The 115343-nt window shown below is 43.5% G+C and carries 110 protein-coding genes, 3 tRNA genes, 1 other RNA gene and 1 other annotated feature (2 of these 115 running past the window's edge); of the genes, 92 read left to right on the top strand and 22 right to left on the bottom strand.

The genetic code is table 11. From position 1 onward, the window contains the following. Nucleotides 1-379 carry the end of a Nif3-like dinuclear metal center hexameric protein gene (locus MKY99_RS23265; RefSeq protein ID WP_076284780.1) on the top strand. It extends 737 nt beyond the left edge of the window, so 379 of the gene's 1116 nt are visible here — the last part of the coding sequence; its start codon lies beyond the left edge, outside the window; the stop codon is at nt 377-379. Nucleotides 380-443: 64 nt separating this feature from the next. Further along, an RNA gene (rnpB, locus tag MKY99_RS23260) (RNase P RNA component class A) lies at nt 444-859 on the top strand. Nucleotides 860-1394: 535 nt separating this feature from the next. Here rnpB and MKY99_RS23255 read toward each other — a convergent pair. Then, nucleotides 1395-2615: a PLP-dependent aminotransferase family protein gene (locus MKY99_RS23255; RefSeq protein ID WP_339266580.1), complete on the bottom strand. Its 1221-nt coding sequence runs from the start codon at nt 2613-2615 to the stop codon at nt 1395-1397. A 93-nt stretch (nt 2616-2708) separates the two neighbouring features. Between MKY99_RS23255 and MKY99_RS23250 the strand changes: the two genes are divergently transcribed. Then, entirely contained in the window at nt 2709-4148 is a 1440-nt protein-coding gene (locus MKY99_RS23250) for a PLP-dependent aminotransferase family protein (protein ID WP_339266578.1), read from the top strand. A 5-nt stretch (nt 4149-4153) separates the two neighbouring features. On the opposite strand, the gene MKY99_RS23245 is transcribed toward MKY99_RS23250, so the two are convergent. Next, nucleotides 4154-6094, bottom strand: a complete 1941-nt coding sequence (locus MKY99_RS23245) for a S8 family peptidase (protein WP_076299660.1) — start codon at nt 6092-6094, stop codon at nt 4154-4156. A 309-nt stretch (nt 6095-6403) separates the two neighbouring features. Between MKY99_RS23245 and MKY99_RS23240 the strand changes: the two genes are divergently transcribed. From MKY99_RS23240 to thiI, 6 genes are all read left to right on the top strand, one after another. Further along, entirely contained in the window at nt 6404-6901 is a 498-nt protein-coding gene (locus tag MKY99_RS23240) for a YpuI family protein (RefSeq protein ID WP_042190914.1), read from the top strand. Nucleotides 6902-7135: 234 nt separating this feature from the next. After that, on the top strand, nt 7136-7357 hold the full coding sequence (locus tag MKY99_RS23235) for a DUF1540 domain-containing protein (RefSeq protein ID WP_042190912.1): 222 nt from the start codon (nt 7136-7138) through the stop codon (nt 7355-7357). A 12-nt stretch (nt 7358-7369) separates the two neighbouring features. After that, the gene (locus tag MKY99_RS23230; protein WP_339266576.1) at nt 7370-7783 is read left to right on the top strand and encodes a hypothetical protein; all 414 of its coding nucleotides are present in this window, start codon (nt 7370-7372) and stop codon (nt 7781-7783) included. Between the two features lie 182 nt (nt 7784-7965). Beyond that, a complete protein-coding gene (locus tag MKY99_RS23225; protein ID WP_076284776.1) occupies nt 7966-8673 on the top strand; it encodes a lytic transglycosylase domain-containing protein in 708 nt (235 codons plus the stop codon). Between the two features lie 127 nt (nt 8674-8800). After that, nucleotides 8801-9952 (top strand): cysteine desulfurase family protein, encoded by a 1152-nt coding sequence (locus MKY99_RS23220; protein WP_339266573.1) that lies wholly within the window; start codon nt 8801-8803, stop codon nt 9950-9952. A gap of 3 nt (nt 9953-9955) precedes the next feature. After that, complete coding sequence (gene thiI / locus MKY99_RS23215) at nt 9956-11242, top strand: tRNA uracil 4-sulfurtransferase ThiI (RefSeq protein ID WP_339266570.1); 1287 nt, start codon at nt 9956-9958, stop codon at nt 11240-11242. A 37-nt stretch (nt 11243-11279) separates the two neighbouring features. Here the strand turns inward: thiI and MKY99_RS23210 are convergent, their stop codons facing one another. Continuing rightward, the gene (locus tag MKY99_RS23210) at nt 11280-11972 is read right to left on the bottom strand and encodes a TerC family protein (RefSeq protein WP_042190906.1); all 693 of its coding nucleotides are present in this window, start codon (nt 11970-11972) and stop codon (nt 11280-11282) included. A 173-nt stretch (nt 11973-12145) separates the two neighbouring features. Between MKY99_RS23210 and MKY99_RS23205 the strand changes: the two genes are divergently transcribed. The 6 genes from MKY99_RS23205 (at nt 12146) to MKY99_RS23180 (ending at nt 17787) form a co-directional block, all read left to right on the top strand. After that, nucleotides 12146-12805, top strand: coding sequence for a TerC family protein (locus MKY99_RS23205; RefSeq protein ID WP_339266569.1), 660 nt, complete (start codon nt 12146-12148; stop codon nt 12803-12805). A gap of 269 nt (nt 12806-13074) precedes the next feature. Continuing rightward, the gene (locus MKY99_RS23200; RefSeq protein WP_042190902.1) at nt 13075-13584 is read left to right on the top strand and encodes a hypothetical protein; all 510 of its coding nucleotides are present in this window, start codon (nt 13075-13077) and stop codon (nt 13582-13584) included. Between the two features lie 205 nt (nt 13585-13789). After that, nucleotides 13790-15631 (top strand): translational GTPase TypA, encoded by a 1842-nt coding sequence (gene typA, locus MKY99_RS23195; RefSeq protein WP_042190900.1) that lies wholly within the window; start codon nt 13790-13792, stop codon nt 15629-15631. Nucleotides 15632-15756: 125 nt separating this feature from the next. After that, nucleotides 15757-16053, top strand: coding sequence for a YlaH-like family protein (locus tag MKY99_RS23190; RefSeq protein WP_042190898.1), 297 nt, complete (start codon nt 15757-15759; stop codon nt 16051-16053). A gap of 83 nt (nt 16054-16136) precedes the next feature. Beyond that, nucleotides 16137-17258: an LCP family protein gene (locus MKY99_RS23185; RefSeq protein ID WP_339266566.1), complete on the top strand. Its 1122-nt coding sequence runs from the start codon at nt 16137-16139 to the stop codon at nt 17256-17258. Between the two features lie 76 nt (nt 17259-17334). Then, nucleotides 17335-17787 carry a pyridoxamine 5'-phosphate oxidase family protein gene (locus MKY99_RS23180; protein WP_076299659.1) on the top strand — a complete coding sequence of 151 codons (453 nt, stop codon included), beginning with the start codon at nt 17335-17337 and terminating at the stop codon, nt 17785-17787. Nucleotides 17788-17816: 29 nt separating this feature from the next. Here the strand turns inward: MKY99_RS23180 and MKY99_RS23175 are convergent, their stop codons facing one another. Next, on the bottom strand, nt 17817-18392 hold the full coding sequence (locus tag MKY99_RS23175) for a YhcN/YlaJ family sporulation lipoprotein (RefSeq protein ID WP_042190892.1): 576 nt from the start codon (nt 18390-18392) through the stop codon (nt 17817-17819). 105 nt (nt 18393-18497) lie between these two features. On the opposite strand from MKY99_RS23175, the gene MKY99_RS23170 reads away from it, so the two are divergent. Continuing rightward, nucleotides 18498-19829, top strand: a complete 1332-nt coding sequence (locus tag MKY99_RS23170) for a PhoH family protein (RefSeq protein WP_042190890.1) — start codon at nt 18498-18500, stop codon at nt 19827-19829. Between the two features lie 492 nt (nt 19830-20321). Then, on the top strand, nt 20322-21443 hold the full coding sequence (locus MKY99_RS23165; RefSeq protein WP_339266564.1) for an extracellular solute-binding protein: 1122 nt from the start codon (nt 20322-20324) through the stop codon (nt 21441-21443). On the opposite strand, the gene MKY99_RS23160 is transcribed toward MKY99_RS23165, so the two are convergent. Further along, complete coding sequence (locus MKY99_RS23160) at nt 21435-22562, bottom strand: hypothetical protein (RefSeq protein WP_339266562.1); 1128 nt, start codon at nt 22560-22562, stop codon at nt 21435-21437. The genes MKY99_RS23165 and MKY99_RS23160 overlap by 9 nt on opposite strands. A 327-nt stretch (nt 22563-22889) precedes the next feature. After that, nucleotides 22890-23126 carry a DUF2626 family protein gene (locus MKY99_RS23155; RefSeq protein ID WP_042130273.1) on the bottom strand — a complete coding sequence of 79 codons (237 nt, stop codon included), beginning with the start codon at nt 23124-23126 and terminating at the stop codon, nt 22890-22892. 345 nt (nt 23127-23471) lie between these two features. On the opposite strand from MKY99_RS23155, the gene MKY99_RS23150 reads away from it, so the two are divergent. The 37 genes from MKY99_RS23150 to MKY99_RS22970 all read left to right on the top strand — a co-directional run bounded on the left by MKY99_RS23150 (nt 23472) and on the right by MKY99_RS22970 (nt 66503). Next, nucleotides 23472-24122: an RsfA family transcriptional regulator gene (locus tag MKY99_RS23150; protein ID WP_042130271.1), complete on the top strand. Its 651-nt coding sequence runs from the start codon at nt 23472-23474 to the stop codon at nt 24120-24122. 164 nt (nt 24123-24286) lie between these two features. Continuing rightward, complete coding sequence (locus MKY99_RS23145) at nt 24287-25243, top strand: 2-dehydropantoate 2-reductase (RefSeq protein ID WP_339266560.1); 957 nt, start codon at nt 24287-24289, stop codon at nt 25241-25243. Nucleotides 25244-25270: 27 nt separating this feature from the next. Continuing rightward, the gene (locus tag MKY99_RS23140) at nt 25271-25657 is read left to right on the top strand and encodes a DUF3397 domain-containing protein (protein ID WP_076284770.1); all 387 of its coding nucleotides are present in this window, start codon (nt 25271-25273) and stop codon (nt 25655-25657) included. Nucleotides 25658-25808: 151 nt separating this feature from the next. Then, nucleotides 25809-27518, top strand: a complete 1710-nt coding sequence (locus MKY99_RS23135) for a peptide ABC transporter substrate-binding protein (RefSeq protein ID WP_076284769.1) — start codon at nt 25809-25811, stop codon at nt 27516-27518. Nucleotides 27519-27740: 222 nt separating this feature from the next. Continuing rightward, entirely contained in the window at nt 27741-28673 is a 933-nt protein-coding gene (locus MKY99_RS23130) for an ABC transporter permease (RefSeq protein ID WP_042190878.1), read from the top strand. A 33-nt stretch (nt 28674-28706) separates the two neighbouring features. Then, nucleotides 28707-29621, top strand: a complete 915-nt coding sequence (locus MKY99_RS23125; RefSeq protein ID WP_042194363.1) for an ABC transporter permease — start codon at nt 28707-28709, stop codon at nt 29619-29621. A gap of 11 nt (nt 29622-29632) precedes the next feature. Beyond that, a complete protein-coding gene (locus tag MKY99_RS23120) occupies nt 29633-30628 on the top strand; it encodes an ABC transporter ATP-binding protein (RefSeq protein ID WP_042190876.1) in 996 nt (331 codons plus the stop codon). After that, complete coding sequence (locus MKY99_RS23115; RefSeq protein WP_042190873.1) at nt 30625-31545, top strand: ATP-binding cassette domain-containing protein; 921 nt, start codon at nt 30625-30627, stop codon at nt 31543-31545. The genes MKY99_RS23120 and MKY99_RS23115 overlap by 4 nt, the downstream gene beginning before the upstream one ends. A gap of 231 nt (nt 31546-31776) precedes the next feature. Next, entirely contained in the window at nt 31777-33408 is a 1632-nt protein-coding gene (gene bshC, locus MKY99_RS23110; RefSeq protein ID WP_339266557.1) for a bacillithiol biosynthesis cysteine-adding enzyme BshC, read from the top strand. Nucleotides 33409-33530: 122 nt separating this feature from the next. Next, nucleotides 33531-34802: an adenosylhomocysteinase gene (locus tag MKY99_RS23105; RefSeq protein WP_188114736.1), complete on the top strand. Its 1272-nt coding sequence runs from the start codon at nt 33531-33533 to the stop codon at nt 34800-34802. Between the two features lie 364 nt (nt 34803-35166). Continuing rightward, nucleotides 35167-35604: a division/cell wall cluster transcriptional repressor MraZ gene (gene mraZ / locus MKY99_RS23100; protein WP_036683674.1), complete on the top strand. Its 438-nt coding sequence runs from the start codon at nt 35167-35169 to the stop codon at nt 35602-35604. Between the two features lie 36 nt (nt 35605-35640). Continuing rightward, the gene (gene rsmH, locus MKY99_RS23095; RefSeq protein ID WP_042190866.1) at nt 35641-36594 is read left to right on the top strand and encodes a 16S rRNA (cytosine(1402)-N(4))-methyltransferase RsmH; all 954 of its coding nucleotides are present in this window, start codon (nt 35641-35643) and stop codon (nt 36592-36594) included. Between the two features lie 23 nt (nt 36595-36617). Beyond that, a complete protein-coding gene (locus MKY99_RS23090) occupies nt 36618-37010 on the top strand; it encodes a septum formation initiator family protein (RefSeq protein ID WP_076284765.1) in 393 nt (130 codons plus the stop codon). A 111-nt stretch (nt 37011-37121) separates the two neighbouring features. After that, nucleotides 37122-39287: a penicillin-binding transpeptidase domain-containing protein gene (locus MKY99_RS23085; protein ID WP_339266555.1), complete on the top strand. Its 2166-nt coding sequence runs from the start codon at nt 37122-37124 to the stop codon at nt 39285-39287. An 80-nt stretch (nt 39288-39367) separates the two neighbouring features. After that, nucleotides 39368-41293, top strand: coding sequence for a stage V sporulation protein D (locus MKY99_RS23080; RefSeq protein ID WP_076299654.1), 1926 nt, complete (start codon nt 39368-39370; stop codon nt 41291-41293). Nucleotides 41294-41348: 55 nt separating this feature from the next. Continuing rightward, complete coding sequence (locus MKY99_RS23075) at nt 41349-42836, top strand: UDP-N-acetylmuramoyl-L-alanyl-D-glutamate--2,6-diaminopimelate ligase (RefSeq protein ID WP_339266553.1); 1488 nt, start codon at nt 41349-41351, stop codon at nt 42834-42836. Beyond that, complete coding sequence (murF, locus tag MKY99_RS23070) at nt 42833-44239, top strand: UDP-N-acetylmuramoyl-tripeptide--D-alanyl-D-alanine ligase (protein ID WP_339266551.1); 1407 nt, start codon at nt 42833-42835, stop codon at nt 44237-44239. The genes MKY99_RS23075 and murF overlap by 4 nt, the downstream gene beginning before the upstream one ends. Nucleotides 44240-44260: 21 nt before the next feature. Further along, nucleotides 44261-45226, top strand: coding sequence for a phospho-N-acetylmuramoyl-pentapeptide-transferase (gene mraY / locus MKY99_RS23065; RefSeq protein WP_042190854.1), 966 nt, complete (start codon nt 44261-44263; stop codon nt 45224-45226). 3 nt (nt 45227-45229) lie between these two features. Beyond that, the gene (gene murD / locus MKY99_RS23060) at nt 45230-46651 is read left to right on the top strand and encodes a UDP-N-acetylmuramoyl-L-alanine--D-glutamate ligase (protein WP_339266549.1); all 1422 of its coding nucleotides are present in this window, start codon (nt 45230-45232) and stop codon (nt 46649-46651) included. Nucleotides 46652-46705: 54 nt separating this feature from the next. Continuing rightward, nucleotides 46706-47803 carry a stage V sporulation protein E gene (spoVE, locus tag MKY99_RS23055; RefSeq protein WP_339266547.1) on the top strand — a complete coding sequence of 366 codons (1098 nt, stop codon included), beginning with the start codon at nt 46706-46708 and terminating at the stop codon, nt 47801-47803. Between the two features lie 5 nt (nt 47804-47808). Beyond that, a complete protein-coding gene (gene murG / locus MKY99_RS23050; RefSeq protein ID WP_042190850.1) occupies nt 47809-48921 on the top strand; it encodes an undecaprenyldiphospho-muramoylpentapeptide beta-N-acetylglucosaminyltransferase in 1113 nt (370 codons plus the stop codon). Nucleotides 48922-49229: 308 nt separating this feature from the next. Beyond that, nucleotides 49230-50513 (top strand): UDP-N-acetylglucosamine 1-carboxyvinyltransferase, encoded by a 1284-nt coding sequence (murA, locus tag MKY99_RS23045; protein WP_042190848.1) that lies wholly within the window; start codon nt 49230-49232, stop codon nt 50511-50513. A 63-nt stretch (nt 50514-50576) separates the two neighbouring features. Beyond that, entirely contained in the window at nt 50577-51347 is a 771-nt protein-coding gene (locus MKY99_RS23040) for an FtsQ-type POTRA domain-containing protein (RefSeq protein ID WP_042190846.1), read from the top strand. A 344-nt stretch (nt 51348-51691) separates the two neighbouring features. Continuing rightward, the gene (gene ftsA, locus MKY99_RS23035) at nt 51692-52954 is read left to right on the top strand and encodes a cell division protein FtsA (RefSeq protein ID WP_042190844.1); all 1263 of its coding nucleotides are present in this window, start codon (nt 51692-51694) and stop codon (nt 52952-52954) included. Nucleotides 52955-53015: 61 nt separating this feature from the next. Continuing rightward, nucleotides 53016-54137, top strand: a complete 1122-nt coding sequence (gene ftsZ, locus MKY99_RS23030) for a cell division protein FtsZ (RefSeq protein WP_076284759.1) — start codon at nt 53016-53018, stop codon at nt 54135-54137. Nucleotides 54138-54779: 642 nt separating this feature from the next. Next, entirely contained in the window at nt 54780-55727 is a 948-nt protein-coding gene (spoIIGA, locus tag MKY99_RS23025; RefSeq protein WP_042194361.1) for a sigma-E processing peptidase SpoIIGA, read from the top strand. Between the two features lie 91 nt (nt 55728-55818). Further along, on the top strand, nt 55819-56541 hold the full coding sequence (sigE, locus tag MKY99_RS23020) for an RNA polymerase sporulation sigma factor SigE (RefSeq protein WP_028530613.1): 723 nt from the start codon (nt 55819-55821) through the stop codon (nt 56539-56541). A gap of 78 nt (nt 56542-56619) precedes the next feature. Continuing rightward, nucleotides 56620-57402 (top strand): RNA polymerase sporulation sigma factor SigG, encoded by a 783-nt coding sequence (gene sigG, locus MKY99_RS23015; RefSeq protein ID WP_036683631.1) that lies wholly within the window; start codon nt 56620-56622, stop codon nt 57400-57402. A gap of 209 nt (nt 57403-57611) precedes the next feature. After that, nucleotides 57612-57956, top strand: coding sequence for a YlmC/YmxH family sporulation protein (locus MKY99_RS23010; protein WP_076284758.1), 345 nt, complete (start codon nt 57612-57614; stop codon nt 57954-57956). 133 nt (nt 57957-58089) lie between these two features. After that, nucleotides 58090-58947 carry a peptidoglycan editing factor PgeF gene (gene pgeF / locus MKY99_RS23005; protein WP_339266544.1) on the top strand — a complete coding sequence of 286 codons (858 nt, stop codon included), beginning with the start codon at nt 58090-58092 and terminating at the stop codon, nt 58945-58947. 3 nt (nt 58948-58950) lie between these two features. Further along, complete coding sequence (locus tag MKY99_RS23000) at nt 58951-59637, top strand: YggS family pyridoxal phosphate-dependent enzyme (protein ID WP_042190837.1); 687 nt, start codon at nt 58951-58953, stop codon at nt 59635-59637. Nucleotides 59638-59648: 11 nt separating this feature from the next. Continuing rightward, on the top strand, nt 59649-60089 hold the full coding sequence (sepF, locus tag MKY99_RS22995; RefSeq protein ID WP_042190833.1) for a cell division protein SepF: 441 nt from the start codon (nt 59649-59651) through the stop codon (nt 60087-60089). 34 nt (nt 60090-60123) lie between these two features. Continuing rightward, nucleotides 60124-60363: a YggT family protein gene (locus tag MKY99_RS22990; protein ID WP_042194359.1), complete on the top strand. Its 240-nt coding sequence runs from the start codon at nt 60124-60126 to the stop codon at nt 60361-60363. A 9-nt stretch (nt 60364-60372) separates the two neighbouring features. Next, on the top strand, nt 60373-61155 hold the full coding sequence (locus MKY99_RS22985; protein ID WP_042190831.1) for a YlmH/Sll1252 family protein: 783 nt from the start codon (nt 60373-60375) through the stop codon (nt 61153-61155). A 227-nt stretch (nt 61156-61382) separates the two neighbouring features. Beyond that, nucleotides 61383-61895, top strand: coding sequence for a DivIVA domain-containing protein (locus MKY99_RS22980; RefSeq protein ID WP_042130215.1), 513 nt, complete (start codon nt 61383-61385; stop codon nt 61893-61895). A gap of 240 nt (nt 61896-62135) precedes the next feature. Then, nucleotides 62136-62410, top strand: a binding site (T-box leader). Between the two features lie 374 nt (nt 62411-62784). Beyond that, the gene (ileS, locus tag MKY99_RS22975; RefSeq protein WP_339243110.1) at nt 62785-65877 is read left to right on the top strand and encodes an isoleucine--tRNA ligase; all 3093 of its coding nucleotides are present in this window, start codon (nt 62785-62787) and stop codon (nt 65875-65877) included. A 329-nt stretch (nt 65878-66206) separates the two neighbouring features. After that, nucleotides 66207-66503 (top strand): DUF5665 domain-containing protein, encoded by a 297-nt coding sequence (locus MKY99_RS22970; protein WP_042194357.1) that lies wholly within the window; start codon nt 66207-66209, stop codon nt 66501-66503. A 429-nt stretch (nt 66504-66932) separates the two neighbouring features. Here MKY99_RS22970 and MKY99_RS22965 read toward each other — a convergent pair whose 3' ends face one another. After that, a complete protein-coding gene (locus tag MKY99_RS22965) occupies nt 66933-67658 on the bottom strand; it encodes a TraR/DksA C4-type zinc finger protein (RefSeq protein ID WP_042190825.1) in 726 nt (241 codons plus the stop codon). Nucleotides 67659-67904: 246 nt separating this feature from the next. Here MKY99_RS22965 and lspA point away from each other — a divergent pair, with 246 nt between their 5' ends. The 14 genes from lspA to MKY99_RS22895 all read left to right on the top strand — a co-directional run bounded on the left by lspA (nt 67905) and on the right by MKY99_RS22895 (nt 82743). Then, nucleotides 67905-68417: a signal peptidase II gene (lspA, locus tag MKY99_RS22960; protein WP_042190823.1), complete on the top strand. Its 513-nt coding sequence runs from the start codon at nt 67905-67907 to the stop codon at nt 68415-68417. Beyond that, on the top strand, nt 68410-69381 hold the full coding sequence (locus MKY99_RS22955) for an RluA family pseudouridine synthase (protein WP_042190820.1): 972 nt from the start codon (nt 68410-68412) through the stop codon (nt 69379-69381). Before lspA ends, MKY99_RS22955 begins: the two co-directional genes overlap by 8 nt. Nucleotides 69382-69589: 208 nt before the next feature. Continuing rightward, complete coding sequence (locus MKY99_RS22950) at nt 69590-70843, top strand: LL-diaminopimelate aminotransferase (protein WP_042190817.1); 1254 nt, start codon at nt 69590-69592, stop codon at nt 70841-70843. A gap of 576 nt (nt 70844-71419) precedes the next feature. Beyond that, on the top strand, nt 71420-71983 hold the full coding sequence (gene pyrR, locus MKY99_RS22945) for a bifunctional pyr operon transcriptional regulator/uracil phosphoribosyltransferase PyrR (protein WP_042130202.1): 564 nt from the start codon (nt 71420-71422) through the stop codon (nt 71981-71983). A 4-nt stretch (nt 71984-71987) separates the two neighbouring features. Further along, nucleotides 71988-72893, top strand: a complete 906-nt coding sequence (locus tag MKY99_RS22940; protein ID WP_042190812.1) for an aspartate carbamoyltransferase catalytic subunit — start codon at nt 71988-71990, stop codon at nt 72891-72893. A gap of 110 nt (nt 72894-73003) precedes the next feature. Continuing rightward, nucleotides 73004-74287, top strand: a complete 1284-nt coding sequence (locus MKY99_RS22935; RefSeq protein ID WP_042190810.1) for a dihydroorotase — start codon at nt 73004-73006, stop codon at nt 74285-74287. A 118-nt stretch (nt 74288-74405) separates the two neighbouring features. Further along, nucleotides 74406-75584 (top strand): glutamine-hydrolyzing carbamoyl-phosphate synthase small subunit, encoded by a 1179-nt coding sequence (gene carA, locus MKY99_RS22930; RefSeq protein ID WP_042190808.1) that lies wholly within the window; start codon nt 74406-74408, stop codon nt 75582-75584. A gap of 1 nt (nt 75585) precedes the next feature. Next, nucleotides 75586-78813, top strand: a complete 3228-nt coding sequence (gene carB / locus MKY99_RS22925; RefSeq protein ID WP_339266539.1) for a carbamoyl-phosphate synthase large subunit — start codon at nt 75586-75588, stop codon at nt 78811-78813. Between the two features lie 110 nt (nt 78814-78923). Beyond that, on the top strand, nt 78924-79670 hold the full coding sequence (pyrF, locus tag MKY99_RS22920; protein WP_339266537.1) for an orotidine-5'-phosphate decarboxylase: 747 nt from the start codon (nt 78924-78926) through the stop codon (nt 79668-79670). Further along, complete coding sequence (pyrE, locus tag MKY99_RS22915; RefSeq protein ID WP_042190802.1) at nt 79667-80305, top strand: orotate phosphoribosyltransferase; 639 nt, start codon at nt 79667-79669, stop codon at nt 80303-80305. The genes pyrF and pyrE overlap by 4 nt, the downstream gene beginning before the upstream one ends. A 396-nt stretch (nt 80306-80701) precedes the next feature. After that, nucleotides 80702-82189 carry an extracellular solute-binding protein gene (locus MKY99_RS22910; RefSeq protein WP_339266535.1) on the top strand — a complete coding sequence of 496 codons (1488 nt, stop codon included), beginning with the start codon at nt 80702-80704 and terminating at the stop codon, nt 82187-82189. 112 nt (nt 82190-82301) lie between these two features. After that, the gene (locus tag MKY99_RS22905; RefSeq protein WP_019909365.1) at nt 82302-82466 is read left to right on the top strand and encodes a hypothetical protein; all 165 of its coding nucleotides are present in this window, start codon (nt 82302-82304) and stop codon (nt 82464-82466) included. Nucleotides 82467-82548: 82 nt separating this feature from the next. Further along, nucleotides 82549-82625, top strand: a tRNA-Met gene (locus tag MKY99_RS22900). A 44-nt stretch (nt 82626-82669) separates the two neighbouring features. After that, nucleotides 82670-82743 (top strand) — tRNA-Ile (locus tag MKY99_RS22895). A gap of 347 nt (nt 82744-83090) precedes the next feature. On the opposite strand, the gene MKY99_RS22890 is transcribed toward MKY99_RS22895, so the two are convergent. Then, nucleotides 83091-83321 (bottom strand): tyrosine-type recombinase/integrase, encoded by a 231-nt coding sequence (locus MKY99_RS22890; RefSeq protein WP_339266532.1) that lies wholly within the window; start codon nt 83319-83321, stop codon nt 83091-83093. A gap of 230 nt (nt 83322-83551) precedes the next feature. Here MKY99_RS22890 and MKY99_RS22885 point away from each other — a divergent pair, with 230 nt between their 5' ends. The 3 genes from MKY99_RS22885 (at nt 83552) to MKY99_RS22875 (ending at nt 86145) form a co-directional block, all read left to right on the top strand. Then, the gene (locus MKY99_RS22885) at nt 83552-84028 is read left to right on the top strand and encodes a GNAT family N-acetyltransferase (protein WP_339266530.1); all 477 of its coding nucleotides are present in this window, start codon (nt 83552-83554) and stop codon (nt 84026-84028) included. 216 nt (nt 84029-84244) lie between these two features. Next, on the top strand, nt 84245-84847 hold the full coding sequence (locus MKY99_RS22880) for a restriction endonuclease (protein WP_339271758.1): 603 nt from the start codon (nt 84245-84247) through the stop codon (nt 84845-84847). Between the two features lie 794 nt (nt 84848-85641). After that, nucleotides 85642-86145 carry a hypothetical protein gene (locus MKY99_RS22875; RefSeq protein ID WP_339243098.1) on the top strand — a complete coding sequence of 168 codons (504 nt, stop codon included), beginning with the start codon at nt 85642-85644 and terminating at the stop codon, nt 86143-86145. Between the two features lie 322 nt (nt 86146-86467). On the opposite strand, the gene MKY99_RS22870 is transcribed toward MKY99_RS22875, so the two are convergent. The 3 genes from MKY99_RS22870 to MKY99_RS22860 form a co-directional block, all read right to left on the bottom strand. After that, a complete protein-coding gene (locus MKY99_RS22870; RefSeq protein ID WP_339266528.1) occupies nt 86468-87457 on the bottom strand; it encodes a hypothetical protein in 990 nt (329 codons plus the stop codon). Next, nucleotides 87454-87948: a sigma-70 family RNA polymerase sigma factor gene (locus MKY99_RS22865; RefSeq protein WP_042190786.1), complete on the bottom strand. Its 495-nt coding sequence runs from the start codon at nt 87946-87948 to the stop codon at nt 87454-87456. Before MKY99_RS22865 ends, MKY99_RS22870 begins: the two co-directional genes overlap by 4 nt. 177 nt (nt 87949-88125) lie before the next feature. Then, on the bottom strand, nt 88126-88458 hold the full coding sequence (locus MKY99_RS22860) for a hypothetical protein (RefSeq protein ID WP_042190784.1): 333 nt from the start codon (nt 88456-88458) through the stop codon (nt 88126-88128). 108 nt (nt 88459-88566) lie between these two features. Between MKY99_RS22860 and MKY99_RS22855 the strand changes: the two genes are divergently transcribed. Continuing rightward, nucleotides 88567-88740, top strand: a complete 174-nt coding sequence (locus MKY99_RS22855; RefSeq protein ID WP_156113172.1) for a hypothetical protein — start codon at nt 88567-88569, stop codon at nt 88738-88740. A gap of 124 nt (nt 88741-88864) precedes the next feature. On the opposite strand, the gene MKY99_RS22850 is transcribed toward MKY99_RS22855, so the two are convergent. From MKY99_RS22850 to MKY99_RS22840, 3 genes are all read right to left on the bottom strand, one after another. Then, complete coding sequence (locus tag MKY99_RS22850) at nt 88865-89026, bottom strand: hypothetical protein (protein WP_179085777.1); 162 nt, start codon at nt 89024-89026, stop codon at nt 88865-88867. A 76-nt stretch (nt 89027-89102) separates the two neighbouring features. Then, on the bottom strand, nt 89103-89645 hold the full coding sequence (locus tag MKY99_RS22845; RefSeq protein ID WP_231573332.1) for an ImmA/IrrE family metallo-endopeptidase: 543 nt from the start codon (nt 89643-89645) through the stop codon (nt 89103-89105). 140 nt (nt 89646-89785) lie between these two features. Then, entirely contained in the window at nt 89786-89962 is a 177-nt protein-coding gene (locus tag MKY99_RS22840) for a YjfB family protein (RefSeq protein WP_076098563.1), read from the bottom strand. Between the two features lie 149 nt (nt 89963-90111). Between MKY99_RS22840 and MKY99_RS22835 the strand changes: the two genes are divergently transcribed. After that, nucleotides 90112-90258, top strand: a complete 147-nt coding sequence (locus tag MKY99_RS22835; protein ID WP_156113170.1) for a hypothetical protein — start codon at nt 90112-90114, stop codon at nt 90256-90258. 78 nt (nt 90259-90336) lie between these two features. Here MKY99_RS22835 and MKY99_RS22830 read toward each other — a convergent pair whose 3' ends face one another. Next, on the bottom strand, nt 90337-90768 hold the full coding sequence (locus MKY99_RS22830) for a NucA/NucB deoxyribonuclease domain-containing protein (protein WP_339271756.1): 432 nt from the start codon (nt 90766-90768) through the stop codon (nt 90337-90339). Nucleotides 90769-90875: 107 nt separating this feature from the next. Between MKY99_RS22830 and MKY99_RS22825 the strand changes: the two genes are divergently transcribed. Together MKY99_RS22825 and MKY99_RS22820 are read left to right on the top strand one after the other, a co-directional pair. Continuing rightward, nucleotides 90876-91292: a cytidine deaminase gene (locus MKY99_RS22825; RefSeq protein ID WP_042194350.1), complete on the top strand. Its 417-nt coding sequence runs from the start codon at nt 90876-90878 to the stop codon at nt 91290-91292. A 174-nt stretch (nt 91293-91466) separates the two neighbouring features. Next, on the top strand, nt 91467-92942 hold the full coding sequence (locus tag MKY99_RS22820; RefSeq protein ID WP_339266525.1) for a glycosyl hydrolase: 1476 nt from the start codon (nt 91467-91469) through the stop codon (nt 92940-92942). 82 nt (nt 92943-93024) lie between these two features. Here the strand turns inward: MKY99_RS22820 and MKY99_RS22815 are convergent, their stop codons facing one another. Then, the gene (locus MKY99_RS22815; protein WP_339266523.1) at nt 93025-93513 is read right to left on the bottom strand and encodes a PH domain-containing protein; all 489 of its coding nucleotides are present in this window, start codon (nt 93511-93513) and stop codon (nt 93025-93027) included. Nucleotides 93514-93630: 117 nt separating this feature from the next. Here MKY99_RS22815 and MKY99_RS22810 point away from each other — a divergent pair, with 117 nt between their 5' ends. Beyond that, the gene (locus MKY99_RS22810; RefSeq protein WP_339266521.1) at nt 93631-94191 is read left to right on the top strand and encodes a hypothetical protein; all 561 of its coding nucleotides are present in this window, start codon (nt 93631-93633) and stop codon (nt 94189-94191) included. 382 nt (nt 94192-94573) lie between these two features. Then, on the top strand, nt 94574-94909 hold the full coding sequence (locus MKY99_RS22805) for a YolD-like family protein (RefSeq protein ID WP_042130171.1): 336 nt from the start codon (nt 94574-94576) through the stop codon (nt 94907-94909). Here the strand turns inward: MKY99_RS22805 and MKY99_RS22800 are convergent. After that, nucleotides 94906-95070: a hypothetical protein gene (locus tag MKY99_RS22800; RefSeq protein WP_179085776.1), complete on the bottom strand. Its 165-nt coding sequence runs from the start codon at nt 95068-95070 to the stop codon at nt 94906-94908. The two genes, MKY99_RS22805 and MKY99_RS22800, sit on opposite strands and share 4 nt — an antisense overlap. A 189-nt stretch (nt 95071-95259) precedes the next feature. Here MKY99_RS22800 and MKY99_RS22795 point away from each other — a divergent pair, with 189 nt between their 5' ends. From MKY99_RS22795 to MKY99_RS22785, 3 genes are all read left to right on the top strand, one after another. After that, the gene (locus MKY99_RS22795; RefSeq protein WP_339266519.1) at nt 95260-95946 is read left to right on the top strand and encodes a M15 family metallopeptidase; all 687 of its coding nucleotides are present in this window, start codon (nt 95260-95262) and stop codon (nt 95944-95946) included. Between the two features lie 76 nt (nt 95947-96022). Next, nucleotides 96023-96493, top strand: coding sequence for a hypothetical protein (locus MKY99_RS22790; protein ID WP_042190773.1), 471 nt, complete (start codon nt 96023-96025; stop codon nt 96491-96493). Nucleotides 96494-96654: 161 nt separating this feature from the next. Further along, nucleotides 96655-96740 (top strand) — tRNA-Leu (locus MKY99_RS22785). Between the two features lie 108 nt (nt 96741-96848). On the opposite strand, the gene MKY99_RS22780 is transcribed toward MKY99_RS22785, so the two are convergent. Next, nucleotides 96849-97202: a DUF6809 family protein gene (locus MKY99_RS22780; protein ID WP_339266516.1), complete on the bottom strand. Its 354-nt coding sequence runs from the start codon at nt 97200-97202 to the stop codon at nt 96849-96851. A gap of 53 nt (nt 97203-97255) precedes the next feature. Here MKY99_RS22780 and MKY99_RS22775 point away from each other — a divergent pair, with 53 nt between their 5' ends. Both MKY99_RS22775 and MKY99_RS22770 read left to right on the top strand, forming a co-directional pair. After that, entirely contained in the window at nt 97256-97585 is a 330-nt protein-coding gene (locus tag MKY99_RS22775; protein ID WP_339266514.1) for a helix-turn-helix transcriptional regulator, read from the top strand. 327 nt (nt 97586-97912) lie between these two features. Further along, a complete protein-coding gene (locus MKY99_RS22770; RefSeq protein WP_339266512.1) occupies nt 97913-98587 on the top strand; it encodes a GIY-YIG nuclease family protein in 675 nt (224 codons plus the stop codon). A 117-nt stretch (nt 98588-98704) separates the two neighbouring features. On the opposite strand, the gene MKY99_RS22765 is transcribed toward MKY99_RS22770, so the two are convergent. Then, on the bottom strand, nt 98705-98869 hold the full coding sequence (locus MKY99_RS22765; protein ID WP_339266510.1) for a hypothetical protein: 165 nt from the start codon (nt 98867-98869) through the stop codon (nt 98705-98707). 278 nt (nt 98870-99147) lie between these two features. Here MKY99_RS22765 and MKY99_RS22760 point away from each other — a divergent pair, with 278 nt between their 5' ends. The 7 genes from MKY99_RS22760 (at nt 99148) to MKY99_RS22730 (ending at nt 106784) form a co-directional block, all read left to right on the top strand. Beyond that, on the top strand, nt 99148-99396 hold the full coding sequence (locus tag MKY99_RS22760; protein ID WP_339266508.1) for a hypothetical protein: 249 nt from the start codon (nt 99148-99150) through the stop codon (nt 99394-99396). Then, nucleotides 99386-100012 carry a hypothetical protein gene (locus MKY99_RS22755; protein WP_339266506.1) on the top strand — a complete coding sequence of 209 codons (627 nt, stop codon included), beginning with the start codon at nt 99386-99388 and terminating at the stop codon, nt 100010-100012. Before MKY99_RS22760 ends, MKY99_RS22755 begins: the two co-directional genes overlap by 11 nt. 221 nt (nt 100013-100233) lie before the next feature. After that, a complete protein-coding gene (locus tag MKY99_RS22750) occupies nt 100234-101952 on the top strand; it encodes a DUF2326 domain-containing protein (protein ID WP_339266504.1) in 1719 nt (572 codons plus the stop codon). Between the two features lie 1142 nt (nt 101953-103094). Further along, nucleotides 103095-103274, top strand: coding sequence for a hypothetical protein (locus MKY99_RS22745; protein WP_339266502.1), 180 nt, complete (start codon nt 103095-103097; stop codon nt 103272-103274). A 414-nt stretch (nt 103275-103688) separates the two neighbouring features. After that, complete coding sequence (locus MKY99_RS22740; protein WP_339266500.1) at nt 103689-104642, top strand: hypothetical protein; 954 nt, start codon at nt 103689-103691, stop codon at nt 104640-104642. Nucleotides 104643-104881: 239 nt separating this feature from the next. Further along, entirely contained in the window at nt 104882-106030 is a 1149-nt protein-coding gene (locus MKY99_RS22735) for a hypothetical protein (protein WP_339266498.1), read from the top strand. Further along, nucleotides 106020-106784: a hypothetical protein gene (locus MKY99_RS22730; protein ID WP_339266496.1), complete on the top strand. Its 765-nt coding sequence runs from the start codon at nt 106020-106022 to the stop codon at nt 106782-106784. Before MKY99_RS22735 ends, MKY99_RS22730 begins: the two co-directional genes overlap by 11 nt. A gap of 698 nt (nt 106785-107482) precedes the next feature. Here the strand turns inward: MKY99_RS22730 and MKY99_RS22725 are convergent. Continuing rightward, nucleotides 107483-107605 carry a hypothetical protein gene (locus MKY99_RS22725; protein ID WP_339266494.1) on the bottom strand — a complete coding sequence of 41 codons (123 nt, stop codon included), beginning with the start codon at nt 107603-107605 and terminating at the stop codon, nt 107483-107485. Nucleotides 107606-107661: 56 nt separating this feature from the next. Here MKY99_RS22725 and MKY99_RS22720 point away from each other — a divergent pair, with 56 nt between their 5' ends. Beyond that, the gene (locus MKY99_RS22720) at nt 107662-108084 is read left to right on the top strand and encodes a hypothetical protein (RefSeq protein WP_339266492.1); all 423 of its coding nucleotides are present in this window, start codon (nt 107662-107664) and stop codon (nt 108082-108084) included. 143 nt (nt 108085-108227) lie between these two features. Here MKY99_RS22720 and MKY99_RS22715 read toward each other — a convergent pair whose 3' ends face one another. Then, complete coding sequence (locus MKY99_RS22715; protein WP_339266490.1) at nt 108228-109301, bottom strand: Gfo/Idh/MocA family oxidoreductase; 1074 nt, start codon at nt 109299-109301, stop codon at nt 108228-108230. 327 nt (nt 109302-109628) lie between these two features. Next, nucleotides 109629-110471, bottom strand: a complete 843-nt coding sequence (locus MKY99_RS22710) for a DNA-binding protein (RefSeq protein ID WP_339266488.1) — start codon at nt 110469-110471, stop codon at nt 109629-109631. Between the two features lie 381 nt (nt 110472-110852). On the opposite strand from MKY99_RS22710, the gene MKY99_RS22705 reads away from it, so the two are divergent. Together MKY99_RS22705 and MKY99_RS22700 are read left to right on the top strand one after the other, a co-directional pair. Then, nucleotides 110853-114737: a X2-like carbohydrate binding domain-containing protein gene (locus MKY99_RS22705; protein ID WP_339266486.1), complete on the top strand. Its 3885-nt coding sequence runs from the start codon at nt 110853-110855 to the stop codon at nt 114735-114737. Nucleotides 114738-114821: 84 nt separating this feature from the next. Next, a protein-coding gene (locus MKY99_RS22700) for an NAD(P)-dependent oxidoreductase (RefSeq protein WP_339266484.1) crosses the window boundary here: on the top strand, nt 114822-115343 show its 5' portion. 324 nt of this gene lie beyond the right edge of the window; 522 of the gene's 846 nt are visible here — the first part of the coding sequence; the start codon lies at nt 114822-114824; its stop codon lies beyond the right edge, outside the window.

Raw genomic sequence — 115343 nt, 5'->3', positions numbered from 1 at the left:
TGGAAAGCTCAAAGAGCCTACCACACTTGGGCAATTCGTTGAGACGGTAAAAAAAGGTCTGAAAGTTGACCATGTACGTGTTGTGGGTGATTTGGATCGTCCAATTCGTAAAGCGGCTGTTCTCGGCGGTTCGGGTGGAAAGTATTATAACAGTGCTATTTTCCGCGGTGCGGATGTGTTGGTTACGGGAGATCTTGATTACCATACAGCACAGGATGCCGTGCTCGCTGGGATCACTCTGATTGATCCAGGACATAATGCAGAGAAGATCATGAAAGAGAAAGTAGCAGAGTGGATGACTGGGAAACTGGTGGAGCATAAGTACGATACAGCTGTACATGCTTCGCAGGTGAATACGGAGCCATTTAAGTTCCTATAAAATTGCCATTTAATAATGCTTGTGCCAGACAGGTGATGTCTGTATAATATATAATGTTGTTCGGAAAGTTTGACAGACAATCGCCGGTGACGTGAAGACGTCACGGGAGGAAAGTCCGGGCTCCATAAGGCAGGATGCTGGATAACGTCCAGTCGGCGCGAGTCGAAGGATAGTGCCACAGAAATGGACCGCCGATGGCCGCCTTAGGGCGGCACAGGCAAGGATGGAACCGAGGTGTAAGAGACCCCGAGGAACGCTGGTGACTTCGTTCCTGGTAAACCCCATCTGGAGCAAGACCTAATGAGACGCAGCAGATTCCTTTATTGGAATAGGCAGCCTTAGCCTGAGGCGCGTCTAGGTTGGTCGCTGGAGCTGTGCAGTAATGTACGGCCTAGATAGATGATTGTCGCTTATGGTGGGAGGGTAGTTCCCGATTGAACCACGACGAGCACAGAACCCGGCTTACGGCAAACTTTCCTAACTGCAACGTTATGATAACAACAACAACCATACAAGCGGCGGCGTATCTCGGGAAACCGGATCACGTCGCTTTTTTATAAATATAAGAAAGTATAAGCTTCACGTTATACATTATCCTTATATTTCTCTCATAAATGCTTACCGTCCTTATAACGCTAAAGGTGTTTATGCTCGTGGCAAGAAGATATGTAGAAAGTGGGAAACGTGTAGCATGGGTAATTATCAGATTTGCGGGTTCTGCGGACATTTATATGAACGAAACAATAAGAGGATGTGCAATAGTTGTGATGAGATGTATCAGAGAATCAGGCGTATCGTAGAGACTTCACCCGACACGATGGTATTAAATATATCCCTTCAAACAGGGGTAAGTGTCAGTCGAATCATGTCTTTCGTTGAAAATGGATATTTTAGGCTCAATAAAGATAGCATAGAAGTATCTAAGAAATAAATTACTCTAAGCATGGCTGAGAAATAAAAAAAACCCGGCTTACTCATCCCATAAAGGATGAAGAAGCCGGGTTTTTTAGCATGATTACGATTGAACGGAGGGTTGACTCTCCCGCCATTGTACCAATGCCTTCTCCAGACGCTGAACAGCAACGGGTACAAGCTCAGGTGGCGTATGTGTGAAATTCAGACGCATCTTATTCTTAAGGGGCTGTGATGAATAGAACACTTCACCTGGAACAAAAGCAACACCGTTCTCTACTGCTAGAGGAAGTAATTCCTTCGTGTTGATCTCTTGGGAAAGCGTTAGCCATAGGAACATACCGCCTCGTGGCTCCAGTAAATGTGCTCCTTCCCAGTTCTGTGATCGGATTTCCGCGGATAAGAGCTTCATTCGAGAATAATATTCTCGTGAGATGACACGGATATGCTGCTCAATATCGAAATGCAGCAGCAGTTCATCTAAAGCGCGCTGGTCAATGGTGCTAGAATGCAGATCAGCTGCTTGTTTTGCCTTCGCGATGGTCTTGATTAGATTAGAATCGCCGATAATCCAGCCGGTACGCAGGGCAGGGGCTACGATTTTGGAAAAAGTTCCAGTGTAAGCGACACAATAATCGCCACCATAACTTCTGTCGATGGACGCTAGTGAGGGTGGATAAAGATCTTTATTCTCCTCAAAGGTTATTTCACCGTAGGGATTATCCTCCAAGATAAGAACATTGTAGTGGCGGCAAATTTCCACCACTTTCTCACGGCGTTCCTTACTCCAGGTTGCTCCTGAAGGATTGTTGAAGGTCGGAACTGCATATAGGAGTTTGGGCCGTAGTTTCTGAATTTGATCTTCCAGGTGATCAGGCAAAATGCCTTGCTCGTCGTTATTTATCGTATGAATATCAGCTCGGTAAGAGCCAAGTACCTGTAAGGCTGCCAGATAAGTAGGAGCTTCAACAAGGACAGCATCACCGGGATCAAGCAGTATTTTACATAGTAGATCTATGGCTTGCTGGGAACCTGTAGTCAGAATCATCTCAGACGCTGTTACAGGGATTCCTTGCCGAGTAAGTCTTTCAGCGATTTTGTCACGTAGTGGAGTAAAGCCCTCGGTTAGTCCGTATTGAAGCGCTGAGGTATCGCTGGAGAGTACACGGTTATAAGCGTCTCGTACTGCCTCCAAGGGAAACAAATCCTCCCCAGGCAGCCCGCCTGCAAGTGAAATAATGTCATTGCCCTGTGTAACCTTTAGAATCTCACGAACGGCTGACGATCCTAGATGATTGGCTGCGGCCGAGTATTTGATATCCATAAATGAGTTCTCCACCTTTCGATTTGGTGCTATCATAATAGGAGTACTGTATAACAGTAAAGCGTTGAATATAACAGTGGAGGTGAGGGGTTCATGCATATCGATTTGATTCGAACCAGCAGTAAATCTCTGCCTCATCAAATCAGTGAAACCCTAAGTCAGCGGATCTCATCAGGATTGCTCCAGCAAGGTGTCCGGCTGCCCTCCGTAAGAAGTTTGGCTACAGCTTTGAGAGTAAGCCAGGTTACAGTAAGCAAGGCATACGATGTGCTTGAGAAGCGGGGACTTATTTATTGCAGACAAGGAAAAGGCTGCTTTGTAGCCGACCCTGAACACACCAGGCATCAGGAAGATGGTCGCTGGCAGGATGTATATGATGATTATTTGCCGCGAGCTCAGCTTTGGCGCAATTTTGATTACTCTGAAGTTAAGTATCCCTTTCATATAGCTGCAATTCATAGTGAGTTACTTCCTCTAAAAAATATTGGTGACTCCTTCGCATCATTAGTTACGCAGCAGCCGGAGCTTATGGCAACCTATGGGAACTTCCAAGGTGATCTGGAGCTGCGAGGAATTATGAGAGATCATTTAAAAACACGTGGAATTGCACTTACTTCCTCTGATGTAATGATCACAAGCGGAACTCAGCAAGGCATTGATCTGGTTGCTCGTACGTTTGTCGGACCTGGGGACACAGTGTATCTTGAGGCTCCTAGTTATACAGGAGCTATAGATGTTTTTGCAGGACGAGGTGCAGAGATGATTTTTGTACCTACGGACGGTGAAGGGATGCGGGTGGATATTCTCACAAGAATGTGTGATCAAAGACCGCCTAAGCTAATTTATACAATCCCTACTTTTCAGAATCCAAGTGGAGTAACCATGAGCATAGCAAGAAGACAACGTCTGCTGGAATTAGCCCGCAGTTACCGTTGCCTTATTGTTGAGGATGATCCATTTAGTGATTTATATTTCCATGCGCCTCCGCCGCCTACGATCAAATCGATGGATTCCGAAGGGCATGTAGTATATATGAAGAGTTTCAGTAAAGTTATTGCACCCGGCTGCAGAATTGCTTGTGTAGCCGCTAGTGGGAATATTCTGTCACGACTTATCGCTGCCAAGTCCGCAAGTGATTTAGGGAGTCCGCTGCTTACACAAAGGGCGGTACTGCCATTCATAGCGGGCAAGTATGAAACCTATGCTGCTCAGTTACGAGTTACACTCCGTGGTCGCATGGAAAAGGCGGCGAAGCTTCTGAAGCTTTACGCGCCGCCTGGAGTAAAATATATTCTCCCAGAGGGTGGTCTTAATCTCTGGCTGGAGTTGCCGGCTTCACCTGATATCGGAAGGCTACATGAGCTGGCCGAACAGGAGAGCATTTCTTTTTTACCGGGTGATGTTTGTTACTCTGCGGAGACCCCTTCCCGGCATATCCGTTTGTGTTATTCACAAATGAATGAAACGGATATGGAGGAAGGCTTACGATTATTTCTCCGTTTACTTGGTAGATTTTTGAAGATGGGTGGTTAAGGTTGTTACTTAGAGTTACTTAATCTTTGTTTCAATTGATTCATTTGTTTTTGTACATGCTGTGGCCATAGCTGTAGTGGAACCTGATTGCCGCTAGCGGCTTGCAATGTTTTATAGATATCGACCTGACCCCAGCCAAAATATTTGTCATGCCCGGGAGTACCTAAATCAACAGCATTTTTGGTCATAAGATCCATAACTTCCGTATTCGTTAGATTCGGATTTAGTGAACGCACCAGACCCGCCAGCGCAGCGACATGAGGACTGGCCATCGATGTACCGGATAACGCGGCATACTGGCTATCTGGGTAAGTGCTTGCTATGCTTTCTCCGGGTGCTGCGACATCAATATAATCGCCGTAGTTGGAGAAGGAAGCTTTTTCCCCTGAAGCATTTGTTGCAGCTACTGCAATCACTTCGGGATACGCAGCAGGAAAACCTGGTCGTTCTGTATTATCGTTGCCTGCAGCAGATACGAGGACGATATCTCGGTCGTAGGCATATTTGATCGCGTCATGAAGAAACTGGGAATCCGCATAGTTACCTAAACTCAAGTTAATGACTTTCGCACCGTTGTCCGCTGCCCAAATGATTCCTTCTGCAACAGAATAAGTGGTACCTGCTCCTGAATTATCGAGTGCTTTTACCGGAAGGATCTTGTTGTACCAGCTGATTCCAGCTACTCCCTCTCCATTATTGACCAGGGCGCCTATAATTCCAGATACATGTGTGCCATGTCCAACATCATCTTCTGGAGTGGAGCCATTGGTGATCGCGTTATACCCTGTCAAAAGCTTGCCCTTCAAATCCGGATGATTGATCTGGACTCCCGTATCCACTACGGCTACGATCACTTCTTTACTTCCCTTAGAAAGATTCCAGCCCAGCTCCGTTTCGATCGCTGGCAGATTCCATTGATAGGTGGAGAATAACATGTCATTTGGAGTAACTGTTCCCTCTGCGTTTTTAGATATCGTATCATTGGTTAAATACATATAGTGAGGCTCCGTATATTCGGGGTGCCATTTATTGGTGAAATAGTCTTTGAGCTCATAATAAGTCATCTTCTCCGAACGGAAAATATAGGCATACCCAAGCTTACGTGGCTTCTTGCCGTTGATATCAGCGGTTATCGTTTGAAGCTGCCCCGGAGTAGGTGAGTTGTTGCGGAAACGTACGACAATTTCATTCTCATAAAAATGGCTGGCGTTTTCGTTATCATGACCGGTCTTAACGGTGATATCTTTTAAATTATCGGTATGAACGGATTCTACACGGTACTTACCTTCCTTCGGATAAGGAATGAGACGCAGGTTCTTCAGCTGATGGTCTGCCACACGACCAAGCACCTTTTGGTTAATAAGTGCAATGATGCCTACATTTTTTTCTTTGTTCCGCTGAGCGATAAAGTAATATTTCTCTTTACCGATTGTAAACGTTGGAGATTCATAGGATTGATGACCATGGATCGCTGATTTCGCCGTCTTAAGATATTTTTGCAGCTGCTGATTCTCCTGTTCGGTTCCTTGAGGAAATGAAGAGGACTTAAAGGTTTCCGTTTTATGCTTGCGAAAATCAATCCACATAAGCATAGTGATAAATCCGTGGTTCTGCTGCAAACGTTTTGCATACACTGATTTATCATGAAGCGAAGTCATTCCATCCGTTTCAGAGAGGAGCTTAGTCAAATGTCTGCTGACATCCACTCTATTCAGATGATCCGTCGCATCAACATCTTGAGATAAGGAGCTTTTCTTCAATGATTTTTCCTGTGAAGGGTTTGGTGCTGAATGTAGGGCTGAAGTTGGAGCAGGATTTGGTACAGCAACATTAGCGACTTCTCTGGTCGTCGTCCCATTAGTGGCAGGACGTAGCGCAAAGGTAAGTAATACAACTGTGAACGCAGCTGTTACCAAACCTGCAACCGTTAGATTTTTACGTGACATGATTTCCGCTCCTCTACGCATTGTAATGCCTATAGGTTTAGAAGAGAGCGTATGTTTTATGCATCTTAGAAAAGGATACCTTCCTAACGTTTTTTATGATAATATCAGAGAGAATAAGCATCTTGAGTTCGCATCCTGATATTGCAGGAGATACGTCGATAGATGTTCTTTTAATTTTCAGAAGGTTAGACTTCTCTGTGTTTGCATCCTGATATTGCAAGAATAAAGAGATATGTCTAAAGACTATTTCTTCATAAGATTAACTTTATTGACTACAAGAGCAGGGAATAATAAGGGGGAGCAACCGCCATGTCAGCAGCCAATGTGCAGAAATTATGTGAATCGACGAGAGACAAACTTAAAGATGTGATTGATAAGATGGAAATTTTTCTGAACGAGCATGCATTGCCTCAGCTTGTAACAGAAGATGATGAAGAAACTGTACAATTTTATCAAGGATTTCTGTCCGATGTCCGTCATCTGTTAGTGTTCTCGGAAATGTCTTATGAGAAGCTGGGAGTTGCGCTGCGTCGTGCTACATTCGATGAATCTTTTGCGCAGAAAGCGCTTTATAATGTATATCACTATGGCGTGAATAACTTCTTCTATCCAAAGAATGAAAGCTATTCTGAAGATGGACGTTATGCTTATACTGGACAGGATGCTATCCGTTTCCGTAAAAAGCCAGTTCGTCCGGCGCGTGATATCATTCTAGAAATTACCAAGACCTATGAAGAGCTACGCGATGACCTTACTTATTATGAGAACGACTATTTGACTGAGAAACGTATGCAAAATCAGGTTTAACAGTTCACTAGTTCGTGTAAAGGATCAGCACTTCGTCATAATGACGAGGGCTGATCCTTTTTTGACGTATTAGAATTTATATATTTAGGGCCCGCACAAAGTACCTGAGTACGTATCGAAGCACCCCCCCCACTTTGTGGGGATATTTTGCGTGGGCATCGTTACATCAACTGGAAACCATCCTGTCGAATAGGGGGTAAATCGTGCGGACATAATGAAGCCGAGGTGATAAATATGTCGAGTGTAAAGCCATTAGTCAAATGCAGTGTAAGCAATTGTCATTATTGGGGCGAGCATAATTTATGCCGGGCAGAAGAAATTATTATTGAGATCGACAAGCACGCTGGCAGTGGATTTAAAGAAGAATATGCTGAAGAAATGACGAATGAAGGTCACCACGATCAAGTCGCAACATCGTCTGCAACATGCTGTTTAACATTTAAGCCGAACTCCTAGGAGGCCGCCCTAATGGACAGAGAAAAGGAACATGAATCAGGTTCATCAAATGAACAATCCGGTCCGAGAAAAGTTATTTTGCGTCCACGCAGAGTAGACTATCCACGCCGGGACAGAGAACATCAAGAGGAATATGCCGCAGAGGTGAATCCGGTTTCGATGCCGATCCGGGATACAACACCACGCGTGGCGAGTGAAGCTAAGGAGCATGAAGAGGAATATAGTGGAAGCAAAGCGATAGGTTATACTGGGCTAGCTATGGGTATTGCCTCCTTGTTTCTCTGGTCCATCATACTTGGGCCCATTTCAATTGTGATTGGTTATTATGCATATGCCAAGGAGCAAAAAACGCTTGGGGCATGGGCAATGGGGTTAGGGATTGTATCCACACTTAGTTACTTTGTGATGATACCCTTTGCTCGCTAAAAATGAACTGGTAAGTTTGAATTATAACAGGCTTTAGACCTAAATATCAGGGTCTGAAGTCTGTTTTTCATTCCAGCATATAGCAATAATCTCGGATAAAATGTAATATTAAGCCGTAATTCATCGAAATCTAAGGTTAGACCAATAGATATGATTCAACAGGATCAAAGGAGTGCGCCGGTATGGAGATTAATCCCGCTGTAACCAATGGGTTAGGGCAGCTTAAATGGGTAAGCTTAAAGAGTGCAACCGACAAGAGTAGCTCAGCAAATGAAACTAAAAGATCGGGCGCGTCAGCCTCTCAATTTGCAGCAATGCTTCAAGCTTTATCTTCTAACTCGTCTAATGGCGGGGATACAAACTTCTTGACGTCACTTCCGGATGCTTCATCAGTTAGTAGCTTGTTATGGCAACAGATCGGAACAGCTGAAAGCATCGATAGTGTAATTTCCGGGGAAATAACGGATACTAAACCAACAAGCTATGATGATCTGATTCAAACGGCGAGTGCTAAGTACGGGGTGCCAGTCGATTTGATAAAAGCTGTAATTGATACAGAATCTTCCTTTAATCCAAACGTTGTCTCTTCGGCTGGTGCTAAAGGATTAATGCAATTAATGGATGGAACAGCGCGTGGTTTAGGGGTTTCTGATTCATTCAATCCTGCTCAAAATATTGATGGTGGTGTACGCTATCTGTCTTATCAATTGAAACGCTTTGACGGACAGGAAAAGATGGCATTAGCGGCTTACAATGCAGGGCCTGCAAGGGTAATTAACCTTGGAGTAAGCAATGATCAAGAATTATTGGAGAAACTTACACTGCTCCCTAAAGAGACGCAGTCTTATCTCACTAAAATAGAACGCGCTCGCGCGGAATACGCTGTATAATAAAAAGGATCAAACGGGTATTTCCCTTAAACCACATGTTGGTATTTGGGATCACCGTTTGATCCTTTTTCGAAATTTAAAAAAGAATGATTCTGTACTTTAAAGAAGTAAAGGAGACAATCGATATATGCTTTACTGGGATTATGCCGCCGCCACACCACCCTATGAAGACGTGGTGAAGACGATGGAACAAATTATGAAGCTGCATTATGCTAACCCGTCCTCCTTACACCGTGCCGGTAGTGAAGCGGCAAAGCTGATCAGGCGTTCACGAGAAGTATGCGCGGCTGCGTTATCTGTACAACCAAAGGAGATCCTATTTACATCTGGGGCTACGGAGAGTAACAATTTAGCCATTAAAGGTGCTGCTTTGCAATATCAGTCAAGAGGACGTCATCTGATAACTACGGAAATAGAACATCCCTCTGTGTATGAAAGTTGTCTGCAGCTGCAGCAAAATGGCTGGGAGATTACTTTTGTAGCGCCTGACAGCACTGGAATGATTGATCCAGAGCGAGTGGCTGCTGCAGTACGGCGTGATACCGTACTCGTAAGTGTGATGCATGTAAATAATGAAATTGGAACAATACAGCCGCTGATGGAGATTGGCAGGCTGATTAAATCCGTAAATTCACGAACCTTATTTCATGTGGATGGCGTTCAGGGATATGGTAAGCTTGCTGTTGACCTTAAAGGATGGGAAGCGGATCTTTACAGCTTGTCTCCTCACAAAATTCGAGGTCCTCGCGGAGCGGGGCTTCTCTATATTAAAGAAGGAATCCAACTGTTCCCCTTACTTTCAGGTGGTTCTCATGAAGAGGGACTACGTGCTGGAACTGAGAATGTACCTGCAATTGTTGCTTCTTCCAAGGCCGTGCGGATGGGTGTTGAGCAGCGCGAAACCTTCTATGCCCGATTGCTCCCACTTCGGGATCGGCTGTTACGCTTCTTGCACAGCGTTCCTGAATTTGTTATAAACAGCAGAGAGGATGGAGCCCCTCATATTGTGCATTTCTCATACCCTGGCATGAAAGGGGAAGTGTTCGCCCGTAAGCTGGAGGAACTAGGGATGGCTGTTTCTACTCGATCGGCTTGCTCCTCCCGGCTGGCAGAACCTAGTCGTGTTCTATTATCTATGGGGAAAGATGTCTCTGTAGCTTCAGGAGGCATCCGCATCAGTTTCGGTGATAGTCACACTGAAGAAGATGTCGCAGCGCTTGAGAAAGCACTAATTACTGCGGTACGAGCTTTAAAGATTGCTGAAGGAGGTATGAAGTAACTAATGAGTGTGATGAATCAAGAATCTGCTAAAGGCAGTGCCAATAGTATTGATTATGCCGATATGCTGCTTTTGCGTTTCGGGGAGTTTACATTAAAGGGCAAAAACCGTGCCAGATTTGAGAAAACGGTACTACGTCATGTGAAAGAAATGATTAAGCCATATCCAAAGGTGGTTCTAACCAAAGAATTTGGAAGAATTTACGTGGAACTGAATGGAGAAACTGCTGCGCCATTGGTAGAAGCATTGAAGAATGTATTCGGAATCGCTTCTGTCAGTCCGGTAAAGGTGGCCAAGTCAGATCTCGAGGATATTGTGGCTGTCAGCCGTCATTTTTTGGAGATCATCGCTCCTGCACCGGGAACTACATTTAAAGTTAATGCACGCCGGGTGTGGAAAGAGTTCCCATATGGCTCCATGGAGATGAATAAGCTAGTCTCGACACCACTGCTGCAAGGCTATTCCGGACTTACTGTGGATGTAAAGTCACCTCAATTGGAGCTGAAAGTCGAAATTCGTCAAGGTCATACTTTTATATTTTGTGAAAATATTGCTGGTGTTGGTGGATTTCCGCTTGGTACGAATGGAAAAGCGATGTTATTGCTGTCCGGAGGCATTGATAGTCCTGTAGCCGGTTGGTCATCCATGCGTCGTGGACTCGAAGTGGAGTGCGTACATTTCTATAGTTATCCTTATACGAGTGAGCTTGCCCGGCAAAAGGTGGTTGATCTTACGCGGGTATTGTCACGATATGCGGGAGTCATCAAGCTACACTTAGTACCTTTTACAGAGGTGCAGACATCTTTTACCGGAATAGGTCAGGATAATCTGATTATTACGTTGATGCGTCGAGCTATGCTGAGAATTACTACACAGCTTGCTGAACGTGAGGGTGCCCTCGCGATCGTAACCGGTGAAAGTCTTGGACAGGTTGCTAGCCAGACGTTACCAAGTATGAATGTGATCGGTCGTGCGACAGAACTTCCTCTTTTACGTCCGCTGGTAATGATGGACAAAAGTGATATTGTGGAGCTGTCTAAGAATATCGGCACCTATGACCTGTCAATTCTTCCTTATGAGGATTGCTGTACATTATTTGTACCTAAATCACCTACAACGAATCCGAATTTACGGATTGTAGATAAGATTGAAGCTACGCTCCCAGGTTACTCTGCATTACTGGAAGCAGCGATTAAAGCCACGGAGACCGTGCTGATCACTCCGTATGGAGATGAGAAGCCTAAAGATGTAGTAAGTGCTCAGGCTGGATTACAGGAAGAATGGTTCTAATATTATAAACAAAAGGCTGTCTCATTCGTAGCAACATCTACGGTTGAGGCAGCTTTTTTGAATTATTATGGCTTGATTGGCGTCTCCAGTGTCCTCCAATTAAGATGCCAACAATGATCACAAATATAAACAGAGCTCTCAATAGTGGATGCTGCTCAAAAAATGGGGATAGCTGCTGCTCATCTGTAATCATGCTTGAGGCTGTAAACCCTAGGACTGCTGAGCCAATATAAATAATCCATGGATATTTGTTGATTAATTTAATAAAGAGAGTGCTTCCCCAGACCACAATTGGAACGCTGATTAACAGTCCTATGACAACTAGAGAGATATTGTGCTTAGCGACTCCCGCAATGGCGATGACATTATCCAGTCCCATCGCAGCATCGGCTAGAATGATTGTACCCACAGCGGCCCCTAAGCTTTGACCAGCCTTGATATTCGTTGAATTGTTCTCATCTGTTAATAGCTTATAGGCAATTAGAATAAGTAAAATCCCGCCTGCCAGCAGTAACCAAGGGATTTTTAATAACCATACGACCAGAACCGTTGCGAAAATCCGTAATACGACGGCACCTGCTGTTCCAAGCACAATTGCTTTTTTTTGAGTGCTGTTCGGCAAATTACGCGCAGCAAGTCCGATGACTATGGCATTGTCTCCCGCCAGAATGAGATCTAGAAAAATAATATTGAGCAGTGATAATACAAACTCCCATATGGATGTATTCAAGGCATAGTCACCCCTAAAGTTAGTTAAGATGAGCACGAAGATATGCTTAGTTTTGTATACGCAAAAAAAGGGGCATACATGCTTTCATCCTCAAAAAAAAGTTGGACAGGAAGCATAGCTTGTCACTTCCGAACATACATGTAGTTACATGTGATTCGGGGAGGTAAAAGCGAATGGAATCATTATTGCTCCTTGGTGAAATATTGATGATCAATCTTGTGCTGAGTGGAGATAATGCTATGGTCATCGCGATGGCCAGTAAGGACCTTCCGGAGAAGCACCGGAAGATTGCGGTATGGTGGGGAGCTGCGGGAGCTGTTATCCTGCGCTGCTTGCTAACTTTTGTTGCGGTATTACTGTTGAAAATCCCTTATATCCAGGCTGGAGGAGGAATTCTGCTGCTATGGATTGCGTTCAAGCTGCTGCTGGAAGAAGAAGAGGACCTTAGAGTCGCGGAAACATCCTCCGTATGGAAATCCATCCGAACGATTCTCGTGGCTGATTTTATTATGAGTCTTGATAATGTCCTGGCAATTGCCGGTCTAGCCAAAGGGGATTTGGCTTTAATTGTCATCGGGATTGCGTTCAGCATTCCGATTGTAGTATGGGGAAGTGGCCTCATTGTGGGGTGGCTGCATAGATTTCCGATACTCGTATTTATCGGCGCTTATATTTTAGCCTTTACAGCAGGTGATATGATGCTTCAGGATGCAAAATTAGGGACAATGCTCTCCTTTTTGCTCCCATCCACGCATTCCATACTGCCGATCGCTTTAGGAATATTAGTAGTTGTTACAGGAGCAATTAAACGAAGAACAACATCAGTAGGTTAATAAATTGTAATAAAAGGCAATACTACAAGGACATCTCCATAAATTGGAATCGTCCTTTTTTGACGTATCAGAAAGTATATATTTGGGGCCCCCGCAAAGTACCTGAGTACGCATCGAAGCAAAGCGCCACTTTGTGGGGATATTTTGCATGGTCAGTGATGGCATTTTGTGTATGTTTCAGATAATATATGAATAAGAATCCTGTCGTTTTCTGGGTATGAGACGGCAAGGTAATGAGGTAGACGTGAATTTGAAGGGATGGGTGAAGGATGTCTTCCAAGAATGACATGAGACTAGGTATATTCATTGTAGCTGCGGGCGTCTTGATTTTATTCGGTAAGCTGGGGGTATTCGGATTTTTGGGACGAGCCCTTTGGCCGCTAGTGATTTTACTTCCAGGATTGGTTCTACATATGTTATTTTTTAGCCGCCGCGCTTCGGCAACAGTATTGATTCCCGCGGGAATATTAACGGTATATGGTTTATTGTTTGGTCTTTGCAATATATGGGGATGGGGGCTTATGAAATATTTATGGCCTGTGCTTCTGCTCGGCATTGCCGTAGGTCTGTATGAATATTCCATAAATTCTCCAAGACGGTCAGGGGGACTATCTGCAATTGCTGTAATATTAGGCGTTCTAAGCATAGCGCTTTGTATTTTCAGTCTTATGGGTACGGGTGTAATCTATCTAATTGGTATTGTATTCATCGTGGCAGGAATTTGGCTGATTACAGGTCGGGGTAGAACTCGTGGCCGAAATAGATGGTATCGAAGTTAATTAATGTTGGATCTTGTGAAAAAAACGGAATTTGCCAACTGTTTTTTTCATAAAAAGACTTGCTTTTCATAGTGCTTTCACTATAATATTAATGTTATGTTGAAGCGTCGGCTTTCTGCCTGGCGCTTCTTTTGTGAGACTGCCGTGACATGCTAAGAATTTTAACAGTTTTAATTTGATAAATGAGAGGATTTGGATACAAATCATGCATTCAAGAAAAGATATTCGCAACATTGCGATCATTGCCCACGTTGACCATGGCAAAACAACACTCGTCGATCAGCTTCTTCAGCAATCGGGGATCTTCAGCGCACACGAACACGTACAAGAACGCGCTATGGACTCTAACGATATCGAGCGGGAACGCGGAATTACAATCCTAGCTAAAAATACAGCAATTACTTATAAAGAGTTTTTGATCAATATTGTGGATACACCTGGACACGCTGACTTCGGTGGCGAAGTAGAACGGATTATGAAAATGGTTGACGGTGTATTGCTGGTTGTTGATGCTTATGAAGGCTGCATGCCGCAAACGAAATTCGTTCTGCGTAAAGCATTGGAACAAAAACTTACACCGATCGTTGTCGTGAACAAGATTGACCGTCCAGCTGCTCGTCCTAAGGAAGTTATTGATGAAGTGCTCGATTTGTTCATCGAACTTGAAGCAAATGACGAACAATTGGAATTCCCGGTTGTCTATGCATCTGCTCTTAATGGTACATCAAGCATGGTTCCTGAGAAGCAAGATGAAACAATGCTTTCACTTTACGAAACAATCGTTGAGCATATCCCAGCTCCAACTGAAAGTGTAGAAGACCCGCTTCAATTCCTCGTAACGTTGATGGATTATAACGAATACTTGGGTCGTATTGCTATTGGCCGTGTAAACCGCGGTGTGATCAAACAAGGTCAATCTGTAACTGTAATTATGCGTGACGGTAAGAGTAAAACCGCACGTATTGAGAAATTGTTCGGGTTCCAAGGTTTAAAACGTATTGAAACAGAAGAAGCGGGCGCAGGGGATATCGTTGCTATCGCAGGGATCAAGGACATTAACATTGGTGAGACCATTGCTGATCCAGCGAATCCAGAAGCACTGCCTGTTCTTAAGATCGACGAGCCTACGATGCAAATGACTTTCCTTGTGAATAACAGTCCTTTTGCTGGTAAAGAAGGTAAATGGGTAACTTCCCGTAAACTGCGTGAGCGTCTCTTTAAAGAACTTGAGACAGATGTGAGTTTGCGTGTGGATGAAACGGATAGTCCTGATGCATTTATCGTTTCTGGACGCGGTGAGCTTCACCTTGGTATTCTGATCGAGAATATGCGTCGTGAAGGTTATGAAATGCAAGTTTCTAAACCACAAGTAATCATTAAAGAAATCGATGGTGTTAAATCGGAGCCACTTGAGCGTCTTATGATTGACATTCCTGAAGAAAGCATGGGCTCTGTTATGGAAAGTCTGGGCACTCGCAAAGCCGAAATGGTCAACATGATTAACAACGGTACGGGTCAAGTACGTCTGGAGTTCCTGATTCCTGCACGTGGTTTGATTGGTTACAACACTTACTTCTTGACTTTGACACGTGGTTACGGCGTTATGAACCATGCTTTTGATAGCTACGCTCCACTGGTTGCTGGTCAAGTTGGCGGACGTCATCAAGGTGTGCTTGTAGCCAGTGAGACTGGATCAACAACACAATATGGAATAGTGGGCGTTGAGGATCGTGGTATTCTCTTCTTGGATGCAGGTACAGAAATTTATGAAGGTATGATCGTAGGCGAGCATACCCGTGATAACGATATTATCGTTAACATCTGTAGAGAAAAAGCACTTACCAACATGCGTACCTCAGGTAAGGACGATACTGTAAAAATGAAGACACCACGTACCTTCTCTTTGGAAGGCGCACTTGAATATTTGAATGATGATGAATATTGTGAAATCACACCTAAATCCATTCGCTTGCGCAAAAAGATTCTGAACAAAGGCGAACGCGAACGTGTAGAGAAGCAACGTAAAATGGCACAAGCAAACGCGTAAGATCAGCTTATTATAGTAAAGAGCCGTCGGAGGTGTAACTTTCGGCGGTTTTTTTTATAACAAAAACTTCCCTTACTGATGATATAATGTAAACGTATCTTAAATTTGGGAGGAGTGCGGTATCTATGCAAGTCTGGTTTGCTGAGCATCCAATCGTCGCTTATATTGTTATTTTTATATTGCTTACATTTGTGTATAATCAGGTATTTCGTGTGAATCAAAAGTTATCGATTGGCAAAGAGATTATGCTGTACATAATGATGGCAATCGGCTCCGGCATGCTCCTCATTTTTCAACATGATAAGCTACCGATCATTCAGTGTCTGCTGGTCGCCGTCGGATTAATGCTGATGGTACGGATACGTTATATCGTAGAAGCTCGACAGAAGAGAAAGGCTGCAGCTGCAGCAAAAAGACAGTAATCGAAACTTTTACTGCTTATGCAACGTCTATTTAAGTGTAGCAATTTTAATTCCAAATGAAATGAAGAGGACTTTATTCTACTATGAGTACACGAAACAGCAGTTTACCTCCACGAGCAAGTGGTCAACAACCGAATAATAGAAAACAGCCTGTGAAGGGTGCTCCTAAGAAAAAAAAGAAGAAACCGCAAAAGAGAGGCTTTTTTGGCAGATTAGTTAGAATCCTGTTAACCTTACTCATTATTACGATTCTTGGCGTATTGGGCTACGGGGGCTATCTGTATTGGAAGCTTGAAAATGGGGTCTTTAATGCAGGTAGTAAAGGAACGGTTGCCCCAGGACATTCGGCTACAGAAAAACCACTGACGATGCTTATCCTGGGTACGGATAATAGACCAAAACATCAATCTAGATTGACAGATGTTATTATGGTTGCAGCGCTTAATCCTAAGACGAAATCAGCAACCATTGTCTCTCTTCCACGCGATACCTTAGTTGAGCTCAATGGATACAAGCAGACGAAGATTAACGAATTCTATGCTCGCTTTAAGGGGAAAGAAGATTCTTCTGGTATTTTGGCAGAAGATGAAATGAAGACAATGATGGGGAAATATCTAGATATTGACGTAGATTATACAACGATTCTGGATTTTCAAGGCTTCCGCGATGTGGTGGACGAGCTTGGTGGAGTCAAAGTCAACATTAGCGATAATATGTGTTATACAGACAGCGTTGACGGTACGAATATCAATTTGAAAAAAGGTCCGGCGGAGCTTGATGGAGATAAAGCGCTAGATTATGTGCGATACCGTAAATCTAATTGCAAGCCTAAGACTAAGGGTTCAGACGATTTTGATCGAAACAAACGTCAGAATGAGGTCCTTCATTCACTGGTGGATCAGATGCAATCGCTTGGTGGAGTATTAAATATAGGTAAGGTGCTTGACGCAGTGGATAGTAATATGAAGACTGATATCGAAAATTCGCAGATTAAAGATATGATTGCGACTTATTGGAAGATTTCCAAAGATGATATCGAATTCAAGCCCGTGACTGGAACGTGGCGAAGTCCGTATGTATATATTAATGATGAGGAGCTTGAGGCTGCCAAGAAAAGCTTGCAGGATCGATTAGCAGGAGTTTCTGCTAATTCCACTTCAGAATCCACTGAGGGCCTTAAAGTCCTTAATAACACTTCGCCCTAAAATTGAATGCAAGTTTCAGCCTGTGCTATAATATAATAAATTGAATGAATTTACGCCGCATAGGGGGCCAGTACTTATGTCCGAAGCCGTTGCTCAGCTGAACGAAACCTTGTTATCGATGCTGCAATCGGAAACTTTTGTTCTTCTCAACACAGTTGATGCGGAATCAGGAGGTCCAACGTCCACGGCCATTTCGTGGATTTATGCAGTTAGTCCTAGTACTGTGCGTCTGGCTGTAGATCATCGTTCCAGACTCGTGAACAACATGAAGGTCAACCCGTTAGTAACCGTCACTGTGTTCGGTGAGGGTACTGTCTATGCTATTAACGGCAGTGCCGTTGTAAAGCAGGATCCACTTCAGGATGTACCTTTCAAGATGTGCTGCTTTGATGTTGAAATTATGGCGGTGCGTAACGCGCTTTTTTATGGAGCGCAGCTTGAATCCGCCCCAAGATATGCAAAGGTTTATGATGGACGTGCCGCTGAGAAGCTGGACGGACAAGTATTTGCTGCCATGAAAAAAGCCTAGTGAGAATATCACTGGGCTTTTTTTGTCCTCTACTGTGCATTTTTAATCGGCTTAGTATCCTCTGGCAGCTGCGGCATGATTCGACCGATGATATCAGCCAGTTCGGATGAGAATCCGGAAATTGGATGTCCCTGAGAGATATGACGGCTCATGTCCGCTAAGCGGCTGGAGAGATCCATATCGGCAGTGACAAGTGCACGTACGCTTCTAGGGTCTTTGCGGATAGCTTCCGCTACAGAATATTTAATGCTTCCAACACGTGATCGGTCTAGAGAACCTTCTACGTCAAGACCTACAATGGCTACCTTGTTCATGACTACACAGTGTGCACCATTCACACCAGGAACTCTTTTGGCCAACTGTTCAAAATGGTCCTTAAGTGCAATTTCACTTTCGCCCTTAACACTGACGGTGTGACCAGCTTTTGAGGTGGCCTTAGGATTAGTTGCACCATCGTTGGCCAATTGCCGAACCTCATGGTTTCCCGTACCCTTTACAGCATTCGCAGATTGTTTATTCTGAGGAGAGGGTGATGTCTTTTTATTAGCGATACCGCAGCTTGTCAATAGCAGCAGTACCAGCAACAGACACATTGATTTTCTCATATGTGATTACTCCTTTCAGCCAAGATCGTTTCTGTACCTTATCTTTTCCCTTGGCGGAAAGAGTTATGTATGATCAATCAAACCAGGCGCTGTGGAGGGGATAATATGAACAAGATATTTGTGCTAGATACCAACGTGCTTTTGCACGACCCCAATTCGATTTTCTCTTTCAAGGAGCATGAGGTGGTTATTCCGGCGGTTGTGCTGGAAGAAATCGACTCCAAAAAGCGCAACGCTGACGAAATCGGTCGAAATGCCCGCACGGTTTCCCGATTGCTCGATGGACTTCGTGAGCTAGGTCATTTGCATAGTGGTGTGGAGCTGGAGCATGGAGGCAAGCTGAAGGTAGAACTTAACCATCGCAGTTTTGTGAAGGTACAGGAAATGTTTGGTGAGGTATCTAACGACAATCGGATTTTGGCTGTAGCTCTCAACTATTTAATCGAAGAGAAAGAGAAGCCTGATCCGCGTCCCGTAGTGCTTGTGAGTAAGGATGTGCTGGTTCGTATTAAAGCGGATGTGCTAGGAATTACGCCAGAGGATTACTTGTCAGATCGCACTGGAGATTTAAATGAACTTTACACTGGTTACCAATCTCTGCAGGTACATCCGGCATTGATTGATGAATATTACAGTCACCGCTCTTTAACGGTTAAACAGCTCGGGTTGTCATATCCCTTGTACCCACATGAATTTGTGATCCTCAAGGATGAGATAGGCACGGGCAAATCAGCTCTTCTCAAAGTGAATAGTGATGCGACCCGTCTGGAGCCGCTTTATCTGGGCAATGATTCAGTTTGGGGGATCAGCGCCCGAAATGCTCAGCAACGAATGGCATTGGAGCTGCTTCTCAATGATGAAATCCCGCTTGTAACCATTACGGGTAAGGCTGGTACAGGGAAGACATTATTGGCGCTTGCTGCCGGACTATTCAAAGTTGAGGATGAGCATAAATACAAAAAACTGCTTATTGCTCGTCCAGTAGTTCCTATGGGTAAAGACATTGGTTATTTACCCGGAGAGAAGGATGAGAAGCTCAGACCCTGGATGCAGCCTATTTATGATAATCTGGAGTTTCTGTTCGACACCAAAAAAGCTGGCGATATCGATAAAATCTTAATGGGCTTAGGCAGCATACAGGTAGAAGCCTTAACTTATATCCGTGGCCGTTCAATCCCTGCGCAGTTCATTATTATTGATGAAGCTCAGAACCTTTCCCGTCATGAGGTGAAGACAATCGTCTCCAGAGCGGGTGAAGGAAGTAAAGTGATTCTTATGGGTGATCCGGAGCAAATCGATCATCCGTATCTGGATGCTGCGAGTAACGGACTTAGTTATATTGTTGAGAAGTTTAAGCAGCAAGGGATTAGCGGACATATTACTTTGGAAAAAGGCGAGCGTTCCCGCCTAGCCCAATTGGCAGCGGATCTTCTCTAACCTTCAATCCTCTTTTCAGCCGGGAGAAGCATAAACTCCCGGCTTTTTCCTGCCCGCCCAGAAACGGCGGAGGAATTTAGTAGGTTATGATACATAAATGGAGAGCGGTTAGCGGAGGGGGAGGAATTGTTCTGGAGAAGCGACAGCGCTCGCCTTTGTCTTCAGATTTATACCGATAAGATATATAATCAATAAATCTGGGGACAACAGCGATCGGAAGAATAATCCGCACACGGAGCGCCCTTCGCTCACCAAAGAATTATGCACGAATAAACTCCTTCGTCGTTTCCCCTATATAATAGAAAGAGAACGTTTTCACATTCTAAAGACAAGCAGCGGCTGGTTTGGTAAAATAGGGGTGACGAATCATGGGGAAGGTGGGGAATTGTGCTGAAACGCAAAAATTATTGGCTGCTTTTTGCAATTTTACTACTATCGCTGACAAGCTTGTCACCCAGTATGGAATTGAGTACCAATAACGACCCACATCCTATGAAAAAACCACAAAGTCAGTCGATGAACCCCTCTTCAGGGGAAGAGGGAACTATAGATAGCCTGCGCATAACAGTATCGTTAAATAGTGAGGAATTCAATGAACTGGAGCTTTTAAGCAATCGTTATACTTTAGAAAGTGGAGTAAAGGTAATATTAAGAAATATTGATAGCGAGGATGCAGACGAAGTTTTGAAGCATGATCTAACCATCGGGGATAGCCCGGATATCGTTATGGCGGATGGACGAAGTATTCTCGACTGGGCAACACGTGGATATTTATTGCCGGTGGATGTGTATCAGAGCATTCCGGGAACTGCACCGTTAACTCAGTTAATCCCATGGATGCAATGGAACGGATATAATTGGGGAGTGCCGCTGGATATTGACCCTTATGTACTTGTTTATTCACCACAGCGTCTTGCGGAACTGGGATTCACTACCTTACCAAGAAGTCTGGAACAGTGGAACACGTTGCTTCAGAATGTGCTTAAAGAGCAAGGGAAATATTTGCTCGCAATGGATACACGTAATCCATATGGATTGTCCGCTGTTATGGAGAGTATGAACAGCAGCTTGCTATCGGATAATCAAGAAGTGATAAATTGGACTCAGAATGCTCGCAGTTATTTTTACCTTACCAGTCGATATAACAAAGATGTTTGGGATATGATTCAGAGCGGAAGCGTTGCTGTTGCTGCTCTACCGCTATCTGAGTGGAAAAAACACGGGAATTCGTCTTTAGTTGCTGAAGCACCACTGACCGCAAGTAACGGGAGAGGACTTGAATCTTATTACAGCCGTTCCTTTGCACTTCCAGCTCAATCCCCAAATCCAAAGGAAGCCGTGAATTGGCTGACGTTTATCACTTCTGAGGATTCTCAAATGGATTGGCTGGAGAACACGGGAAGTTTGCCTGCGCTGGATGTCCTATATCGTTCAGAACATGATTTCAAATATAGGCTTCCTTTTGGAGTCGAATTATTACTGACAGAAGAAACCGCCCCGGAGGTCGAATTCCAAGGCGGCTGGAGTAAGATTGATGAAGCAGTATCCTTACTGCTTACAGGAAAAATTGATGCGGCTGGGTACAAAGATTTCATCAAGGAAGGCTTAGAATGAGATAGAAAGTTTAACTTGAAGGACGCCTTCTTTACTATCTACTTCTGTGGCGCGGAGGAAAGAAACGATTTTTCCAGGGTAAAAGCCTAAATCAAATTCCTCCTCAAGTGTTCTTCTAGTGGTGTCAGGTAATTCGAGACCATTAAATACAACATGATCTACTTGGAATATAAGTCCATTGATGGGTTCTTCCTGTATGATGTAGTGACCGGTTAATGAAAGGGCTAAAGCACCACTTTTTCCTGTGGCAGTAATCGTTCCGTCATTAAAATGAAATGCGAAATCGTTAAATAGCTTATTCTGGGACTGAAGGAATTCGTTTAAATCCTCTTCCTTCAGATTCAGAACATAAGTCATCCCCTTACGTGTAAGAACTCCCTCTCGATTCTGGACAAACTGCGGTAATTTATTCATTGCGGAAGACAATGCTTTGAAGTAAGTCTTTACCTCGCGCAAACCAATATTCTCCCAATATAATGTGAATTCTTGAAGTAGAGCGCTCATATTATCAGGATCACTACTGTCTTTAATCCCACCTTCAATTTCTTTATTGAGCGCGGCTACCCGAATTTTCTGTTCCTCCAGAGCGGTTCGCAGCTGTGCAAGATCCTTCGAGCTGCGCTGTGCAGTCTGGAGGGTCTTCTTTAAATCCTTATATTGGTCCTCGTATTGTGTGAGAATGTTGCGGTCATTTCCGATAATAATTTCATAATAATCGAATAGTGCCAGAAATCTGCTAATGCTCTTCGCGGATAGAAATGCGGCCAAGAGACCGTCTCTATCCCCCATATAATAAGAACGAAGGACCGCGCCTGCACGCTCTTGTTGGTTTGCGATAGCAGATTTTTTCTGGATAGCTTGCTCTTCTAGGTAATCTACCTTTTCTTCAAGCGCTTTTTGTTCGGCTGTAATCTTGATGATTTCCCGTTCGATTTCTGCGGAAGATAAAGTCTGCTCCAGAAGTTTACGCGTTTCTTCATTATCTGGTATAGAGGAATTGAAAAAAGAACCGCTAGGATCGGCAGACAGGTACATCGGAGATTGTAACGGAAACAATGTACAGCAGAAGAGAATTAGTATGGTTGCCATCATGCGGCTTTGGGCATTGCGGGAGCGCACCACACCACCACCTTTTTTTTGAATTTAAGATAAGAATTTATCTGTTTCACTCCATAAATCATCCTTCTATTTCTCGTAGAAACGGAAACGGTCCGTAAAAGACGGCAAAACCGGTCCTTTTTGAATGGATATATGTATGTACTAATAATATGTTTAACCCTTCTAAAATAGCATACATACAAAAAATCCCCACAAAGTGAGGCTATCCTTCAATGCGTACACAGGTATTTGGGGGACCTCATATATAATATATTAACTGATAAACAAAAAAACGGAAGTGATCCTTATTAGATAAGGACCTCATCCGCTTCAAGAGAGCACTGCAATTTATAGTGGAAGACCCATTTGAAAGATCGTCCAATAGCTGAAACCGGTGAAAGTCAAAATCATGTATGCCCAGAAAAGTAGGACATAAGTTTTTTCAGTAAACTTCAAATAACCGAGAATTACGAAAAAAGCGGTTTGCAAAAAGAAAAGCAAGGCCATTTCTGTCAGACCTCCGGCGAAAGCCATCAATCCAATAGCCAATGTAAAAAAACCTAATACCCGAAACATGCGGTCCAAGAGAGAGTCCCCCTTCCAGTATGTATCTCACGAATATTCCTTCGACTTATTATACCCGTTCAGTAAAAATGTGTAAACGAATTCATTGAAAAAAATACACTAATCTTGAAAAAAAGTGATTTTTATAATTGACTGAAGTGATTAGTGCTTGAAAAAAGAGAATTTATTACTTAAAGCGTATGATGTGGGCAGATAATGGAAATACAATTTAGTATCAAATAGATTCTATGAACTCTATGAGAAGCATAGAAATGGAGTAAGCAGCTTTTATCCCTATTCACTACCCGGCAGAGCTGTCGGTTATGGAGATGGTTATTTCAAGATGTTGTTAGGAGGTTTGGTTGGATGACAGCCGTTAGACAGGATGCTTGGAGTGCAGAAGATGATCTAATACTGGCAGAAGTAACCTTGCGCCACATTCGGGAGGGCAGTACACAACTTGCTGCTTTTGAAGAAGTGGGTGAGAAAATCGGCAGAACGTCGGCTGCTTGCGGATTCCGCTGGAACAGCTGTGTTCGAAAAAGCTATGAAGGTGCAATTGGAATCGCTAAAGGCCAACGTCAAAAGAGAAGTTACCTGAAAAAGCAGCCGTCGGTAAGAGGAGCGCAGGTAGCGGGTCTGATTCTCGGGGATACCGATGAGGAATTCGGACGAGGCGAAGGATTAAGTGAAAACACATTATCCATTGATGCGGTTATACGTTTCCTGAGACAATGGAAAGGTACGATCCAGGAGGCAGGACGCCAGCTGAAAATGCTGGAGAGAGATTTGCGCGAGAAGGAAGATGAATTAACAGAATTAAGATCTGAGAATGAGCGGTTGTCAAAAGAGGTTAATCTTGCTCAAAGTGACTACCGGGTAGTCAATGATGATTACAAAGCTTTAATTCAGATTATGGATCGTGCGCGTAGGCTAGCTTTCTTAAACGAAGAAGAAGAAGAAATGAAGACTCGTTTCAAAATGGATGGGAACGGAAATTTAGAACGTATTGAATAAAAGATAGGCAAACTAAAACACCCGTAAGTGGTTCGCTTTATTAGCGCCATTTGCGGGCGTTTTGGTTTTGTATTGTCATTTATGGAGGACGACAACGGCGGTTCTTCTTGGTATATTAAGGCTATACTTAGAAAAATTGCGTTTGAGATCAACAGGAGGATCAGATGAAAATCGATATAATCGGTGCGGGTTCACTTGGGCTGCTTTTGGCAGGGAGGCTGACCCAGTCCGGGAATGAAGTGAGATTGTGGTGTCGAGGGGTAGAGCAGTACCGGAAATTAAAAGATGAGGGCTTAACTGTGAGCTATGAGGATGGGCACGATCCAATTTCGATTTCGGGGGATCGATTTGTGTCCGCACCAATAGAGGGATTTGCAGATGCCTATCTCCGTGAGCCCAGTGATTGGATCATAGTAACGGTTAAACAGGACATACTACATAATGTTTTACCTGAATTTCTATCCCCTCTTAGGGAACAACAGGTACACATCATTTGTTTTCAAAATGGCATTGGACATATGGAGATGCTCAGTAACTTGCTGCCGAAAGCTAATTTATATGCTGCCGTAACAACAGAAGCTGCGAAGCGAAAGTCTTTAACTGAGGTCATTCATGCAGGTGCGGGGGAGGTATGGATAGGGAAATGGAGCTTAAAGAATGGACAAGCCCATAGTATACATACTGATTTACAAGTGAATTATTTAATAGAAGTTCTCATTATGGCAGGATTCTCAGCCTTTTTGTCGAATGAAGTGGATACCATGATTTACCGGAAGCTCCTAATCAATGCCGTTATTAATCCGCTCACAGCGATTTGGCGTATTCCAAATGGTGAACTGCTTGCTTCAGAAGAGCGCCTGCAGTTAATGAGAGAACTTTTTAGAGAAGCTACTATGGTATATGATGCCTGCGGAATTATTTATGATCATGATGCGTGGGATAACATCCTTAAAGTGTGCAGGACAACGGCTGGCAATACTTCGTCCATGCTGGCAGATGTTCTAGCTTCAAGAAGCACAGAAATTCATTGGATCAATGGAAGTCTTGTAGAAATGGCAGAACGCACTGGAACATTGGTTCCTTTACATCGCTTGATCTGCCAATTAGTAGAGGGAATATAGGTATGATCTCGGAGGAGAGGTGAAGCTATGGGATTGCTGATGAATTCGGTCGTTACTTTAAGCTTGATTCCAATAATACCGTTTTTAATTGTTTATTTCATTGGAAGAGGCTTAAAAAAAGATAAAAAGAAAACTTTTATGCTCGCTATGGACGTGACTACATTTTTTTTATTATTATCGGTCTCCGCATTATTTAACAACTTGTTTAATAACGGTTTTGGGTTTTATCTTATACTACTTATTGTATTAATATCCACTGGATTGATTGGCGGCGCTCAGAATCGACTGAAAGGAAAAGTAGATGGGAAGCGGTTATTTCGGGCAGTTTGGAGACTTTCCTTCTTTTTTATGAGCGTCGGATATTTATTATTTATGTTTGTAGGGCTAATTAAGTACATATCACAAGCGATGTAATGTTCCACTGCTCCGGTGAAGCGGCAACGTCACAAAAGTTTAAAGTTTTAATAAAAAAAGAGTTTTCTGAAAACATACCACTAGATTTTTTTGACCACTGGTTGTATAATCATAAACCATATACCACATTCTATTTAGGGGGAACTGCTAGATGAAGAAGAGTAAAAGTCTATTGCTAATGCTTGCATTAGTACTTGTTATCGGCACAGTGCTTGCTGGCTGCGGCGGAAACAACGCGAACAGCGGCAATAAAGGTAACGCTGGTAACACTGGTAACACGGCAACTGGTAATGCGGCTACAGAAGAGAAATTGGCTGCGGACCAAACATTGAGAATCAACCTAAGCTCTGAGCCTCCAACATTTGATCCAGGATTGGCACAAGATAGCCAAGCTAACACAGTCCTGAAGACTATGTATGAAGGTTTGACTCGCATGAATGATGAATCTGGTCAAGCTGAACCAGGTGTTGCTGAAAGCTGGGACATTTCTGCTGACGGTCTGGTATATACTTTCAAACTCCGTGATTCACAATGGAGCAACGGCGATCCTGTAACAACAGAAGACTTCGTTCGCGCTTGGAAACGCGTGCTCGATCCTGCTGCTGCATCTGCAGCGCCTTACGCTTATCAATTGTACTACATCAAAAACGCTCAAAAGTATTACAACAAAGAAATTACAGATTTCAGTCAAGTTGGTGTCAAAGCGGTTGATGAGAAAACTCTAGAAGTTACTCTTGAAGCCCCAACTCCATACTTCCTTGGATTGCTTTCCTTCTATACTTATTACCCAATTCACAAATCCACTGAGGGTAATGCTAAATGGGCAACAAGTAAAGACAGTATGATCGTTAACGGTGCTTTCACTCTTACTGAGTGGACTACTGGACAAACGCTTGTTGTATCTAAAAATGATAAATATTGGGATAAAGATGCCATTAAACTTAGCAAAATCGACTTCTCCCTTGTAAACAGCGGTGCAACTGAACTACTCAGCTACAAGAATGGTGAATACGATCGTGCCGGTGGACCAACTGGTGAAATTCCATCAGAACAAATTCCAATCGTGCAAAAAGAACTTCCAAAAGAATTCAGCCGTAAAGGTATTGCTTCCGTATACTACTACGAATTCAATATCACTGAAAAACCTTTCACAAACGCTAAAATCCGTAAAGCTCTTGCAATGTCCATTAACCGTCAAGCTTTGATTGACAATGTAGTACAAGGTGGACAATTCCCAGCATTCGGTTATGTACCTCCGGGTATCGCTGGTGCTGATGGTGAATACCGTACAGCAGTTAAAGATAACTACTTCACTGAAGATCTAGAACAAGCTAAAACTTTGCTTGCTGAAGGTCTGAAAGAAGAAGGTATGGATAAACTGCCTACATTCTCATTGACTTACAACACAAGTGAAGGTCACAAGAAAATCGCTTTGGCGATTGCTGATATGTGGAAAAACAACCTTGGTATCGACGTACAAACCGTTAACCAAGAGTGGGCTGTATTTATTGAAAACCGTCAAAACCTGAACTACCAAGTTGCACGTGCTGGTTGGACTGCGGATTACAATGATCCAATGACTTTCCTTGATATGTGGGTAACAGGTGGCGGTAACAATGATACTGGTTACGCTAACCCTGAGTATGACAAGTTGATCAGCGAAGCTAAAGCAAGTACTGACTTGAAAGTACGTCAAGACAAGTTTGCAGCAGCTGAGAAATTGCTCATCGAGCAAGATCAAGTTTTGATTCCTTTGTACTACTACACTAACAACTCCCTGACTAAAGAGTACCTCAAAGGTGTTACTCTTGACTTCAGTGGTGCAATTGACTTGACTCGTGGATACTTGCTTGAGCACTAAGATTTAGCTCATGTAATTTAAACAGAATAGTTAGTTGACTGAAGTAACACAATACTTCGGGATATATATGTGGAACTCCATATATATCCCTTTTTTTTGTATTTCCGTCTATTTGTTATTTATTGTTATTTATAACATATTTAGAAAATGGACAAAAATCCGTTTTTTTCATAAAATCAATATAATGCTCTCAAAAAATTTGTCGGAGGAGGTGTGATGGGGATGGTTCGTTATGTCGCAAATAAATTCTTCTATATGTTGGTTTCATTATTTGTACTGATTTCAGCAACTTTTTTCTTGATGAAAGCTATTCCAGGGGATCCGTTTACTTCTGAGAAGAAAGTACCGCCAGAAATTAAAGCGCGTTTGATGGAGCAATATGGTCTGGACAAGCCGCTCTCTCATCAGTATTTTAAGTATTTAGGTGATATTATCCAAGGTGATCTGGGTGTATCCATGAAACGCCTGAATCAAGATGTATCACATTTGATCGGTCAAACCTTTTCAGCGTCGCTGAAGCTGGGACTCGTCGCAATTGTTGTGGCGGTTATTGTTGGGGTTCTTCTCGGCATGTTAGCGGCACTCTATCACAGAAAGTTTCTTGACAGCGCCGCGATGGTGTTGGCAGTTCTGGGGATTGCGGTTCCGAGCTTTGTAGTCGCGTCATTATTACAGTATGTGTTCGCTTTCAAATTGGGTTGGGTACCGGTTTCAGGTTTTAAAGGACCAATCTATTATTTCCTTCCTGTAGCAGCGCTCTCGGCTCAGCCAATAGCATTTATAGCGCGCTTGACACGTTCAAGTATGCTTGAAGTTCTGAATGCGGATTATATCAAAACGGCTAAGGCTAAGGGATTAAGCTGGATGGCTATTCTAAGTCGTCACGTACTTCGAAATGGTATCCTGCCGGTTGTTACTTACATGGGACCTATGACAGCTAACATCGTAACTGGTTCGGTTGTTATCGAGCAGATCTTTGGTGTTGGGGGTATTGGTAAACAGTTCGTGGAAGCGATTGGTGTCCGTGACTATACCGTTATTATGGGGATAACCATTTTCTATGGTGTACTACTCATGGTGGCCCGTTTCATTACTGATATTGCTTATGTATTGATTGACCCACGTATGAAATTAAGTGGAGGAAAGGAGGGCTAAAGAGTGGCATCTGATAATAACTTGTTAAAGAACATGAATCTAAAACCGGAAGATTTTCAAAAAGTCGGTGTAGATGAAAAAGAAGCCGAGGTAATTCAGCGGGAGAGTCTCTCTGCCTGGAAAGATTCTTGGCAACGGTTGCGTCAAAACAAAATGGCGATGACCGCGCTTGGGATTCTAGGCTTGATCGTGCTTGCAGCGATTATCGCTCCCTTATTCTCGAAATATAACTATTACTCCAATGACTTGATGAATACCAATAAGCCCCCTTCCTCCGATCACTGGTTTGGAACGGATGATCTTGGACGTGATATTTTCGTTCGTACTTGGTACGGCGCACGGATCTCCTTGATCGTTGGTCTAGCTGCGGCAGCCATCGACTTGTTTATCGGTGTTATCTATGGAGGTATTATGGGCTTCTTCGGCGGCCGTGTAGATAATATCATGAACAAATTCTCTGAAATTTTGTACTCCATTCCTTATCTGCTTGTTGTAATTTTGCTTTTGGTTGTGCTTGAACCAAGTCTTGGTACCATCATCCTGGCCTTAACCATCACGGGTTGGATTACGATGTCGTGGATTGTACGCGGTGAAATTATGCAGCTCAAGAATCGCGAGTTCGTATTGGCTTCCCGTTCCATGGGTGCAGGTTCTGCGAGACTGTTGTTCAAACACCTTCTGCCGAACGCAGTGGGTCCGATTATTGTAACGATTACACTTTCTGTACCAAATGCAATTTTTGCAGAGGCTTTCCTAAGCTTCTTGGGTCTTGGTGTACAAGCTCCTATCGCTTCACTTGGATCTATGATTAACGATTCACTCACCGGTTGGTTGTACTATCCATGGCGCTTCCTGTTCCCTGCCATTCTGATCAGTTTAACCATGCTTTCTTTCAACATTTTCGGTGATGGTCTTCGTGACGCGCTTGATCCTAAGCTGAAAAAATAGGAGGGTTATGGATGGAACCTATTTTACAAGTCAAAGATTTGCATGTTTCGTTTTTTGTTAAAGGCGGAGAAGTGCAAGCTGTCCGTGGTATGAATTTTGAAATTGGCAAAGGTGAAACGGTTGCCATCGTCGGCGAGTCCGGCAGCGGTAAGAGTGTAACTGCACAATCGATTATGCGGTTGATCCCTTCCCCACCCTCTAAAGTGAAAAAGGGAGAAATTATTTTCCAAGGACAAAATCTGCTAGACAAAAGCATGAAAGAAATGGAATCCATTCGCGGTAAAGATATTGGCATGATTTTTCAAGACCCGATGACTTCTTTGAACCCAACCATCAAAGTGGGCAAACAGATCACTGAAGTTTTGATTAAACATCAGAAAATGTCAGCGGCCGAAGCGAAAAAGCAAGGTATTGAGATGCTCAAATTAGTTGGCATCACAAATGCTGAGGCTCGCTTTAACCAATATCCCCACGAGTTTTCAGGCGGTATGCGCCAGCGTGTAATGATTGCAATCGCGCTAGCCTGCCGTCCGGCTTTACTCATAGCGGACGAGCCTACAACGGCTCTTGACGTAACCATTCAGGCGCAGATCATGGAAGTTATGAGAGAGATGCAGCAAAAACTAGGTACCTCCATCATTTTGATTACCCATGATCTTGGCGTCGTTGCCGGTATGTGTGATCGGGTAATTGTAATGTATGCAGGTGAAGTTGTGGAGACCGGAACAAGATGGGAAATCTTTAAGAATCCACAGCATCCATATACCAAAGGTCTACTGCGCTCGATGCCGCGTCTGGACCAAAAGAAGGGCGAGCCGCTCATTCCGATCATCGGCACACCGCCAGATCTGATCAAGCCGCCGATCGGCTGTCCGTTCACCGCGCGTTGCAATGAAGCAATGCATGTTTGCGAACAAATCGATCCCGGCGCCACAGAATTCAGCGAAACGCATATGGCGCGTTGCTGGAATCTGCATTCGATGGCCAAGGAGGTGCAGTACTCTTGAGTAAGAACCTAATAGAAGTAGAAGGTCTTAAGAAATATTTTAATGTAGGTCAAGGCAAGGTTCTTAAGGCTGTTGATAATATTAACTTCTCCATCCGTGAGGGTGAGACGCTTGGAATGGTAGGAGAATCCGGTTGTGGTAAGACTACTGCTGGACGTACAATTCTTCGCTTGTATGAGCCAACTGCCGGAAGTGTGAAATATAATGGTACAGACATTTATAAATTGCCTTCTAACAAAATGAAAGCAATGCGCCGTGACATGCAGATGATTTTCCAAGATCCGTACGCATCACTTAACCCGCGTTTTACGGTTTCTGATATCATCGGCGAGGCACTGGACATTCACGGAATGGCTGGCAGTCGTGCAGAACGTAAAAAACGGATCGAAGAGCTGCTCGATATGGTTGGTCTTAACCATGATCACGCTACTCGTTATCCGCATGAATTCTCTGGTGGACAACGCCAACGTATTGGGATTGCCCGTTCGTTAGCGGTAAATCCTAAGTTCATCGTTTGTGATGAGCCGATTTCCGCGCTTGACGTATCCATTCAGGCTCAGGTCGTAAACTTGCTTAAAGAATTGCAAGATCGTCTGGGATTGACTTATCTTTTCATCGCGCATGATCTGTCCATGGTTAAACATATCAGTGATCGCGTAGCAGTTATGTATTTGGGTAAAATGGTAGAATTGGCGGAAAGTGAAGAGCTTTATGCAAATCCTATCCACCCTTATACCAAATCTCTCTTGTCAGCTATTCCAATTCCGGATCCGGAAATTGAAGTGAACAAGAAACGTATTCACTTGCATGATGAGCTTGGTAGTCCTATTTATTCTGCTAACGAAAAGAGCAATGATAGTGACTTTGAATTAGTAGAAGTATCCAAAGGACACTGGGTAAGCAAAAAATTTGCTTAAATCTATAGCGAGTATTAGACAGGCGGGAGCGTTATGCTCTCGCCTCTTGTATGTAGTGGGGATATTTAATAATCATTTTAATGGATACGAAAATAAAACGGCTGCTCTTGCATTGCTTTTTTGCAGGTATGTAATTCTTTTGACGCGGCCCCTGACTTTGGATACAATCATATAGAGTTTACGAACTTGGATTTACATATAACTGCTCAGTAGAACTGGAGGCACTAGCAAATGAATATTGTTAAGGAACCGCTCCCGGGTGGATCTGCACTCGCGCGCGACTATATAGAAAATTTTGAAAAAGTTAGTCATTTGTATGGTGGGGATTTCCGAAGCAAAGAGAGTAGAAGCATTCGGGCAGAATGGCTGGATCGTAGTGAGGGTCTCCGTGCAGACAGGACACAAGTTGCTGCATGTCTACGGCAATATAATGAAAAGCATAATTCACATGATGCGGTGATGTCTTCCCTGGCACTTTTAGAACAGCCGGGAACGTTAGTGGTTACTGGCGGACAGCAAAGCGGATTATTTACAGGACCACTACTTGTAGTATATAAAGCAATGACAACCATTATGGCGGCAAAAGAAGCAGCAGAACAGCTCGGTCGGCCTGTAGTCCCATTATTCTGGATTGCAGGAGAGGATCATGACTGGGATGAAGTGAATCATACGTATGTATTGAATCGTACGCAAGAGATTACAAAGATTAAGATAGAGAAATCAGAGGAGAAACGTTCCTCGGTGAGTAATATTCGTGTAGAAGATGAAAGCTGGCAGCAAGTAGTGGAACAGCTGGATGCGCTACTTCAAGATAGTGACTTTAAACCGCAAATTATGGAATTTATTCGATCTTCTTCGTTTAGAGCAGATAGTATGACGGATGCTTTTGCCAAGCTGATGGGTTCTTTATTTGGTAAATTTGGTCTGATCCTGCTCGATTCTGCTGATCCTAACCTTCGTAAGTTAGAAGAGCCTTTCTTTACTTCGCTAATTATGCAGAATGATGCACTGGAAACAGCGTACATGAATTCTGCTTCTGATATCGTGAACGCTGGGTATGAGCTTCAAGCTGACGTTACGGCAGGCAATGCCAACCTCTTTTATATACATGAAGGTGTACGATTATTGCTTCATAAGAAAGATGGCGTTTTTGCCGATCGCAAGGGCCAGGTATCGTTCACCCGGGATGAACTACTGGAGGAAGTGAAGGTTCATCCGGAACTATTCAGTAACAACGTGCTGACACGTCCGCTTATGCAGGATTATGTGTTGCCGGTTCTAGCAACGGTGCTAGGTCAAGGTGAGATTGCTTATTGGGCCATTCCGCATCGTGCGTTTGAGATCATTGGGGGACAAATGCCCCTGATCATCCCGCGAATGTCTTTCACAGTGGTGGAAGGTACGCTTCATAAGCATATGGATAAATATCAACTAAGCTTTGAGGACGTAAGACAGGGACTAGATCGTAAAAGACATGAGTGGTTGGCTGCACAGGATGAGCTGGGGATTGAACAACGTTTCGAAGAAACCAAAGCTACTTTCTCCGCCATGTACGAACCACTGATTGAGCAGCTTGGAACCATTCAGGCAGGTCTGCTAAAACTAGGGAATAACAATAAAGATAAGATTTTAGATCAGATCACTTTTTTACAAGCGAAAGCCCAAGATGCAATGGCAAAACAGAATGAAGCTGCAATCCGTCAATGGGAGCGAATCGAGCTGTCGTTAATGCCACTGGGTAAACTGCAAGAAAGAGTGTACAATATCATGTATTACTTGAACCGCTACGGACTTCCATGGTTAGATGAGCTGATGGCTATTGAACCGGATTATAGTGGGACGCATCGTATCATTTATATGTAGAGAAGTAACGCTCCATAAAACAAAAAAGTAACGCTCACAAAACTTGGATTATGCTTACGAAGCGAGTTTTACTGCGAAGTAAAACATAGAAGTATCGCTCCATAAAACTTTTAGGAGGTTTCATTATGAGTTCATCAAAACAAAATAGTATCGTGGCTGATATGTCACTCGCACCCGAAGGTCATTTGAAAATCGACTGGGTTCGTCAACATATGCCGGTATTGAACCGTATCCGTGAGCAGTTCGAAGCTGAGCAGCCATTCAAAGGACTAAAAGTATCTATTACGCTTCATTTGGAAGCTAAAACCGCTTATCTGGCGAAGGTAGTCAAAGCAGGCGGTGCAGAAGTAACTATTACTGGATCGAATCCACTGTCTACACAGGATGATGTATGTGCGGCGCTTGTAGAGGACGGAATTACCGTATTTGCTAAATACAACCCGTCACCTGAAGAGTTCAAAGCCCTTAATATCAAGGCGCTGGAAAGCAAACCGGATTTGATTATTGATGATGGTGGGGATTTTGCTACATTGCTGCATTCGGAGCGTCCTGATCTAATGGAGAATATTCGTGGGGGTGCTGAAGAAACAACAACCGGCATCATTCGTCTAAAAGCTCTTCAAAAGCAAGGTGTGTTGAAGTTCCCAATGGTCGCAGTAAATGATGCTTATTGCAAATATTTGTTTGATAACCGCTATGGCACAGGCCAATCCGCATGGGATGGAATTATTCGAACAACCAACCTGATCGTTGCGGGCAAAACCGTAGTTGTTGTAGGATACGGCTGGTGCGGTAAGGGTGTTGCTATGCGTGCCAAAGGTTTGGGCGCAAAAGTGGTTGTCACAGAAGTGGATGCTATTAAAGCCGTTGAAGCACATATGGACGGTTTCGAAGTTATGCCTATGCTGGAAGCTGCTAAGGTTGGTGATTTCTTCGTTACAGTAACTGGTAATCGTTATGTCATTCGCGGTGAACATTATGATGTGATGAAGGATGGAGCAATCATGTGCAATGCAGGCCATTTCGACGTTGAAGTGAATAAGCCTGAATTGTCTGAAAGATCCGTATCTCAGCGTACGGTTCGCAAAAATATCGAAGAGTACCAGCTTCGCGACGGACGTAAACTATATCTGCTTGCAGAAGGCAGACTTGTAAATCTGGGTGCTGCGGATGGACACCCTGCCGAAATTATGGATACGACCTTTGCGCTACAAGCGCTGTCGTTGAAATATGTAAATGATAATTATAAGAGCATTGGCGTAAAAGTTGAGAATGTTCCTTATGAGCTGGATGAGCAGGTAGCACGCTACAAGCTGCAAAGTCTGGGCATTAACATTGATAGTCTGACTCCAGCACAAGTGGATTATTTGGACAGCTGGAATCTGAACGATTAATTACGGAACGCACAACAATAAAGTATATTAACCAAGTGTACCTTGAACTGAAGCAACTTTTGTAAAATATAAGAGAGTATAAGTTTTACGCTATACATTATCCTTATATTTCTCGCTTAAACGCTTCGGCGTCCTTATAAGGACACCGAAGACGTTTATGCTTGAAAAGCCATGCAGCGGACAAGATTCCGATTGTATGGCTTTTTTCTGTGGCGAAATGTTTTTTGGGTAACGATCCATCTGATTTAGCAAAAAATTCCTTTCACCAGAAAAAGGTTTTTGATTTTTAATGGCGAATCTATTATGCTTAAGTGGTGAAAAGTGGGGTAAAGTGGGGATTCGGGGATTAGGGGTGGGAAAAAGGATGTTCATGGGAGAGTATCAACACAGCATTGACGACAAAGGCCGAATTATTATTCCGGCTAAACTCCGTGAATTGCTTGGAACCTCCTTTGTGACGACCCGTGGTCTAGACTCGTGTCTATTTGTTTATCCCATGGAAGAATGGGCAATCATGGAACAAAAGCTAAAAAGCCTTTCACTGATGAAATCAGATGCCCGTGCATTCAGTCGCTTTTTTTTCTCAGGCGCGACAGAATGTGTATGGGATAAGCAGGGAAGGGTAAATCTGCCGGCCAATTTAAGGCAGTATGCCAAACTGGACAAAGACTGTGTTATTCTGGGCGTTTCGAACCGGGTGGAAATCTGGAACAAAGAGCTATGGGAGCAGTACTTCGAACAGTCCGAGGAATCGTTCAACGAAATTGCCGAAAAATTGGTGGATTTCAATTTTGATCTATAAAACACAATATCGAATACTGTCCTGGAGGGATGCAGCTTGTTTCACCACATCACGGTGCTTAAAGAAGAAGCGACAGAAGGGCTGCACATCAAAAAAGACGGAATCTATGTAGATTGCACTCTCGGTGGAGCAGGCCACAGCGCACTAATTGCTTCCAAACTTAGCGGCGAAGGCCGATTAATCTGTTTGGATCAAGATGATTGGGCTCTGGAGAACGCAAAAGAAAGACTAGCTGAATACGGAGACAAGGTTGTACTCATTAAGACCAATTTCCGTGATCTGGAGAGTGTACTTAAGGATGTGCCCTTTGTACCACAAAAAGATGGCATTCCCCAAGTGGATGGAGTCCTCTTTGATCTTGGCGTATCCTCTCCCCAGTTTGATGAGGGAGAACGCGGATTTAGTTACAATCATGATGCTCCGCTGGACATGCGGATGGATCAGACAGCGCTATTAACGGCTGCTGATATTGTGAATACGTGGTCTGAGCAGGAGATTGCCCGTGTGCTTTTCCAATATGGAGAAGAGAAGTTCTCGCGGAGAATCGCTAAGAAAATTGTAGACAGAAGAGAAGAAAGTCCTGTGGAGACCACAGGAGAATTAGCTGAGCTTATCAAGGAAGGTATTCCGGCGGCTGCACGAAGAACGGGAGGACATCCCGCTAAACGTAGCTTTCAAGGTTTACGGATTGCTGTAAACGACGAGTTGGGTGCTTTTGAAGAAGGATTACATAGCGCAGTACGTTGCCTTGCACCAGAAGGTAGAGTATCCGTTATCACTTTTCATTCACTCGAGGACCGAATTTGCAAGCAAATACTAAGCAGCTATTTAAGCAGATGTACATGCCCGCCTGACTTTCCGTTTTGTGTATGTGGCGCGAAAGGCACGCTTAAGTTAATCAACCGCAAACCGCTTGTGCCTTCTGAAGAAGAGCTTGAGCTTAATACTCGAGCCCGTTCAGCTAAGCTGCGCATTGCAGAAAAATTGTAATTGACGATAAAGGAGAGTCAGAGATGGCCTATACCCGCGGCAATTTAGCAGTTCAGCCCAAAAGAAAAGAAGAGGTAAACCCCCTTTACCGCGAGAAGACAAAAGTAGTTACCAAACGAAGAGTACTTCCGCTGCAAGAGAAACTTTTGTATATGCTGACGCTAGGAGTATGCGTTTTGGTGGCTATCACCCTGATTTCACGTTACGTTCATATTTATGATTTGAACTTGCAGGCCCAGAAATTAGATAAGGATATAGCGACTGCTAAGAAGCAAATTTCCACGTTTGAGATGGAGAAGCAGAACTTGGAGCAGAAGGTTGCCCAAAAGGCAAAGGATCTTGGATACGTAGCACCGGATGAAAATGCTACAATCTTTATTCCGGCGAATCCGATATCGACAGAAGGCGATAATTAGTGAGCGATTGGCAAGATCGCAATAAAAAAATTGTGAGGTTCGCTTATGGTAAAGAGAATAAAACTTCGCACGCTGTTTATAGGAGGGTGTATTACCCTCTTTTTTCTTGTTTTGATAGCTAGAGTGTTCTGGATTCAAGTTATGGAGGGTTCAGAATGGCAAGAAAAGGCTGCTACACTTTGGGCGCACACTTCGACTATCAAAGCAGAGCGAGGAACGATTTCTGACCGTAATGGGAGTGTGCTCGCAAGTGATGTTCCTGCTTATACTGTGGTTGTAAACCCGGCAGTCATTGCTGAAAAGGGAATTGGTGATGAGGTCGTCAAGGGATTGCATGAGCTACTCGGCAAGCCAGAAGATGAGCTGCGGAAGCTGGTTGAAGCGAAAGACGAGAATGGTAAATATCTCAAGAATCGTGAGGTTCGTAACGAAGGCTGGAAGATCGATCAGGAACTTGCTGATAAGGTGAAAGAATTTTATGTAGCCCTAGGTAAAGAGCATAAAATTCAAGAGACTGGGATTGGTCTTGTTAGAGAGCAGAAACGATATTACCCTAAGGGTTCGCTTGCTGCGCATATATTAGGCTATACAGATCGAGATGGCAAGGCGATTATGGGTCTGGAAAAATCCCTGGATGAACAGCTTAAGGGAGCCGATGGCAAGCTGCTTTATCAAAGTGACGGTCAAGGGGTTAAGCTGCCGGATTCAAAAGATACCTATAAACCTGTAGTAAATGGAAGTAATTTCAAGCTTACAATCGACAGTACAATCCAGCAATATATACAAGCGGCCATGGAAAAGGCATATGCGCAATATAAGCCGAAAAGTATGAGTGTCATTGCTGCTGATCCGAATACGATGGAGATTTTGGGGATGGCGAATATGCCTACCTTTGATCCTAATAAATATATGGATACGGGTGCTGATGCAGCGGGTTTCTACAATCATGCTATCAAATCAACTTATGAGCCCGGTTCGACCTTCAAAATTGTAACACTTGCTGCAGCTGTAGAAGAGAAGCTTTTTGATCCCGTAGCTACATTTCTGTCAGGATCTATCAGAATTAAGGGATACAGTAAGGCATTACATGATATTAATCGTGCCGGCTGGGGGCAAATCAGTTTCCTGGAAGGTGTGAAGCGGTCTAGTAACGTTCTTTTTGTAAAACTTTATGAAATGCTCGGACAAGATAGACTTTTACAGTATATTGATGATTTTGGCTTTAATGGGAAGACAGGGATCGATTTGCCAGGGGAAGCCAGTGGGGTCGTTAACCCTAACCTTGGACGTCCTATCGAAATTGCTACACTTGCATATGGGCATGGTAAAGTGCTAGTTACCCCGCTTCAACAATTGGTTGCTGTATCTGCTATCGCCAATGGTGGGAAACTGATGACTCCATATGTGGTAAAAGAGGTTACGGACCCAAACACCGGAGACACTAAGGTTACTCAGCCTAGTGTAGTGCGTCAGGTGATTGATGAGGCAAGCGCCAAGAAAACCGGTGAATACTTGGAGCAGGTAGTTGCCGACCAAGTCAAAGGTACAGGACGCAACGCTCACATAGAAGGTTACCGTGTCGCAGGTAAGACAGGAACGGCTATCAAGGTTGAAGGTAAGGACTACGTGAAGTCCAAAGTACTGGTCTCCTTTATTGGTTATGCGCCTGTGAATGATCCAAAGATCGCTGTTATTGTTATTATTGATGAACCGAACGTTGAGGTTGGCGGAGGTAAAGCTGCAGCTCCTGTATTTAAAGAAATCGTATCTCAGTCTCTGCAATACATGGGAGTTCCAAAGTTAGCGACTGAAACTAGCGATAAGGATAGTAAAAAAACAGTTGAATCTGAAGCGCCTGTGCTCCGGACCACACCTGATCTGATGGGCAAAACGATGAAGGAAGCAAGAGAGACACTTCTGGATCAAGGATTTGATTTTGAAGTTGTCGGTGAAGAAGCTTCTGTGGAAACCCAATATCCAGAGGCTGGAACGAAGCTTGCTCAAGGTCAGCGTATATACCTATTAAGCAAGCAAGGGGACAAGCCTACCATTCCAAATTTACAAAAAGAGTCGCTGCGTGATGCGCTTGAGATTCTAACACTTCTAAAAGTGGAGATTGCGGTAGAAGGCGAAGGATATGTCTCGGAACAGATTGAAGGAACAAAGAACGGCAAAACATTGGTTACTTTGAAGCTGAAACCATTAAATGATAAGAGTGAAGAGGATCCTGCAACTTCGACTGCTGATGAGGGTACGGAATCGGAGAGTGGGCCATAGGCTTGTTCTAACCCCTGTTTGTCCCGAATAGTCATGAAGATAAGAGCTCATGTCTATAGGTGAAAGCGGGGGAGAACGGAATGAAGGTTTCGAAGGTCGTAACACGGCGGAGAATGTTGTGGACGCTGCTGGGACTGGCAGTGTTATTCGGTTCGCTGGTCGTGCGTCTTGGCTTTGTGCAATTATCTCAAGGCGAGAAATTAAGTGACAAGGTAGAAGATTCCTTGCGCCGCAATATTCCTTTTACAGCCAAGCGTGGTGAAATTTTGGATCGTGAAGGTATTCCACTGGCCTATAATATCAGTACGCCTACGGTTTATGCGGTGCCTGTGCAGGTGAAGGAGAAGCAAAAGACAGCGCAGCAGTTGGCGCCTCTGCTTGGGATGACCGAGGAGAAGCTGATGAGCTTGCTGACTAAAAAATCAATGTCGGTGAAACTACAGCCCGGCGGCCGCAAAATTACGATGGAACTTGCCGCGAGCATCCGTGATTTGCAGTTGCCGGGCATCGTTGTCGCTGAGGATAGCAAAAGATATTATCCGTACGGCGATCTTGCCGCGCATATACTAGGCTTTACAGGTATTGATAACCAAGGGATTACCGGGGTCGAGAACATATACGATAATTTACTTAAAGGAATAGCAGGCAATATTTCGTATTTGTCTGACGCAGGTGGAAGACTCATGCCTGGATCATCGGAGAAGTATTCTGCCCCTCAGGATGGACTTAATCTGCAATTGACGATTGATAAACAGATTCAATCCATTATGGAACGTGAGCTGGATCAAGCTATGGTAAAATATCAGGCGCAGGGTGCTTGGGCTATAGCGATGAATCCGAAGAATGGTGAAATTCTGGCCATGGCTAGTAGACCGGGTTATGAACCGGGTTTATATAAGGAATATGATCCGCAGATCTATAATCGGAATTTGCCCATTTGGATGACTTACGAGCCTGGTTCGACGTTCAAAATCATCACACTTGCTGCAGCACTGCAAGAAGGTAAGGTAGACCTGCAAAATGATCATTTCTATGATCCTGGGTTTATCGAAGTGGCGGGTGCGAAGCTGCGCTGTTGGAAAAAAGGCGGCCATGGCAGCCAAACCTTTCTTCAGGTGGTTGAGAACTCCTGTAACCCTGGTTTTGTTGCTCTTGGGCAACGGCTGGGCAAAGAAACCCTCTTCAAATATATTCGTGATTTTGGTTTCGGCAGCAAAACGGGAATTGATCTAAACGGAGAATCTAATGGGATTCTGTTCAAACTTAGTCAAGTAGGTCCGGTGGAGCTTTCGACTACGGCCTTCGGCCAAGGGGTCTCGGTTACACCTATCCAGCAGATTGCTGCGGTATCCGCGGCTATCAATGGTGGCAATCTCTATAAACCACATGTAACAAAATCATGGGTTAATCCGGAAACGGGAGAGACTGTATCAGAGGTGAAGCCTGAGCTTGTGCGGCAGGTCATTTCGGAGGAGACATCCAAGAAGGTGCGGGCAGCACTTGAGAGCGTGGTTGCCAAAGGCACGGGACGGCCGGCTTTTATAGACGGCTATCGTGTAGGTGGCAAGACGGGTACTGCACAGAAGGTTGTAAATGGACGTTATTCTCCGACAGAGCACATTGTTTCTTTTATTGGCTTTGCGCCGGCGGATGATCCGCAGATCGTTGTCTACACTGCAGTGGATAATCCGAAAGGGATTCAGTTTGGGGGTGTAGTTGCAGCTCCAATCGTGCAAAATATTTTGGAAGACTCGCTGCACTATATGAAGGTTCCTGAGCGTAGTGATCAGCTTCCAAAAACTTATAAGTATGGTGAAACTCCGATTGTGACCGTGCCTGACCTTACAGGTGCAACCGTACAAGATATCTATGAGGATTTAAATATGAATTTTAATCTGGCGCGTTCAGGCTCTGGCAATACGGTCATCAATCAAGCTCCGAAAGCTGGGGCAAGAGTAGAACAGGGCTCAACCATCAGGATTTATATGGGAGCTTCTAGTGAATAATGATAAAGGTATAAGGGTTCAGTTTGTATCCGAAAATGTAGAGTGAGGGATTACTATGAAAGTTAATGAAATATCTGCTTGTCTTGCTACTTCGCGTCTATATGGGGACGGGGAGGTGGAGATTACTGATCTTCAGACGGATTCCCGCCGTGTAAGTCCGGGTGATCTGTTTATCTGTTTACCGGGTCACACCGTAGACGGACATAAATTTGCGCCGCAAGCCGTAGCCTCTGGAGCATCTGCTATCGTATGTGAGCATAAGCTAGAGCTTGATATCCCACAGATCGTTGTGGATGACTGCCGTTTTGCGATGTCTGTCATGTCGAATGCATTCTTTGGCTCACCTAGCAGCCGAATGAGAATGATCGGGGTTACGGGTACAAACGGGAAGACAACTACGACTTATCTTATTGAGCGAATTATGCAAGACCAGAATATGAAGACGGGTCTGATTGGGACCATTCAAATGCGCTATGACGGCAAAAGCTACCCTATGTCAGGCACCACTCCAGAATCGCTAGATCTGCAGCGCTCGCTTCATGATATGGCCTCCAAAGGTGTGGAATGTTGCGTCATGGAAGTCTCCTCCCATGCGCTTCAGCAAGGACGTGTGAAGGGTGCGGACTTCCGTACAGCAATATTTACGAACTTAACCCAGGATCATCTGGATTATCATCATACAATGGAGGAGTATCGGGCGGTTAAAGGTCTATTCTTCTCTAGACTAGGAAATGTGATCTCTCCTTGGAAAGAAGAACGCAAATATGCGGTGCTTAATGCTGATGATGAGGCGAGCCACTATTTTGCAACCCAAACTGCAGCGGAAGTGATTACATATGGCATTGATAACAACGCTAATGTCCGAGCTTCGCAAATCTCGATCACTGCAAAAGGAACTTTTTTCCATGTAGATACGTTTAAGGGTGAGACGGACATTTCGCTTCGTATGGTTGGTAAGTTCAATGTCTATAATGCACTTGCGGCGATTACGGCAGCGTTGTTGGAAGATGTGTCACTGTCAGATATCAAGACTAGTCTTGAGGCGATTGATGGGGTAGCTGGACGGGTAGAGTCAGTAGATGAGGGGCAAGAATATGCCGTTATCGTTGACTATGCACATACACCAGACGGGCTGGAAAATGTATTAAGAACGGTCTGCGAATTTGCTACAGGTAAAGTGCTTACTGTGTTTGGCTGCGGAGGAGACAGAGACCGCACGAAACGTCCTTTAATGGGTAAGATAGCTGCAAAATATAGCGACATGATATTCGTAACCTCTGACAACCCTCGGACGGAGGACCCTGGGCTAATTCTGAAGGATATAGAAGCAGGACTAGTAGAGGATGGAGTCACCTCTGACCGGTATCATATGATTGTTGATCGCCGAGAAGCAATTGGGAAGGCTATTGAAATGGCAAGCTCTGGCGATGTAGTATTGATTGCGGGGAAAGGTCATGAGACCTATCAACTGATTGGCGGAGTGGTTCACGATTTCGATGACCGCATCGTCGCTAAAGAAGTTATAAGGGGTCGAAGCTATTGATTACAAGAACACTGGGACAAATTGCTGTGATGTGCGCAGGGGAACTTCCTGCTGCCGAAGCTATGAATATACCACTTACGGGCGTCGTTACTGACTCCCGTAAGATAACTACAGGTTGCCTGTTTGTTCCTCTAACGGGAGACAAATTTGACGGTCATCATTATGCAGCTACAGCTATGGCTGCTGGTGCTGCAGGGACCATATGGCAGCGTGATAAAGGTCCTGCGCCTGAGGGTGGCGGAGTCATAATTGTTGAAGATACGCTAGAGGCGCTTCAGAAGCTGTCCGCTGCGTATTTAAATGAGGTCGCTCCGAAGGTTGTCGCAGTTACGGGCAGTAATGGCAAAACAACGACAAAAGATATCATTATGGCCTTGCTCGAAACGCAGTACAAGGTGCACAAGACAGAAGGAAACTTCAATAATCATATTGGTCTTCCGCTCACGATTCTATCCATGGCTGAGGATACAGAGATTGCAGTGCTTGAAATGGGTATGAGCTCGCGGGGAGAAATTGCTCTGCTGGCTTCTTTGGCTGCACCAGATGTTGCAGTCATTACTAATGTAGGTGAGTCACATCTGCTGCAACTGGGATCCCGCAAAGAAATCGCCCGTGCCAAGCTGGAAATAGTCGAAGGGCTAAAGCCAGGTGGACTGCTAATTTATAACGGTGATGAACCGCTGCTGACTGAGGTAATGCAAGAGTCCACTTTTGAGGCTCCGGAGGGGATGGTGTCCTTCCGTTTCGGCCTGAACGGAGATAATGATGATTATCCGACTGGGATGATGTCCCATAGTGGTGGTATGACGTTTACGTCAAGCCTTCATAAGGAACATGCTTTTACATTACCGCTGCCAGGCCAGCATAACGTTGTTAACGCGTTGGCTGCACTAGCGGTTGCTCGCCATTTTGGAATTACAGAACAAAATGTAGAGAATGGGTTAAGTAAGCTTAAGTTGACGGGCATGCGGATTGAAGTGATTCGGACTTCTTCCGGGCTTACACTTTTGAATGATGCTTATAATGCGAGTCCGACTTCTATGAAGGCGGCCATTGATGTGCTTCAAACTATGAAATGCAGTGGCAAAAAAATCGCAGTACTGGGGGACATGCTGGAACTTGGGCCGGATGAAATACAGTTTCATAAAGAAATTGGCTACTACCTAGACCCCGCAGTGACTGATTTTGTATATACCTATGGTCCATTGTCAGTCCATATTGCAGAAGCTGCAAAGGAAAGATTCGGAAACGAGCGTGTGCTGGCTTTTACGGATAAGTCAGAATTAACAGCCGTCCTTATCGAGAAAAGCAGTTCCAAGGATATTGTACTATTCAAAGGATCTAGAGGGATGAGGCTTGAGGAAGTGCTTCAGAGCCTTAATAAAGAGATTAAAGAGACCTAAAAAAATGGAGGGGGTGCACCCATGGATTATCAACTATTGTTATTGACTATTGCTGTTTCCTTTATCCTTGCGGTCATTGCCGCTCCGCTCTTCATTCCGCTACTGCGCAGGATGAAATTCGGACAGCAGGTGCGAGATGACGGACCGCAATCCCATTTAAAGAAAGCGGGAACGCCGACGATGGGCGGTATCGTAATCATCGTGGCTTTTACATTGGCTTATCTGAAATTTTCCGTGGTGAATAACGATTTCTACGTACTACTAGTGGCTACGCTTGGTTTTGGACTGATCGGATTTTTGGATGATTATATCAAAATCGTATTCAAGCGTTCTTTGGGCCTTACGGCGCGTCAAAAATTGTTCGGGCAGCTGTTGGTAGGTGCTGTGATGTGCGGTCTGCTGATTTCTGCAGGACATAGCACAAGTATCAGCGTTCCGGGTACTGATTTCAGCTTTGACTGGGGCGGCTTTTTCTACTATCCATTCATTATTATTATGATGATGGCAGTAACGAATGCTGTTAACTTTACCGATGGAGTAGATGGTTTGCTGTCTGGAGTAAGTGCTATTGCTTTGGCAGCTTATGCTGTTGTAGCGATGCAGGCTACGTCAATTGCAGCTGGCGTGTGTGCAGCGGCAATGATCGGGGCCGTTCTTGGATTTCTGGTCTTTAATGCCCATCCGGCTAAGGTGTTCATGGGAGATACCGGTTCATTTGGTATTGGCGGCGCGATAGGTGCGATTGCTATTGTCACAAAGAGCGAACTGCTGTTTTTAATTATTGGCGGTGTGTTTGTGGTGGAAATGTTATCTGTCGTGATACAGGTGGTTTCTTTCAAAACCCGTGGCAAGCGTGTATTCAGAATGAGCCCGATTCACCATCATTTTGAACTTGGTGGCTGGTCGGAATGGCGTGTGGTAATTTCGTTCTGGGCGGTAAGCTTGATATTAGCCGCTGTTGGACTATTTATTAGCAAGGGGTTGTAGCGAATGAAACATCCAGATATGTATCGTGGTGAAGAAGTTGTGGTTCTTGGGCTCGCAAAAAGCGGTGTCCAGGTTGCTAAAGTGCTGCATGATCGAGGCGCTGTAGTTACGGTGAACGATAAAAAGGAAAGAGATCAAAGTCCCGAAGCTTCCGAATTGGAATCTTTGGGAATTTGTGTTATAAGCGGTGGGCATCCGGATGGACTGATTCATGAAGGTGTAAGTCTGGTCATTAAGAATCCAGGCATTCCTTATTCTGCGCCTCCTGTGCAAAAGGCTCTTGAGCTTGGCATTGAAGTAGTTACAGAGGTAGAGGTTGCTTACCGTCTTTGTGCAGCGCCGATGATTGGCATCACGGGATCCAATGGCAAGACGACAACGACGACCTGGGTAGGTCAAATGCTGGACGCTGCAGGTATGAATCCGATTGTTGCAGGTAACATTGGCACGCCTCTCTGTGAGGCTGCGCAAGAAGCTACAGAGGATAACTGGATGGTGGTCGAACTCAGCAGCTTCCAGCTCAAAGGTACGGAGACTTTCCGCCCCAAAATAGGTTGTTTGTTGAATATTGCGGAGACCCACCTGGATTATCATGGGAGCATGAAGGATTATGTCGATTCCAAAGCAAAGCTGTTCGCCAATCAAGTAGATACGGATACGGCTGTGCTGAACTGGGACGATCCTTTTTGCCGGGAACTTGTGCCGTATATGAAAGCAACTATTCTTCCATTCTCTATGTCCGAGGAGCTCACTCATGGTGTGTTTGTTAGCCCATCCTATATTACGGGTCAAGATGACGATCTGATGCGCCGCATCATCTATCGCGAATCTGCAGACCAAGAAACAATCATTGCTGATGTAGATTCCATTAGTATTCCGGGACGTTTCAACGTGGGAAATGCACTGGCTGCATGTGGAATTGCCATTGCTGCTGGAGCTGACCCCTCTTTATTGGGTGAAGTGCTTGCTTCATTTCGCGGTGTGGAGCACCGGCTGGAGTATGTGGCTGATAAGGCTGGAGCCACTTATTATAATAACTCCAAAGCAACAAACTCCAAAGCGACGATTATGGCATTAACGTCCTTTGAGCGCCCTGTAGTGCTGATCGCTGGTGGATTAGACCGTGGTTCCGATTATTTGGAGCTGCTGCCTGTCCTGAGCGGACGTGTTAAAGCGCTAGTGGCGTTAGGGGAAACTAAGGACAAGCTAACGAATGTAGCGCAGCTGGCAGGATTAAAGCAGATTATCTCCGTCGATAATGGGGAGAGTGCCGCTGCCGTGCTTGAGCAAGCTGTGCAGGAAGCTTCCGCTCTGGCGGAAGAAGGAGATATCGTTCTTTTGTCTCCTGCCTGTGCAAGTTGGGATATGTTTACATCCTATGAAGAGCGCGGGCGTATTTTTAAAGAGGCGGTGCATAACCTTTAAGTAGGGGGGTGGATAAGCCCCATCCCTACTACGGATGCAAGAGGTGTGCTCCTGATGAACAAAACTCGTCATGCTCCCGATATTTGGTTGCTGATTCCTATTCTATCTTTGCTGGTGATCGGCATGGTGATGGTATACAGCGCCGGGTCCGTTCTGGGCTTCCGCAATTATGGAGATTCGTTTTACTTTGTAAAAAGACAGCTTTTGTTTGCAGGACTAGGACTAATCGCAATGTTCGTTACGGCGAATACCGATTACAGGGTGCTGAAAAAGCTGGCTAAGCCGGCACTTCTGATCTGCTTTTTCTTACTTGTTATTGTGCTTATCCCTGGTATTGGTGTAGTACGCGGGGGAGCGCGCAGCTGGCTAGGAATTAGCTCCTTCGGGATCCAGCCTTCCGAATTCATGAAGATGGGGATGATTCTATTCTTAGCCAATTGGCTAGGAAAAGAGGAATACGACATCACTTCCTTCACACGCGGCTTGCTCCCACCACTTGCGCTTATTGGGTCAGCCTTCGCGCTGATCATGCTCCAGCCGGATTTGGGTACAGGTACCGTCATGTTTGGTGCAGCCTTGATGATGGTCTTCACAGCAGGGGCTAGAATGAAGCATTTACTTTCACTTGGAGTAGCTGGTGCGGCAGGGTTTGTTGCTTTGATTGCAGCAGCGCCTTACCGGTTGCAGCGGATTACCGCTTTTCTTGATCCTTGGTCCGACCCCCTTGGTGCAGGCTACCAGATCATTCAGTCGTTATATGCGATTGGTCCTGGTGGACTCGGTGGCCTTGGATTAGGAATGAGTCGGCAGAAGTACAGCTATGTACCTGAGCCACAAACAGATTTTATTTTTTCTATATTGGCCGAGGAGCTGGGGTTTATCGGTGGTTTGGCTGTGTTGATCCTATTTCTTATTCTAATCTGGCGCGGGATGAAGGTGGCGATGAGTCTACCTGACCGTTTTGGAAGCTATCTGGCCGTTGGCATCGTCTGTATGGTGGCTGTGCAAGTCATTATTAATATTGGTGTTGTTATTGGTCTAATGCCTGTAACGGGCATCACGCTTCCTCTGATTAGCTATGGCGGATCTTCACTTACACTGATGCTAACATCCCTTGGCATTCTATTGAACTTATCCCGTTTTGCGAGGTGAAAGAGATGCGTATCGTATTAAGCGGCGGAGGCACGGGTGGACATATCTACCCTGCGGTCGCTGTTGCTAGGCAAATGGAGTTGGAAGATAGCAAATCTACCTTCCTGTATATTGGTGGAACGCGTGGCTTAGAGAGCAAGCTTGTCCCTCAAGAGAATATCCCTTTCAAATCTATTGACATCACTGGCTTTCGGCGCAAGCTATCCATAGACAATGTCAAGACCGTGATGCGTTTCTTGAAGGGTGTTAAGGCTTCCAAAGAGATGTTAAGAGAATTCAAACCAGATGTTGTGATTGGAACAGGCGGTTATGTGTGTGGTCCAGTCGTTTATGCTGCATCCCGGTTGGGCATCCCTACATTGATCCATGAACAAAATGCCATACCAGGTCTAACCAATCGCTTTCTGAGTCGGTATGCGAGTACAGTTGCCGTAAGCTTTGAAGGAACAGAGTCCTCTTTTCCAGGCAGCAAAAATGTGATCTATACTGGCAATCCACGTGCCACAACAGTTACTACAGCAAGTCCGCAACGTGGATTCGCATCGCTGGGGATTTCGGATGGCAGTACTGTTGTTTTGGTGGTTGGTGGCAGTCAGGGAGCTAAGGCTATTAATAGAGCCATGATTGAAATGGCCCCAAAAGTGGGTAAGGGTAATGGTGTTCATTATGTGTATGTTACAGGTGAACCTTATTTCGAAGAGACTCGGGCGGAATTGCGTCAAAAGCTGGGTAGCATACCAAACTGGTTGCATGTCCTTCCTTACGTTCATAATATGCCAGAGGTGTTGGCTTGTACCTCCTTGATCGTTAATCGGGCGGGAGCCTCTTTTCTCGCTGAGATTACAGCGCTGGGTATTCCCTCTGTACTCATTCCATCTCCTAATGTGACGAATAACCATCAGGAGGCGAATGCAAGACAGTTGGAACGTGAAGGTGCTGCTGTGGTGCTGCTTGAGAAAGATTTAAACGGCACGGCACTATATGAGGCGGTTCAAAAAATCATCGGAACTGAAGCCGTGCGTGAGCAGATGTCCGTGGCCTCCAAACGACTCGGCAAAAGAGATTCTGCGGCAGTAATCACAAGCGAGCTCCGAAGACTTGCGGGTAAGAAGTCTTAAGATATCATCGTTTTCCATACGGGTTTTCCTTATTGGCAGCTCTCTGTCACACACTTGGAGGAACGAACATAGGATAATCCTATAATCGTGACAATCACCCAGGACACTTCCAAACCTGAGATGTAGTGCAGGATATTCTTGAAATATAAGAAAGTATAAGTTTCACGTTATACATTATCCTTATATTTCTCGCTTAAACGTCTATCGTCCTTATAAAGGACGCCGAAGACGTTTATACTTGTACATTTCATATGAGCTTGTAACGGAAGTGTTTGTGGTGGGTGAGCGGTAATCTCGGAGGTGATACATTGGACAAATTGGTGATTGAGGGTGGAAGTCCCCTGTCAGGCACCATTCGTATCCATGGAGCAAAAAATGCGGCGCTGCCGATTCTAGCGGCAAGCCTGCTGGCCGAAGGAGTTCACTCACTGCATAATGTGCCGAAGCTGCTGGACATCGAGACTATGCTAGACATCCTAGATCGGCTGGGCTGCAGGTGCGTGCATCAAGAGGATACGGTGACGATAGATACGTCTGCCGTCGGGACATCTCATATCCCTGAGGATTTAATGCGGCAGATGAGATCTTCCATTTTTCTAATGGGACCGCTGTTATCCAGATTTGGAGAGGTAACGATCTATCAGCCTGGGGGCTGTGCGATCGGAGAGCGTAAAATCGATCTTCATCTACAGGGACTTAAGGCGTTAGGGGCGGAGATCGAGGAGAGCAACGGAAGAATATTCTGTCGGGGTTCTAAGCTTATAGGGAGTGATATTCATCTCGACTATCCAAGTGTAGGAGCAACGGAGAATATTATGATGGCTGCCGCAAAGGCAGAGGGAACAACAACAATATCGGGGGCAGCGAGAGAGCCGGAGATACAGGACCTACAGCAATTTCTAAATAGCATGGGTGCTCAGATTATCGGTGCAGGTACGGACACCATCACAATTCAAGGGGTGAAAAACCTATATCCCTGTACGTACGAGGTGATACCTGATCGGATTGTGGCTGGAACCGTGATGATTGCTGCGGCAGCTACACGAGGGAATGTGACTTTGACACATGCCAATGCGGGGCATCTGACTTCGCTTATTCATGTGCTCAAGCGGGCTGGTGTTCAAATCACAGTGTGCAATGATATAATTAATATCAGTTGTATGGGGCGTCCACGTGCTGTTGAGAGAATTGTGACTTCTCCTTATCCTTCTTTCCCAACCGATCTGCAATCTCAGGTCATGGTGCTGTTGTCTCTCGCTGATGGCTTCAGTGTAATCAAGGAGACGGTGTTTGAGGGACGATTCAAGCATGTTGAAGAAATGGCGCGGATGGGCGCTGATATTTCTATTGATTTGAATCGTGCGTTTATTCGCGGCGTTCAGAGATTGTATGGTGCTACTGTGGAAGCTACTGACTTGCGTGCGGGTGCGGCTCTGGTCATTGCTGGGCTTGCTGCACAAGGGACTACAGTCGTTGAGCAAGCACACCATATTGACCGCGGGTATGATGGAATAGAGAAGCTGTTTCAGAAGCTTGGCGCGCGCATAAGCCGCAAGGTACCCGTACCGGATCCACTTGATTTGGCCAATTAAAGCTCCCTGTCTCCTTCAGTTCTACCAAGGAAGGAGACAGGGCCTTATTACGGAGATATGAGAATGACAACAACCCGATTACCTCTTCTTAAAGAGGACAAGCCTAAGAAAAAAATGAGCCGTAAGATTACGGCGATCCTGCTGCTACTGTTCACTGCGCTTCTTGCTGTGATTTTTTTCAGATCGTCTATTAGTCACATTACAGTGATAGATTTTCAGGGAAGCAAGTATTCTACTAGTGAGGAATTACTCTCGCAAAGTGGAATTCATATAGGTGGACAATTCTTTGCCGTTTCTACGAAGTCTGTGGAACAATCTTTGCTGGAGCTTAAGACGGTTAAGGCTGTAGCCGTAAAGAAGGATTTCCCCGGGGTAATCACAGTGAAGATTGAAGAGTTCCCTGCGGTGGCCTATGAACTGGAACAGGGCGGCATCTTGAAGGCGATTCTGTCGAGTGGAGCAGCGGTGACTGTTAATGAGACTGGTATTGCTGTAGAGAAACCTATATTAACCAACTGGGATCCAGCTGATCCTAATAAGGCTATCCTATGTCAAACGCTTGGAAGCATTTCTAATGAATTGACAAGTGATATCTCTGAGATTGTTCCCTCGCCAACCTTGTCATTTCCGGATCGTATCAAGCTCTATACTAGATCTCGTTTCGAGGTGATCACTTCCATCTCTTTATTGAAGAGCAAAGTGTCATACTTGAATCAGGTAATAGAGACAAAGGAGCCTGGACTTATCACGATGCTTGAAGCCGACTCGTATGTTCCTTTTCAGGTCGAAAGTGAGGAGCAAAAGGGCGATGAGCAAAAAGATGTGCAAGAGTAGAGTAGAGGTAAATAGTCCCTACTAATAGAGTTCAAAAAATGCTACAATCGGAGTTACGGGCAAGAAGCTATATCCCTCTTTTTTCTTCGATTTTTTTGAAATATAATCTTTTATATGGTTAGTAATAACCAAATAGGTATATATTTCTTGTGATAATTATCATTCTTATAAAAAATTATGAGTAACCAATCACATTTAGGGATGTTGGAATATTATTCCGTTCAAAAAATTTGTAGAAAAAAGAGGGAAAGGGTTAGGTATGTTGAATATGTACAGAGAAGTTTCCCGGGACCGGGATAAGATTATGCAAATTATTTCGATTATAACAGGAGGTGCCATAGGACTTGAGCAACAATGACATCATTGTTAGTTTGGACATCGGTACATCCAAAGTTCGGGCAATAATTGGGGAAGTTACCAATGGAACCTTTAATATTATTGGCGTTGGATCTGCTGATTCGGAAGGAATACGTAAAGGCGCGATTGTAGATATCGACCAAACTGTGCAATCGATCAAAAGTGCTATAGATCATGCAGAGCAAATGGTGGGTATTCAAATATCAGAAGTTTATGTAGGCATTTCCGGTAATCATATTGGCCTGCAATCCAGCCACGGTGTCGTGGCCGTTCAGAATGAGGATCGTGAAATCGGTGAGGATGATATCGATCGCGTTATTAAAGCTGCGGAAGTCATCGCTATGCCTCCGGAGCGAGAAGTGATTGATGTTGTTCCTAAACAATTTATCGTCGATGGTCTCGAAGGTATTCAGGACCCGCGCGGGATGATTGGTGTTCGTCTAGAAGTGGACGCAACCATCATTACGGGTGCTAAGACGCCAATACATAATCTACTACGATGTGTTGAGAAATCAGGGCTGAAAGTGAAGGATCTTGTGCTGATGTCTCTTGGTGCTGGTGGATTGGCGCTGTCCAAAGACGAGAAATCGATGGGATCTGTTCTGGTTGATATCGGGGCCGGGTCGACAACGATAGCCATATACGAAGAAAGTTCCCTTTGTGCAACCTCTACGATTCCGATCGGCGGAGAATTTGTAACTAATGACATTGCATACGGACTACGTACACTTACTGATCAAGCGGAGAAAGTAAAGCTAAAGTATGGTTGCGCATGGATTGACGATGCAGCCTCTGACGTTGTCTTCAAGGTGCTGCGCATTGGCAGTAATGTAGAAAAGGAATTTAACCAAGAGGATTTAGCGGCAATTATCGAACCACGGGTGCAAGAAATCTTCCATTTGATTAAACAGGAAGTGAAACGGCTTGGTTACAGTGAACTACCTGGAGGTTATATATTAACGGGTGGAACTGTTTCGATGCCTGGCGTATTAAAGGCGGCTCAGACTGAACTGGCTGCATCTGTACGCATCGCTGTACCGGATTATATCGGTGTACGGGACCCTGGGTTTACCGGAGGTGTTGGTATCCTGCATAATGTTGTCCGTAGCTTCCGTGGAAGAAGCAGTGGTGGAAGCAGCAACAAAAAGACGGTCAACCGGAGTAAGCAGAACGCCACTCCAAATCAGGAAACGGTTCAGAAGACCGGGTTTGTCGAGCGTCTAAAGAACATGTTCAGCGAGTTTATATAAGTGTAAGTCCAGATATACTTGGACCGGCCATCCAAGCACATTGAGGGGGAGATGGAACAATATGTTAGAATTTGATTTTGAAATGGAGAGCTTGGCGCAAATAAAAGTCATCGGCGTAGGCGGCGGAGGTAGTAATGCTGTCAACCGGATGATTGAAAATGGCGTTCAGGGTGTAGAATTTATTACGGTTAATACAGACGCCCAAGCGTTGCATATGGCCAAATCGGAGCACAAGCTGCAAATCGGGGACAAGCTGACCCGCGGGTTGGGTGCAGGAGCTAATCCTGAAGTCGGTAAGAAAGCAGCGGAAGAATCCCGTGACTTGATCTCTAATACCCTTAAGGGCGCAGATATGGTGTTTGTTACTGCAGGGATGGGTGGCGGTACAGGAACAGGTGCAGCACCAGTTATAGCTGAGATTGCTAGAGAGTGTGGAGCCTTGACTGTGGGGGTAGTTACTCGCCCGTTCACTTTTGAAGGAAGAAAACGTTATAACCAGGCAATGCTTGGAATCGAAGCTTTGAAAGAAAAAGTCGACACGCTAATCGTCATTCCAAATGACCGTTTGCTTGAGATCGTTGATAAGAAAACACCGATGTTGGAAGCTTTCCGTGAAGCAGATAATGTTCTCCGGCAGGCTGTTCAAGGTATCTCTGACCTAATTAAGGTTCCTGGTCTGATTAACCTTGACTTTGCGGATGTAAAGACGATCATGACAGAGCGCGGTTCAGCGCTTATGGGTATTGGTATTGCAAATGGTGAGAACCGTGCGTCTGAAGCAGCACGTAAAGCCATCATGAGCCCACTCTTGGAAACGTCTATTGAAGGCGCCCGCGGCGTAATCATGAACATTACGGGAGGATCCAACCTCTCTCTATATGAAGTTAATGAAGCGGCTGAGATCGTTACATCCGCCTCTGATCCTGAAGTGAATATGATCTTTGGTGCGATTATTGATGAAGGCCTGAAGGATGATATCAAAGTAACAGTAATTGCTACTGGCTTTGAACATAAACCATTGCCTGAAACTCCAGGACGTCGTCCGGTCTCGACGAATAACGAGCCTGCGGCAGCACCGGATAAGAGTTCAGCTAATTTACGTCCTTTCGGCAATCAGAGTTCTTCTGACCAGCTCGATATTCCGACGTTCCTGCGTAATCGTACTCGGGGCAACAATGACTAATTAAATAGAATCAAGATTATACGAGAACACCGTATCGCTTAGCTGATTAGCTATAGCGGTACGGTGTTTTTTTTGCGTAAATGTAATAAGGATCAAGCAAGACTATGAACGGCACTGTGTAGCTCCAAAGGGGTGATGGTTGACTAAGTAGTTACAGTAGGTGGTAACTGGTAGTCGGAGAGCTGAAAGCGGCAACTGTTAACCATCAGATAATCCTGCAAAAATACAGTATTTAATAATAAGTAGATGGTTGAAGCGTTGATTCCTGTGAATCTGCAGTAATTCCTGCGCCAAATAAAGATTTCTAGCCAAAAGTGAGGATAATCCTGTATATTTGCAGTTTTTGGACTTCATGAAGCGGAGTTTTGCACAAAAAGTTGTATATTTGCAGGATTCCTCTATTCCATTAAATGATCCAGCGAATGATGGAGCGAATGACGCAGTGAATAAAAGATATAAAAAATTCCATAAAGAAGGAATAAATCCCCACGCGCTATAACTCGACAAAAAAACCGTAAGAATGCCCCCCAAGTTTAGACAGACTTTGAATGCGAGACTTTCTATACTAATCATATCGTCCAAAAACAGAGCCTGATCCAATTTGGCTAGAGGATAGATTCCGCCATTAAGCAGGTGAATGAACTGGTTGTTTATATTGACTTGATATTCGCCGCCAATCTAGTGATCGACGGAATTCTTTTGTGGCTGACAGGCTGGATGGTTAAGCTGAGAATCTCATGGTGGCGTTTAATCCTCTCAGCTCTCGTTGGCGCACTGTATGTAGTGATGATGTTTGTACCGGAGCTGTCTTTCATGTATACCTTCCTTATCAAGTTTGGATTGTCGGTGGTTATGTTATGGATTGCCTTTGGTTTTGGGAGTCTGCAAAGCTACCTTCGCACTATGGGAGCTTTCTATATTATCAATTTTGCAGCCGCAGGTGGAATTGTTGGTATTCACTATTTGCTGCAGAGCTCCAGCGACATTTGGAATGGTATTATGTTCACTGCTTCAGGAGGGCATGCCTACGGCTTAAAGATCGGCTTTTGGTTTGTCATTGCAGTATTCCCCCTGGTGTTAATCTGCTTCAAGGCAGTGCATTCTTCACGAATCAGAAGGGAGCAGCTTGAAACCTATATCGGTGAGGTGGTTGTTGAAATTGATGGTGTAAGTGTTTCCTGTCCTGGCCTGCTAGACACAGGCAATCGTCTCTGTGATCCTTTGACCCGCATACCGGTGATGGTGATGGAATCGACGCTCTGGGAGGGGCATCTGCCTGCTGCATGGAAAGGGAGACTCACTCAGGATGGTGCGGACAGACTTTTGCTAGAAACGGACGGGCAGTCGTTTGCTTGGCAGGATAGGATGCGACTAGTACCTTACAGGGGGATTAACCGAGGGGCATCATTTATGCTCGCACTGAAGCCAGACCTTGTGACGATAAAGCTCGGTGAAGATATCTTTTATAGTAAAAGAGTCTTAATTGGGCTGGATGGCGGGACGCTCTCAGGAGATGGAGCCTATCGGGCGGTCATACATCCGGATTTAACTCAAAAAGAGAGCGCCACTGATGCAGCACTACCTTCCTAATCTTTAAAGCTAGCTGAACCAAACTTCTGATGGCTGAAAGCGGTAATTAAAAGCTTCATACGCTAACCGTGTACTTCTTGGAGGAGGAACAATAATGGTCAAATGGAAAATTGCTCTGCAGCTGCAATATTACCGCATGCTGTTTCTACTGGGGCTGAAGAGTCAGGAAATCTATTATATCGGCGGGAGCGAGGCTCTACCTCCACCGCTGACACGGGAAGAAGAAGAGTATCTGCTTCAGCGGCTATCTAGCGGCGATGCTGCTGTTCGTGCGATGCTGATTGAGCGTAACCTGCGCCTCGTAGTGTATATCGCTCGTAAATTTGAGAATACCGGAATCAATATTGAAGACCTGGTTTCGATAGGGGCTATCGGATTAATTAAGGCGGTTAACACTTTTGATCCCGAGAAAAAAATAAAACTAGCAACATATGCATCACGTTGCATAGAGAATGAAATTTTGATGTATTTGCGGCGTAATAGCAAGACACGGAGTGAGGTTTCTTTTGATGAGCCTCTTAATATCGACTGGGATGGTAATGAGTTGCTGCTCTCAGATGTTTTAGGGACGGAAAATGATACCATCTATCGGAACATTGAAGAACAGGTCGATCGCAAGCTGCTGCAAAAGGCGCTGGAAAAGCTGAGCGAACGGGAAAGACTCATTATGGAGCTGCGTTTCGGACTGCGTGGGGGCGAAGAAAAGACGCAAAAAGATGTGGCGGATCTGCTCGGCATTTCCCAATCTTACATCTCTCGTCTGGAGAAACGAATTATTAAGCGGCTGCGTAAGGAGTTTAACAAGATGGTGTAAGGTGAAATTAGCAAGGAATAAAATGGCCAACCCGGGAGATAATGTACAGTAATGTTTCTCCTTGGGAGGTAAATCATCATGACCCGAAATAAAGTCGAGATTTGCGGTGTGGATACTGCTAAGCTGCCTGTTCTAACGAATGTGGAAATGCGGCAACTGTTCACTTCGCTGCAGCAGCAGGGCGAGCGATCCGCCAGAGAGAAATTGGTAAATGGTAATCTTAGGCTCGTTCTAAGTGTTATCCAGAGGTTCAATAATAGGGGAGAATTTGTTGACGATTTGTTCCAGGTGGGCTGCATCGGTCTGATGAAAGCCATCGATAATTTCGATTTATCACAAAACGTTAAGTTCTCCACATATGCGGTTCCGATGATTATTGGTGAGATCCGCCGTTACTTGCGTGATAACAATCCGATTCGAGTATCGCGTTCACTCAGAGACATTGCTTATAAGGCGCTGCAGGTACGCGATAGTCTGACCAATCAGAATTCGCGGGAACCGACGATATTCGAAATCTCTGAAGCACTCGGCGTACCGAAGGAAGATGTAGTCTTTGCCCTTGATGCTATTCAGGATCCAGTGTCCTTATTCGAACCGATCTATCATGACGGTGGCGATCCTATTTATGTAATGGACCAGATTAGCGATGATAAGAATAAGGATGTGTCGTGGATCGAAGAAATCGCCTTACGTGAAGCGATGCGTAAGTTAGGTCAAAGGGAGAAACGAATTTTATCCATGCGGTTTTTCGAAGGGAAAACACAGATGGAGGTCGCAGATGAGATTGGTATCTCACAGGCACAAGTCTCACGTCTAGAGAAATCTGCGATTCAGCAAATGCAAAAGCATGTGAAGTCTTAAATCGTCTGAAATGAGGAGATATCCAGAATCCGTGATAAGGATTTTGGGTGATCTCCTCTTTTTACTGTTTCAGGAATTATATTGAGCCCCCGCAAAGTACCTTGGTAAGCATCTAAGCATAGCCTCACTTTGTGGGGATATTTCATGCATGTGGCCAAGCTTTCATAACATATATTGGACTATAGGTCTGATTGTACAGGGGTGGTGAGATGAACGAGGATTATTTAGGATCAGCCAAAAAAATGAAAATCTCTGATTTTCAGACTAAGGACGTTATTAACATTGTGGACGGCAAGCGGCTGGGCCAAATCAGTGACTTAGAGCTTGATTTACGCCGAGGTGTCATTGATGCAATCGTAATTCCCGGATACACTCGGTTTATGGGGTTGTTCGGAGGCGGAACCGATCTGATTATTCCATGGCGAAATATTGTCAAAATCGGGTCTGATGTAGTGCTTGTGAAGATTGAAGAATCAAGAATGCCTCAAGGGCAGGACGAACGAGAAACGATGTATTTGGAACGAGGGGACCGAGGCGAACGGCGCACTTATTAATTAGGTGCGTTTTTTGTTTTTTATAAAATGATTCGAAATGGCATGGCTTAAAAGTTAGTAAATTTGATGTTCTAGCTTAAGCGGCATTTTGTAGGGGTATTTACATGTGGTACACTAAGGCGGAGGTGAGGATATGGAACCGTTTGTGCAGGGGAAGGAAACACTTATGCTGCTCCATCTGGAGCCTTGGCGTGTGAAGCATAAAGAAATTACAGCAGGTTTTACGGGTAGACAGGGAGGGGCTAGCAAAAAGCCTTATGACAGCCTGAATTGTGCATTTCATGTTGGGGATGCTCCGGAAGATGTCTTAACGAATCGTAGGGCGCTTGCGAAAGCTCTTGATTTCAAACCTGAAGCTTGGACCTGTGGAGAACAAACCCATGGAGCAGAAATAGCAGTGGTAAGGGAAGCCGATCGTGGGCGGGGTCAAAAGGATAGAACCTCGGCATTTCAGGCAACCGATGGTTTGCTTACGGATGTACCGGGAGTTTTTCTGACTTCTTTTTATGCGGATTGTGTACCCCTTTATTTTTATGATCCTGTGCACCAAGTCGTCGGTCTTGCCCATGCTGGCTGGAAGGGAACTGTGGCCCAGATTGCAGCCGCTATGGTGAGTAAAATGGAGACCATTTACGGAAGCCATGCGCAGGACATTATTGCTGCGATCGGACCATCCATTGGTGACTGCTGTTATGAGGTGGACGATTATGTGATGGAGCATGTTCATCGACTGGAAGGTGATCTGACTAAGCCAACAGAAACAGCCAGTACTGTGGAGCTGTACAGAACATCTGACACAGATGAGAACAAATACATGCTAAACTTGAAAGAAATGAATCGACGCATTATGATTAAAGCAGGAATATTGCCGACTCATATCGAATGTACATCTTGGTGTACAAGCTGTAATCAAGATTTGTTCTTTTCTTATCGTAAAGAAGATGGGGTTACAGGCAGGATGACGAGCTGGATCGGAATAAAGGAGAGTTGAAAGTTGGCTTTAACACTGCAAGAGAGAATTGCTGAGGTAGAGGAACGTGTAGCACGTGCCTGCGCGGCAAGCGGCCGGGATCGAAATGACGTCAAGGTAATTGCAGTGACGAAATATGTTTCTCTGGAAATGGTGTCCTCCGTATTGGAGGCAGGCCTGGAGCATATTGCCGAGAGTCGCTGGCAGGATGCTGAGCACAAATGGAAGGTTTTAGGGGACCAAGGGACATGGCATTTTATCGGGCATTTGCAGACCAATAAGGTTAAAGACGTTATTGGCAAGTTTCAATATATACACTCTTTGGACCGGATATCTCTGGCGCAAGAATTACACAAAAAGGCGATTGCCGCAGATCAAGAAGTGAATGTCTTTCTTCAAGTAAACATCTCTGGAGAAGATACGAAATTTGGTCTGTCGCCTGAGGCGGTACCTGGATTTTTGCGTGAAATTGCTAGTCTAGATCGTGTAAAAGTAATTGGACTAATGACGATGGCACCTTTAGAAGGTGATCCGGAGCTTACCCGCCCTGTATTTCGCGGACTTCGTGAGCTGCGCGATGAGCTCAATCAACTTGCTTTGACACCTGAACCGATTACGGAGCTATCAATGGGAATGTCGAATGATTTTGAAGTGGCGATACAGGAAGGAGCCACCTGGGTACGCCTAGGTACGGTGTTAGTAGGCCATTAGGAGGGATCGTGATGAGCGTTATGAACCGATTTATGAGTTTTTTGGGCTTGCAGGAGGAAGAAGAAGTTGTGGAGCGGGAGCAAATCCACGAAGAGGATGAGTATGAGCCAGCCCCTGTCGAAACCCGCAAAAATCAAAGGGGCAACGTTGTCAGTATCCATTCGCAGAAGAATGTAAAAGTTGTACTTTATGAGCCACGTTCGTACGATGAGGCTCAGGAAATTGCGGACCATCTCCGTTCTCACCGGACGGTAGTGATCAATCTTCAGCGTGTCCGTAATGATCAGGCAATGAGAATTATTGATTTTTTAAGTGGAACCGTTTATGCCCTTGGGGGAGGAATCTCTAAAATTGGGGGCAATATATTTATGTGCACACCAGATACCGTTGAAATTCAAGGTGCCATTACGGAAATCCTAGGTGACGATCCAGACTATAACAGAATGAGGTGAATGAGCTTTGCCCCAAATTGATTACATTATTGATATGCTGTTTAATATTTATTTTTACATGATTATTTTCTACGTACTGATGTCTTGGTTACCAAACGTTCGTGAGAACTTTATCGGAGAACTGCTGAGCAAGCTTGTTGAGCCGTATTTGACACCATTTCGTCGGTTTATTCCGCCACTCTTTGGTACGCTTGATATTTCCCCGATCATTGCACTATTCGTCTTGGAATTTGCGGCAGGTGGACTCAAATCCATTTTGCACTTAATTTTTTAGGCAGAAGTAATGAAGACAGAAGTTTACGGGCATTTTCATCCCGATGAAAGACAATTTGTGGACAAGGCTTGGGAGTGGGTTACCCATGCGGGAGAATATCATGAGACGAAACTGACCGAATTTCTAGATCCGCGCCAAGGATTTATTCTGCAAAGTCTCGTCAATCGACATCCAGATGTTATCGTTAGATGGGAAGGCGGCCACCCTGAGGCAGAGCGGAAGCGAGCACTCATTGCACCTGATTACCGTGATCTGGATCATGAGGACATGGAGCTGAGCGTTCTTGCGATAACCTCTGGTGAGCAAAAGTTTCTGGCGTTAGAGCATGGGGACTACATGGGCTCTATTCTGGGTCTTGGAGTAAAACGTGGAAAAATCGGTGATATTCATGTACTGGACGATGGTTGTCATGTGGTAGTAGCTGCAGATATTGCAGATTATTTAGACATGAATTTAACTGGAGTACACCGAATACAGGTGAGCACGGAGGTATTGCCACTTTCTGCCTTGCGTAATAGTGAGGTGAAGCTGGAAATGATGGATTTGACTGTAGCGTCCCTACGATTGGATGGCATAGCCGCAGATGTAACACGGCTTAGTCGAAGCAAAATTCTTGCTCCCATCAAGGCTGGGCGCGTTCGGGTAAATTGGAAAGTGGAAGAAGACCCTTCCTGCGGACTTAAAGATGGTGACATGGTATCTATTCAAGGATTTGGTCGATTCAAGGTTCTAGAGGTTGGTAGTTTGACGAAAAAGGGCCGATACCGTGTTCAGGTTGGTAAATTTGTGTGAATCCCTTGCAGGAATCCGGCTTTACTTGTCGAAATTGATTATTTCGAGGGAATCAAACATTTTTAAAGCAGGACGCCGATATTTTATAAAAGAGGCGAACCATGAATGGCAGTTGGAACGTCGATACATCCTCTGCCTTTACTTGAAGTACAGTCTTTCTTCTTTGTCTGCTGCGCAGGTATGGTTCAGAGACTTAGAAGGTCCGAAATTTCTAGGAGGTGCACAGCATGCCATTAACACCGCTCGATATACATAACAAGGAGTTCTCTCGGAGACTTCGCGGTTATGATGAGGACGAGGTCAACGAATTTCTGGATCAAGTAATTAAGGATTACGAAAGTGTCATCCGTGAGAACAAAGAGCTGCAGAATCAGCTTTTGTCCATTCAAGAGCGTTTAGATCATTTTGTGAATATTGAAGAGAGTTTATCGAAAACGATCTTAGTCGCTCAGGAAGCGGCGGATGATGTGAAGAACAACTCCAAGAAGGAATCGCAGCTCATTATCAAGGAAGCGGAAAAGAACGCGGATCGGATTATTAACGAAGCGTTATCCAAATCCCGTAAGGTTGCTATTGAGACTGAAGAATTGCGTAAGCAAGCTTCGATCTATCGCACTCGTTTCCGCACATTGGTGGAAGCACAGCTCGAGCTGTTGTCACAGGATGACTGGAATGCCTTGGAGAGTCGTGAGGCAAGCGAGAACGTAACCTTTAAGGATGATGTTCTACATCGTATCTAATGCATTATGATGAATGAATGCTGATTGAATTTATAGGGGGGAATTCCCTCTAATTTATAATTTCATGCTATAATCGGCTAAATAGAGGGAGTTATTCCCTCTATTTTTATTTTCCGCTAAAATCGATCATAATAAAGTATTCCGCCTGCACAGGTATACTCCTAATGTGGATTTCGCTAGCGGTTGTTGACATTTAGACTTAAAAAGTCTATAAATAGAACATATCTGTATAATGTTTATATGTATTCGATGACGGGACAAGTACGACAAGGTAACGTTCTCCAGAGAGTCGGCGATTGCTGAGAGCCGATTGTTCGAACCCTGCCGGAAGATCTTCCCCTAGAAGTTAAGCTGAAGCGTTGATCGTGCGTAAGCTTAGCCGTCCGCCGGACGTTACACCGGACCTGTGCATGAGATTTACGCGCAGGACTGAGATTGTGCTGAATACACTCCCCTTAAGGATGTGCTCATGCGCAGAATTAGGGTGGTATCGCGAGCGTTGTCTCGCCCCTTTGGGGGTGGGATGACGCTTATTTTGTTGTTCCGGGGTGGCCATCCCCCTAAATCCCCCTTTCTAAGGGGGACCCCAAAGGGCTGCCGCCCTCTGGACACCCGCAATGTAAAGCCTCGTGCAAACGGGTACGGTGGTGGAAGCGAACGGACTTATGTGGCTGAAGGAGCGGCCCTTCTTAGGCTCCCCTGGCGGGTTCGCCTGCGGGGCCTTCACTGCTAGAGTAGACCGGCGTTTCACTCGCCGGTCCCAGTGGCACCCCGAGCCAGTGCTGCCCTGCGGGATCGCGGCTTGGGTACCGAAGGCAAGAGCTGAATCAGACTGCCCAAGGATCGAAAAGAGCTTTAAAGACTAAACCATGAAAGGATTGACCATCACATGCAAAAAGTAGATGTCAAAGAAAAAGCGCGGGCAAGAGATGTCCGCATACTCAAGAAATGGAGCGACGAAAATACGTTCCGTAAATCGATGGAGAATCGTGAAGGACGTCCGAACTATGTATTTTACGAAGGTCCTCCAACAGCGAACGGTGCACCGCATATCGGGCACGTGCTGGGCCGTGTAATCAAGGATTTCATCGGTCGTTACCAAACGATGAAAGGTTACCGCGTGGTACGTAAAGCGGGCTGGGATACACATGGTTTGCCAGTAGAACTAGGCGTACAAAAGAAGCTTGGCATCTCCGGCAAACAAGAGATCGAGGAATATGGCGTAGAAAAATTCATTCAGGAATGTAAAGACAGCGTCTTCGGTTATGAGAAGCAATGGCGCGAATTTACAGAGGGTATCGGATACTGGACGGATCTAGATAATCCTTACGTAACTTTGAATAACACGTATATCGAGAGCGTGTGGAACATCTTGGCTACTGTGCATGACAAAGGGTTGCTCTACCGCGGACACCGCGTTAGTCCTTACTGCCCAAGCTGTCAGACTACCTTAAGCTCCCATGAAGTAGCCCAAGGCTACAAGACTGTTAAGGATCTCAGTGCGACTGCAAAGTTTAAACTGGATGACAGTGGAGACTACGTACTAGCTTGGACGACTACACCTTGGACGCTGCCAGCACATATGGCGTTAGCCATGAACCCTGACATGGATTATGTACGTGTACAACAAGAAGACGGTATCTACATTGTTGCCAAAAATTTGGTGGAGGAAGTAATGAAAGGCGAGCACACAGTCCTTTCTACACATAAAGGTTCCGAGTTTATCGGTAAAACTTACGCTCCTCCATTCGGATACATCAAGGCAGAGAAAAGCAATGTCATCGTAGGTGCTTCCTTCGTTACAGATTCCAGTGGTACAGGGATCGTACACATGGCACCAGCGCATGGTGAAGATGACTACAAGACTTGCCGCGAGAACGGCATCAGCTTCGTGAACGTGGTTGATAATTCCGGTAAGTATACGGATGTAGTATCTGATTTTGCTGGACGCTTCGTGAAAGATTGCGATTTGGATATCGTTAAAGCTTTGTCTGAAAAAGGACTGCTTTACGGCAAAGAAAAATACGAGCACAGCTATCCGTTCTGCTGGCGTTGTGATACACCACTCTTGTACTACGCAACAGACAGCTGGTTCATCAACACTACAGCGATCAAAGATCAGCTGATTGCTAACAACAACAGTGTAGATTGGTATCCTGATCATGTACGTGAAGGCCGTTTCGGGAAGTTCCTGGATGAACTGGTGGACTGGAATATCAGCCGTAATCGTTACTGGGGCACACCGCTTAATGTTTGGGTATGTCAAGAAACGGGCAAAGAGTTCGCTCCACACAGCATTGAAGAACTGAGAGCGATGGCGATTGGCGATGTACCTGAGGATATCGAGCTGCATAAGCCTTTTGTAGATAAGATCAAGTTACGCAGTCCTTTCAGCGAAGGGGCAGAGATGGTTCGCACACCAGAAGTTATCGATGTTTGGTTCGATAGTGGTTCGATGCCATTTGCGCAAAGTCATTATCCATTTGAGAACGAGGATAAGCTGAATGATCAATATCCAGCGGATATGATCTGTGAAGGGATCGACCAGACACGTGGATGGTTCTACAGCTTACTAGCTGTATCTACCTTGTTTAAAGGTAAAGCTCCATATAAAGCTGTTATTGCTCACGGTCATATCCTTGATGAGAATGGTCAAAAAATGTCCAAATCAAAAGGCAATGTTATTGATCCTTGGGATATCATGAACGATTACGGCACGGATGCTTTCCGTTGGGCGATTCTATCCGATAGTGCACCGTGGAATAACAAACGTTTCTCTCGTGGCCTTGTAGGGGAAACCAAATCCAAAGTTGTAGATACACTGGTGAATACGCATGCGTTCTTGACGCTTTACGCAGGCATCGATGGTTATGATCCTGCCGATCATCCTTTTAAAGTATCGGAACATAAGCTGGACCGCTGGATTTTGTCCCGTCTGAACAGCTTGATTCTTTTGGTAGACAAAGGACTTGCAGTAAATGACTTCGTGAATACATCCAAAGGCATTGAGAACTTTATAGATGAGCTGAGCAACTGGTATATCCGTCGTTCCCGTGACCGTTTCTGGGGTAGTGGTCTAGGTGAAGATAAGCTGGATGCTTACCGTACACTGACCCATGTGCTTTTGAAGACAGCGTCTTTGATGGCTCCATTTACACCGATGTTGTCTGAAGATATCTTCACGAATCTTGGCGGCGGAGAAAGTGTGCATTTAGCAGATTATCCGGTTGCTGATGAGAGCTTGATCGATAAAGAGCTGGAAGAGGATATGGAAAGTGCGAGACAAATCGTTGAGCTGGCGCGTAATGTGCGTAACGAAACAGGCATTAAGAATCGTCAACCGCTGTCTGAGCTGATCGTTTCGATGAACCGTGACTTCCATTTGGCTGAGTATGAAGAGATCATCAAAGACGAGATCAACATCAAGAACATCGTGCTAGAGACTAGCGATAGTGGATTTGTTGACTTCACACTCAAGCTGAATCTTAAAGTTGCCGGTAAAAAATACGGTAAAAACGTCGGCTTCCTGCAAGGCTTCCTAAAAGCTTTGGACAGTGACTCTACCCGCAAAGCAGTGCAAGATGGCTCAATCGCGATTGCGACGCCAGAGGGAGAAGAACTGGTGATCACTTCTGAAGAGCTACTCGTTGAAAAAGAAGCTAAAGCAGGTTTCGCCGCAGCTTCCGGATATGGAATTACGGTTGCGCTCAATACCGAAATCACACCTGAGCTTGAACAAGAAGGCTGGGTTCGTGAGATCATTCGTGCGGTTCAAGATTACCGTAAACGTTTGGATCTGCCGATCGAGAAACGGATCGCACTCACGCTGAGTGTAGACGATGAGCTTAAAGCAGCAGTTACAGCCTTTGAGAATGTATTGCGAGACAATGTACTTGTGACTACGGTTGATTTTGGCGGAGAACACGCTTTTGAAACGGTAGATGTCGGTGGTAAATCCATCGGTATCCATATTGAAGTGTAAATCTGCATTACCTGTCCCAAAACAGCATATACTAGCGGCACAAGTGTAAACAGAGAACTTCTGTTTATGCGGGAAATATAGTCTTTATATTTCGCCCGCGAAAATAACGAGCCTCGTGCTCAAGGAGATGTATTCTCTTTGACCGGGCTCGTTTACTTTGTGGCGAATATAGACGTATGAGAGGAGCTGTGGCTGTGGAGGATCAGAAGAACAGAATCTCCGTCAAGACATCCGGCAACAAGAACAGCCCAGATAAGGGAGCGGAGAAAAAGGTTATTCCTGAGGAAAACCCTGAGCGTTTAACAGCAGATCATCGCAATCCAGAAGACATTCCACTGGAAGAAAAAATGAATACAATGTATCGATTAACCTTTGAATGGGCCCATATCTTAGAGAAATCACGAATTTATCAGTATACGGAGCTGTTATATTCACCTTGGACTCTAATTTGGAAAAATATTTTATATGGAGCGGCTCGTGGAGTAGGGATTGCGCTAGGCTTTACTTTTTTTGCGGCAACGATCATCTATGTTCTTCAGGTACTTGGAGCATTGAATCTACCGATCATCGGAGATTATATTGCGGATATTGTACGAATTGTTCAGCGTCAGCTGGAATTCAAATAGCTTGTTAAGGCGAAGCCGTCTTTATTTGGTTTGTTGAAGGGATTAGGGTTCGGTCAATCTTCTTTGGTGGATTTATCCAGCCTTGGGCTTCTATGTTTCTCCCCAGTCCGTACCTTTCCTTTTTTAATCTTTGGAGAGGGCTGCGCTGCTTTTTTTCCTCGTGTATGATGCGTAAGCCTCTCATTAATAATAAATATCGTCGGTCATCTTCATGACTGAGTTGCTGCACATTTTTAAAATAGTCGTGATTCACTAACGTTACACTCCTTTTATGTCGATTTCAGAATCCGTTAGATCAGTTTACCAGCTGAATCTGAACATTTTCTTAACAAAATGACATAGCGCAGAAAATATAAAAAAAACAGCGGGCCATTCCACGATGAAACTGGAACCGCACGCTGTTCATTTTTCTTGCGGGGGACAATGCTTTTACTCCTCGCCTTCGAGCGGATCAAGCATGTAACTTCCCTCGCCACTATCCTTGTAACGCTCGTAGCTACGTCCCGGTACTACAACTACATTGTTGCCTGTAATATCGGTGGCGATAAAGTTCTCCCAAGGCTCTACGCAGCCTTCAAGCTCATCGGCTTCAATCTCCATATCATTATAGGAGTCAATGTTGCTGCCCTCCGCCATGGCGGGGGAATCGGAGTTTCCATAGCTTTCTACAATCTGCCAGGCATCCTCACCGTCAAAGCCATTTTGATCCTCTCGTTCATCGAGACTCGTACGCCCAAATGGAGGAGACAAAAATTCTTCTTCAATTGGCCGAGTAAAAGGTGCATTTTGACGTGGGGCATGCTCTTTACAATAAAGCGTGGAGGGAATAGCGGATAGACGCTCAAAAGGGATCGGTTTACCGCTAGCTTTACATATCCCATAGGTGCCTTCATCCATAGCGTTGAGAGCAGCTTCAATATCATCCAGCTCATGCTCGTCCCGCTCTAGCAGTGAAATATCCATGGAGCGGTTATACAAATCGGTGGCTGCATCGCCAGGATGGTTGTCATTCTCGGAAAGTTCTCCGGTGCCATCCCGCATGGATTCCTGTAAGCCGTAATTTTCATTATTCTGAAGCCTGTGCTGAATAGTATCACGGTCTTTTTCTAATCGGGCGCGTAGCTCTGAGAGCTGCTGTACTGTCAGGTGCGTCATGATGAGTAAGCTCCTTTCTGTACTTTTTTAAGAATCCTTCCGACAAACCGATTTGCACCGGATGGTTCTTTGTTAGGTTGACCTGAGAGGCGTTATTTTAGCGATGGAAAATAGTCCCCAAGATTAAGCGCCCGAGAGGTGTCACGCAATAGACGATCTTCTAAGGGCTGTGCTACAATATACAAGTCTTATAACAGTATTCGTACCGCATTTGGCGGGAAAAATAAGAACGGAGTGACAACTTCTGTGGTGTACTATTTGATTGCTCTTATTGTATTTTTGGTGGATCAGGGAACGAAGTATCTCATTGCCACACGTCTGGAGCTTGGGGAACAGATTCCGGTGATCGGGAATTTCTTCCTAATTACCTCACATCGTAATCGCGGGGCTGCTTTTGGGATTCTACAAGGTCAGCAATGGTTCTTCTTTTTAGTTACGGTTGTAGTGGTTGCAGGTATCGTTTGGTACTTGAACAAAACTAGACATTCGCGGAAGATGCTATCGGTTGCCCTTGGACTTGTTCTGGGTGGAGCGATAGGTAACTTCCTAGACCGGATGATCAGTGGTGAGGTTGTCGATTTCCTTCTGTTTAATTTTGGAAGCTATAGCTTCCCGATTTTTAACGTTGCGGATTCATGTATCGTCATTGGGGTTGGGTTGATTCTTTTGGATTCCTTCCGCGATCTTAAGAATGGTGAAGAAATCACGGAAATCAAAGAAGTAAAAGAAGCAAAGGAAGTAAAAGAAGGGAATGAATGATTTGAGTAAAGACGTCAATCACCAAGCGGCATCTACGAGCGAAGAAGAGAGGGACGTCACGGAGTGGACCGTTTCAGCAGAGAACGCGCGGGAGCGAATCGATAAATATATAACGGAATCTTGGGAAGAGGATATTTCTCGTTCTCAGGTGCAGCTGTGGATCAGTGGTGGCCATGTTACGGTTAATGGGGCACCGGTTAAAGCTAACTATAAGCTCTCAGAAGGCGATAAAGTTTCCATTGTCGTACCAGAAGCGGAAGTTACAGACTTGATCCCAGAGAATATTCCACTTGAAGTTGTATACGAAGACAGCGATGTCATTGTTATAAATAAGCCGCGTGGTATGGTTGTACATCCGGCTGCCGGGCACCCGTCAGGCACCTTGGTAAATGCACTGATGTATCACTGCAAGGATCTGTCCGGTATTAATGGTGAGATTCGTCCAGGTATTGTACACCGTATTGATAAGGATACCTCTGGTCTTATTATGGTGGCTAAAAATGATGCCAGTCACGCGTCGCTCGCAGCACAACTTAAAGAGCACAGTGTAACACGCCGCTATATAGCAGTTGTACACGGCAATTTGTCGCATGACAAAGGAACGGTTGACGCTCCGATCGGTAGAGATCCACATGATCGCAAGCTATACACTGTAACGGAAAAGAACAGCAAGAAATCTGTGACCCATTTTACAGTGATGGAACGTTTCGGTGACTGTACACTACTGGAGCTGCAGCTGGAAACTGGCCGCACGCATCAGATAAGAGTGCATATGAAATTCATTGGTCATCCGCTTGTGGGTGATCCGATTTATGGACGCAGTAAAGGAACAGCTATGAATGGACAGGCCTTACATGCGGCGGTGCTTGGATTTATTCATCCTACGACAGGTGAATATAAAGAATTCAGCAGACCTATTCCGGAAGACATGGAAGATGTTCTGTTCACATTGCGCAGCAGATAAGTACAAATGAAGTGATAATTAGTCTATGGTATTGAACTCTGCTTTCCATCATATTTAATAACATAAGGATAAAGAGAAGGTTATGCCTTATTCTTTATCCTTATTTTTTATCACAGAAACGGATCTCTGGGAAACATAAGCCATCCAAGGGACGGCGAAGCCGTTTCTTCTAAAATTAGAATAGATAGCCAGGAGATGAGATGAAAGTATGAGTATTGAACAATACCAAGACAGCTTCATTCAGACTAATTTTGCAGACCGTATCGGCGGTGCGAACTACGGCAAGGACACTTCGATTTATAAATTCGAGAAAATCAAACGTGCTAAAGCATCCGCAAAACAGGATTTTCCTGATATTGAATTGATCGATATGGGTGTAGGCGAGCCAGATGAGATGGCTGATGCAGGTATCGTGGCTAAGCTTGCTGAAGAAGCAGCTAAGGAAGAGAACCGTGGTTATGCGGACAATGGAATTGTTGAGTTTAAGACAGCTGCTGCTGATTATTTGCGGGACGTATTCCGTGTTGAAGGCATTGATCCCGTTACGGAGGTAGTTCACTCGATCGGTTCTAAGCCTGCACTGGCGATGTTGCCTTCTTGCTTCATTAACCCAGGAGATATTACGATCATGACGGTGCCGGGTTATCCAGTGCTGGGTACACACACTAAATACTTGGGTGGACAAGTGTTTACAGTAGAGCTGAAGAAGGAGAATAACTTCCTTCCAGATCTGAACGAAATTCCAGAAGAAGTTGCTCATAAAGCCAAGCTTCTTTACTTGAACTATCCAAACAATCCGACGGGCGCTAGTGCGACTCCTGAGTTTTTTGCTGAGGTAGTTGCATGGGCTAAAAAATATGATGTAGTCGTTATCCACGATGCACCATATGCTGCCTTGACCTATGACGGTTTGAAGCCGCTTAGCTTCCTCTCTGTGCCAGGTGCTAAGGATGTTGGCGTGGAGCTGCATTCCTTGTCCAAGTCCTACAATATGACTGGCTGGAGAATCGGCTTTGTTGCAGGGAATCCTTTAGTGGTTAAAGCCTTCAGTGATGTGAAGGATAATAATGATTCCGGTCAATTTATCGCGATTCAAAAAGCTGCGGCTTACGGTCTTGCTCATCCAGAGATTACTGAAGCGATTGCTGCCAAGTATTCTCGTCGTCACAACCTGTTGGTAGATGCACTGAACAGCCTGGGCTTCCAAGCTGAGAAACCAAAGGGCTCCTTCTTCCTTTATGTTGCAGCACCTAAGGGTGTCAAAGGTGGTCGCCGTTTCGAATCCGGTGAGGATTTCTCGCAATTCCTGATTCGTGAGAAGCTAATCTCCACCGTGCCTTGGGATGATGCAGGTCCGTTTGTACGTTTCTCTGTTACCTTTATTGCTAAAGGGGAAGAGGAAGAAAGACGTGTCATCTCTGAAATCCAAAGACGCTTAAGCGATGTGGAGTTTGAATTTTAAACATTAGTTAGACATTGAAGCCGCCTAAGGGAAACCTTGGGTGGCTTTTCTTTATGTAGTGGCTAGTCTACTGTGGACTAGACTACTGTAGAATAGAGCTACTGTAAGATAGGGAATTCTTCCCTCTAATTTTGTGTTTTAGCTTCAATCCGCTAGAATATAGGGAATTTCCCCCTCTATTTCAGCATATTTGGTTGTATTCAAGGAAATCCTTTAATTTATAGGGAGGTTTTCCGGTTTTCCCTATAATACCGCCTTCCTTTTGTTGTTAATAGAAGCAGGCTTGGAAAGTGTTGTAGTTTAGGCAGATAAAGTTGACATGCAGGGTTTGTTCTGTCATAATTCTCATTAAATGAATAGCGCCTTTAATTCAGTCCTGTGAGGCTGGCAAGGTAACGTGAATCGAGGTTCGCGACTCTTAGAAAGGTATCCGTGTGTATACACCGGACTGTCTTTTTATGCGCGTGGCCACCATCTTCTTCATCTGCGGATTTCACTCCTTGCCTGTTAATAGGCAAGGAGTTTTTTGATTTCCAGGAACTTGAACAGGCGAAACAAGTGGAGGGTGACAAGATTATGGTTACTGAGAAAAATGTAATTATGGACGAAACGGCGATCCGCCGGGCATTATCGCGTATTGCTCATGAGATTTTGGAGAAGAACAAAGGGATTGAGAATTGTCTGCTGGTCGGTATCCGGACACGAGGCGTATACCTAGCACAGCGTATCGCTGAGCGGATCAAGGAAATTGAAGGCGTCGAGATTCCTTACGGCGAACTCGACATCACGCATTATCGGGATGACCGTGAAGTAGGAGGCAGTGAAGCGGTAGTGAAGAGTAACGTCATTATTACTTCCGGCAGTGATGGCATCCATGATAAGAAGGTCATTTTGTTCGACGATGTGCTTTACACCGGACGCACCATCCGCGCAGCGATGGACGCTTTGATGGATTGCGGACGCCCACGAATGATTCAACTGGCAGTACTGGCTGACCGTGGACACCGCGAACTGCCGATCCGACCAGACTACATCGGTAAGAATGTACCTACCTCAAAGCATGAGCAGATTGAAGTGGCGCTGAAGGAATACGACGGCAAAGATGAGGTCTACATTATTTCAAACCGGGAGGAACGATAACATCATGACACTTACCAAGGTAAAGGAACGTAGTCTGCTGGGAATAAAAGAGCTTGACCGGTCGGAAATCACTGGGCTGCTGGACAGAACGGCATACTGGGACAATCAGAGCGAGAAGCTAACTCCCATTTTGAACTCGCATTTTATTTCTAACATGTTCTTTGAGAACAGCACACGCACTCGTTTCTCCTTTGAAATGGCAGAGAAACGACTGGGTGCACAAGTACTGAATTTTACGGCTGCAGCTTCTAGTGTAGAAAAAGGGGAGTCGATCTACGATACAGTACGCACACTGGAATCGATGGGGATCGATGCCGGAGTTGTGCGTTTGAAGCCTGCAGGTGTGCTGCAGCAGTTAGCTGAGAAGGTGTCCATACCGCTTATTAATGCGGGTGACGGCAACAATGAACATCCAACACAAGCGCTGCTTGATCTTTACACCATGACCAAAACGTTTGGAGATTTAAAGGGTCTTACGGTTTCTATTATCGGGGACATCATGCATAGCCGGGTAGCACGCTCCAATCTGTGGGGACTTACAAAGCTAGGGGCTAAAGTGCAATTCTGTGCACCGGAGAATATGAAGGCTCCTGAGCTTATGGAATACGCACCTTATGTAACGATAGAAGAAGCTCTTAAAGCAGATGTAGTCATGATGCTTCGTGTGCAGCTGGAACGTCATTCTTCTGGCATCGTACTTTCCGCGGAAGATTACCGCAGACATTATGGTTTAACGGAAGAACGCGCAGCTAAGCTCGCAAAAGATACAATCATTATGCACCCAGCTCCGGTTAACCGGAATGTCGAGATTGATGATGCAGTTGTAGAGAGCAGTCAATCAAGGATTTTTCCGCAAATGTCTAATGGGGTTCCGGTTCGGATGGCAGTTCTCGAAAGAGCTTTATTATAAAGTTCAAAGAATGATGATGAATAAGGACTAATAAATATACACAAACATGAATTTTTATTATATAATAACGAGAGGGCCCGCAGCCGGGATCTGTGGGTAAAGGTAGAATCATGACAGTGATTATTAGAAACGCCAGCGTATTGACTAAGGAAGGCTTGTTAGAGCGGAAACATATTGTACTTGAAGAAGGTGTTATCTCGGCCTTAATCGATGGAAATGAAGCTGCTCCAGAGGCTGGAGAGATCATTGATGCTGAAGGCAAGCTGCTCATTCCAGGACTCATTGATATGCATGTGCACTTACGCGAACCGGGATTTGAACACAAGGAAACCGTGGAAACCGGAAGTCGTTCGGCTGCCAAAGGCGGATTTACAACCATCGCTTGTATGCCTAATACCCGTCCAGTAACAGATACCCCGGAAATCGTACAATTTGTCAAAGACAAAGCGCGTGAAGCTGGACTCGTTAAAGTACTTCCTTATGCAGCCATTACGAAAAATGAGCTCGGACGTGAGCTGACTGATTTTGCAGCACTTAAAGAAGCTGGAGCTATTGGTTATACCGACGACGGCGTGGGCGTGCAAAGTGCTCAAATGATGAAGGATGCTATGAACATCGCCGCAGCACTGGATATGCCAGTCATTGCTCACTGCGAGGATAATTCACTGGTTGAAGGCTGCTGTGTAGCCGAAGGTGAGTTCGCAAGAAAGCATGGCCTGAAAGGAATTCCAAATGAGTCAGAAGCCATCCATGTTGGACGCGATATTTTGCTGGCTGAAGCGACAGGCGTTCATTACCATGTGTGCCATGTAAGTACTGAACAATCGGTGCGACTGATTCGCCAAGCGAAAGAAATCGGCATTAAAGTGACTGCTGAAGTGTGTCCGCATCACTTGCTGCTCTCTGAAGAAGATATTCCAGGCCTTGATGCCAATTGGAAAATGAACCCGCCGCTTCGCTCCCGCCGCGATGTTGAAGCATGTATCGAAGGTTTGCTTGACGGCACACTAGATATGATTGTTACGGATCATGCGCCGCATAGTGAGGAAGAGAAGGCTAAAGGCATGCAACTTGCACCTTTTGGTATCGTTGGATTCGAAACAGCTTTCCCACTACTATACACAGCGTTTGTAGCAACAGGGAAATGGGATTTATCCTTACTAGTACAAAGAATGACTGCTGATCCTGCACGGGTATTCAGACTGAACACCGGTGTGATGGATATCGGAGCTCCTGCAGATTTGACACTGATTGATTTGGAGCAGGAGAAAGAAGTAGACCCAGGATCTTTCGCAAGTAAAGGACGGAATACTCCTTTTGGTGGCTGGAAGCTTAAGGGCTGGCCAGTAATGACATGGGTAGACGGCAAAGCCGTATGGACTGAGAAAAACTAGCGGACTGGTGGGGCGGAGTTGCTGATCTTTACGGATGCAGCGATTGTGTACACGTTCACTCCGGAAGGCTTGTAAGGCATAAGCATTAGACTACAGAAACAAGAAGGAGTGGAATGGAATGCAGGCGAGATTGCTGCTGCAAGACGGAACTTTATTTACAGGTACCGCATTTGGCGCTGAGGGCGAAAAGACAGGCGAGGTTGTTTTTAATACAGGAATTACAGGATATCAAGAGGTGCTGTCTGACCCTTCATATTGCGGACAAATCGTTACTATGACTTACCCATTGATCGGGAACTACGGGATTACTCGGGATGACTTTGAATCTGTTCGACCTTTCGTACACGGCTTTGTAGTGCGCCGTCATGAAGAAGTACCTAGTAACTGGCGTGCTGAATATAGTGTGGACGACTTGTTGAAAGAATACGATATTCCAGGGATCAGCGAGATTGATACTCGGATGTTGACTCGGATTATTCGCCACTACGGAACAATGAAAGCGATCCTGACCACCTCTAACAAACGTGTAGAGGAACTGATGGAAATGATGGGAAATACTACGATTGAGGAATTGCGCAATCAGGTAGCTCGTACATCAACTGCAAGTTCGTACAGCAGCCCAGGCAACAAAGAAAGAATTGTACTTGTGGATTACGGTGCGAAGGCTGGTATCCTACGTGAGCTTAACGAACGTGGTTGTGATGTTGTTGTAGTGCCACATGATGTAAAAGCGGAAGAAGTTCGCCGTCTGAACCCAGATGGTATCCTACTGTCCAACGGCCCTGGGGACCCTAAAGATGTACCTCACGCTGTCAAGACGATTTCCGAATTGCTTGGTGAATATCCGATCTTCGGCATCTGCCTTGGTCATCAGTTGTTTGCACTTGCTTGTGGAGCGGATACAGAGAAGCTGAAATTCGGTCACCGCGGTGGGAATCACCCTGTGAAGGAACTGGAAAGCGGACGCTGCTTCATCACTTCCCAGAACCATGGTTATACCGTGAATGAGGAATCTGTGAAGAACACTGAACTAGAAGTTACTCACATTAATAATAATGATAAGACTGTTGAAGGTATTAAACATACACGTTACCCAGCATTTTCGGTGCAATATCATCCAGAAGCGGCGCCAGGACCACATGACAGCAGCTACTTGTTCGATCGCTTCCTCCAATTGATTGCCGATCATAAAGCAAAGACACCTGTTGTTTCACGTCAGGCACAACTTGCGGCAAACGCCAGAATCACGGCGCCAAAAACTAACTTACAGCTTGAAGCCGTGAAAGGAGCTCTATAACATGCCAAAGAACGATAAACTTAAAAAAATACTAGTGATCGGTTCCGGACCGATCGTCATCGGCCAAGCAGCGGAGTTTGACTACGCAGGAACTCAGGCTTGCCAAGCCCTTAAAGAAGAAGGCGTGGAAGTCGTACTGATTAACAGCAATCCAGCAACGATTATGACAGATACAAATATTGCAGATAAAGTGTACATCGAGCCTATTACGCTTGAATTCGTAACTGCGATTATTCGCCAAGAGCGTCCAGATGGATTGCTTCCAACGCTGGGCGGTCAAACTGGCCTAAATATGGCTGTAGAATTGGCTCGTGCAGGTGTACTTGAGCAAGAGAATGTTAAGCTTCTCGGTACACAGCTTGATTCCATTGAGAAAGCAGAGGATCGCGATTTGTTCCGTGATCTAATGCGTGAATTGGATCAACCTGTACCGGACAGCACCATTATCACTACTGTAGATGAAGCAATGAATTTCGCTGAGGAAATTGGATTCCCTCTGATTGTACGTCCAGCTTATACACTTGGCGGCACTGGCGGCGGGATCTGCGATAACGAAGAAGAGCTGCGTGAAACTGTCAAAGCAGGAATTCGTTACAGCCCGATCGGACAATGTCTGGTTGAGAAGAGTATTGCCGGCATGAAGGAAGTTGAATACGAGGTTATGCGTGATGCTAATGACAACTGTATCGTTGTCTGCAACATGGAAAACTTTGATCCTGTAGGCGTACATACAGGTGACAGTATCGTTGTGGCACCTAGCCAGACGTTATCGGATCGCGAATACCAAATGCTGCGCACAGCTTCGCTCAAAATCATCCGCGCCCTGAATATTGAAGGTGGATGTAACGTACAATTCGCACTTGATCCGCAAAGTTATCAATATTATGTAATCGAAGTAAACCCGCGTGTCAGCCGTTCCTCGGCTCTGGCGTCCAAAGCAACTGGATATCCAATTGCCAAAATGGCTGCCAAAATCGCGATGGGTTACACGCTGGATGAAATCGTCAATCCGGTAACCGGACAGACTTATGCATGCTTCGAGCCAACACTTGACTATATTGTAAGTAAAATACCACGCTGGCCGTTCGACAAGTTCATTCATGCGAACCGTAAGCTGGGTACGCAAATGAAAGCGACAGGCGAAGTAATGGCGATCGGCCGTACTTTTGAAGAATCGATTCACAAAGCGATTCGTTCTTTGGAAATTGGTGTTCACCGGTTCCGTCTGCCAGGTGCAGAGACACTGGAAGAGAGCGTGCTGCGTGAACGTCTTGCGAAGCCTGACGATGAGCGTCTGTTCCTGATTGCTGAAGCTTTCCGTCGTGGTTACGGTTTGCAAGAAATCCAGGATATTACGAACGTGGACTGGTGGTTCCTCTCCAAAATTGAAGGTTTGATTAACTTTGAAGAGGTTATTCGCGGCGAAGAAACGTTGTCTGCGGAAACTCTATACCAAGCGAAACGTAAAGGCTTTACAGACCGTGCGATTGCTGAGATTCGTGCAGAAGGACAAGCGAACGGGAAATTCACCAAAGAAGCTGATGTACGCGCGCTACGTTTGGAGCAAGGTTTAACACCTGTGTTCAAAATGGTAGATACTTGTGCGGCTGAGTTCGAAGCTTCTACACCTTATTACTACTCGACTTATGAGACTGAGAACGAGGTCATTCATTCTGATAAGGAAAAGGTTATCGTGCTGGGATCTGGTCCAATCCGGATCGGTCAAGGGATTGAGTTCGATTACTCCACAGTCCATGCGGTATGGGCCATTCAAAAGGCTGGATATGAAGCGGTTATCATCAATAATAACCCTGAGACTGTATCTACAGACTTTAATACTTCGGACCGGTTGTACTTTGAACCATTATTCTTCGAAGATGTCATGAACGTAATTGCGCAAGAGAATCCGATTGGAGTTATTGTTCAATTCGGAGGTCAAACAGCGATTAACCTTGCGGCACCTCTAAGTGCTGCTGGTGTGAAGATTCTTGGAACTAGCCTTGATAGCATTGATGAAGCTGAGAACCGTAAGAAATTCGAAGCTTTGCTGGCACGCCTTGATATCGCTCAACCGAAAGGCAAGACGGTTACCGACGTGGATCAAGCTGTAGAAACTGCACAATCCCTTGGGTATCCGGTGCTGGTACGTCCTTCCTACGTACTAGGCGGACGTGCAATGGAAATCGTATATAACGATACTGAACTGCTTAGCTACATGGTAGAAGCGGTGAAAGTGAATCCGGAGCATCCGGTATTGATTGACCGTTACATGCTAGGTAAAGAGGTTGAGGTAGACGCGATTTGTGATGGTGAGACAGTAGTTATTCCAGGCATCATGGAACATGTCGAACGCGCAGGTGTTCACTCCGGTGACTCTATCGCCGTATATCCTCCGCAATATCTGGATGAAGGTCTAAAAGAGAAAATCGCTGAGATCACAATTAAAATCGCTAAGGAACTGAAGACGATTGGACTGGTCAACATCCAGTTTGTTATCTATCAGAACGAAGTATACGTAATCGAAGTAAATCCACGCTCCTCGCGTACGGTTCCTTTCCTGAGTAAGGTGACAGGAATTCCAATGGCGCATTTGGCAACCAAAATCATTCTCGGCAGCAAGCTGAAGGATGACGGTTATACAGAAGGGTTGTGGCCGGAAAGCGATTATGTATCGGTTAAAGTGCCAGTGTTCTCTTTTGCCAAACTGCGCAGAGTAGAACCTACACTCGGACCTGAAATGAAATCAACCGGTGAGGTTATGGGCCGTGATAAATTGTACGCAAAAGCTTTATACAAAGGTCTGATCGGAGCAGGGATGAAAATTCCAGCGACAGGCGCTATCATCGTTACGGTGGCAGATAAAGATAAAGCAGAAGCTGTGGAACTTATGAAAGGCTTCCACTCCATGGGTTACAAAATCATTGCTACTGGAGGCACGGCACAAGCGCTTGAAGAAGCAGGCCTCAACGTAATGAATGTGAATAAACTGGATGAAGGTGCGCCAAACATTCTCGACTTGATTCGTGGTGGGCAAGCCAACTTCGTCTTTAATACACTGACTAAAGGCAAAACACCGGAACGTGACGGATTCCGTATCCGCCGTGAAGCGGTTGAGAATGGCGTCGTATGTATGACTTCACTGGATACAGTGACGGCACTTCTCAGAATGCTGCAGACGATTAACTTCTCGTCACAGTCCATGCCTGCTTTTGTCGGACAATTGAACTAATCTCATAAAGATGCATAGGGCGGTTTGCGTTTACGCAGACCGTTCCGCTATGCCTAGGGTTTAATAAATAAAGGGTGTGGATGTAGTCTGCACTGGATAGGAGCATGGTTATGGGAGTAGGAGAAGTAGAGTGGAAAGCAATGGCGAATCGTCTGATGATCGCTTTGGATTATCCTGATGTGACTGGAGCAAGAGCCTTGATCGATAAGCTGGAAGGAATTCCTTGCTATATGAAGGTAGGCATGCAGCTGTTCTATGCGGCAGGACCAGAATTTATTCAAGAGCTGAAATCTCGTGGCTATTCTGTGTTCGTTGACGTGAAAATGCATGATATCCCTAACACGGTAAAAGGTGGCGCTCAAAGTCTTACGAATCTTGGCGCTGATATGTTTAACGTACACGCGGCAGGGGGCTCAGCCATGATGGCTGCAGCACGCGAAGGAGCGGCTTCAGCAGTTAGTGCTAATGCTGCCCTTAAGATGCCTTTGATTATTGCAGTTACCCAGTTAACCAGTACGAGTCAAGAAGTGATGAATAACGAAATTGGGATCGCTGGAGAGGTAGCGGATACTGTGGTAAGATACGCCAAGCTGGCTTCCGATGCGGGTCTAGATGGCGTAGTAGCATCGCCACAAGAGTCCGCAGCTATCGCAGAAGCTTGCGGCCCAGTATTTTGCACGGTTACACCGGGTATCCGGCCAGCAGGTGCTTCCTTGGACGATCAGTCCCGGGTTATGACACCTGGAAAAGCCATTCGTCAGGGTAGTCACTACCTTGTTGTAGGACGGCCGATTACAGCTTCACCAGATCCACGTCAAGCAGCACTAAACATTATTGAGGAGATGACCCTAGCATGAGCTCATTAAATAGAAGTGAACAAGTAGCAAGTTATCTGTTGGAGATTGGAGCAGTAGCACTGCGTCCCCAGGAGCCTTTTACATGGACCTCTGGTATCAAATCGCCGATCTATTGCGACAATCGTCTGACTATGGCTTACCCAGAAGTTCGTAACTATATTGCAGATGCCTTCGCGCAGCTTATTAAGAGCGAGTATCCGGACGCTGAAGTGATCGCAGGTACAGCAACCGCGGGTATTCCACACGCGGCTTGGGTAGCAGATAAACTGAACCTGCCAATGGCTTATATCCGTGATAAAGCTAAAGGCCACGGCAAGCAGAATCAGATCGAAGGTCTGATTAAACCGGGACAAAAGGTTGTTGTTATTGAAGATCTGATCTCCACAGGTGGAAGCTCCATCAAAGCGGCTCAGGCCGTGCAAGAAGCTGGCGCAGAAGTGCTGGCTGTACTCGCAATCTTCAGCTATGAGCTGGACCGTGCAGTGGATGCTTTTGCTGCAGCTGAAATGCCATTACAAAGCTTGTCCAACTACAGCACATTGATTGATGTGGCTCTTGCACAAGGTAAAATTGAATCGACGGACGTAGAAGTACTGAAGTCTTGGAGAAAAGATCCTTCATCATTTGGTGTTTAAGCTTAAATAAATGATTATAGTTTAGGCGAGCCTCTCACTTTTCAGTGAGGGGCTTTTATTTTTTAACAGACATAACATACTCAACTGTCATCCAATACACGAATAGTTGTATTTTGTACACTTAAACTAACTTTTCTTAGAGGAATTGGCACTATAGTTGCACTTTGTGCAATTATAATCAGCCTAGTATCTGCCGAAACCTTCTAGTAGTGGAGATCGTGTATCTGCAAAAGCTCCTAGTAACATTTTTATGAGAATAATATGAAGAAATCGTAGTATAACTTTAAACGTCCTGTAACTTCCCTTCTTGATTAAAGCTTTATACTGTTACTAGGATTATGGATTATTTATCCATAAGATGTAGAAGAATCAAGTATTTTATGGGAGGATATAATAATGAATCATATAAACAACAATAAACGGCTGTGGCGCCGCTGGTTAAGCCTTGGGGTATGCGCTGCGCTGATACTACCACTAATCTCTGATGGGTGGAATACGGCTTGGGCTGAGCCTTCTAAGGCTTCAGTGGAGCAACGTGTATTGCGTATTGGGAGTCTATGGTCTGGGGAGGACGATTCGTTTTTTCGTCAGCAGTTTACGGATATGTATGAGTTGCAGCATCCAGAAATCAAATTGGAGATTATTCCCGCTATAGATACGAATGACCTTCGGTACAATAACACCTCCTCAGACGCAAGCTCTGACAATTTGGAAAATATCCGGGCGATTATGGGAGGAGATAAGCCTGTTGATGTGATCGTCGGTGATAGCGCATTAGTGAAGAGTTTGGTGGATCATAATCTTGTCCAATCGCTGGAGCCGCTTATAGCGCGTGATCAGTATGATTTAAGCAATATGGCGCCTACGATGCTGAATGGAGTTCGTGAACTGGGTAGAGGAAGTCTTTTTGCGTTGGCGCCGATCTTCTCGTCTAGTGCGCTTTTTTATAACAAGGGAATCTTTGATGCTGCTGGTGTGGGCTATCCAACGGAAAAGATGACTTGGAATGAACTGTTTACGCTGGCAGATAAGGTGACGAAGAAGTCATCTAATAAAGAAACTCGGATATACGGGTTCTCGATGAACCGTTACTTAAGTGATCCATTCTGGGATATGCAGAGCTATGTCGCACCGCTAGAACTTACGATGTACGATAATAAGGGTCAGCACATGACTGTAAATACCACACAGTGGAATCAGGCTTGGACTACTTACAGCCAGTTGGTTAAGAAACAAATTGTACCTGAGCTAAATGGGCTGGATTTTGCAGGAACAGAAGGGAATGCCTACAGTCCAATCCAAGGCGATCTGTTCCTCACAGGAAAAGCAGCAATGGTCGTTGGAGAATATGGTTATCTCAATGAACTGGCGGGAGTGGCCCGTAATGCTGCTAAGATCAAAAATTACAGTCCCATCAAATGGGGTGTGGTTACTGTACCTACCTTTCAGGAAAAACCGGATGTTGCCATTGGAACATGGCTTGGTAATATGATGGCAATTAGTTCTACGGCTACTAATAAGGAAGATGCCTGGGATTTGATTAAGTTCGTCAATAGTAATGAGGTTGCGAAAATCAAAGCCCATAACAAGAGTGAACTGACTTCCCGTAAGGATTATATTACCGCTCAGACCCCTTCTGTAAATTTGGAAGCTTTTTATGCGCTTAAGCCTTTACCTGCAACGGATCCTTTATTGATCAGTTTACAGATGCAGAAGCCTGGGATTAGCCGGATTAGTGATGTTGGACGTCAATTATTTATTGATGTTTATCAGGGGAAGAAAACCGTCGAGAATGCACTCAAAGCTTGGGAGAAGCAAGGGAATACCATGCTGGATACACTTGAAAAAGATCCCACGGTCTATTTTGACTCGATCGGTGAATGACTCTGGAATATGCCCTAAGCCACCAGTTTTCTGGTGGCTTATTTTGTGGAACTTGGGCATGATAAGTTCAGAGCGGTGTATCATAAATTTGCGAAAAGGAGAAGAGGGCATCATGAATTGGATATACTTCGCGAAACTGTTCAGGACCAGATTTCAAGCAGGTTGTTTGGCTAAAAGATTGGAGCAAGATGGCTGGATTTACGGTTATCATGACCCGCGTTTTGTAGAAATTTATCGATCCCGTAAGGGAAGGTACGGGGTTAGATTTCTGCCTTGAGAACTTTTATAAATTCTTCCTTGACGTAGACCCGATTTGTACTGTATATTATTTATTGTCGCTGTTTGAATATTTTTTCTGACGCGGGGTGGAGCAGCCCGGTAGCTCGTCGGGCTCATAACCCGAAGGCCGCAGGTTCAAATCCTGCCCCCGCAACCAATTTATTTACAACAGCAATTCTACATTCGGATATTTTTAGATCCGGGCCCTTAGCTCAGTTGGTTAGAGCGGTCGGCTCATAACCGATTGGTCGGGGGTTCGAGTCCCTCAGGGCCCACTTATCAAAAACCCTTACTTTGTAAGGGTTTTTTGCTGTCTATAGGATTAGTGATATAAAGAAAATAGGATTGGGAAAGGCCCGGATTTTAAGTTTGCTAACGGATTTGCTAACGAGAGTTATTTTTCTGCAGTTTCGAGCTGTTTTTCAGCGTATTTATTCAGTTCTGCTTCAATTTTGTCAACGGCCTCTTCCTGCATGATTGGGAGTAGGTGTGAGTATCGTTCGTTGAACATCGCAGGAGTTATACCCAGTCGTTCAGCAGCTACCTTTGGATTTATATAACCCCCGCCAGGGTAGCAACATACTAAATCATTATCCTCATATGAGTCTCCATATTCTTTTTTCTAAGCCTCGATTTGCTTGTAGCGTTCCTTAAGGTCATCAATAATATTCTGAAAAAGTTTTACCCGTCGTATGGAATCATTCGTTTTCGGGCGTTGAATGACTAAACCATCACGTGTCCAGTTGGCCGTCTGGATCACCTTGAGTTCTTTCTTTTCGAAGTCGATATCACCCCAGCGAAGTCCAAGGATCTCACCACGTCTCATTCCAATATAAATTGCCAATGAAAACACAATAGACGGGCGGGCGCCTCATCAAGCTAACAGGCAGTAAAGTTTAACTTAAAATAAACTTTCCGTTTCCCGCAGTTAACTTAAGGTGTACTCTGAAAGCACCTTTTTTTAAAGGTGATACTCATCAAGAACCGTATTTATGAAGGAGTGACTTAATGCAAGCTACTAAATCTATAATAGAGTGTCCAGAGCGAAACGATAGTTGAATCTACAGAGGGATGGTATCAAACATGGACTATGAAATCAAAATAGCAACCTTGGAACATAAAGAAATACTCAGCAACCTGTTACAATTCTATATTTATGATTTCTCAGAATTTATGGAGTTGCAGTTTGAGGCAAACGGTAAGTATGCTAATTATCCAATTGATGAATATTGGTCTAAAGACCCCAATTATCCATATTTAATCAGTCTCAATGGGAAATTTGTTGGATTTGTCTTAGTCAAATTAAAAAATCGGGAAGAAGATGACGCATATTTTTCTATTGCTGAATTTTTTATTGCGAAGAAGTATCGTAGGCTGGGATTAGGGAGAATGGTTGCTAAAGATATATTTGATATGCACCAGGGAAAATGGGAAGTTTACCAAATAGATAACAACAAGCCTGCTCAACTCTTTTGGAAAAAGGCAATAGAAGAATATACAGGAGGAAAATTTACTGAACGAATTGAAGTAGGAAGAAGAACACAAGTATTCATTAGTTAATGATATTCAGGACTAGCAAGGGCTTACGCTAACGGGAAACGTGAGTCCAAAAACCAACAGTAGTCTAGGACTTTTTCTTACCAGTCATATATACATAATGTTCCAAATAATTTATATTAAGGTTATAGAGTTTGGGAGTAATGGTATTGCAATTTGGAAGAACCTCGCCGGCATTGGCGAGGTTCTTATATTAATGGGGGTTGCTGGTTGACAAAAATGATAATTTTGTTGGTTATTCTTGCTATCATTACAGCTATTTTTGTATTCAAAGTTTTATCTAGAAAGAAGAGTTACCCTCCCCAAAGTATAGTAATTGATCCACTTAAGATTACGATCCAGGACATAGACCGAATGGAAGACGGAACTGGCTTTGTAGAATATCTGTATCGTTTATTTTTGGCCATGGGTTATAGTGATGCATATAAAACGAGAGGAGGTAGAGATTTTGGACCTGACTTAGTGTTTACAGACGGGGAGGGGGTTCGAAATGTCGTTCAGGCAAAGTGTTATTCTTATCCAGTAGGGTTAGGAGCTGTTCAAGAGATCTATAGTTCCATGAGATATTACAGGGCAAAAAAGTCCATGGTAATATCCTCAAATCAATATACCTCAGCGTGTGAAGAACTTGCTAGTTATAACGCCGTAAGATTACATAGTAGAAGTGACCTTATAGAAATTATAAACTTTTTCAAGTTAGGGCAGATTGATAAAGCAAAGGATATCCTTGAGTCAGAGCCCAGGATTGTACTGGAGTCATGGGATAATAAAGTAATTAAGAAGGACTTTGAAGTTGAAAAACGATGGGTTGCGAAGAAATAGGTAGTTCGTAGAACAAGGAGCTTTTATATTGATGAACAATAAAGATTTTCAATACAGAAATACATAAAGCAGAGAAAATGAAACCAGGTATTTCATTATTGTTCAATAATTATGATGTTGCGAATGAGGAACGACAATCTTTGATGGTTGTAATGATGTGTGGAGCCCTCATATCTATTGGTGGATATAACTATTTGAAAAACAGAAAATGTTGAGTTTGTAGTTGTGCTTAAAAGCCCATAAAGAAACCCAGGACAAACTCCAGGTCTAATGGGCACATTGGTCACAAATTTGGTCACAAACTCATTTTAATTAAGTTTAATCGATATTAGCTAATCCCAATAAAAACAAGAGTTCTTAAATAGAGTTTAAGGCATTTATCCCTTTCCTCTATATCAGTTGGTTAGAGCGGTCGGCTCATAACCGATTGGTCGGGGGTTTGAGTCCCTCAGGGCCCGCTTATCAAAAACCCTTACTTTGTAAGGTTTTTTTGCTGGCTATAGGTACATAAATTCAAAAGGCAGGGAATTAGGAAGGCTGGAATTTTGAGCTTGCTAACGGATGCACTGATACCAGATTTATCGGCATGCGCTTGCAGGGATAGTTTAAATCTTTTGAATGCACTAAAGAGCAGAGGGATTTAATAAATCTTAAATAGAGGTCTGACATTCATTTGAAAAAAGTGCTATAATTATTAAATCAGTGTGTAGAGATATTGGTCTTTTTATTGGGCCAAAAATATATGTCTCATGATACGTCTGCCATCTGAAATATGATTCACGGAGATGACAAACATGCATGGAGACACAAGACTGCCCAGAAACGGAAAAGAAGGTATATTATTTTTACTCATTATTTCAATCATATCAGTAAACACTATTGCCCCTATTATTGTGGGGTTGGAACGTGGCTTCAGTAAGGAAGTGTATATAGATACACTAAAGGTTATTCCGTTTATGTGGATGATCGTAGTTTTATCCGTAAGATTAGTTGCAGGGCCGATTGTTGGGAAAGTGATGCCAAAATTCATGGGACAAACCGATGGATTTAATGCTAGGGTGCTGTTGAATACTTTATTGAATGTTACGGTGTTATCTATTCTACTATCGATAATCGGTACATGGGTTGGGACGAAACAAATAAGTCTAGAGCCACTTAAAAACTTCCTTCACATCTGGCCAAGAAACTTTGGTATAGCATTTTGGATTGAACTGTTGGTTGCGCAGCCGATAGCAAGATTTGCGATGAAAACATTACACACAAGACAGGATCGTAAAACAGAAAGTGTAAATGCGTAACTAGCTGAAACGTTGTATACGAATAAGAATCTCAGGAACGTCCATGGTGGGCGTTCTTTTTTTGAGTCCCGTTATCATAGCGGTATTGAACATGTAAAAAAGCCATCATAGGATTAACCTACAACGGCTCTTTTATACTTAGAATCTGATATTCTCAAACCATGCAGCCAACACAAAAAGGGCGCTGTCGCAAAGCCATGAAATGGTTTTGCAGCAACGCCTTTTTTTGTATCCAGCTAGACTTTTCTAATGGGTATGGTGCCCGAAAAGTTGTCCCAATCGTTGTTCCTATCGCTATACTCTCGGTTTCCGACCATCATTCTTATGGTTTCATACTATCCCATAGCAGCTGGAATGCCCCGGACTCGACCTCGAAGAATACAGGTGCCAGACCGTAACGTACTAGCCCTTGACCAAACAGCGTCAGCTCTACCCGGGCGTTGTCCTCCAGCTGGAGATAGAGAACCTTGCGGTCTTCGCTGTCGTAGATGCCTTGCGCGGTAAGAGGCTCTGCTGCCAGCGGTTCGGCTGCTTGGAGTGCCTTCAAGAAGCCATTAAGTGCCTCGTCGTCAGCGAGCGGTGTGTACTGCTGCTGTCCGTTGTTCCAGCTGTCGAAGCTTTCCCACTGTGCGGAAGTAATTCTACCTTCAAGATTTAGCTTGCCAAATAGATCAGCGCCGCTGTTTACGGTGATCCCGTTTGTATGCTCATACAGTTCGGCGAATACCTCGCCGTTGATTTCCGAATAGGACATAATCAGGAAATTGGAGTCATATCCCTTTACGGAATAGATATCTGTTTCGCCGATGTTAGAAGCTAACTCAATATATTTGTCTTTACCGCTCCACTCATCGATGCCACCTGTAGTACGTCCAAGCTTGTCACCGCGCAGAGCGGCAGCATCGGCTGCGTTGATTCGAGTCGCAGACTGTGTATAAATGTTATCTTTATATACGACTAGAGCGATCATATCTGCCATAACGCCAGATTTGGTATCCGGCAGTTCCAGCTTGGGGATGACAATGCTTCCGGACGCATTTGTGCCAGAATTGCCTGGTTGGCTTGGACCTGGAGTTACCTGAGCGATTTGCCCTTGAGTACTCTGGCCGTTTAACTGCTGCCATATATTAGGTGCAGCTAAGCCGATCCCGGCGGCGAGGACGATACTTGCCGCGATATAAACCGTCTTGCGTGGACGTTTCCGTTCCTGCTGTTGCTCCAGTTTGTCTATCAATTCTTTTTTCATCTCTTCACCTGGTTTCATAGAATCCACCGCTCTCTTGTATGATGTTCGAAACTGATCTTCTTTCATTGTGATTCCACTCCTTCCAGCTCCAGTTTTAACAGTTGCCGTCCCCGTTGAAGTCTCATCTTCACGGCAGACTGACTAATCTGCAGAATCTTGCTGATTTCCTGGATGGGATAGTCCTCGTAATAATAAAGATGGATTACGGTTTTATACTTCATAGGCATCGCCATAACTAACTGCAGTAGAGCCAAATCCTCGGGGGTGTCTACCGCAATCGGCTCAGCATTTTCCAGCTTAACCTCGCGCTTGCGCCAGCCTCTGCCCAGTAATGTTTTACAATGATTGGTGATTACTCGGATCAGCCATGCTTTTTGATGTTCAGCGTCTTTGAACTTTGGTGCTTTTTCTATCAGTTTGATGAAGGTATCCTGAGTGGCCTCTTCGGCATCTTGGCGGCTGCCTAAATGGACCAAAGCAATCCGGAACAGCATATCTGCGTAGATTTCGTAACTCTTTATCACATGATTTCCCGGCCGGGTCATGGATCGTTGCATGATTCTATGCCCCCTTTACCTATAACACCATTTAGGACGGCATTTGGTCACATTATGTTCCTGAGAAAATTTGTTAGCGTCTAGATCAAGGGTCAGAATCTAAAAAAGGTGCGATTGCCCCAGCAGCCATATCATGACTGTTGAGACAATCGCACCTTTATAATAGAAGTTCCCCCTTTAGGGGAGGGTCTCCTCACTATGTTTATATGTATAGTTTGGATCAAACCTTTTTACAAGAGCCATGCTATATTGATAAATCCGATCCTTCTCTTTTCGATAAAAGTATCTTGCGTTAGGTTCATCTGCAAAAATCACTGTTGTACTTACGACGGGAGCCTTACCAATCTGGGTATAGACTTTATAAAGATCTTCATTCTTATAATCTCTCGTAGCTACCAAATAATGAATCACTTCATTATCCATATGATTTCGGAAGGCCTGAAGCGCTAAAGAAGCGACTCCATATACAATAACGAAGGTAATAAGGATTATTTTTGTTCTTTTCTTCATTAATTCCCTCCATTTAGCTAAAATGTATATATTATAAGATAATATATTGTGACTGGTATGTCATATCTATTGTATCTTGTAATTTACACATTAGAAGGGAGGAAGAACATGATGCAACAAGAAGAAAAAATACAGGAGCTGGAGCGGCGAATTAAGATATTAGAGAATCATACTAATCCGAAGCTACCAGGTCTGAGAATCTTATGGTTTATTATTTGGGGGTTCGTGGGCATATTCCTCATTCTAACTCTTATTGGTGTGATTCAGTTTGTATCCGCATAATAGAGAGCTTACTATTACAAATAAGGCAGCAATTTAACTACCGATAGGTAACCCGCGTAGGTAAAGAATTGCCTGGGTATACTATACTTGCTGCCTTTTTATTATGAACTTACACAAATCATCTTCAGTCTTCTTTGGGTTCTTGCAATAAAATGGAGAAGGTCCCCGTTTCATGATCCACTTCAATCGACTCGATCCCAACAAAATCCGGAATTTCGGGGTGTACTGCATCTACGTTATAATCTGGATGAGTCATCAATAATTCAATTACTTTAATGGCTTCCATATCGATCCCCCTTGCGAGAAATTCCACCATAATTAATGGTCCTTCATTGCGACTACCCTTATTATCTCCGCAGTCATTATTGAATATGTGTTAATCGTTCTTCGTTTCTTCCCATCACGGCCAATAATTGCCCCTGAAAAACACGTCTTTGAATTTGATCAATCCGCTGTAAAGCCAGCTCGCTTGGCACTTGAAATTCTGCTGCAAGATAGCTGATTGCATCTTCACGTTGCTCAGGCAATGTCATGCGGGAGATCATGGAGTAGGGCATAGCTGCATAAAGAATAAATCGCTCAGATTCATCCTCCTGTGCCCGCGTAAAATGTTCTGGCATCAATATTTGATCAGTACCATGGCGGAGCAGATGACAGAGCTCATGGAGAAACTCTAGCCGCTGCAGACTGGCTGGAAGCCGGTTGTCTATAAACATGGTGTACATCCCCGCTGATGCTTCGATGCTCTTGCTTCTTACATCCAAATAATGAACCCAAATATTAAGCCGTTCTGCAATATAAGCAATCGAAATTTGCGAAGGCTGAGTAAGGTTCAGACGCTTGTATAAATCTTCTGTCCACTTCTCCAGCGCAGTCATTTGATAATAGGATTTCATGTTATTCATATCATTCACCTCATTCAGAATCAGTTATAGGATCGTATGTTCGCATAAATGAGCAAAAGAAAAGCCCGAAGGCTATGTAAAGTAAAAAACATAAGGACACATAAGAACGAGTGTTCTCGTGTGTCCTTAGCATAAAGCAATTAAACACTAATATCAAGTGTTTTTCCTAAATTCGGAGCAACGCTTTTGCCCAGCATTTCCACCATCGTTTGACTCTGGGTTTCAGCCTGATTTTTGGCAATATTCATGACTTGTATTCCTACATTTTGAGCTAAGGATGCCTGGCTCATTGCCATTGATAATGCGGCTATATCCATATTGCACCTCCTTCGTGTATATCCTGTTTATCGACAGTGCCTACCTAATTCATTAGGTGAATAGCATTTGTTTGCCAGTTCGCCCAAACGGCTTATCTCCTTTTTACATATCTTGTGCTGTAGTCATTAATCATTAGGAGGAATTAATTATGGGAATGGAACATTGTGGTTGTAACGTAGGTCCTGTAGTAAGCCCAGTAAATGTAGGTCCGGTGTGTAGTCCTTTTACTTCAACAGGAGCTATTCTGGTACTCTTCATCTTGCTGGTTATCATCACTAAAGCTTGCTTATTCTAAGCTAGCTGATGCACATTGTAGCCCCATCCGGTATTCCGGATGGGGCTATTCTTTTGAAGCACTGTTCACGTTAGCTTATTATTTGAACATAAATTCTACGCGGGTTCCATCCGCATAATCTTCTAACTGATTGCCAACCCAGCTTCCTGCACCGCGGTTATCTTTTGGGGTTATGTATTCAATGTCGGCCCCTTTGCCGCCTTCATTACACATGGCCATGGGCCATTCATCGCGGTCGTAGCCTTTTTTGGTGGGGATCCCTTTTAAGGATTCTTTGCGGTTGTCTTCAGCCTGCTCACGGTTAATCGTGCACGTCGCGGACTCCCCTTTAGCAATCGCGTCCTGAATGTGCTTAGCAGTCTCAGGATAACGATCTGATGGGAAGATCAGCTGAACAACTTCTGAATCAGATGTGGACGAGGTGGTTGACGGATCTCCGTTCTGTTCATACCAGTAACCGCCCAAAGCAAGTAACACAATAATGATGAGACTGGTGAGTAATTTCTGTATTTTCAAATCTGCTCCTCCTTTTTTGGAACTTAAAATAGTATATCTTATATCATAATGCAGTGCGATTTAATATACTTAGGAAAAATAAGAGGAGGACGGAATTGGATATGGAGTATTTGATTACGATTGAAGATCAGACGCTTATAGCCTCAGCTGAAGATATTATTACTAGACGCTATGAATGGGGAAGACACCATGTAGGGGCGGCGCTCCGTACTAAGACGGGGGAAATCTTTACAGCGGTACATGTAGAAGCTAGCATGGGACGAATTACAGTCTGTGCAGAAGCGATGGTGATTGGAAAAGCGATATCCGAAGGCTACAAGGAATTTGATACGATTGTTGCGGTAAGGCATTCTGATCCGGACAGCGAGGAAAGAGAAATTAAAGTAGTTTCTCCCTGCGGGATGTGCCGTGAGTTAATTGCTGATTACGGGAAGGATTGCAAAGTTATTGTATCCGAGGACGGCCGATTAGCTAAATATGATATTTCTGAATTACTACCGCTGAGATATACGAGGTAAATTGGAGATATAGTCAGGAGCCGCCAGGCTCCTTTTTTTATTGAGCCGTGAATTTATTCAGCAGTTCCTTACACTGTCCTAAATTAATTTACAACTTCATGTCCATTCGCTGAGTTCATGTCACTATTGTCCCCATACTATAACTTAAAAAAAGTTAAAAGGATGTGAGAGTGGATGGAACAGCGCAATCTTCGAAATATGGTTGATTCGGCATCGAGGTTTGTGAGCGATGTTCAGTGGCAAATAGCGTATCGTAAATTGCAAATGGCTCCGGCGGATTCGGAAACGGTACCTTCTGCTCGGAAATTGTTGAATACCCTTTATTTTCTGCAAGGAAAAGGATGGATTAGTGGACAACATGATTATTTGGAGAGCGCGGATGAGTTCAATGGTAAGCTGAAAAATACTAGCGGGCAATACGCCGCCCTTCACGGCTATGAGCTAGGGGCAATCAATAATCAGACGGCGGCGCTAATAGACAATCAGCGGGATTGGGTCGTTAGCAGTGCTATTCGCTGGTATAAAGCTGGTGGAATCGTAACGATTAGCTATCACGCTCAGTTGCCAGGAACAGCGCCAGCTTGGGCTAACGTATCTACGAGCATAAGCAACGCTGATTTTGACAAATATATAACTCCGGGTACCACTCAGTACAACGCACTGATCGCTGATCTGGATAAGATAGCCCTTTCTTTAAAAAAACTAAATGACGCAGGCGTTCCTGTGCTCTGGCGGCCGTATCATGAAATGAATGGTGGATGGTTCTGGTGGGGGAAGAAGATCAACTACGTGGGACTGTGGAACCTTATGTTTGACCGTTTCACCAGCTATCATAAGCTGCATAATTTATTGTGGGTCTGGAGCCCAAACGCCAAAAATCAGTGGTGTGATGACCCTGCCGAATACTACCCAAGCGGTGACAAAGTAGATGTGCTGGCACTAGATATCTATGATGGGGATTTTAAGGGGAGTCACTATGATAGTCTATGGGATCTGGGTCGTGGAAAAGTGATCGCGATTGGAGAAAATGGAGAGCTACCGTCCCCTGCACTACTATCTAAATCACAGTCTAAATGGTCTTATCAGATGACCTGGGGCAAGCTTCTTTATGAGAAGAATACCGATGCGGTAATTAGAGCCTTTATGAATGACAGCTTTGTATTCACGCGGGAAGAGTATGCTGCTGAAGCGGCAATTGTAGCCGCTAAGGGAGACAGTGTACTGCAGAGTGGACTATGGGGGCAATATTACAATAACATGACTCTTAGCGGCGCACCTGCGCTGACGCGAACCGATGCTAACATCCAATTTTCGTGGAAACAGGGTTCGCCTGATCCAGCCATTCGTGTCGACGCTTTCTCTGTACGGTGGAGTGGAAAACTGACTGCAGCCTATAGTGAAACCTATATCATTTACTCCTCCTCTGATGACGGGGTGCGGGTGTGGATTGATGGAGGGCTGATCATTGATAGCTGGGTGAATCAGAGTGGACAGGAGCGAAAAGGCAGTGTGAATCTGATAGCTGGCAAGCTACATGAAATAAAAGTGGAGTACTATGAGAATGAGGGGGACGCGCAAATTGTATTGCAGTGGGAAAGTCCTAGCCAACCCAAAGGGATTATTCCAGCAGGAGCGTTTTATCTTCCATAAGACGATATCCAAACTGATTCGAGCATCGGAATATTAGCGAAAAAGCCCCGGATTTCGGGGCTTTTTTTAATGTGAAAGAATCTTAGATTTGTTCACGGTAGCTAATGTTGTTGGCGATCTTCTCGTCACGAACAGCTTTGCGCAGAACATCTTTGACGGTTTGGGCATCATGGATTTTTCGGAAAAGAAGCTGAGGCGCTGAGGCATCATCAGAAAATACAGTTAATGTACCGATGCCGAGCATCCGGTCCATGATAGATTGTGCTACGGATAAATCGCGTACACGCAGTAATTCGATTTCTTCGACATTTTTACCGATAAGTCCGGTCTTTACCATAATGCGCTGGCTTGTAATGGTGTACGTAGTCGTGTTTAGGCGTACGATTCCTTTGAGGCGATCAGAGATACTGGCTGGTTTGCCTTTCCAGAGCACGACTTCTTGAGTAGCGTTTGGATTTGCTAATGGACGACGGGTGGTCACTGGAGCGGTTCCGTCAATGCTAGATCCGCATTCTCCACAAAATTTAGCGCCCTGCTTATATTCTGATCCGCAGGTTGTGCAATAAGGCATAAATACTCTCCTTCCCTGATTACAATTGAAATAATTATAACATAATAGTCATTTTACATAAATTTCATTTGCGCTTTACACAAACCGACATTATTCTGTTAAGTGGAGGGATAAATAATGAAAAAAGTGTTACTAATAGGAACGCTAATGCTGACTGTCATCCTTAGCGCCTGCAGCAATAATAATTCAACTTCATCGGCTCCTGCCTCGGAAGAAGAAGTGCAGGAAACCGTGCAAAACTTCTACAATGAAATGTCTAAACTTGATGAATTAGGAAAATCATCTTTAACGGAGTTCAACGAAGCTATTGCTGCTTATTCAGCAGGAGAACTTTCGGACAGGCAGTTGGAGAAGAAGATTAACGAATTCCAAAAGACCGCAACAGAACTATCCAATCAGGCTGAGAAAGTGAAAATTTCCTCTAGCTTGCCCGAAGACATTCGTAAACTGCTTGATGAGTCCAAAATTGCTTTTCAAAGTGCTTATTCTCTAAAAGAACAGGCCTCTCAAGGTGCTGATTCCGCAGAGGTCACTGCTGAGAAGTTCGAGGAATTGAATCAGAACGCTGACGTCGCGATGCTATACGGCATTTCCAAGCTTAATGAAGCAAGAGAAGCAACAGGACTCATCGATGCTGATGGTAAGTCCACCGCTGAACCAGAGAAAGTTCAAGAATAGATCGAAATTTAGACGCTGAACAGTTCAACTGTCAGCGTCTTTTTGATGCGATTTTGAGCTTGAGTAGAGGTAACACTGCCAATCCTATAAATAAGCCGGCTACGATTCCTTTTGTGAGGTCTGAGAGGGTACTGCTTCGATATACAAGGGGGTATAGACACAGGAATAATACGGGAATTAGGATGAGCTGGGCTTTGTTTTTTTTCAATTGGAAAGCTCCTCTCATTTAGATATTAATTATTATACAACTTTTAGATAAAAGAGGAGGATTTTAAAGTGGTATCTTTTTCCTGATTATTGATTATTCAGCGAAGGTGTGGATATAATACAAACATACGTTCGTATGTAGCGGAATGAGTATAGAAATTAGGGAGGGGTTACCATGGGCAAAAAGCTGGAGAAAAACGGACTGTGGGAAAGCAGTCGCATGATGCTGCCGGAGCATAAGGTAAGAATTATTAGGGATGAACGGGAGACCCTGCGCCGCATTAAGCCTATTCTGGATGAGCAGAAGCTGGAGGAGATCGAATGTACACTGGCCTTATCGTTACGGAGTCATGTGCGCGTCACTGTTGTGCTGTTTGATCCTTTTGAGAATACGACAATTAGTGGTTTTGTGACTTCCATTCACACCCACTCGCGTGAGTTTAAGCTGCAGTGGGCGGAGGAATGGAAGTGGATCAATGTAGATGATCTAGTGGAGGTTTACATCGTCTAATGCTGAGAACCGCTGACTTCACTTTTTTCATAAGCAATTAGGGTCACCGTTGGGTTGCCGGTCAGATGTGCAATGGAAGCTTCGGCATTTCGAATAATTTCGAGTGCTTCTTCCTGCTCGCTCAGGGCAGCAACTTTATAGCTATCACTATGAATGTCCATATGTGTTCCCACCTTTCGCTAATATTTTGCCCTTTTTTGTAGAAATGATCCAAGGTGAAGAAGCTATGAATAGGTGCTTTTCAGGGGAGATCTCGGGGATACCGGGGTCTTTTTTTGCAGATGCAAGCAGGGGTATTAGTACAAGCGAATGGGGAAGCGGGATCATTGATTATACCAAGGGGTGATTCTATGCTGACTTTAGATCAAGTGAGGGACAAATCGGCGGCGAGGCTTGCTGGGCTTCATCCTGTTTTGGCAGCAGGGGCGAAGGCTTTGATACAGCAAAGCTATGCCAGAGGAGTGCCCATCGTTATTACTCAGGGATTGCGGTCGATTGCTGAACAAAATGCCTTGTATGCGCAGGGGAGAAGTAAGCCTGGACCTATAGTTACCAACGCCAAGGGTGGAACCAGCTATCACAATTATGGCCTTGCGTTTGATTTTGCGCTTTTGCTGCCGGATGGAAATAGTATTTCCTGGGATATGAATCGTGATGCTGATAAAGATAAAATAGCGGACTGGCAAGAGGTTGTACAGGTGGGAAAACAGCTAGGGCTTGAGTGGGGAGGAGACTGGACGTCTTTTAAAGATTATTCACATCTGCAAATGGCCTTCGGCTTAACTACGACTCAACTTCGGGCAGGTAAACGTCCTACGACGGATCAGGTCAATGAAGCTTTAAAAAGAATTACTGGGGAGGATGACCAGGTGAACAAAGACGTTAAAGTAACGATAACCTTAAACGGCACTAAACTTACGGATGGTGTTCTTGATACCGGCGTAACGTATGTACCCGTGCGTGCTCTGGCTGAGGCGCTTGGAGCAAAGGTTACGTATGACGCAGCAAGCAAGACAGTGAATGTAGTAAAAGAGTAAAGCTATTCATGTATAGACAATGCCACCCAAGGGGAAATTATCAGTGATAACTAACCATAAAGGGAGGCATAACACTGTGAACAAGCTAATAACAAGCCTTGCATGCGGTACTGTACTGTCAATGAGTATAATGGGAGCTAGTTACGCTAATCCAATCGGGTCAGCCGCTTTAGGCGGTATCCCGAACGCGAATACGGGCATGGATGGTACCGTGAATAACACTCGGATGATGAATACGGAAGGCAATCTAATGAACGGCACCACGGGAACGATGAATCAGCATGAGAGCATTATGAAAGATAAGATTCGCACAGGGGAAAATTATAGACCTAACACCAATAACTACAATGAAAATTACACCCGGGATAACTACAACAGAAATACGGTAACTCCACTATCCAACACTACAACGGATGGTAGATATCGTGCCACCAGTACAACTACAAATACTGGGACTACCAGCAGAGGATCTAACTGGGGCTGGCTCGGATTGTTTGGACTCTTGGGCCTTGTCGGAATGAGAAGCAGAAGTGACGAACGCAGATAATCGACATGCCAAATAACCCGTGTCGGCACACACTGGAACGGGTTATTTTTAATGTGATAAAACTTTTTTTGAAAAAGGGATTGCGCGTTATCGATATTCATGATATTATATTTCTTGTCGCGTTATACGTAAACATCGTATGAAGCAACAACACATAATATGCCGGGGTGGCGGAACAGGCAGACGCACAGGACTTAAAATCCTGCGGTACGTGAGTACCGTACGGGTTCGACCCCCGTCCTCGGCATCACAGTGAAAACCTTGAGAAATCAAGGTTTTTTTGTTTTTCTTGATTAATTTCGAAAGGGAATTGTATTTAGAACAATTATTAAGCGCACAGGATTTACTCCTTTAATTATGGAGTTTTGTCATGAAAGGTACCCAACTTACTAGCAAGTTCCTCTTCCCCGGTTAAGACCTCGACCATGATGCCTGCCCCCAAGCGAAATCCATACTTGAAAATAGATGTTAACTCCATACCATGAGTTTGAGCATATAAGTCTAATAACGCTTCTAACTCGTCGAATTCCTCCTCTGAAAGTCGCTCCTTCCAAATCTCTATGATTTCAGATGTTTTTTGGCTTAACTTAAAGTATTGTGGGTCATTAGATATGACATTTTCATCTGGATGTAAGCTACCATGATATAGCCTCTCTAAAAGACTCCTCATTTTCTCATCCCCTTCTTTTATAATGTACTTTGTATTCAACAGTGATTTTTATAAATGGATTATTGTTTTTGGCATATCAGAGCTTTTCTTGAATGAATCATATCATAGATTATCATTATTTTGTAGAGTATACTACGTGGATTTTATGGTTAAGACAACTAGATAATGAATCTAAAAGAGGTATTACCTTGAAATCAGAAGAAATATTTGGACAAGTATTAAGGAGCACTCGGAAGAAGCAAAAGATGAGTCAAGAAAAATTAGCATTCCAAAGTAATCTTGACCGAACCTACATATCTATGCTGGAACGTGGCGTTCACCAGCCTACCCTAAATTCTTTGCTATCTCTTGCTGAAGCTTTGAACATGAAGGCATCGGAGTTAGTGGAGCTTGTGGAGGAAAAGATATCTGAAACCAAATGAATATATTTTTAATGAAAGAATGATTGATGCTGGTCATTCTTTTTTTATATTTACGTGCGTGCCTACCAAGCTAGCACAACTAGTAGATAAAAGATCAACCGAAGTAAGAGCCAAGTCATCTCGTAGCTGACAAGCAACTGGTGGAGAAATCCTAAGGGTGAAACCCTGTGACAAAGTAACTCCAAGGAGCACGAGCAAAAGTTAAGTGGTTGGATATGCGTATAATGCTCATATTTGTAATAACTGTAGCAGTTTCATGGGACAGCATTTCTTGTATATCGATGGTCGTAAAACAATTTCATGTGGATTGGATGTGTGATGTGAAATATGTTTACTTTTGAAAAAGGTCAAAGATGGATATATGTATTACTACTAGAAGAAGGAAAGCTTTACGTAGGACAAACCGACAATCTAATAAAAAGAATGAAAAAACATGGCACAAAAAAAGGCGCTGAATGGACTAATATATATAAACCAATTAATTTCCTTAAAATAATAGATAACGGTATTTGTACAGAGGATGAGGTACTGAAAAAAGAAAATGAAGTAACAATTGAAATGATGAACGAATACGGATGGCTAAATGTTAGAGGGGGGAGCTATTCTAGTCCTAATGAACTTCTGATCTATGAAAAGTTAGTAGATAATAATTCATTGCCTTTTGATATAGAACAACCTTTACATAATCCAAAACATATATTGAAAATATCTAAAGGAATGAATCGAAATAAAATTAAGCTTGATCTTTTCAAAGAATTTGATGAAGTAACAAAGGCAACAATATTCGCCTCTATAAGTGGTACATTTGGCTCAAGGACAAATAATGATGATAAACTTTATACCCTTGACCTAGAAAAAATCACAGGATTATGGTTATCAAAGAATGAAACTAAGTATCTACAAATATCGCGAGAGGAAGTATATGAACAATTTGAAAAGTTAAAAAGAAATAAGATCGATTATAAAACAAAAAACAAAGGGGATTTACATATTGAAATATGATCAAATAATATTTTTGTACTGAGTTTTCGATTGTTTGGTTCACTACATTACAGCAGATTCCGCTACACACTCCCAAAAACGACTCATCATTTCTATTCCTCCTATAATTTATTTTGATTAATATTTCCAAGCTTTAAGGCCGCTGAGTATGTTGCTCTGTTCCAATAGTTCTGATGTTGTTGGGAATTTTTCAATTAGTTGTTGAATTGAACAACAGTTCTGCTGCTCATTTAGCGTTTGAGTAATAAGATCCATTAATTCTTCTTTTACAGTATTATTCATTATTTTCTTCTTATTAATAATTTTCAATTTAAAATATGACCATTTCATCTTGTGTCTGAATAGGAGATAGGGATTAACCGATAAGATTAAATTCATAGTTATAATATAGAATTCATTTGTTGAATTTTACTTTCATGGTCGATAAAGATGGTTAGACTGTTAAATATTTCTTGTCGAATCTAAGATATATTAGTATTATTTAGCCATATAAAGTAGTTTCAATAGGGAAAATTGAAATTACAAGATAGCAAACACCATATCCTAAGGAGGACATATTTATGGAAACAATTATGTTGGTAATTAGTATTGTGTCAATGATTGCCACAGTAATATCCACCATTATTGCAATTAAAGCAAAGAATGAGGCAAAAGTAATTTTAACAGAAATAAAAAGTGGTGATATCAAATCTAATAATCAAAGGCATGATATAAAAAACAAGGGGAAAATTGATATTAGTAATTCAGGAACCAATGACGGAGTAATGGCTGGAATAGTATCAGGAGGAATACAGCAACGTGATAAATAGACAACCGACTTATTCATTAACTAACCCTGGACAAAATGATGGTGTGATTGCTGGGGTTGTGAACGGAGATATTACTTATATTCATTCTACACCCGCTAATAAATACGCTTCTTTAATACCAACTCTCATCGAAAAATTAGCGGATTTAGTTAATATTACAGATGAGGAAATGGAACGGGCATATAAAATAAGCCCTTCGGAGTTAATAACTTATGATATAGATGGAAAAATAGAATATAATGATGTCATAAAATACAAAGATTTAATCAAGGAATACAGTTTGTATGGAAGTATTTGTGAGCAAGCATTTAATATAATTGACAACAACGATATGGGCATAAAAAGAAGAATACTAGATAGCATTTCTTTACTCTACAAGAAGTTTAAAGGACAGTTATTATTAGAAAATAGAACCAGTGTACTTGCTGAGATAGATATTATTAGGATGAATGCTGATAAAATTATTGACTATGTGAAGGAAACGTTAGAAAAAAGAATTGTGGAAGATGGTAGTAATGATAAAATGTTCGTTGAAGATATTGATATGGGTTTGATAAGAATTATTTGTTATTCTTTCGTTGAATGTAAGATATTGGAGAAGCCGAAGGTGAGTTAAATGATAGTAAATATAGATAGAGAACCAAAATACTCACTATATTATATAGGTGGAATCATTTTGGAGATATTAAAGAAACAAGATCATATATCTATTGATGAACTTTATCAAAAGACTAAATACTTAATTGATGAGAACTTGTACATTGATTTTATTTATTACTCTTTAGATTGGTTATATATGTTATCACTAATTGAGATTGAAAAAGATAAGGTGAAATTATGCTAATTGATAGATTAATTGTACGAAAGACCCAGCCTGAAAATGAAATTATAAGAGATATTTCCTTTAACCTTAAAGGATTAAGCTTAATTGTAGACAATACAAGTGACTTAGCTGAAGATAGTGGCAATAACGTGGGTAAGACTACTGTTATAAAAATAATTGATTTGTGTCTAGGAGCTAGATCAGTTAGAAGTTTATATTATGATGTAGATACTAAAAGTGAAAACCTTGAAATTAAGAAATTTTTAGCTGATCACAAAGTTGAAGCAGAATTAATACTAATTGATCAGAGAAATGGTGAAAAAAACAAGAACTTAAGCATTGTTAGACAATTATTTAATAATGGAAAACGTATAATTAATGGTAAGGAATATACTCAGGATGAATTTTGGAGTGAACTAAAATCTATTCTATTTGATTTGAAAGAAGATAACCCAACATTAAGACAATTAATTTCTAAATTTGTTAGAGTAAATGATACAACTTCTGAAAGCATGATTAAGTATTTAGGCGGCAATATATCAAATGATACATATGATACAATTTATCTGTTTCTTTTCAGAATAATAAGGAATGATTTACTGAGTGAAAAAGACTCTCTGTCTTCAAGTTTGAAAGAATGTGAAACAAAAATCAAACTATATCAACATGATGATAACATATCATCACTAGATATTTTAGAACAACGCAAACAGTTACTTGAAAGCGAACTTAATGAATTAACTACAAAAAGAAAAAATCTTGATTACATGGAAACCTATAAGGACGAGTTGAAAAATAAAAGAAAAATAATTGGTTTTATTAATGAAGTTGAAAGAGAAATGCAATTACTGGATTTCGAAGTTAAGCAGATAAATATAAATATTCAAAAATTAGAAAATGAAAAAAGTAACATCAATACTAAACAAATTAATTATATCTATAATGAAGCTGAGGCTTACATAGGTACTGTAAACAAAACTTTCGAGGATTTATTGAAGTTCCACAACAAAATGATACAAAACAGAATTGATTTTGTTAGAGAACAGTCTTTTGCTAAAAGCAAACGTTTTGAGGTATTAGAAACTAAACGAGATGAGTTATTAGAACAAAATAAACATTTAACAATAGATTTGCTTGATGAAGGTATGCTAGAAGAGTTAAATTCTATAAATAATAAAATAGAAAAACTAATTTTAGAAAAGGGCGAGATCAATCAGTCAATAAAAATATTAGAAGGTGCTGAGACATTAAAAGATAAATTGAATGGAAAAATCAAATTAATAAATCAACAAATGGATCCCAATAATATTAACGAAATAATAAGAAAATTCAATGTTTATTTCGCAGATTACTGTGAAAAGTTATATGGGGAAAAATATTTATTTGTCTACAATAACAAATGGAAGGAACAAAAAAAGTTCCCTGTCTCATTGGATTTATTTAAAGGCAACGTTGGAACAGGAATGAAAAAAGGTATCATAGTGGCTTTTGATTTAGCGTATATAAAATTCGCAGAAGCAATGAATATAAGTTCTCCAAAATTTGTGATACACGATAAGCTTGAAAATACACACATCAATCAATTGAAGACAATATTTGATCTTTGTCAAGAAATAAATGGACAGTATATTGTACCTATTTTACGGGAGAGAGTTGACAAAATAGACTCTACCCTAATAGAAGAATGTAAGGTGCTTGAATTGAGCAAAGAAAACAAATTCTTTAAAATATGATGAATTACCCGTTTCCGGTTAAGATATTGGTCAAGATATTCTCTGTTCATATTGCTTGAATTTCCGAACAACAAGCTATTTCATTAACTAAAATCCTTACCCTGCTTGACTTTCTTCCGCATTTCCCTTGCGGCTCAGAAGTCTCCTTTCATATTGACAGGGTAGGAGTCAAAGGTGCGGTGAACTCACAAGCTGCACCGTGTATATTATCTGTTTTGCTCTGGATGTGCCAATGCCCTTGATGCTCATTAGCTCCTGCTTGGTTACATCGGCCAATGAAGCTGCATTGGGAAAGCGTTGATACAGCTCATTCATAACATAATTATCGGGCTTTTCTCTGAAGGTAGAAGCTTGCAAATGCTTGTAGGATTATGTTTTATGGCGTGCTCGAATGGACAAATCTCCAAAGTAAGAGTGATTGGTTGGACGTAAAAAAGAGCAGGGACACAATGTTTCTGCTCATATCTTTGTGCTAACATTTTTGCTAACATGGCTGCATATACTAATTTCTGAACGCTGAGTGCAAGGAACATAAAAACTTAACCCGTATGGTTAAAGGATTTGTGTTCGAGCTTTCCGTGGTGTAGAAAAGGGCTACGAAGACTACTTCAAGATTTAGAATCTTGTAATGGGGGACCATCGTACGGTTCGACCCCTATCCTTGGCAGTACAATGAAAACCTTGAGAAATCAAGGTTTTTTGTTTTGTCTTTTTTTTAAAATTTAGTGAAAAAGTTAAGAGTTCTGTGTGCCTGCGAAACACTTTTTAACACACAGAACCAAGATAATAATGCTCTTTTTCAGTAGTTGTCTAACAAGTTCTGGAGAGGAGTTTTTATTTTGGATAGAATTATAAAAATCAAAAACATATCAAGGTAGTGGTTTGGACTGAGGCGTTAAAGAGTATTTATTTTGGAATAAGGCAGAGGGAGTCAGTGAATGGTCACAAAAGGACTATGAGCAACATCTGAAGCTCTTCTTCAGGAGGTACAGTAATTCATTTGAGTCAATAGACTATCTGAAAAATAATTTGTTTGAATCCCTTAACAGAAAGCATTAAACCATTATCTATAATAATCGTTAAGTTTATTTGCTAACGTTTTGAGATGGTGCGTAGAAGAAGTGCTGATTGCATCTAATCCTGTGAAGTCACTAAAAAAGCGTAAGAACGAAGGGAGAGAAGATAATAAATATAGCTCAAGAAGCATGGTTGAATTACATTTATCTTGTCTAAAAAAGGGATTATACCTTGGTAGTACTGCTAAAACAATTATGACCACAGCTATTGGAAACAGAAGTTGTCCTGTTGGTGAAGGAATTTAAATTAACCTCATTTATATGTATATAGTGAGTTGTCAACAACTTTGACTTAATGAAATGACAAATTTTCGTGTGCTTTTTTTGTGCCACTTTTTCATCTATGGAATCCCTATGAATTTAATATATGTTGGGATAAGCTGAACTCCCTGTTAGCCAAGTCATATCAAGGCTTATTAGGGATTTTTCTCTACTATAAAATATTCATATAGCTTTCCAAGAATGACTCGATAGTTTATGGATTTTGGATAATAAAAGAGTATTGAGGGATTTGGCAATTTTGTAAAATGCTCGGATTTTGTAAAAAATATAGGAGGTTTATATCTCTGTTTGTCGAATCTTTAAGTCATAGCTTTTTAAGGATAACTTCAATTATTACATAGCGCGAGTGTAGCAAATTAATGATTGGGGGTCGAATATATGGGAACGAAAATGCCGGAAGCATATTACACGAAAGAAAACAAAATTATTAAAATCGATTATGCCAATAAAGCTATGAATGGCTCGTTTAAGTGTAAAACAGAAAAATGCCGAGTCCCAGTAATTTTTGTAGATGCCCATAAGAAAAAGTATGCGGATAAGACAGTCGTTGTCAATCCTTATTTTCGACTTGAATCCAATGAAAAATCCCATCATATCGATTGCAAGTACAATACAAAGGGTCAAGTTGAGGTTATTGCAAGAGAGTCTGATGATAATATTCTTAAGGCTATTGAAGAAGGAAAATATAACTTTCGTCTAAACATAATTGATGAGGCGCTGAAAACATTAAACAGTTCAAACAAAGATGAGTTGGAAAATGAAGACCCGTCTCTGAATTTAAAGCGTCCTTCAAGAGTCTATGTCAATCAAGGAAAATTGGACTCTTATTTTTCTACTATGCAACGAATAATGCAGCTTCGTTCTTTAACTGAGACACATGATGAACTTAGAGAAATTATATTGTTACAGTATGGTAAGCAAGAAATTAAATGGAGCCAATTTTATTATGTTTCCGATAGTTTGAGTAAATGTTATACATACATAAAAAGAAATGATGTAACCCATCCAATTTGCATTGAGGGAGTGTTAAAAGAAATTGAGCTTCCGAGTGAAAAGTTCAAATATCATGTTGTAAAATTAAGATCACCCTGGGTAGAACCTGATAAAGATGGCATCATTACTTTACTGACTGTGGAATTGATCATAAACAATAATAATGTACTTGAGTATATACAGTCTAATGCAAATTTTAAAAATGTAGCTGTGTATTCCAAATTCCGCGTAAGCGAATCAAAAGTATACATTAAACAAAATCAGACTGGAACGAAGAAGTTCAGATATTTAAATATCAAAGGGAATCTGTATCATCCGAAACAGATCTTGTTGTATTAAATCTTTCTTAGCACTTGTTAATGAGCTAATGGGAGAACGATCCGTTAAACCATCAAGAAGCAAGTTGGTAATGTGAGTCGGAATTTGCGATTTTATGAAGAACTGTACAACTAAATGCTGCTCACAGTCTTGTGCAACATTCCTATCTAAGTCTGCTGCTGATTAGCTAATTGCACCAGTATGGTCTGCTAAGAATTTTGGTCTAAATTATATATTATTAAAGATATTGGGGTGTTCTCTTGAGTAGAATAGTTTTAAAGAAAGTTCAAATCAATAATAAAACTGTAATAGAATTTAACGAAAAGCAAAATTACATTATTGGAGCTAATGGTACTGGTAAAACAACGTTGTTTAACTTAATTCAATATATTTTAGGTTTGAAGAGTAACGCCTCAAGATTAGTAAATATTCGATTTATTGAAAGCCCACAGTTGGAGTGTAGATTCGGTAGTAAGCTCGTAAAGATTTCAAGAAAACTTGATTCAAGTACAATAATATTCGAAGGGGACATCAAAAAAAAAGCAAGAGCTATGTCTGTGGAGTTAAATGAAATTTACACGGAACTGATGGATATTAAATTTGTTTCGCAATTTAATGAGCGCGCATCACTTGATATTCTTAGTTATAGTTTTTTTTCGGGTCTAGATTTTAAAAGAAGCAGCTTAGAGAGACGGGAAACTTACAACAAAATTGTTGGCTATAATTCCGAATATTTAAATCAAATTGAACGTGATATTAAAACCATTGAAGAAGAAGTTACATATGAGAACCAAGGTTTAAAGTTCGTGGAGCAGTATAAAAAAGGGATTGAGGACTCTATCGGTCATTTTGTTAGTAATCAGAATTTAAATGAAATAAATGATGTACTAAACTATGAATATTTAAAAATTAAGGAGCAATCAATTAAAAACTATGATTTATTGCAAAATGCAAATTCAGTTTACAAGCAGGAAAAGAGAATTAGTGAAGAATATATTAGTGAAAAAATAATAGACCTTGAATCGTTTTTTTACGAGACACTAAAGCGGTTTGACTTGTCGAACAAGAATTTTCTTAGTATCTCATTTAAAGAATTTCTGCAACAGAAGAATTTAAATCTTCTTTCATTTGGTGAAAGGAGTATTATTCATCTTGTATTACGTTTAACGTTCTGTCGTTCTTTATATAACTTGGAATATTATAATGGAGTAGGTTTGTTAGTGACAGACGATGTGTTGTCGATGAATGACTACCACTCAACGAGCGAAATTACTGATAAAATTTCTGGCGTTGTTAACGAGGAAACGCTTCAATACATTAGCTTCGGTCATACTAATAACTTTATCCCAAGAGAACATATTGTGTTTGAGATGCCTTACAGACAAGGGGGAGGCATCTTTGAAAGATAAAAGCAAGCTTTCAATAGTAGTTCCAATAATTAGTGCAGGGATTTCACTGCTTGTATTACTATATGGAAATAATATTTATGATAGATTTAGTAAAAGTCCTAATGTTAGAATTGAATCGAGTAAAGCGGATCAATTTATACCTGATGGATTACTAAATGTGACGAATGCATATTTTACAAATAATAATGCAATTGTAAATTCATTCAGAATAATTAAGATTAAAAATGTTGGAAGCCCATCAAGAAATTTAAGAATTCAATTAAACTTAGATGGTGATATCTATGATCATAAGATTGAAAGTACTGAGTCAATTACAGATAGTAAGGTGATTGCCAATTCAATTATAAACATTAGCATGGACAGACTATCTCAGAATGCTGCAGTCGATTTAAAAGTATGGTTTCGTGAAGATAATAAGAATCTACAGGCCTCGTACTCTGACGATATCTCGAGTAAGAAGATTCCAATCAACGAAGATGTTAGCACAACTACTCGAACTATTTTAATGACAATTGTAGCCATAATATTGATACAGTCAGTATTATTTTTACTTATGAATTATTTCAGAAAAATGAATCTTGAAAGAAAAACACGAGAGAAAACTGAATTTCTTGACTGGGTAATAGCAGAGATAGGAGAAAATTTATCCGAGGACAATATTCCAACTGATGAAAGTAACGATGAGGTTCTAAGTACATCTGATAAGGATAAAGCTAAGGAGAGATTACGTGAATTGATTAAAAAGAATGCATAAGGCATCAGATATATTAAGATCATTTCTAAAAAAATGTTTTTAACATTCCACTATGTAAATCCCTGAAACTATCACAAAAAATGAACTCATTGCTAAATTCACTTGTCCTGATTGAGACTTCAGTCGATAAATCCGAATTTAAAAAAACCACCCAAACTGCCGTTTCAAAATTGAAATGAACATACTTTACGGAAAGGATTTGATGTTTTCTATCACGTACAGACACAAAAATATTTAATCAATGTGCTAACATTTTTGCTAACATGGCTGCATATACAAATCTCTGAACGCAGAGAGTATGGAAAAAAAACCTTTAACCCACCCGCGTGGTTAAAGGATTTCTGTTCGAGCTTTCCGTGGTATAGGAAAGGGGCGAAGGTACTTCAGGACTTATAATCCTGCGGTACGTGAGAACCGTACGGGTTCGACCCCCGTCCTCGGCATCACTAAAAACAAGGGTTTCAGCTCATTTGAGCTGGAACCCTTGTTTGATTTTAAGCGGGTTTACTGGCATTTTGCTAACGCCGGTTCATTCTGGTTTTATAACGGCAGCCTCCTTTACTGAATTTCCATCAAAGGAGCGGATGCCAACAATATGCAATGTTCCCTTTTCGTACTCGTTTCTTTCGGTTTCTGCAAAAGGGCGTGTACAAAGATTTGAATTCATCAGATCCAATGAAGGCGCATATTTATAAGGGTTACCAGGTTAGATACAGTCCGGATGCAAGCATAATGACCATCGTATTATCAAGCGCAAACTTGAGCGGAGTCAGATATGATGTTTTCAATTCAAACAACAACTCTGTTTTGAATGGTCTCATTTCCATAGCCGGAAAAGCAGCAGTTGCATGCGCTGGGGTAATAAAAGGAGGCAGTTATGCAGGATTTTGCAATGTCGATGTTATGGTTATGGATTTGCTATTTTATAGTGACTATTGTTGGAGTTTTACATACCGTATTTAATATTTATGCGTTAAAAATGAGTCCAATGGACGAAAAAGGTATGGGGGAGGGATATGAAAAAACAAAGCCTTGGCATCCTCTTTATAATGTCATTCTGTTTTCTATCTTTGGTTGGCTATATATGCGGGGGTTATCTGTACCCAACCTTGAAGAAGCTCTTATTACAGGGGCAATATGGGCCGGAGTTTGCATTATAATTGATGTTTTGGGCTGGGTGATCATTAAGCACCCTTGGAGTCTTTCTTTCCAAGAATTCTATATTCATTATCAGCCATGGATTACACTTATATATTTGGTTATTTTTATGGGTCCTGTAATCGGATATTTGTTCGTTTAATTAGATTTCATATGGAGCATGAGGGGAGTGAAATCGGGCGGTCATTGATTTCGGTTCTGCATGCTACACTTGTTCGAGTCATTGAATCGTATACAATTGTTCAGGCACATGAGAAGGCTCTTAACTTTCTCATGTGCCTGTTTTTATTTTGCAGGCCTGATCTCATCTTGCAAAGTTATAGTACTTCCAAGGGCGATGGCTTCATCGACCGCGAATGACAGTCTGATATCTATTAAGGCATCCGCTAATGAGTATGCTGAAATTCCCGTGTGCAGGAAGCTGGACATATTCAATAAGGCTTGTCCTATCCCAATCTCTTCATCAGAAAGGGGAGAGGGATGAAACGGGTTCTGAAATAGACTAAGCTGTCCTGCACGCAATTCATGCAAGGAGAGACTTTCCAGACTGCCTTCCTGTCCGCCTTGAATCCGATTAATGTTCATATACTCGGTCTCTTTGGTTCCCAGGCGACGGATAATCTCATTATCGCGAATTTCCCCATGTGATCCGCGGATGAGTACCCGGTTGGTACGGAGGGGCGAGAAATATTGGGAGCGAGTGAAGTCAAGTAAAGCGCTTTTGCCGGAGGGAAACACCATAATTGCGATATCCTGCTGCTCTGTCTTCAGGTCATCTTCGGCCTCCCTCCCCCTATAAGAGAAGTCCATGATTGGAACCTCTAGCCGGCGAGCTGTGATTTCACATGCTGTGCCAGTGATCGAGAGCCATTTACGGATCAGGCTGATTCCATGATAACCATGCGCAACAGAGACTTGAACATGACCTACCTCGCCCAAATGTCCGGTTTGAATATAGGCGGTTCTTGCCTGATGATGAGGCAACAGCGGATATTGCTCGGCTATTTGAATCAGAGGGAAATCAATGGCACTGGATCGAAGCAGTTCATATTCAGCCGGCGTGGAGGCGGTGGGTGTTTCGGCCAACACAGGTACTTGCAGCGCTGCAAGCTCCAACAGCAGTGAGACGGCAGAGGTTTTGGACACCGCCAGAACCACAAAATCGCTCTCGGCCGCAAGACGTTCCATCGAGCTGTACACGGTCAGGTTCCATTTGTCGATCAGTTGCTGGTATTTGGCAGGGTTGCGGATCAATACACCGTTTACCTGAAATTGCTGCGGAAGCAGGTGAGCCAACTTAAGATACATTTCCGCCCGCCAGCCGCTTCCGATTATTCCAAAACGAATAGGTCTGTTCATCTTTAAAATACACCTCTAATGGTTGATTAGTATGTAAACACCTTCGTAGCACAGGCATCAGTTGTCTCTTATTATTGTATATAAAAAAATGATAGAGTACATAGGATTATGTATAATGTGAAACTAGTACTTTTTGTTGTCTTTAGTTAAGCTATCTTATGCATTTACATACAAAGGAGCGATTATCCAATAGCCGGATGATCGCTCCTTTGTATAATCCACTTATAAAATTTCAATCAATGACCCATTCCGTGATTGTTAACGGTGTAAATTGTAGAACCGGAATCGACAGCGGAAGCACCTGCAGAGGCGATCATCAAGCTTGAACTAATTAAGACTACGACTGTAAGTAAGAACATTTTCTTTTTCATTAGTTAACTCCCTCTCTATTATAGTTTTCATTATGTTGTGATGCACTTGGAGCTGTGATTGATTAGCATAGACTCTAAGGATCTCAAATAATGCCGCTGCTTTCTTAAAGCCTGTATCATCTTTCAGCGTAATACTTAATAGTAAGGTTTCCAGAATTGTGTTTATCGCATCGTACATATTCTCCTGTTTGTAGTGGTACATCGCCAGCAAGAATTTGTAATCCACAAAATATCTCATACTCTCTTGAGTTCCTTGTGCTCCTATATCGTTAGCGTTTATTTCGAATTCACTCAGAATCCAATCTACGGAATAGTTATATTTTATCGAGGATTCCAAGATGGTAATTAGTCCTGGCAGTAACTCTTCCTCAGCACTGTTTCTAATAAATTCAACATACTCCTTTAGGACTCCTGTCTTGCCTTCCAAAAGGTCGAGCACGTAGGTATTGGCTTTTGCAATATTACAGTAGTATTTGACTTCATTAATTCCTTCATCATCTAGTCCTTTGATCCAGCCCAATTCAGCATATTTTTGAATACACATTCTAGCCTCAGGATACTTACCGAGCTTTTGCAGTGCGATTCCTTTTGAACATAAGCTAAATCCAAAATAATAGGGAATACTTCGCTTCAGGTTTTGTTCTCTCAATGTGTCACTGCTTGTCTCATATATGAATGCAATCTGGGTGATCAACCTGTCTGCAACTTCAATCATAGCATCCCAATTTTCCAATGAAAAAGATGCCTTAAGCATACAAGTTAAGGAATCAGCATTTAATCCATCCAAATCCAACTTCAATGCGATCTTCCTTTCTTCAGCATATCATCATCGGTTATTGCTATGTCGTTTGTATCTCTAGATTATTCTTTATTTTACCAATATAGTAAGTGATTTTCATCACTGGAACAAGGAAACAAGAGTTTGTTTTGTGATTGTCCAAATATAACTAAGGTACAGTGTTCTCACTAAGTTCCATAGAATCGAGGGAATTATGTTTGTTATGCTGTTTATTTGCCCCTCTGTTTTGGGGTTATTTGTACGTAAAATACCGAAATGTACCTATCTTGGAAATCCATATTCAATTATGATCTTTCCGAAAGAAAGCGCTATCAAAGTAATTTTGACCACATTTCATGAGGGGGGAAGGATGATTTGAAGCGAATGGGAAAAAGATTGTGTATGAGTCTTCTAGTATTCATTATTGCAGCAGCACAGTTCGGTTTTACAGGAACGAAAGGCAATGTTGCGCAAGCGGCGGAAAAGAGTATGGCCCAAAAGCCGTATATGGGCTGGAGCAGTTACAGTATGCAAGTGTATGATGGGGCAGGAAACTGGACATCGGCGGAGAGCGTTAAGAAGCAATCGGACGCGATGCATGAGAAGCTGCAAGCCCATGGATATGAATATATTAATATTGATGCGGGCTGGAATGGCGATATGGATGAGTACGGGAGACCTATTCCTAGTGAAGTCCTTTATCCAAACGGATTTCAGGAGGTCATTGACTATGTTCATAATAATGGACAAAAGATTGGGATCTATCTGATCCCGGGGGTATCTATCGATGCATATAACCGAAATCTTGAGGTGTATGGGACAGGCGGTGAATGTCGGATTCAGGATATTACGGCCAAGCCGCTTACCATTATGGATTATTGGAATTCCTACACCTATAAAATTGATTTCACGAATCCCTGTGCCCAGAAGTATGTGGATTCCATTGCAGATATGCTTGGTGAGTGGGGGATCGATTTCGTCAAATTCGACAGCGTAACCCCTGGGTCGGGGATTGACAACTTGAGCCGGGATGCACGTGGCGATGTAGAAGCATGGTCCAAGGCTTTGGATAGAAATAACATCTGGTTTGAGCTATCCTGGGCGCTCGACCACAATTACGTAGAATTCTGGAAAAAATATGCTAACGGTTGGCGAATTGATTGGGATGTTGAATCTTATGACGGCAGTGGGTTGACAGCATGGTCGAGTATTTCCCGATTATTCCCCAAAGCAGCACTTTGGTGGCGGGATGCAGGCCCTGGCGGCTGGAATGACTTCGATTCCCTGAATGTTGGTAATGGCTCCATGGATGGTCTGACCAAGGATGAGCGGAAGACTGCGATGACGTTTTGGTCCATTTCTTCCGTACCGCTCTATACAGGGAATGACATGACACGGCTGGATAGTTATGGACTAGAACTGCTTACCAATGATGAGGTAATTGCCGTAAATCAGGCCGGACGTCCTGGTCATCCGGTATCGATGGATACCCAGCAGCAGGTCTGGTACGCCAATAATGGAGATGGGACTTACAGCGTTGCTTTGTTCAATCTGGGTAGTCGGGGTGCGGAGGTTAAAGTCAAATGGAGTGATCTTGGCCTTGATGGTCCGGCTTCAGTGCGCGACCTATGGAGCCATTCCGAACTGGGAACCTTTGAGAAGGAATTCAGCGGTGGCATCCTTGAACCCCATGCCTCTCGCATGCTTAAAGTAACCGCGCTAAGCGGCACATCAGCTGTCAATAACGATGATACAGGGATGCGCTACAGCGGAGATTGGAAGCGAAATGGAGGCAAGGAGCTGTTAGAGGGGAAGCAGGATCTGAGCATTACAATTAAGGATTCCTCGGCTGCTGCTACCAGTACTCCTCAAGAGGATGCTCTTAACTCTGGGGCTGACCCTGCTGCGGATTCAGCTTCGGCAAGCAATACCACTGTTACGGATGTGGTTTACATTAATGATAATGACAGCGGCATTAAATACAACGGCATATGGCAGGTAAGCTCATCCCGAGAACATGGAGATTATAATGGCGATGTGCATTATACAGAGAAGGACGGTGATTCTTTCGAGTACACCTTTACGGGAACAGGCATTGAGCTGCTGACGGAAAAGCATGAATCGCAAGGAGAAATGATTGTTACATTAGACGATGGGGTTGCACAGACTGTAAATGCGTATACAAGTGGACCGAGAGAGGTACAACAATCTCTTTATAGTGTATCAGGACTTTCTAACGGCCCTCACACGCTTAAGGTGAGCAAGGGATCGGGAAATTATATGCTGCTCGACGCGCTGAGAGTGACAACAGAAAGTCCGGCTGGGGGTCAGAACAGTTCTATTACTCCGACTTCCGCTGGGTTTGATAAAGCAACGGAACAACAGAAGGATGTCACAGTCACGCTTAATCTGCATGGTAATACGCTGAGTGGTATTGAGAATAATGGAGTGGCACTCCGCGAAGAAGATTATACGGTGACTAATGACAAATTGACCATTAAGAAGGAATATCTTGCACAGCAATCTGCTGGCATAACAAGTCTTAACATCATCTTTAACGCCGGTGATCCACAGACGCTAGCGGTACACATTAGCGATTCTACAGGCATCCGTTATGTGATGGTTAATAATGACGATCCGGGAATCAAATATAACGGTACTTGGTCCCGCAGTAGTGGAAGAGGAATGGGCGACTACAATGACGATGTGCAGTATGCGGAGCAGAATGGTGATTCTTTTGAATATACCTTTAGAGGAACAGGGATTCAACTGTTCACTGAGGTAGACGAATCACAAGGGGATATGGATATCTATGTAGACGATCAATTCAAGGGCACGGTAAGCGCTTATCGAAACGGGCGATTGTCACAGCAGATTCTGTACAGTATCTCTGGGCTTACAGATGGACAGCACACACTGAAGGCTGTGAAAAAATCAGGCAGATTCATGCTGCTTGACATGCTCAAGGTAGAGATTCCGAATATGATTAATCCGATCGCAGCGAGCTTTGATAAATCGCTTTCTGCTCAGCAGGACATTGAGATTACACTTCTACAACAGCCGGAAAGCTTCATAGGCATTACGAATGGATCATATCATCTGGTTCCTGGGACCGATTATACGGTAGCTGGTGACCGTGTTAAACTGAACAAATCTTATCTTGCAGCACAACCAGTGGGAAAGCTGAACCTCAGCTTTACTATTGGTGGCGATTATCTTAATGATGTGCATTCAACGACAGTGGACGGCGATTCCTTTGAATATACCTTCAAGGGCACTGGAATCCGCTTGATCACACCTACGGGTCCAGATCAAGGTGAAGTAGATATTTATGTGGACGGACAATGGATTCAGACCGTGAATGCTTATAGTCAGAGTCGACTGACACAACAGGAGATTTATAGTATTTCTGGATTGGCAAGCGGCTTGCACACACTTAAAGCTGTGAAGAAATCAGGTAATCTCATGCTGACAGATCGATTGAAATTCACAGTCCCAACCAGTGATGGAGGAACAACGAACCCTACAGAACCTCCAACACCAACGCCGACGCCGACGGCAACACCTACACCGACTGATGCAGGGGGTCCGTCTATACCAGCTCAGCCTTCATTCACACCTACCCTGACTCCGACGCCAACGCCAACTCCGGCATCTGGAACTGATGGGAAGGATGATGCCGAGACGATGCGACATTCGGCGTATATCAACGGATATCCGGGAGGCTTCTTTAAACCCGATGCTCCCATTACCCGTGCTGAGATGGCAACCATCCTAGCGAAGGTTGCTGAGAAAGAGGCCACTGGATCAGGTGTAACATTCAGTGATGTTCCCTCCAGCTATTGGGGGGCAGATGCTATTGCCAAAGTAGCTAAGATGGGACTAATGAACGGTTATACTGATGGTACTTTTAAGCCTAATCAACCATTGACGCGTGCAGAAATGGCTAGTTTAACAGCCATGCTGAGCCCGAATTCTACAACATCGGGCCGCGGCTTCTCTGACATCACCGGTCACTGGGCACAGGCAGCGATAAAGAAAGCCCAAGATATAGGCATAATGAATGGCTACAGTGACGGAACTTTCCGTCCGAATTCCAAGCTTACTCGTGCGGAAGCCGTTACAGCTATCAACAGAGTTTTGGGCAGGGGCCCGCTTATGGGTGTCACGCAGCCAGGGTGGAACGATGTTCCAGTCTCCCACTGGGCATTCGGTGATATTGAGGAGGCTTCGACCGACCATATCTCGAAGCCTAGTACACAAGGCGGAGAACAGTGGACAGAATAAGTTGAGCGATGAATGAACGGAGGGGCCTTCTTTGGCCCCTTTTTTCTGAATGATATGCGATGAGAAAAAGAAGGGGAGATGAGCATGAATATTCTAATTACCGGAGCAAGTGGATTTATCGGAACGGCTCTAGCCAAGTATTTGGCAGATAAACATACAGTGATTTGTCTGTCACGCCAAGCTCCGGAAGGGGCTTTTGCGTATGTTCAGGGTTCTTTTGATTCGGCGGAGGATTTGAGCAGGCTGGACTCGTATGATATTCAGGCGGTGATTCATCTTGCCGCAGTTACTGGCGGCTCTACTGAGGAGGAAAGCCTTGCTGTTAATGTGCTGGGAACAAGGAGATTGTACCGATATCTGCTTGACCACGGTTGCCCAAAGTTCATCACAGCGAGCTCCATTGCCGTGGTGGGTGGACTCACTGAGGATTTTATTCCGCTTGAGCTGCCTATCCCAGATGATCATCCCTGTTTGGCAGCGGATGCCTATGGGCTAAGCAAGGCTATGGTCGAGGAGTTGACCCGGTATTTTCATCGCAATCATAAAGATACCGACTTTATCAATCTTCGCTTTGGAGCTGTAGCCTCCCTAGGCTGGATTCCTCCT

This window comes from Paenibacillus sp. FSL R5-0470 (genome assembly GCF_037975205.1).
In the GTDB taxonomy this organism is placed as follows: Bacteria; Bacillota; Bacilli; order Paenibacillales; family Paenibacillaceae; genus Paenibacillus_AQ.
Note: the sequence above shows the minus strand (reverse complement) of the source record. Positions and strands in the feature narration are given on the sequence as shown.

Bases quoted from the DNA above. Each gene is read 5' to 3' on its own strand.
- MKY99_RS23255 (WP_339266580.1), bottom strand. From the start codon at position 2,615: ATGGATATCAAATACTCGGCCGCAGCCAATCATCTAGGATCGTCAGCC.
- MKY99_RS23250 (WP_339266578.1), top strand. From the start codon at position 2,709: ATGCATATCGATTTGATTCGAACCAGCAGTAAATCTCTGCCTCATCAA.
- MKY99_RS23245 (WP_076299660.1), bottom strand. From the start codon at position 6,094: ATGTCACGTAAAAATCTAACGGTTGCAGGTTTGGTAACAGCTGCGTTC.
- MKY99_RS23240 (WP_042190914.1), top strand. From the start codon at position 6,404: ATGTCAGCAGCCAATGTGCAGAAATTATGTGAATCGACGAGAGACAAA.
- MKY99_RS23235 (WP_042190912.1), top strand. From the start codon at position 7,136: ATGTCGAGTGTAAAGCCATTAGTCAAATGCAGTGTAAGCAATTGTCAT.
- MKY99_RS23230 (WP_339266576.1), top strand. From the start codon at position 7,370: ATGGACAGAGAAAAGGAACATGAATCAGGTTCATCAAATGAACAATCC.
- MKY99_RS23225 (WP_076284776.1), top strand. From the start codon at position 7,966: ATGGAGATTAATCCCGCTGTAACCAATGGGTTAGGGCAGCTTAAATGG.
- MKY99_RS23220 (WP_339266573.1), top strand. From the start codon at position 8,801: ATGCTTTACTGGGATTATGCCGCCGCCACACCACCCTATGAAGACGTG.
- thiI (WP_339266570.1), top strand. From the start codon at position 9,956: ATGAGTGTGATGAATCAAGAATCTGCTAAAGGCAGTGCCAATAGTATT.
- MKY99_RS23205 (WP_339266569.1), top strand. From the start codon at position 12,146: ATGGAATCATTATTGCTCCTTGGTGAAATATTGATGATCAATCTTGTG.
- MKY99_RS23200 (WP_042190902.1), top strand. From the start codon at position 13,075: ATGTCTTCCAAGAATGACATGAGACTAGGTATATTCATTGTAGCTGCG.
- typA (WP_042190900.1), top strand. From the start codon at position 13,790: ATGCATTCAAGAAAAGATATTCGCAACATTGCGATCATTGCCCACGTT.
- MKY99_RS23190 (WP_042190898.1), top strand. From the start codon at position 15,757: ATGCAAGTCTGGTTTGCTGAGCATCCAATCGTCGCTTATATTGTTATT.
- MKY99_RS23185 (WP_339266566.1), top strand. From the start codon at position 16,137: ATGAGTACACGAAACAGCAGTTTACCTCCACGAGCAAGTGGTCAACAA.
- MKY99_RS23180 (WP_076299659.1), top strand. From the start codon at position 17,335: ATGTCCGAAGCCGTTGCTCAGCTGAACGAAACCTTGTTATCGATGCTG.
- MKY99_RS23175 (WP_042190892.1), bottom strand. From the start codon at position 18,392: ATGAGAAAATCAATGTGTCTGTTGCTGGTACTGCTGCTATTGACAAGC.
- MKY99_RS23170 (WP_042190890.1), top strand. From the start codon at position 18,498: ATGAACAAGATATTTGTGCTAGATACCAACGTGCTTTTGCACGACCCC.
- MKY99_RS23165 (WP_339266564.1), top strand. From the start codon at position 20,322: ATGAAAAAACCACAAAGTCAGTCGATGAACCCCTCTTCAGGGGAAGAG.
- MKY99_RS23150 (WP_042130271.1), top strand. From the start codon at position 23,472: ATGACAGCCGTTAGACAGGATGCTTGGAGTGCAGAAGATGATCTAATA.
- MKY99_RS23145 (WP_339266560.1), top strand. From the start codon at position 24,287: ATGAAAATCGATATAATCGGTGCGGGTTCACTTGGGCTGCTTTTGGCA.
- MKY99_RS23140 (WP_076284770.1), top strand. From the start codon at position 25,271: ATGGGATTGCTGATGAATTCGGTCGTTACTTTAAGCTTGATTCCAATA.
- MKY99_RS23135 (WP_076284769.1), top strand. From the start codon at position 25,809: ATGAAGAAGAGTAAAAGTCTATTGCTAATGCTTGCATTAGTACTTGTT.
- MKY99_RS23130 (WP_042190878.1), top strand. From the start codon at position 27,741: ATGGTTCGTTATGTCGCAAATAAATTCTTCTATATGTTGGTTTCATTA.
- MKY99_RS23125 (WP_042194363.1), top strand. From the start codon at position 28,707: ATGAATCTAAAACCGGAAGATTTTCAAAAAGTCGGTGTAGATGAAAAA.
- MKY99_RS23120 (WP_042190876.1), top strand. From the start codon at position 29,633: ATGGAACCTATTTTACAAGTCAAAGATTTGCATGTTTCGTTTTTTGTT.
- bshC (WP_339266557.1), top strand. From the start codon at position 31,777: ATGAATATTGTTAAGGAACCGCTCCCGGGTGGATCTGCACTCGCGCGC.
- mraZ (WP_036683674.1), top strand. From the start codon at position 35,167: ATGTTCATGGGAGAGTATCAACACAGCATTGACGACAAAGGCCGAATT.
- MKY99_RS23090 (WP_076284765.1), top strand. From the start codon at position 36,618: ATGGCCTATACCCGCGGCAATTTAGCAGTTCAGCCCAAAAGAAAAGAA.
- MKY99_RS23080 (WP_076299654.1), top strand. From the start codon at position 39,368: ATGAAGGTTTCGAAGGTCGTAACACGGCGGAGAATGTTGTGGACGCTG.
- MKY99_RS23075 (WP_339266553.1), top strand. From the start codon at position 41,349: ATGAAAGTTAATGAAATATCTGCTTGTCTTGCTACTTCGCGTCTATAT.
- mraY (WP_042190854.1), top strand. From the start codon at position 44,261: ATGGATTATCAACTATTGTTATTGACTATTGCTGTTTCCTTTATCCTT.
- murD (WP_339266549.1), top strand. From the start codon at position 45,230: ATGAAACATCCAGATATGTATCGTGGTGAAGAAGTTGTGGTTCTTGGG.
- spoVE (WP_339266547.1), top strand. From the start codon at position 46,706: ATGAACAAAACTCGTCATGCTCCCGATATTTGGTTGCTGATTCCTATT.
- murG (WP_042190850.1), top strand. From the start codon at position 47,809: ATGCGTATCGTATTAAGCGGCGGAGGCACGGGTGGACATATCTACCCT.
- MKY99_RS23040 (WP_042190846.1), top strand. From the start codon at position 50,577: ATGACAACAACCCGATTACCTCTTCTTAAAGAGGACAAGCCTAAGAAA.
- ftsZ (WP_076284759.1), top strand. From the start codon at position 53,016: ATGTTAGAATTTGATTTTGAAATGGAGAGCTTGGCGCAAATAAAAGTC.
- sigG (WP_036683631.1), top strand. From the start codon at position 56,620: ATGACCCGAAATAAAGTCGAGATTTGCGGTGTGGATACTGCTAAGCTG.
- MKY99_RS23010 (WP_076284758.1), top strand. From the start codon at position 57,612: ATGAACGAGGATTATTTAGGATCAGCCAAAAAAATGAAAATCTCTGAT.
- pgeF (WP_339266544.1), top strand. From the start codon at position 58,090: ATGGAACCGTTTGTGCAGGGGAAGGAAACACTTATGCTGCTCCATCTG.
- sepF (WP_042190833.1), top strand. From the start codon at position 59,649: ATGAGCGTTATGAACCGATTTATGAGTTTTTTGGGCTTGCAGGAGGAA.
- MKY99_RS22990 (WP_042194359.1), top strand. From the start codon at position 60,124: ATGCTGTTTAATATTTATTTTTACATGATTATTTTCTACGTACTGATG.
- MKY99_RS22985 (WP_042190831.1), top strand. From the start codon at position 60,373: ATGAAGACAGAAGTTTACGGGCATTTTCATCCCGATGAAAGACAATTT.
- MKY99_RS22980 (WP_042130215.1), top strand. From the start codon at position 61,383: ATGCCATTAACACCGCTCGATATACATAACAAGGAGTTCTCTCGGAGA.
- ileS (WP_339243110.1), top strand. From the start codon at position 62,785: ATGCAAAAAGTAGATGTCAAAGAAAAAGCGCGGGCAAGAGATGTCCGC.
- MKY99_RS22965 (WP_042190825.1), bottom strand. From the start codon at position 67,658: ATGACGCACCTGACAGTACAGCAGCTCTCAGAGCTACGCGCCCGATTA.
- MKY99_RS22955 (WP_042190820.1), top strand. From the start codon at position 68,410: ATGAATGATTTGAGTAAAGACGTCAATCACCAAGCGGCATCTACGAGC.
- MKY99_RS22950 (WP_042190817.1), top strand. From the start codon at position 69,590: ATGAGTATTGAACAATACCAAGACAGCTTCATTCAGACTAATTTTGCA.
- pyrR (WP_042130202.1), top strand. From the start codon at position 71,420: ATGGTTACTGAGAAAAATGTAATTATGGACGAAACGGCGATCCGCCGG.
- MKY99_RS22940 (WP_042190812.1), top strand. From the start codon at position 71,988: ATGACACTTACCAAGGTAAAGGAACGTAGTCTGCTGGGAATAAAAGAG.
- MKY99_RS22935 (WP_042190810.1), top strand. From the start codon at position 73,004: ATGACAGTGATTATTAGAAACGCCAGCGTATTGACTAAGGAAGGCTTG.
- carA (WP_042190808.1), top strand. From the start codon at position 74,406: ATGCAGGCGAGATTGCTGCTGCAAGACGGAACTTTATTTACAGGTACC.
- carB (WP_339266539.1), top strand. From the start codon at position 75,586: ATGCCAAAGAACGATAAACTTAAAAAAATACTAGTGATCGGTTCCGGA.
- pyrF (WP_339266537.1), top strand. From the start codon at position 78,924: ATGGGAGTAGGAGAAGTAGAGTGGAAAGCAATGGCGAATCGTCTGATG.
- pyrE (WP_042190802.1), top strand. From the start codon at position 79,667: ATGAGCTCATTAAATAGAAGTGAACAAGTAGCAAGTTATCTGTTGGAG.
- MKY99_RS22910 (WP_339266535.1), top strand. From the start codon at position 80,702: ATGAATCATATAAACAACAATAAACGGCTGTGGCGCCGCTGGTTAAGC.
- MKY99_RS22905 (WP_019909365.1), top strand. From the start codon at position 82,302: ATGAATTGGATATACTTCGCGAAACTGTTCAGGACCAGATTTCAAGCA.
- MKY99_RS22885 (WP_339266530.1), top strand. From the start codon at position 83,552: ATGGACTATGAAATCAAAATAGCAACCTTGGAACATAAAGAAATACTC.
- MKY99_RS22880 (WP_339271758.1), top strand. From the start codon at position 84,245: ATGATAATTTTGTTGGTTATTCTTGCTATCATTACAGCTATTTTTGTA.
- MKY99_RS22875 (WP_339243098.1), top strand. From the start codon at position 85,642: ATGCATGGAGACACAAGACTGCCCAGAAACGGAAAAGAAGGTATATTA.
- MKY99_RS22870 (WP_339266528.1), bottom strand. From the start codon at position 87,457: ATGAAAGAAGATCAGTTTCGAACATCATACAAGAGAGCGGTGGATTCT.
- MKY99_RS22865 (WP_042190786.1), bottom strand. From the start codon at position 87,948: ATGCAACGATCCATGACCCGGCCGGGAAATCATGTGATAAAGAGTTAC.
- MKY99_RS22860 (WP_042190784.1), bottom strand. From the start codon at position 88,458: ATGAAGAAAAGAACAAAAATAATCCTTATTACCTTCGTTATTGTATAT.
- MKY99_RS22855 (WP_156113172.1), top strand. From the start codon at position 88,567: ATGATGCAACAAGAAGAAAAAATACAGGAGCTGGAGCGGCGAATTAAG.
- MKY99_RS22850 (WP_179085777.1), bottom strand. From the start codon at position 89,026: ATGGAAGCCATTAAAGTAATTGAATTATTGATGACTCATCCAGATTAT.
- MKY99_RS22845 (WP_231573332.1), bottom strand. From the start codon at position 89,645: ATGAATAACATGAAATCCTATTATCAAATGACTGCGCTGGAGAAGTGG.
- MKY99_RS22840 (WP_076098563.1), bottom strand. From the start codon at position 89,962: ATGGATATAGCCGCATTATCAATGGCAATGAGCCAGGCATCCTTAGCT.
- MKY99_RS22835 (WP_156113170.1), top strand. From the start codon at position 90,112: ATGGGAATGGAACATTGTGGTTGTAACGTAGGTCCTGTAGTAAGCCCA.
- MKY99_RS22825 (WP_042194350.1), top strand. From the start codon at position 90,876: ATGGAGTATTTGATTACGATTGAAGATCAGACGCTTATAGCCTCAGCT.
- MKY99_RS22820 (WP_339266525.1), top strand. From the start codon at position 91,467: ATGGAACAGCGCAATCTTCGAAATATGGTTGATTCGGCATCGAGGTTT.
- MKY99_RS22815 (WP_339266523.1), bottom strand. From the start codon at position 93,513: ATGCCTTATTGCACAACCTGCGGATCAGAATATAAGCAGGGCGCTAAA.
- MKY99_RS22810 (WP_339266521.1), top strand. From the start codon at position 93,631: ATGAAAAAAGTGTTACTAATAGGAACGCTAATGCTGACTGTCATCCTT.
- MKY99_RS22805 (WP_042130171.1), top strand. From the start codon at position 94,574: ATGGGCAAAAAGCTGGAGAAAAACGGACTGTGGGAAAGCAGTCGCATG.
- MKY99_RS22800 (WP_179085776.1), bottom strand. From the start codon at position 95,070: ATGGACATTCATAGTGATAGCTATAAAGTTGCTGCCCTGAGCGAGCAG.
- MKY99_RS22795 (WP_339266519.1), top strand. From the start codon at position 95,260: ATGCTGACTTTAGATCAAGTGAGGGACAAATCGGCGGCGAGGCTTGCT.
- MKY99_RS22775 (WP_339266514.1), top strand. From the start codon at position 97,256: ATGAATCATATCATAGATTATCATTATTTTGTAGAGTATACTACGTGG.
- MKY99_RS22770 (WP_339266512.1), top strand. From the start codon at position 97,913: ATGTTTACTTTTGAAAAAGGTCAAAGATGGATATATGTATTACTACTA.
- MKY99_RS22765 (WP_339266510.1), bottom strand. From the start codon at position 98,869: ATGAATAATACTGTAAAAGAAGAATTAATGGATCTTATTACTCAAACG.
- MKY99_RS22760 (WP_339266508.1), top strand. From the start codon at position 99,148: ATGGAAACAATTATGTTGGTAATTAGTATTGTGTCAATGATTGCCACA.
- MKY99_RS22750 (WP_339266504.1), top strand. From the start codon at position 100,234: ATGCTAATTGATAGATTAATTGTACGAAAGACCCAGCCTGAAAATGAA.
- MKY99_RS22740 (WP_339266500.1), top strand. From the start codon at position 103,689: ATGGGAACGAAAATGCCGGAAGCATATTACACGAAAGAAAACAAAATT.
- MKY99_RS22725 (WP_339266494.1), bottom strand. From the start codon at position 107,605: ATGAGACCATTCAAAACAGAGTTGTTGTTTGAATTGAAAACATCATAT.
- MKY99_RS22720 (WP_339266492.1), top strand. From the start codon at position 107,662: ATGCAGGATTTTGCAATGTCGATGTTATGGTTATGGATTTGCTATTTT.
- MKY99_RS22715 (WP_339266490.1), bottom strand. From the start codon at position 109,301: ATGAACAGACCTATTCGTTTTGGAATAATCGGAAGCGGCTGGCGGGCG.
- MKY99_RS22705 (WP_339266486.1), top strand. From the start codon at position 110,853: ATGAGTCTTCTAGTATTCATTATTGCAGCAGCACAGTTCGGTTTTACA.